Source organism: Luedemannella flava, assembly GCF_039528515.1.
Lineage (GTDB): Bacteria > Actinomycetota > Actinomycetes > Mycobacteriales > Micromonosporaceae > Luedemannella > Luedemannella flava.
In genome coordinates this window covers 1-96,225 of sequence record NZ_BAAALT010000013.1, presented here as the reverse complement: position 1 = coordinate 96,225, position 96,225 = coordinate 1, and the positions used below count along the sequence as shown (strand labels likewise).

Here is a 96,225-nt window from a genome sequence, read left to right as displayed (position 1 = left end):
CTCGCGCACGGTTCCACCCGGGTCGCCCGGCGCGCGGTCCTCCAGCGGGCCGTCGACGACGAGCTAGACGGCGGGTACCGGCTGGCGGGCGGCGATGAGCTGCTCCCCGGGGCGCGGGTGCACCCAGGTGGCGCGGGCCGCCAGGTCGGCGAGCGCGTTGGGCGACAGCTCGCCGAGGCTGGAGTGCCGCAGGGCGTTCTCCCGCCGGGGCAGGTCGTTCGCGTCGCGCCGCTCGCGGCGCCGGTCGGCCCACCGTCGGCGGTGCCGGTTCAGCCACGTACCCAACAGATAGATCATCGGTGACGACAGGGCGGCGACCACCGCGACCACCACGAGCTGGGCCAGCAGGCCCGTTCGCCACAGCCCGACGACAAGGCCGGACACGCGGTCGACGTAGACGCGGTAGGCGATGTTCACGGCGATGACCAACCAGGCCATGGAGAGCAGCCCGTAGAGCGCGACGAGGCGGCCCTCGCGGTCGAGCGACCGCCAGCGCGGCGGGCGCCGACGCAACCGGGCCGCCACCCAGGCCAGGCCGCGGGCGCGCAGGTTGGGCACCTCGAGCCAGTCCATGACGAGGTAGTAGCCGTCCAGCGCGAGGAACGGGTTGAGGTTGAACAGCGCGTTGACGTACCAGGCGAAGGCGAGCTTGAAGCACCACGGCGCGAGCGCCGGGTTCACCACCCCGACAATCGCGGACGTCCCCGCGAGGACGAGCCCGGCGGCGGGCCCGGCGACGGTGGTGCGGATCCGGGCGCGCCGCCCGCCCATCCACACGTCGGTGGTGTCGACGAAGACGCTCGGGATGCCGAAGTAGACGAGAAAGCCGGCGACGGGCACGCGCCGGCCGGCGTGTTTCGCGGCCAGGCCGTGCCCGATCTCGTGACAGGCCAGGGCGAGCACGTTGAGCCCCAGCAGCAGCGCCGCCCCGGTGAGGTACGACTGGCCGTTGAGGAAGACCGAGTGCTCACCGCCCCACCACAGCCATCCGAAGGCGCCCAGACCCACGAGGGCAACCGTGGCGAGCAGCACGGCCACGGGCCGGGTGAACAGCAGCCGGCCCCCGGCCCGGTACGCGAACGACAGCACCGGGTCGATGTTGGCCACGATCATGCGGCGGCCCTGCGCGAAGGCGAGCATCGCGCGCCCCAGGCGCAGCGGCCACGGCGCCCGGCGCACCCGGTCGAGCGGCTTGAACGCGTCGACCGGCAGCTCCTCGAGCATCCGGTTGCCGGCCAGGTCGGCCACGATGCGGCGCACCCGGTCGGGTGCCAGTTGCCCGCTGATCCGCGCGAAGTCGGCGACGAGCCGCGCCAACGTGCGGGTGCCGTCCATCAGCTCGGCGAGCGCCACCTCCTCGGGCGCCAGCCGCAGGTAGCAGGGCGCGGTGCCCTTGCGCCCGTTGCCGTGGTCGGGCGAGCGGAGCATGACGTAGGCGACGCCGCGGACGCTGACGAGGTCGGCCCGCTCGATGCCGTCGCGCAACTGCGGCCGGGCCTTGGTGGGGTTGACGCGCTCGGCCACCGCCGCCCACAGCCCCGGATCGGCCGGCCCCAACGGCTGACCGGGCGCTCGCCCCGCGAGCGCCTCCCACACGCTGAACTGGCTTCCGCCGCCTGCCACGCCACTGCCCTCCATCGATGCCAGGCTGCAGAGTAGGCGGGGTAGGCGACGGTTTGCGAGTCGCGGTCACATAGGAGTCAGTTCGGCACTACTTGCCGCCGCAACCCCAGCGCTTACGGAACTCGTCAACCGTGGTGATCGAGCCACGTGCGTCGATCAGTTGACCGTCGGCAACTTTCGCGGTGTCGAAAATGCCGGCCTGGGCGCCGTTCGCGACGACCTGCACCCGCACCACCGGCCCGACGCCCTGGTCCTTGATCTGGTTGCTGACCTCGTTGAAGCCGTACGGCAGCTTGCCGATCACCAGGGAGGCCAACAGGTTCGGCTCGCTGGTGGAGATGTCCCAGACGGCCGGGTCCTTCTGGTTCCTGGACGCCTGGTCGACGTTGTTCACCGTGACGCGCGTGGGGTACGCCGCGTCGGCGCACTGGTTGCCGATGAACACGACAAGCCCGTCGGTCGCGCTCTTGAGAATGCCGATCGGCGCGTCCGAGGCCGCGCCACCGTTGTTGTTGGCCGGCGGCGGCGTCTCGCCGCCACAGCTGGCGAGCGTCGCCAGCACCAGCGCGGCGACCGCCGCGCGCACCATGTTCCTCGTGGCCATGAGCCCGACCTTCACCGCTGCGACATCGCTGGACCTGAATTCGGCGGCAATCTAGCACACCCATCCGGACCCGACCCCAGCTCGAAACGAACGCTCACGCTCCGTACTCGCAGGGGTATCACGTTGCGTAATCCTGGCGGCGGCCTCGCTCACCGCGGACCTTCACCACCCCACCCACTTTGCTCTGCTTCCCTATAGGAAGCAGCGGTCTGACCTGTGTTTATGACTGTCCGATCTGGATCCGCCAAGATTGACGGGATCACGCACAGTGACCGATTCCTATGGGGTAGCAGAGCAAAGTGGGGTCCGTGGGCCACGGTCAGCCGGCGGAAGTATCACGTTCCGTCACGGATGTTCCAGGCGGCGCGGCGGGATGACAGGGCGGCGCGGGGCCATGAGACTGGCGACGTGAGCGCACGGTTTGTGGTCGCCATCGACCAGGGGACGACGTCGTCGCGGTGCATGGTGTTCGACCAGGGTGGGCGGCCCGTGGCGGTGGCCCGCAGGGAGCACCGGCAGATCTTCCCGCGCCCGGGGTGGGTCGAGCACGACGCGGCCGAGATCTGGCGCAACGTGGTCGAGTGCGTCGAGGAGGCGGTGGCGGCGGCCGGCGCCACGGCTGGCGACGTCGCCGCGATCGGCATCACCAACCAGCGCGAGACCATCGTCGTCTGGGACAAGGCGACCGGCGAGCCCGTGCACCCGGCCATCGTGTGGCAGGACACCCGCACCGACCGGATCATCGCGAAGCTCGCCGCGCAGGGCGGGCAGGACCGCTTCCGCGACCGGTGCGGGCTGCCCCTGGCCACCTACTTCTCCGCCGCCAAGCTGCGTTGGATCTTTGACGAGTACCCGGAACTCGCGCGCCGGGCCGTGGTCGGCGAGCTGCTCGCCGGCACCGTCGACACGTGGCTGATCTGGAAGCTCACCGGCCGGCACGTCACCGACGTGACCAACGCGAGCCGCACCATGCTCATGAACCTCTCCACGCTCGGCTGGGACCCGCTGCTCCTCGACACGTACGACATCCCTGTCGAGGCGCTGCCCGAGATCCGGCCGTCCAGCGAGGTGTACGGCGTCAGTCGCGGGCCGCTGGCCGGCGTGCCCGTGTCCGGGGCGCTCGGCGACCAGCACGCCGCGCTCGTGGGCCAGGCGTGCTTCGACGCCGGCGACGCCAAGTGCACGTACGGCACCGGATCGTTTCTGCTGCTCAACACCGGCGACCGGCCGGTGCGCAGCCGGGCCGGGCTGATCACCACCGTCGGCTACCAGCTCGGCACCGCGCCCGCCGCGTACGCCCTGGAGGGTTCCATCGCCGTCACCGGCGCGCTCATCCAGTGGCTGCGCGACAACCTCGGCATCATCACCCACGCCTCCGAAGTGGACACCCTGGCCGCCACGGTGCCGGACAGCGGCGGGTGCGTCATCGTGCCGGCCTTCGCGGGCCTGTTCGCGCCCCACTGGCGCTCCGACGCGCGGGGCGTCATCGCGGGGCTCACCGGCTTCGTCACCCGCGCCCACCTGGCCCGCGCCGCCCTGGAGGCGACCGCGTGGCAGGTGCGGGAGGTGACCGACGCGATGGCCGACGACGCGAGCCTGCCCCTGGCCGGCCTGCGGGTCGACGGCGGCATGACGGCCAGCGACCTGCTCCTGCAGATCCAGGCGGACGTGCTCGACATCCCGGTCACCCGGCCCGAGGTCATCGAGACGACCTGCCTCGGGGCGGCCTACGCGGCCGGCCTGGCGGTCGGCTTCTGGTCCGGCACCGACGAGCTGCGCACCCACTGGCGCGCCGAACGCACCTGGCAACCGGCGATGGACACGCCGACGCGGGAGGCCGCCGAGAAGCGCTGGCGCAAGGCCGTGGCCCGCACCCTCGACTGGATCTGAACAGCGACGCGGGCGGCACCGGTCGGTGCCGCCCGCGTTCTGGGAGGAGAAGGAAGGTACGGGTTACGGCGCCTCGCCGAGTGTCGCCGTCAGGGTCTGCTCGCTGCCGCCACGGATCACGGTCAACGTGAGGTTCTGGCCCACCGTGCCGGCCTGCACCGCGGCGACCAGGTCCTCGCTGCCGCCGACGGTCTGACCGCCGACCTTGGTCACCACATCGTTGACCTTGAGGCCCGCCTTGTCGGCCGGGCTGCCGGTCTCGACCGACGTCACCTTCGCGCCGCCGGTCTCGGCGTCGGTCACCTTGACCCCGAGGTACGGGTGGCTGACCTTGATGCCCTTGATGATCTGGTCCGCCACGCTCTTCGCCTTGTTCGACGAGATCGCGAAGCCGACGCCGATGTTGCCGTTGTTCGACGAGCCGCCGGTGGCGATGGCCGTGTTCACGCCGACGACCTTGCCCTCGGTGTTCACCAGCGCGCCGCCGGAGTTGCCCGGGTTGATCGCCGCGTCGGTCTGCAGGGCGTCACCGATCGTCGTGGTGCCCGTGCCCTGCTCGAACGGCGACTGCTGCTCGCCGCCGACCGAGATGGTGCGGTGCAGCGCGCTCACGATGCCCGCGCTCACCGAGCCCTCGAGGCCGAGCGGGCTGCCGATCGCCAGGACCGTGTCGCCCACCCGCACGCCGTCGCTGTCGGCGAACTCGGCGGCGGTCAGGTCCGAGACACCCTCGACCTTGATGACGCCGACGTCGGTGCGCGGGTCGGTGCCCTTGATCGTCGCCTTGGCCTTCTTGCCGTTGCTGAAGCCCACCGTCACCGTGTTGTTCTTGGCGCCCGCGATCACGTGGTTGTTGGTGAGGACGTAGCCGTCACTCGTCATCACGATGCCGGAGCCCTCGCCGGAGTCGGTCATGATGTGCACGACGCTCGGCTGGACCTTCGCGGCGATGTCCGCCAGCGAGGATCGGTCGACGACCGGGGCCGACCCGAAGACCTTGGTGATCGAGGTGCCGCCGCTGTCCTGCAGCGCCGCGCCCACGTACCCACCCGCGACGCCGAACCCGCCGGCGAGCACCGCCACGGCCAGGCCGACGCCGATGATCCGGCCGGCGCGCGAGGGCTTCTTCGGCTGCTGCGTCGTGTTCGTCGCCCACGGCGGGATCTGCCCCGTCGTCGGCTGACCCGTCACCGGCGCCCCGGTGTGGGGGTAGCCGGACTGACCGTAGCCGGTCTGCCCGTACGGCTGGCCGTAGGCGGGCTGGCCCGTCGTCGGCTGGCCGTAGGCCGGCTGCGGGTAGACGTGCGTGGTCGCCGGGTTCGCGTACGGGCTCGGCGGGGGCGCCTGCGGCGTGCCGTGCGAGGTCGGCCACGTGGACGTCGCCGGGCCGGGCTGCTGCCACGGGCTCTGCGGCTGCGGGTTGTGCGGCCGTGCCGGCGCCGCGACGGGGGACGCGTCGGAGGAGGAGACGGGCGCCGCGTCGCGGACGGGCTCGGTCACGCCAGCCTCTCCCGGGGCGGGTGATGCCGGCTGCGCGGCGGCCAGGGCCGCGGGCTGCGCGGTGGCCGGCGCCTCCGACGAAGTGGGGGCCGGGTGGGACGTGCCTGGGCTCGCCGGCGGCTGCGTCCAGGCGGAGCCCTGCGCCGCGCCGCTCGACTCCGATCCGAAGGGGGGCTGGTTCTCGTTCATGGGTAGAAGCTTGCCCGACCGGACTGCGGTGGCGCTGGAATCAGACTGGAAGTTAGCTGTGAGTCACAGGCTGTGCCGACGGGGGCCAGCGGGAGCCGCACCCGGAACGTCGCGCCCACGCCGGGGGCGGTGTCCAGCTCGATGGCGCCGTCGTGCGCGGCGACCAGCGCCGCCACGATCGCCAGGCCCAGGCCGGTGCCGCTGTGCGGGGACCCCTTGGGCCCGGCCGCGGCGCTCGCCGCCTGGCGCGTACGGGCCTTGTCGACCCGGTAGAACCGCTCGAAGACGCGCTCGGCCTGCTCGGCGGTGAGGCCGTGGCCGGCGTCGCTGACCTCGATCACGGCGGTCCCGTCGGCCCCGGTGGCACCAGCTTCACCACGCAGCCGCAGCGTCACCGGGGTCCCGGCGGGAGTGTGGGTGAGGGCGTTCGTCACCAGGTTGCCGATCACCTGCCGCAGGCGCGGCTCGTCGCCGACCACCACCGGGTCGGCCGCCGGAAGTTCCACCTCGATCGTCCGATCGGGGGCGACCGCGCGGGCGGCCGCGGCCGCGTCCGTGACGAGCCCGGTCAGGGGCACGGGCTTCATCTGCAGCGGGCGCTCCCGGTCCAGGCGCGCGAGGAGCAGCAGGTCCTCGACGAGCAGGCCCATCCGCGCGGCCTCGTCCTCGATGCGCCTGAGCACGGCGGCCGGGTCGTCGGTCGCGCCCTGCCGGTACAGCTCGGCAAAGCCGCGGATCGTGGTCAGGGGGGTACGCAGCTCGTGGGAGGCGTCGGCGACGAACTCGCGCATCCGCTCCTCCGAGCGCACGGCCCGCGCCTCCGACTCGGCCCGCGCGGTGAACGCCTGCTCGATCTGCGCCAGCATCACGTTCAGCGCGCCGGCCAGCCGGCCGACCTCGGTCTTTGACCCCAGGTCGGGCACGCGCTGGCGCAGGTCGCCGCTGGCGATCGCGGCCGCCGTCCGCTCGATGACGCCCAGGGACCGCAGGCTGCGCCGCACCGCCCAGCCGCCCGCCGTGGCCATGGTGATCAGGACGGCGGCGCCGACCAGCAGCTGGATGATGACCAGCCGGCCGATCGCGTGCTCCACCATGGACAGATCCTCGGCCAGGGTGACGACCTGACCGCCGCGCAGCGGCAGCGTGACGACGCGCCAGCGCAGGTTGCCGTCCGTCGAGTGGACGGTGCGCAGCTCGCCGGCGACCTCGCGGGCCGCCGCGCGGTCCTTGGGCAGCTCGGGCGCGCTGGCGTCGTCGTACCCGATGGGCAGGAACGGGCGCACCCCGCACGCCTCGTTCTGGTAGATCAGCGCGATCTCGACGCTGGCCGGGTCGTAGTCGGCGAGGCAGACGGCCTGCTGGGTGGGCGCGCGACCGCGCTCGTCGAGCAGGATGAAGGAGTTCGCCCGCTCCGCCAGGTGGGTGTCGATCCGGTCGATCAGGTAGTCGCGCATGAGGAACGTGCTGGCGACGCTGATGACGACAACGGCGGCCGCGACCAGGCCGAGCATCGCGACGGTGAGCTTGACCCGCAGCGGGACACGGGGTGGCGCTGTGCTCACGTCAGGATCAGGACGGGAGTCGTAGGACATAACCCACCCCGCGCAGGGTGTGGATCAGTCGGGGCTCGACGTTGTCGACCTTGCGGCGCAGGTACGAGATGTAGGACTCGACGATGCCGTCGTCGCCGCGGAAGTCGTACTGCCAGACGTGGTCGAGGATCTGCGCCTTGCTCAGCACGCGACCCGCGTTGCGCATGAGGTAGCGCAGCAGCTTGAACTCCGTCGGGGACAGCAGCACCCGCTCGCCGGAACGGCGTACCTCGTGGGTCTCCTCGTTGAGTTCGAGATCCGCGAAGGTGAGCCGGGAGGTGTCCTCCTGCTCACCGATCGTGCGGCGGAGCACGGCGCGGATGCGCGCGGTGAGCTCTTCGAGGCTGAACGGCTTGGTGACGTAGTCGTCGCCGCCGAGGGTGAGGCCGCGGACCTTGTCCTCGGTGCCGTCGCGGGCGGTCAGGAACACCACCGGCGTGCGCACCCCGTTGTCGCGCAGCCGCCGGATGACCTCGAAGCCGTCGAGGTCGGGCAGCATCACGTCGAGGACCATGAGGTCGGGCTTGTCGGCCCGGGCGACGCTGACCGCGTCGGCGCCGTTGGTGGCGGTCGTCACCGTGAACCCGGCGAAGCGCAGGCTCGCTGAGAGCAGCTCCAGGATGTTTGGATCATCCTCCACCACGAGCAGCCGCGCGCGAGCCTGCGCTTCTCCGAACCGGGGGCCCGACGTGGCGGTGACCCCGGATTGCACCACACCGTCCGTGACTCCCATGCCGACCATCGTGGCCCGGTCGGCTGTGCCAGGGCTTGGCTTTCTCTGAGAAGTTCCTGAGAACGCGGCCATTTCTCGGACAGTACTCCCGCGGCTACTCACCGAGTAGGCGGCGCACCTGGTCGCGGACCGAATCGATCAACGCGGCGGCCACCCGCAGATTATCCGGCGTGCCGCGCCCGCGTGCCACCGCGTCCCGCACCTCGGCGACCAGCAGCTCGGCGGCGCGCTCCACGTCCGTGACCGTCCCGGGCGAGGCGGGCGGCGGCGTGGTCGGGGCACCGTACTGCGTGCCGCGCTGCCACTCCGCGCGCCATTGCTTCCATTCCTGCGTGCGTGGTGTCTGCACCTGCCGCGCGGCGGCGCGCAGCTCCTTCTTGAGGTCGCGCACGGAGCCCTGCACACCCCGCTCCATCTCCTCGGCGACCGCGCCGAGGTCGGCCACGGAGGCGTGGATCTCGGCCTCCAGCGCGGCCAGCTCGTCGGCCCGCTGGGCGAGCTCGGCCCGGCCGGCCTCGGTGATCTCGTAGACCTTGCGGCCGCCGGCGGCGGTGTGGGTGACCAGGCCATCGGCCTCCATCCGGGCGAGGCGGGGGTAGATCGTGCCGGCCGAGGGCGCGTACAGGCCGAGGAAGCGGTTCTCGAGCAGGCGGATCAGCTCGTACCCGTGCCTGGGCCCGCCGCCCAGCAGCTTGAGCAGGTACAACCGCAGCCGGCCATGGCTGAATACGGCACTCATGCCTGATCCCCTTCGGAGAAGTCCTCGGTCGGTCGCGCCAGCAGGGACACGTTGCCGGAGATCGCGTACGCGGACAACTGGCCGGTGCCCGCGCCGAGGCGTCCCCGCGCGTACCGCGCGCCGTGCATGCCCATGGGGGCGATCTGCGGGAAGGCGCTGGAGACGCGGCCGCTGGTGGCGTTGAGGTCGACGTGCAGGTCGGCGTCCTCGGGGACCCGGACGAGGATCTCGCCGGAGGTGGTGTCGATCCGGATGTCGCGCGCCTTCGGGTTGTCCAGGTCGCACGTCACCGCGCCGGAGATGGTGCGCGCCTTGACCCGGTGCGCCGAGGAGTCCCCGAGCACGATCTCGCCGGAGACGGTCTCCATGATGAGGTCGCCGCCGACGCCGAGGGCCTCCACCGAGCCGGACACCGCCGTGGCGTGCACCTGCCCGTCGAGCCCCAACAGGGTGATGGAGCCGCTGACGACGTCCGCTTTGGCGCCGTTGCGCAGGCCGGACGCCGTGAGGCTGCCGGAGATGACCGTGAGGCTGGCGGCCGCGGTCGTCGGGACGGCGATCGTCACCTCGGCGTTGTAGCGCCGCTTGCCGCCGAAGAACCACCAGCCGACGATCGGGCGCAGCTTGGAGGGGGCGATGTCGTGCCGGACGGAGAGCTCGCCGTCGTCGAGGCTGACGGTCAGGCCCTTGCTGCCGACGGCCTTGACCGTGACGCTCGGCGGGCCGTCCGTGCCGACGACGTTGAGCCGGCCCATGGCGAGCCACACGTCCAGGCGCGACACGGCACCGTCGAGCGGCAGCCGACGCGGTTCGTTGATGGTCCAGGTTGTCATGGTTGGCCTCCGGGCGAGGGGTGTCTGACCGTCGCGATACATCGTATCCTAACACGCGATACATCGCGACACCCATCCGATGTGCCGCCGGCTACGAATAGGCTCGGTAGATCACCCACCCCCAAGGACGGTCATGTCAGCAAGGTTCCCGGCCGGCGCCGTCGCCGGCCGTTGGTCGAAGTGGCTCGTGGTGCTCATCTGGGTCGCCATCGCCGCCGTAGCGTTCCCCCTCGCCGGCAAGCTCACCGACGTCGAGAAGAACGACGCCATCAGCTTCCTGCCCAACAGCGCCGAGGCCACCCGGGCGTACGAGCTGGCGACCCGCGAGTTCGCCGGTGCCGAACAGCTCCCCGCCGTGGTCGTCTACGCCCGCGACACCGGCCTCACCCCGGCCGACCTGGCCAAGGCCACCGCCGACGCCGCCGCCTTCGCCCCGCTCGCCGAGGCCGGCCGGGTCAGCCAGGTCATCGTCAGCGACGACCGCAAGGCCGCGATCGTCTCGTTCCTGGTCGCCGGCGACCAGGACGCCCTCGCGGCGTCCGTCGAAAAGATCAAAGACGTCGCCGGTACGGGCGCCGAGCCCGGCCTGCGGACGGCCCTGACGGGCGGCGCGGGCGCGGTCGACGACATCGTCGACGCGTTCGCCGGCATCGACTCCACCCTGCTGTTCGTCACCGCCGGCGTGGTGGCCCTGCTGCTGCTCATCACCTACCGCAGCCCGGTCCTGTGGATCGTCCCGCTGCTCACCGTAGGTGTCGCGAGCCAGCTCGCGTCCGCCGCCGTCTACCTGCTCGCCAAGCACGCCGGGCTGACCGTCAGCGGGCAGTCGCAGGGCATCATGACGGTCCTCGTGTTCGGCGCCGGTACGGACTACGCCCTGCTCCTGATCGCCCGCTACCGCGAGGAGCTGCGCCGCCACCGCGACCGGCACGACGCCATGCGCGAGGCGCTGCGCCGGTCGTCCCCGGCGATCCTCGCGTCGGCGGCCACGGTCGTCATCAGCCTGCTCTGCCTCCTCGCCGCCCAGCTCAACAGCCTGCGCGGGCTCGGCCCGGTGGGCGCGGTCGGCGTGGCGGCCGCCCTGCTCGCGATGATCACCCTGCTCCCGGCGCTGCTGGTGATCTGCGGCCGGTGGCTGTTCTGGCCGTTCGTCCCCCGCTTCAGCGAGGACGCCGCCGCGCACGACATCGCCGAGGAGCACGGCATCTGGCAGAAGGTCGCGGCGCTGGTCGGGCGGCGCCCGCGGATGCTGTGGACGGTCACCACGGCCGCGCTGCTGCTGCTCACGATCGGCGTCACCACCCTGACCCTGGGCCTGCCCCAGTCGGAGGCGTTCACCAAGGAGGTCGGCTCGGTCACCGGGCAGAAGCTCGTCGAGGAACACTTCCCGAGCGGCACGTCGTCGCCCGTGCAGATCGTCGCCCGGTCGGCGGCCGCGACGCCGGTGGCCGACGCGGCGAAGGCGGTGCCCGGCGTGGCCGCGGTGCGCGACGCGGTGCCGTCACGCGACGGGACCTGGGTCCGCATCGACGCGGTGCTCGCCGACCCGCCGGACAGCCCGGCGGCCGAGCGGGCGGTCGACGACATCCGGGCCGCCGTGCACGCGGTGCCGGGCGGCGACGCGCTGGTGGGCGGCGACACGGCCACCCAGCTGGACACCGCGCGGGCGGCCTCGCACGACAACCGCCTGGTGATCCCGCTGATCCTGCTCGTCGTGTTCGGGGTGCTCGTGGTGCTGCTGCGGGCGGTCGTCGCGCCGCTGCTGCTCATCGCGAGCGTGGTCGTGTCGTTCGGCGCCGCGCTGGGCGCCGCCGCGCTGATCTTCTGGGCGATCGACTACCCGAAGATCGACCTGAGCATGCCGCTGCTGGCGTTCCTCTTCCTCGTGGCGCTCGGCGTCGACTACACGATCTTCCTGATGACCCGCGCCCGCGAGGAGGCGGCCACGCTCGGCCACCGCGAGGGCGTCCTGCACGCCCTCACCGTCACCGGCGGCGTCATCACCAGCGCCGGCATCGTGCTGGCCGCCACGTTCGCCGTGCTGGCCGTCCTGCCGCTGGTCTCGCTGCTGCAGATGGGCATCATCGTGGCCGTCGGCGTGCTGCTGGACACCCTGATCGTGCGGACGTTGGTCGTCCCGGCGCTGTCCCTGGACGTCGGCCGCAAGGTCTGGTGGCCCTCGGCGCTCGGCAAGTGATCCGGCCCCGCCCCGCCCGGGTTTGACCCGGGCGGGGCGGGGCATGGGCTCCTTCATCAGGGAAGGAGTCGTCATGCCACAGCAAGCGTGGAGCGAGAAGCGCGAACGGCAGTACCAGCACATCAAGGCCGGCGTGAAGAAGCGCGGCGAGTCCGAGGACGTGGCGGAGGAGATCGCCGCCCGTACGGTCAACAAGGAGCGCGCCCGCGCAGGCGAGGCCAGGACCTCCAGCCGCCTGTCGAAGAAGGACATCTCCTCCGGCCGCCGAGGCGGCCTCCGCTCCCACTCAGGGCCTGGTGGACGCACCCGCGACCAGCTCTACGAGGAGGCGAAGCGCAAGAACATCCGCGGCCGCAGCACGATGACCAAAGCCGAACTGGAGAAGGCCGTGGGCCGCTGACCGTGCCGCCACATGGTGACCGTTCAGGTGGGCGGCGAGCGGAACCTGTCGGGATCGGCGGTCTCAGCGCTCAACGCACCCAAGATCGGCGTCTTGTGTGCGGAAGTGTGGCTGGGCTGCACTCCTGCACACGAGACACGGATCAACGCGACAAGCGAAGGGCGAAATGTCGCTTTCCCGGGGTCGCGGACCACACGTTCGCACCGCGTTCAGCGATCATGAGCCAGAACCCTGCACCGGCCACTGCTGCGACTACGCGCTGGTACCGGAGACGGCGATCTCCACCCCGGCGCGCGGCAACCTGAGCGGTTACCGGGTCGGAAACCGCGGCACACAACGGTTTCGCGCTTCGGACGCCGACCACTCCTCCCGAACGCCCATCATGATCGCCGCCCGGAGACGCGACACGCCCCAGCGACCGACGAGGCGCCGGCCGGCGCACGTCACCCGAACCGGACCGCCTCATGCATAGTTACCGCCGATCTTGGGGTGGTGGGCGGGCATACGATCGGGGCGTGGCGGGGTACTCCGGGACCGCGCTCGAGACGACGTTGGGGGTGCGGGCGGTGGATCTTGTCCTGCTCGATGGTGCCTGGGCGCTCGATCACGGGCGGGTGGACGTGAAGGTGTGCGCGGTCGACGATGTCTGGTCGGGACTCAAGCACGTGATCCGGAGGGCCGACCGATGATCATTGACTTCCGCTTCAACGGGCCGCCGGGCTCGGCCAACGGCGGGTACACGGCGGGCCTGTTGGCGCGCGAGCTCGGCGCGCCGGGCGGGGCGATGGTGACGCTGCGCCGGCCGCCGCCGCTGGACACGCGGCTCGACGTCGCGCCGACGGACGCGGGGGTCGCCCTCACGGATCCGGAGGGGCAGCTCATCGCCGACGCGTCCCCCGCTGAGCTCGGCGACGAGGCGCTGGTGGCGCCCGTGTCATGGGCGGCCGCCGAGGAGGCCGCGGAAAGCTACGCCGGGTTCGCGGAACACCCGTTCCCCACGTGCTTCGTGTGCGGGCCCGACCGGGCGCCCGGCGACGGGCTGCGACTGTTCCCGGGTCGGGTCGACGACACCCGCACGGCCACGCCCTGGGTGGTGCCCGACGACGTGGACGAGGTGCTGGTCTGGGCGGCGCTGGACTGCCCGGGCGGCTGGGCGGTCCCGCTGGAGGCCCGCCCGTACGTGCTGGGACGGATCACGGCGAGCGTCGTAAAGCCGCCGGAACCCGGCAGCCGATGTGTGATCATGGGAGAGGTGCTCGACGAGGAGGGACGAAAAGCGCGGGTCAGGACCACGCTGTACGACGGGACGGGCGTACCACTCGCCCGCGCCCTCAGTACCTGGATCGCGATTCCCGTGGTGTGAACCGCGACACGGGGAGCCGGCCGCGATGCCGGGACGGACACTAACGCGTAGCCTTTAACCCGCATTCAGATTCCCGCCTTGTGTGGCGGAGCCGTGTTCGGTGGAAGAGGCGATTAGGGCCGTGTCGACCCAGGCGACAAATTCGCAGGACAACCCGCTTGTGGGCTTCGGCCCGAACGAGTGGATCGTCGAGGACATGTACCAGCGCTACCTGGCTGACCCGACGAGCGTCGATCCGGCCTGGCACGACTTCTTCCACGACTACAAACCCACGGGCGTCGATTCCGCGCCCGCGAGCACGTCGGCGGCGAAGGCCGCGAAGACGACCGCGCCCACGACGCCGGCGCCCTCGTCGAACGCGGGCCCGACCGCGACCGCGCCCGCCGCGAGCGCCGCGGCCGTGAGCTCCGAGGCCCCGGCGAAGCCGGCCGCGCCCGTGAAGGCCACCGCGCCCGCGAAGGCCACGAAGGCCGAGAAGGGCCCCAAGGTCACCCCGCTGCGCGGCGTGGCCAGCAAGATCGTGCAGAACATGGACGCCTCGCTGACCGTGCCGACGGCCACGAGCGTGCGCGCCGTGCCGGCCAAACTGATCTCCGACAACCGCATCGTGATCAACAATCACCTCGCGCGGGGCCGCGGCGGCAAGGTCAGCTTCACCCACCTCATCGGGTACGCGCTGGTGAAGGCGACCGTGGCGCACCCGGAGATGAACAACTCGTTCGCCGTGGTCGACGGCAAGCCCGCCATGATCTCCCCGGAGCACGTCAACGTCGGCCTCGCCATCGACCTGGTCAAGCCGGACGGCTCGCGGACCCTCGTGGTGCCGTCCATCAAGGCGGCCGAGACGATGGACTTCCGCCAGTTCTGGCAGGCGTACGAGGACATCGTGCGGCGGGCCCGGCGCAACGAGCTGACCATGGACGACTACGCCGGCACGACGATCTCGCTGACCAACCCGGGCGGCATCGGCACCGTCCACTCCATCCCGCGCCTGATGACCGGCCAGGGCACCATCCTGGGCGTCGGCGCGATGGAGCACCCGGCGCCGTTCGCCGGCATGAGCGACGAGCAGCTCGCCGACTTCGCCGTCAGCAAGGTCATGAACCTGACCTCGACCTACGACCACCGGATCATCCAGGGCGCGCAGTCCGGCGAGTTCCTCAAGGTCATCCACGAGCTGCTGCTCGGCGAGCACGGGTTCTACGACGAGATCTTCATGTCGCTGCGCATCCCGTACGAGCCGGTGCGGTGGACGCGCGACGTGGCGCACACGACCGAGGGGCAGATCGGCAAGGCGGCCCGGGTCGTGGAGCTCATCCACGCCTACCGCGTGCGCGGCCACCTGATGGCCGACACGAACCCGCTGGAGTTCGAGATCCGCCGCCACCCCGACCTGGACGTCATCCAGCACGGGCTGACCCTGTGGGACCTCGACCGCGTGTTCCCGGTCGGCGGCTTCGCCGGCAAGCAGAAGATGAAGCTGCGCGAGGTGCTGGGCGTCCTGCGCGACTCGTACTGCCGCCGCGTCGGCGTGGAGTACATGCACATCCAGGACCCGGTGCAGCGCCGGTGGATCCAGGAGCGCATCGAGACAAAGTACGCCAAGCCCTCCACCGACGAGCAGAAGCACGTGCTCAACCGGCTCAACCGCGCCGAGGCGTTCGAGACCTTCCTACAGACGAAGTACGTCGGGCAGAAGCGATTCTCCCTCGAGGGCGGCGAGTCGCTGATCCCGCTCATGGACGAGGTCCTGCAGGCGGCCGCCGAGTCGGGGCTGGACGAGGTCGTCATCGGCATGGCCCACCGGGGCCGGCTCAACGTGCTGACCAACATCGTCGGCAAGCCGTACGAGAAGGTGTTCTCCGAGTTCGAGGGCCACCTGGACCCGAAGTCGGCGCACGGCTCCGGCGACGTGAAGTACCACCTCGGCCAGTCCGGCAAGTTCACCACCCCGGACGGCGAGCACTCGACGAAGGTGTCACTGACGGCGAACCCGTCGCACCTGGAGGCGGTCGACCCGGTGCTGGAGGGCATCGTGCGGGCCAAGCAGGACCGCATCGACCTCAAGCTGGAGGGCTACACGGTCCTGCCGCTCATGGTGCACGGCGACGCGGCCTTCGCGGGCCAGGGCGTGGTGGCCGAGACGCTGAACCTGTCCCAGCTGCGCGGCTACCGCACGGGCGGCACCGTGCACGTCGTGGTCAACAACCAGGTCGGCTTCACGACGGCCCCGGAGTACTCGCGCTCGTCCATGTACTCGACGGATGTGGCGCGCATGATCCAGGCGCCCATCTTCCACGTGAACGGCGACGACCCCGAGGCCGTGGTCCGGGTCGCCCGGCTGGCGTTCGAATACCGCCAGGCGTTCAACAAGGACGTCGTCATCGACATGCTCTGCTACCGCCGGCGCGGTCACAACGAGGGCGACGACCCGTCGATGACCAACCCGCTGATGTACCAGATCATCGACACCAAGCGCTCGGTCCGCAAGATCTACACCGAGGAGCTGATCGGGCGGGGCGACATCTCGCTCGACGAGGCCGAGGTGTCGCTGCGCGACTTCCAGAGCGAGCTGGAGAAGGTCTTCAAGGCCACCCGCGACGCCGCGACCACGGGCGCGGCCCGCGCGGTGCGCGGCGCGGTCGCCGAGCCGGAGCCGGTCGTCGACACCGGCGTCCCCGCCGAGGAGATCGCCCGCATCGGCCAGGCGCACCTGGAGCTGCCCGAGGGCTTCACCCCGCACAAGCGGGTCATGCAGCTGCTGCAGCGCCGCGCCAAGATGGCCGTCGAGGGCGACATCGACTGGGGTTTCGGCGAGATCCTGGCGTTCGGTTCGCTGGTCAGCAAGGGCGCGACCGTCCGCCTGTCCGGTCAGGACTCGCGGCGCGGCACGTTCGTGCAGCGCCATGCCTCCGTCGTGGACGCGCAGACCGGCGACGACTACCTGCCGCTGAAGACGCTCGCGGAGCAGGGCGGCGGCCGGTTCTTCGTGCACGACTCGCTGCTGAGCGAGTTCGCCGTCCTCGGCTTCGAGTACGGGTACTCCGTGGAGAACGTCGACGCGCTCGTGCTGTGGGAGGCGCAGTTCGGCGACTTCGCCAACGGCGCGCAGTCCATCGTGGACGAGTTCATCTCCTCGGGCGAGGCCAAGTGGGGCCAGCGCTCCTCCGTCGTGTTGCTGCTGCCGCACGGCCACGAGGGTCAGGGCCCCGACCACACGTCCGGCCGGCCTGAGCGCTACCTGCAGCTGTGCGCCGACGACAACATGCGGGTCGCGATCCCGACCACCCCGGCCAACCACTTCCACCTGCTGCGCCGCCAGGCGCTGTCGCCGAAGAAGAAGCCGCTGGTCGTGTTCACGCCCAAGTCGCTGCTGCGGCACCGGCTGTGCGTGTCCCCGGTCGCGGACTTCACCACGGGCGGGTTCCAACCGGTGTTGGACGACCCGGGCTTCGGCGACTTCACCCCGAACCCGTCGGCGATCACGCGGGTGATCCTGTGTTCCGGCAAGGTCTTCTACGACCTGCTGCAGGCGCGCGCCGAGCGCGGCATCACGGACACGGCGATCGTCCGCATGGAGCAGCTCGCCCCGCTGCCGGTCGACGAGATCCGGACGGTGCTGGGCCGGTACGGGAACGCCAAGGACCTGGTCTGGGTCCAGGAGGAGCCGGCGAACCAGGGCGCCTGGTCGTTCATCGCGCTCAACCTGCTCGAGCACCTCGACGGCATCCCGCTGCGTCGCGTCTCCCGGCCCGCGGCCGCGGCCCCCGCCGGCGGCTCGGCCAAGACCCACGACGCCGAGCAGGCCGCGCTCATCGAGGCCGCCCTCCCCCGTTCTTAATCTTGGACCCGTGGCGAAAAGGGACCACATAGCGACCCCTTTTCGCCACACCATGAAAGTGGAGCAGCACATGTACTTCACCGACCGGGGCATCGAGGAGCTTGCGTCCCGTCGCGGGGACGAGGAGGTCAGCCTCGAATGGCTGGCCGAGCGTCTGCGCGATTTTGTCGACCTCAACCCGGAGTTCGAGACCCCCATCGAACGGCTGGCGACCTGGCTGGCCAGGCTTGATGACGAGGATGAGGACTAAAGCCCTTATCAACGCCGTCGAAACTGGCCGACCGTAGCCTGGTAAAGGGATCTTCGAGGAGGGCCGCGGTGGCACGCAGCGTGTACCTGACCGGGCTGGAGCCCGGCGGTGGGAAGTCGACCGTGGCGCTCGGCGTCGCCGAGCTGCTCTCGCGGCGGGTGCGCCGGCTGGCGGTGTTCCGGCCGGTGGTCGGCGGCGCCGACGACCCGATCGTGGCGCTGCTGCGCGACCGTTACCAGCTCACGGACGCCGGCTACGGCCTGACGTACGCCGAGGCGGCGGCCCTGCACAGCCAGGGGCAGCCGGACCAGATCCTGGGCCGCATCATCGACCGCTACCACGCGGTGACCGACGACGCGGACGCCGTGATCGTGGTGGGGTCCGACTTCGGCGTGGGCCCCGACGATCCGGGCCTGCCCGAGGAGCTGGCCATGAACGCCCGGCTGGCCAACGAGTTCGAGGCCGTCGTGATCGGCATCGTCGACGGGTGCAACCGCACCGCCGAGGCGGTCGCGGGCGCCGTGCGCAGCGCGTACCACTCGCTGGGTGAGCTGGGCACGACGGTCGTCGCGATGATCGCGAACCGCACCATCCCGCGGGACCGCTTCGCGATCCTGGAGGAGGCGCCGCTGCCCGTGCCGGTGTACGTCCTGCCGGCCAACGCGGCGATCTCGGCGCCCACGGTCGCCGAGGTGGCCGACGCGCTGGGCGCCCGCCGCCTGCTCGGCGACGACGCGGCGTACTCCCGCGACGCGCTGCGGTTCATCGTGGGCGCCGCGCACGTACCGGTGTTCCTGAGCCACCTCGCGGACGGCGGCGTGGTGATCACCCCGGGCGACCGGGACGACCTGGTCACCGCGACGTTCGCGGCGCACGCGTCGGGCTCGGTCTCGGTCGCCGGCGTGGTGCTGACCCTGGGCGAGACGCCCGACCAGCGGGTGCTCGACGTGGTCGGCCGGCTGCGCACCGACCTGCCCGTGCTCTCCGTGGAGCACGACAGCTTCACCACCGTGGCGGCCCTGGACAACCTGCGCGGCCAGCTGTCGGCCCACACGCCCCGCAAGATCGAGGCCGCGCTCGGCCTGTTCGAGTCCCACGTCGACACCCGCGAGCTGTCGCGCCGCCTGGACGTGGCCCGCTCCGCCCGGGTCACCCCCCTCATGTTCGAGTACGCCCTGATCGAGCGCGCCCGCCGCGACCCGCGCCACGTCGTGCTCCCCGAGGGCACCGAGGACCGGATCCTGCGCGCCGCCGAGGTGGTGCTGCGCCGGGGCGTGGCCCGCCTGACCCTGCTCGGGCCGCCCGAGGAGATCACCCGCCGCGCCCGGGAGCTGGGCCTGGACGTCACCGCCGCCGAGCTGGTGGACCCGGCGACGTCGTCGTGGCGCGACGAGTTCGCCGCCGAGTACGCCAAGCTGCGCGCCCACCGGGGCGTCACCCTCGACGCGGCGCACGACACGGTCAGCGACGTGAACTACTTCGGCACGCTCATGGTGCACACCGGCCGCGCGGACGCCATGGTGTCCGGGGCGACCCACCCGACGGCCGACACGATCCGACCCGCCTTCGAGATCATCAAGGTGGTGCCGGGCCTGAGCGTCTCGTCGTCGGTGTTCTTCATGTGCCTCGCCGACCACGTGCTGGTCTACGGCGACTGCGCGATCAACCCGGACCCGACGGCCGAGCAGCTCGCCGACATCGCGCTGTCGTCCGCGCAGACGGCGGCCCGGTTCATGGTCGAGCCGAAGGTGGCCATGCTGTCGTACTCGACGGGCACCTCCGGGCACGGCGCCGATGTCGACAAGGTGGTCGCGGCGACGAAGCTCATCCGGGAACGCGCGCCGGAGCTGCTGGTGGAGGGCCCCATCCAGTACGACGCGGCGGTCGACCCGGCCGTGGCGGCCACGAAGCTGCCGGGCTCCCCGGTCGCGGGACAGGCGACGGTGCTGATCTTCCCGGACCTGAACACGGGCAACAACACGTACAAGGCGGTGCAGCGGTCGGCCGGCGCGGTGGCCGTCGGGCCGGTGCTGCAGGGCCTGCGCAAGCCCGTCAACGACCTGTCCCGGGGCGCGACCGTGCCCGACATCATCAACACGATCGCGATCACCGCGATCCAGGCGCAGGGCTGAGGCATGTCGCGCATCCTGGTGCTCAACTGCGGTTCCTCGTCGGTGAAGTGGCGGCTGTTCGACGGCCCCGACACGGTCGGCAAGGGCCTGGTCGAGCGCGTCGGCACGGGCGGCCCGGCCGACCACGACGCCGCGCTGTCCGAGATCATGTCCGCGGCTGACCTGTCGGGCCTGGCCGCCGTCGGTCACCGGGTCGTCCACGGCGGCGACAGGTTCAGCGCGCCGACCCTCGTCACCGACGAGGTGTTCGCGGCGGTCCGCGACCTGGTGCCGCTCGCGCCGCTGCACAACCCGGCCAACCTCACCGGCATCGAGGTCGCCCGCAGGCTGCTGCCCGGCGTGCCGCAGGTCGCGATCTTCGACACGGCGTTCCACCGGACGATGCCGGCCTGGGCCCGGGCGTACGCGATCGACACCTCGGTGGCCGGCAAGTGGGGCATCCAGCGGTACGGCTTTCACGGCACGTCCCACGCGTACGTGTCGCGGCGGACCGCCGCGCTGCTCGACCGGCCGGTCGAGCACACCAACGTGATCACGCTGCACCTGGGCAACGGGGCCAGCGCGTGCGCGGTGGCCGGCGGGCACAGCCTCATCACCTCGATGGGCATGTCCCCGCTGGAGGGCCTCGTCATGGGCACCCGCAGCGGCGACATCGACCCGACGATCATCTTCCACCTGCGCCGGGTCGGCGGGCTCGGCGTCGACGAGATCGACGACCTGCTCAACCGGCGCAGCGGCCTGATGGGCCTGGCCGGCGACAACGACATGCGCGAGATCGAGGCCCGCCGCGACGCCGGCGACGAGGCCGCGACCCTGGCATTCGACGTCTACTGCCAGCGCGTCAAGGGCTACGTCGGCGCGTACGCCGCCCTGCTCGGCCGGGTGGACGCGGTGACCTTCACGGCGGGCGTCGGCGAGAACTCGGCGCCGGTGCGCGAGGCGTGCCTCGCCGGGCTCGACCCGTTCGGCATCGCGGTCGACCCCGACCGCAACGCGGCCCGGGGGGGCGAGCGCGTCATCTCCCCCGACGGCGCCCGGGTCGCGGTCTGCGTGATCCCCACCGACGAGGAACTCGAGATCGCCACCCAGACCCGCACGGTCCTCGCCACCACCTGACGACCCGCCCACGGCCGCTCCGGCCGGACGGGATTTCGGGTTATGGCGCCTTAGGTCGGGAATCCGGGGCGGCATTCCAAACCTAAGGCGGCAGCACCGGCCGGAACCGGACTAGCGGCGCGTAAGTTCCACGCACCTGTCGAAAGGTTTACTCGCGCCCAGCCGGCCGCGGATGCGACGGCCAGCCGCGCCCGGCCGGGGGGCCCGGCCACGAGGGCGAGGGGTCGCGCCAGGTCGGGCGGGGATCAGGCCGAGTGGTCGAGGACGACCTTCCCGAACACCGCACCCGAGTTCAGCCGCTCGAACGCCGACCGCGCCTCGCGGAACGGGTAGACCGAGTCGATCACCGGGCGGACCCGGCCCTCGGCGCACAGCGCCAGCAGCTCGGCGAGCTCGTCGCGGGTGCCCATCGACGCGCCGAGCAGCTCCAGCTGCATCGCGAAGACCCGGCGCAGGTCGATGGTCGCGAGGTGGCCGGAGGTCGATCCGGACACGACGACGCGGGCGCCCGGCGCGGCGCACTTGAGGGAGTGGTCCAGCGTCGCCGCGCCGACCGTCTCGATCACCACGCCGACGCGTTCGGGCAGACGGGCGCCGGGCTCGACGGCCGTCGCCCCCAGTTCGGCGGCGCGCTCGCGCTTGCCCGGGTCGCGGCTGGTCGCGTACACCCGCTTGCCCAGCGCGACGCCGAGCACGACGGCGGCGGTGGCGACCCCGCCGCCCGCGCCCTGCACCAGGACCGCCTCCGCGTCCGCGATGCGGCCGCGGGAGACCAGCATGTGGTACGCCGTGAGCCACGCGGTCGGTAGGCAGGCCGCCGCGGCGGCGTCCACGCCAGCCGGCAGGGGCACGAGGCACGCCTCGGGGACGGCGACCCGCTCGGCAAGGGTGCCCTGGTGACGCTCGGACAGCAGGGAGAACCCGCGGGGGTCGGCGGGGTCGGGCACGACGGGGTAGATGACCACCGGGGCGCCGTCGGGGGCGGCCCCCACGGCGTCGCAGCCGAGGATCATGGGGAGCCGGTCGGCGGGCAGCCCGACCCCGCGCAGCGACCACAGGTCGTGGTGGTTCAGGGCACTGAACCGCACGTCGACGACGGTCCAGCCGGCGTCCGCGGGGGCCGGCTCGGGGCGCTCCCCGATAACCAACCCGGCGAGCGAATTGTCAGCATCTGTCGTTTCTGCGAATACCGCCTGCATGATCACCTACACGTTCGCTGGGTGCCCAATATCTCTGTCGGCGTTCGCATGATCGCTCCCCAGAAGGGCGGATCCATCGCTTTTGCGCCCCTTGAAGAGCCGTTTTACCGGCAGTTAAACTCGCCGTCACTTGTTCGCATTGCGAGCGGGAAACCGGCTGGCCGCCCACCCGCAATGGTGGCACGCGGCCGGCATTCCTGTGCACCTGCCGTGGAGGGCGTCCGATGAGGACCGGAGCATCAGTCGACTGCCTGGGCGGCGCCGCGCTGTGCGGCGACGGCCTGACCCACCGTCGCGAGCGCTAGCCGTGTCCGCTACCCCTCAGCCCAACGCCCGCTCGACCGTGCTGCGCCCGGCCGCCCGTTCGCGGGCGCTGCGCCTCTACTCCGCCACGGTGCCGCTGCGCCTGCGGACCGCGATCCGCGCCCGGCTGTCGCCGGAGACCCGGTCGTACGTGGCGCGCCGGCTCACCGTCGCCGGCCCGCTCACCAAGGTCACCGACCGGCTCGTCGAGCTGCCCGGCAAGGCGCGGTACGCGTCCGCCATCCGCGACGGCGACCACGCGCTGGTGCATTCGCCGGAGGGTGTCGTCGCCGCCCGTGTCCGGGCCGACCTGACGCCGCTGTCCGCCCGCCGCGAGGTCCTGCGCGAGGTCATGGACATGCTCACCGAAGCGGGCATCCCGTTCTTCTGCGTGCGCGGCTTCCACGATCTGACCAGCGCCGTCGCCGTGTCCAGGAAACACCGGCCAGCCGTGCTGGCGGCCCTCACCGAGCACTGCCGCCGCGAGCCGGGCTTCCTCGGTCAGGTCTTCGACCGTCGCCTGAACCCGCTGCGCCCGGGCGACCGCGCCGCGGGCCGCCTGGCCAAGGCCGAGACCGTCCGCCTCGTCCACTACTTCACCGACCCGACCGGTTCGCTCGTGGTGGGCGATGCCGCGGGCTGCGACATCGAGTTCTGGCGTCCCGTCGACGGCCGGCTGGAGGCGCCCCGGCCGAACCGGGCCGCCGACGTCGTGGCGGCGGACGGCCCGACCGTCGTCGTCCGCGAGTCGGCGTTCAGCCGGCTGGTCACCGACGACACGCCCGGTTTGCTCGACTACCCCACGCGGCCCGAGATGCTGGGCCAGCTCGTCGACGACATCACGTTCCCGATCGACGTGGTCTACACCTGGGTGGACGGGTCCGATCCCGCCTGGCGCCGGCGCCGCGACGCCGCGCGCGGCCAGGTCACCGACGACCTCAACGACCAGTCGGCGAACGAGTCCCGCTTCGTCAGCCGCGACGAGCTGCGCTACTCCATGCGTTCGCTGTTCAACTTCGCGCCGTGGGTGCGCCACATCTACCTGGTCACGGACGATCAGGTGCCGGCGTGGCTGGACACCACGAGCCCGCACGTCACCGTGGTGAGCCACCGGGAGATCTTCGGCGACGCCGGCCAGCTGCCGACGTTCAACTCGCACGCCATCGAGACCCGGCTGCACCACATCCCCGGCCTGTCCGAGCACTTCCTCTACTTCAACGACGACGTCATGCTCGGCCGTCCGCTCGTGCCGCAGACCTTCTTCCAGGGCAACGGCCTGTCCAAGATGTTCCCCTCGCGGGCCAAGGTCGACCCCGCGCAGATCGACATCAGCGCCGACATCCCGTCGACGGCCGCGGGCAAGAACAACCGCCGGCTCATCAGCGACGCCTTCGACCGCCAGTTGACGTTCAAGATGAAGCACGTCCCACACGCGCTGCGTCGCGACGTGCTCCTGGAGCTCGAGGGCCGCTATCCCGCGGAGATCACGGCCACCGCACAGCACCAGTTCCGCCATCCCGGGGACGTGTCACTCACCTCGTCGCTCTACCAGTACTACGCGTACCTGACGAACCGGGCGGCCATCGACAACATCATCTACATGTACGTGGACCTGGCCGCGCCGGACACGCCCGGCCTGCTCCGGCTCGCCCTCGCGAAGCGCAACTACGACGTGTACTGCCTCAACGACACGGACAGCACGCCCGAAGAGATGGCGCGCCAGAGCAAGGTGCTGCACGAGTTCCTGTCCGCCTACTACCCCGTGCCCGCGCCCTGGGAACTGCCCGACGGGGACGCCCGATGATGCCAGGATCAGGCAGGCGGCGCCGGTCGCCCGCATGGTGAGCCGGAAGCTCCGGTTTCACCCACCGTCCGTGGTCGCCGACGCGCGCGGCCAGCCGACGGTGATCGCGATCGGTCGCACCGGACTACCGGGGTCCGGCGCATGGTAGGGGACCGCTGGGTGAGCGAGCGGCTGGGCGCCCCGGCGCACGAGGGATGGGCACAGAAAAGGTCATGAATAGTAAGGCAGCGAAGTCCCTGCTGGCCCGGCTCGGCCGGAGTCTGCCCGCGGGGTCGGCTCAGCGCCTGCGGCGCGCCCGCCATCAGTACCGCACCGAGGTGAAGCCGAAGGCCCGCCAGGCATGGGTGGGCCTCGCCGGGCGCATGGTCCGGGTGACGGCCGCCGGCACGACAGCGGGTACGACCTACCTCGGCGTTGCCGACGGCCACACCCTGAACCTCCAGGCCGAGTTGCCCGACTTCGACGGCGTGCCGCCAACCGCCGCCGACCTGATCTTCAGCCGGGACCGCGTCACCCGCCGGACACCGGTCACCGTACGGGTGACCGAGGACGGTCAATGGCTCGCTGAGGGCACCGTCCTGCTCGGCGACAGCCCCGGCCGGTTCGCGCTGGGCCACGGCGACTGGCAGCTCGGCCTCGCCGTGACGCTGGCGTCCGGCGAGACGCGCCAGCTCACGCTGCGCCGCTCGGTCACGCACACGCCCCGGGCGGCTGGACCGACCGCGTTGGTGCCCCCGTGCCCCGACAGCGGCACCCTCTACCGCCCGAGCGCCTCACTGTTCGGCACCTGGCAACTGACCGTCCGCGCGGGTCAGCCGTGCGCCGAGGTGGTCCGGGTGGTCCTGGACCTGGGTCGGGCCGAGGTCGTGGGCCGGTTCGTCGGCGTGGCCGACCCCACCGGCGCCACCGCGCAGTTCGTCCGCCGGGAGGACAACGCGACCCACGACGCGGCCGTCTCGATGGCGAACGGGCTCTTCTCCGTGGCCCTGCCGCTGGCCGCGCTGGCGCCGACCGAACGCGACAACGACGTCTGGGACCTGGACGTCGTGCTGCGCGGTCGGCGGCTGCGGGTCGGGCGTTACCTGCACGACCTCGAGAACCTCGACGCGGTTCTGCGGCCCGTCGAGCAGCGCATGCCGCTGCCCGGAGGCGCGACCTTCCGCCTCAGTCCCTTCTACACGCCCGCCGGCAGTCTGGCGCTCGCCTGCGCCACCGCAACACCAGGAGTTCGCGCATGAGGATCACGTTTCTGCTCACCACGGCCGACGCTATGGGGGGCACCGAACGTGCCATCTTCACGCAGGCCGAATACCTCGCGCGTGAGCACGACATCCAGGTCATCAGCGTCTTCCGGACCAGCACGGAGCGCTTCTTCGCGGTGGACCCGCGCATCAGGGTCAGCTACCTGGTGGACAACGTCGGGGCGGTCCCCCGCCCCGTCCGCAAGAGCACGCTGACCGACGCCCAGTGCCAGGCACTGGCCGCGGCGGACAGTCGTCTCATCCCCAAGCGCTGGGAGGTGGCCTTCAACAAGCTGGCGGAGATCGAGCTCGAGTACGCCCTGCGCGAGCTGGACACGGACATCCTCGTCTCCTCCTCGCCGGCGCTCATGGCGGCCACCACCACGTTCGCCCGCCCCGAGGTCATCACCGTGCACCAGGAGCACCGCCCGTCCCAGCTGCGGGTCGGCACCGGTGAGCCCCTGTTCCAGTACGCGCCCCGGCTGGACGCCCTGGTCGTTCTCACCGAGCGCACGCGGGAGTGGTTCGCCGAGAGCATGCGCGAGCTCGCTCCCCGGCTCGAGATCATCGGCAACGCCCTGCCCGGCGGCTTCCGGCCGCAGTCGAGCCGGACGGCCAAGATTGTCACCATCGCCGGCCGGATGGTGAAGGACAAGCAGATCGACCACGCCGTCCAGGCCTTCGCGACCGTGGCCGAGGACCACCCGGACTGGATCCTGCGGGTGATCGGCGACGGCCCGACCATGGTTGCCGTCCGCAAGCTCGCGGAGAGCCTGGGCCTCAACGAGAACGTCCAGTTCCTCGGCTCTGTCCAGCACATGCCCGAGGAGTGGTCGAAGTCCAGCATCGCGCTGCTCACCTCGAAGGACGGCGAGGCGCTGCCGCTGGTGCTCATCGAGGCGTTCACGGCGGGCGTGCCGGCGATCGCGTACGACTGCCAGACCGGCCCCGCCGAGATCATCACGCATGGCGTGAACGGCTACGTCATCGGCGGCGACGACGTCGACGCCCTCAGCGACGCGATCCGGCGGCTGGTCGAGGACGAGCCGCTGCGCCACGCGTTCGGCGCGGCGGCGCTCAAGGCCGCCGAGGCGTACGACCTGCCCACGATCATGGGTCAGTGGACGACGTTGTACACGGACCTGTTGCGCGACCGGCACTCCGCGGCCCGACTGGACCGCCAGACGGACCGGCTGGCCGCCTGGGTCGCGGGGACCGGCGGCTCCGGCCTGGCGCCGGCGGCACCCCGCCCGGACCGGCCGCTGTTCCAGCTCACGGCCCGCGACATCGAGCAGACGATCGCCGCGAAGGACGACTCACTCGTCCGCGCCGCGGGCCGGCTCTGCCTGGAGTCGGACGAGATCACGCCCAACGAGGCCGTCGACCGCAACCTCCGGCTGGTCGCCGACGTGCTGGACCGGCACAACGTCGCCTACTGGCTGATCCGCAACGACGGCGTCCGCCACCGCGTGGCGGTCCACGAGCGTGACCGGCAGGCCATCCTCGACGCCCTGACCGAGGGTTTCGCCGAGACCGCCGTGTACGCCGAGCTGATCAGTTATGCCGGCATCGTCTCCGGCGTGACCCTGGCCTCCCTGACCGGGACTGCCGAGGAGGGCCAGAAGTGTGGCGGCCTGCGCGTCTTCCAGCCGGTGGTGACGTCCTCACGGACGCTGCGCTTCGCCGCGGGGTACGGGTGTGACATCGAGTTCTGGCGCGAGGACGAGAGCGCGGACGGCAGCCTCAGGGCGACGCGCCGCACGCTGATCGGTGACGTCATCCCGGCCGCCGTCGTGGCCGCCACGGTCACCACCGAGTACGCCGGTCGCACGTACCCCACGCTGGCGCCGTTCACCGAGACGCTGGTGTCCGACGTGACCCTGCCGATCGACGTGGTCTACACGTGGGTCGACGGCGACGACCCGGCCTGGCAGGCGCGGAAGAACTCGCTGCTCGCCGGCCTCGGCCGGCCGCCCCTGGACGCCGCCAGCGGCAACGCCCGGTTCTCCAGCCGGGACGAGCTACGGTACTCGCTGCGCTCGGTCGCCATGTACGCCCCCTGGGTACGCAAGATCTTCCTGGTGACCGACGGCCAGACGCCGAGCTGGCTGGACACCAGCCACCCACGCATCCAGATGGTCAGCCACAAGGAGCTGTTCGGCGACCGCGGCGCCCTGCCGACCTTCAACTCGCACGCCATCGAGTCCCAGTTGCACCACATCGAGGGCCTCTCCGAACACTTCCTGTACTTCAACGACGACGTCTTCCTCGGTCGTCCGATGTCGGCCAGCTCGTTCTTCGGCCCCAACGGCGTGGCGAACTTCTTCCTGTCGCCGACCACCGTGCCGATGACGCCGCTCAGCGACGCCGACGACTTCAACTTCGCGGCCGGCAAGAACAACCGGGAGCTCATCCGGGAGGCGTTCGGGCACACGCTCACCCACGCCTTCCTGCACACCCCGCACGCCCTGCGGGTCAGCGTGCTCCGCGATATCGAGCAGCGTTTCGCGGCGGCGGTCGACCGGACGGCCAGCAGTCAGCTGCGCTCGGCCACCGACATCAGCATCCCGTCGTCACTGCACCACTACTACGGTTACTTCACCGGGCGCTCCGCGCCCGGCACCCTGCGGGTCGCCTACGTGAACCTCGGCGACGCCGCGCAGCACCCGAAGCTCAGCCAGATCCTGACGGCCCGCGACCATGACGTGTTCTGCCTCAACGACACCCACCACGGGACCGTCTCCGAGGCTGAACGGGCCCAGGTCGCCCAGGTGTTCCTCGACAACTACTTCCCGGTGGCCAGCGAGTTCGAGCGGGGCAGCCTGCGCAACCTGCACAGCGCGCGATGACCGTACCGGCCGTGGTGTCAGGCTGACGCCACCGCGACGGCGCGTGCCGTCGCGGTGGCCATCAGTCTGACCCTGGCTACCGTGTGACGCCCTCCTGGCGGGCCACCTCGGCGACGATCGCGGCGACCGCCGGGGCGACGCGGGGGTCGAGCGGCGAGGGCACGATCGCGCCGGCCGACAGTTCGTCGGCGACGATCGCGGCGATTGCGTCGGCGGCGGCGAGCTTCATGGCGTCGGTGACGCGGGTGGCCCGGGCGTCCAACGCGCCCCGGAAGATGCCCGGGAACGCCAGCACGTTGTTGATCTGGTTCGGGAAGTCGCTGCGCCCGGTGGCGACCACGGCCGCGTAGCGGGCCGCGACGTCCGGGTGCACCTCGGGGGTCGGGTTGGCCAGCGCGAAGATCGCCCCGCCGGGCGCCATGCCGGCCAGGGCCTCCTCGCCGATCGTGCCGCCCGACACGCCGACCAGCACGTCCGCGCCGCGCAACGCGTCGACGATGCCGCCGCGGACGCCGCGCGGGTTGGTGATCCCGGCGAGCGCGGCCTTCTCCGGGTCCAGGTCGCCCCGGTCACGGTGGATCACACCGCGCGAGTCGAGCACGACGACGTCGGTGGCGCCGCCGGTGAGCAGCATGCGGGCGACCGCGTTGCCGGCCGCGCCCGCGCCACTGACCACGATGCGCAGGTCGGCGACCTTGCGGTCGAGCACGACGGCGGCGTTGCGCAGCGCGGCCAGCACGACGATGGCCGTGCCGTGCTGGTCGTCGTGGAAGACCGGGATGTTGAGCGCGGCGTCGAGGCGACGCTCGATCTCGAAGCACCGGGGGGCGCTGATGTCCTCCAGGTTGATGCCGCCGAACGAGGGCGCCAGCGCGGTGACCGCCGCGATGATCTCCTCGGTGTCCTGCGTGTCGAGGCAGATCGGCACGGCGTCGACCTCGCCGAACTGCTTGAACAGGACCGCCTTGCCCTCCATCACGGGCAGGGCGGCGCGCGGGCCGATGTTGCCCAGCCCGAGCACGGCGCTGCCGTCGGTCACGACGGCCACGGCGTGCGCCACCCAGGTGTAGGTGTCGGCCAGGCTGGGGTCGGCGGCGATGGCCTCGCAGACCTGCGCGACCCCGGGGGTGTAGGCGATGGACAGGTCCTCGCGCGAGGCGAGGGCGACCGTCGAGGCGGTGGTCAGCTTGCCACCGCGATGGGCCTGGAAAATGGATGCGTCGTACGTCACGAGGGCTCCCACACACACGTCGACATTGACGATGAATCGCGACTTTTATTGCGATCGATGCGATTAGCGGGGGTCGCCCGTTTCCGTCCCCGAGCATAGCCGCCAGCGCAAGCGTGGCCACCACTGCAGCACGACCCGGGCCTCGATGTTCGCGACACCATAGCTGGTCGAGTCGGCCGAGGCATACGGGTTATCGCCGGCGAGCCACCACCCGTCACCCTCCCGACGCACCACCCGCTTGACCACAAGGAGGTCCGGCCGTGACCTAAATCGCGCCAGCACCACATCGCCCGGCCGTGGGGCGCGGCCACCGCGTCTGGCCAGCACCGCGTCGCCGTCGCGCAGTGTGGGCGCCATCGAAGGGCCTTTGACGAGTACGGCGAACACGACGCGCCTCCGTGCGTGGGCCACCCTGTCGAGGGGTAGGGTCCGGTAGGAGGATCATCGCAAACTTCCCATGGAGGGCCCTGATGCGGCTGCCACGCATTCTCACACCTCGCACCGTCGCGAGCGCCCACTGCGACCTGCCCTGCGGCGTCTACGACCCGGCGCAGGCCCGGATCGAGGCCGAGTCGGTCAAGGCGGTCATCGAGAAGTACCAGGCCAACGAGGACGTCGAGTTCCGCACCCGCGCCCTGATCATCAAGGAGCAGCGCGCGGAGCTGGTCAAGCACCACCTGTGGGTGCTGTGGACCGACTACTTCAAGGCCCCGCACTTCGAGAAGTACCCGCAGCTTCACCAGCTGTTCAACGAGGCGACCAAGCTCGCGGGCGCGGCGGGCGCCAAGGGCACCACCGACCTCGCCAAGGCCGAGGAGCTGCTCGCCAAGATCGACGAGATCGCGAAGATCTTCTGGGAGACGAAGCAGGGGTGAGTTCCCCGGTCGTCACCGTGCGGCGGGTACGTCCAACGGACGTGCCCGCCGTCGTCGCGATGGTCCACGAACTCGCCGAGTTCGAACGCGCCGCCGACCAGTGCTGGCTTACCGAGGACCAGCTCACGACGGCCCTGTTCGGCGACACGCCGGCCCTGTTCGGCCACGTGGCCGTCGACCCGTCGACGGACCAGATCGCCGGGTTCGCGCTGTGGTTCCTCAACTTCTCCACGTGGGCCGGCGTGCACGGCATCTATTTGGAGGACCTCTACGTCCGCCCGGCCGCCCGCGGCACCGGCGCCGGCCGCGCGCTGCTGCAGGCCCTCGCGGCGCTGTGCGTCGAGCGCGGCTACGCCCGGCTGGACTGGTGGGTCCTGCACTGGAACCCGGCCCGCGACTTCTACGCCGCCCTGGGCGCCGCCGCGATGGACGAGTGGATCCCGTACCGCCTCACCGGCGACGCCCTGCACGCCCTCGCGTCCGGGTAGGGACCGCCCGCCGGGCACGGATGGTGTAGACGCTGCCGGCAGCCGGGTGCTGGCCGCCTCCGCGGGCAGCGCTTAGATGACGACGGCCGTCGCCGGGGCCGCGACCGTGGCCGCGACAACCGCGGCCAGCCGCCAGCGGCGCCGAGAAGATCGGCACATGTCTTCCTGAAAGTCGCCCGCCCACATCGGATCTTGGGGGCTTCACCCTCCCTCCCATGGGCCGTGGACGCCCCCAAGATCCGCTAGGCGCGGTCAGGGGACGGTGATGGTGAGTGCGGCCTCGGCGGGGTGCCAGGCGAGGTGGGTGACGCGGCCGGCCGCGCCGAGGTCGGCTTCCGCCGTGCGGAGCAGCGCCAAGGTAGCCGCGTCGCCGGCCACCGTGACGACGTCGAACTCGGCGCGCATGGACAGCTTGCGCACCGACTTCTCCCGGCGGATCTGCCCGAGCGCCTCCGCGACCAGGGCGAACAGGCCGTCGTCAGCGGCGTCGCCGGCAGGCGTCGGCCAGGGGGCGCGGTGGACCGAGCCGTCATGCCACCACGACCACGCCTCCTCGGTCGCGTACGGCAGGACCGGGGCGAGCAGCCGCAGCAGCACGTCCAGGCCCGTCGCCAGCGCGGCGCGGGCCGAGTCGGCGGCCGGGCCGGAGCCGTAGGCACGGTCCTTGACCAGCTCGATGTAGTCGTCGCAGAACCGCCAGAAGAACGTCTCCGCGGCGACGAGCGCGGTGGTGTAGTCGTGGGCCGCCATCGCGTCGGTGGCGACACGCACCACACCGTCCAGCTCGGCGAGCATGGCGAGATCCAGTGGCTCCGTGGGTTCGCCGTCCGACAAAAGGCCCAGGACGAACTTCGTCGCGTTGAGGACCTTGGTGGCCAGGCGGCGGCCGACCTTCATCTGGCCCTCGTCGAGCGCCGTGTCCACGCCCGGGCGGCCGGACGCGGCCCAGTAGCGCACCCCGTCCGCGCCGAAGCGGTCCAGATAGTACGCCGGGCCGGTCTCGGCGTTGCCCTTCGACTTGGACAGCTTCTTGCGGTCCGGGTCGAGGATCCAGCCGGAGATCACGGCCGTGTGCCACGGCAGCGCCGCGGACTCGGCGCGGGCGCGGACCACGGTCGCGAACAGCCAGGTACGGATGATCTCGTGGGCCTGCGCCCGGTGGTCCATGGGGTACACCCGCGCGTACAGGTCCTCGTCCACGCACCAGCCGCCCGCGATCTGCGGGGTCAGCGAAGAGGTGGCCCACGTGTCCATCACGTCGGGGTCGGCCACGAACCCGCCCGGGACGCCCCGGTCGGCTTCGGCGAATCCGTCGGGCACGTCGGTCGTCGGGTCGACGGGCAGCCGCGACTCGTCCGGCGTGATCGGACGCTCATGGTCCGGCGAGCCGTCGGGCAGCACCGGGTACCACACCGGGAAGGGCACGCCGAAGAACCGCTGCCGGCTGATGAGCCAGTCGCCGACCAGGCCGCCGACCCAGTGCTCGTACCGGTGGCGCATGTAGTCGGGCACGAAGACGAGCTGCCGCCCGTACTCGAGAAGGTCCTGTCTGAGCCCGGCGTCGCGGCCGCCGTTGCGGATGTACCACTGACGGGTCGCGACGATCTCGAGCGGGCGCTCGCCGCGCTCGTAGAACTTCACCGGGTGCGTGATGGGCCGGGGCTCGCCGACGAGCGCGTCGCCCAGCATCCCGATGATCTCCCGCCGGGCGGCGTTGACGGTGCTGCCGGCGAGCCGCCCATACAACACGGGGTCCACATCGGACGGCGGCTCGGGCAGCAGCCGGCCGTCGCGGCCGATGATCACGCGGGTGGCCAGGTCCAGCTCGCGCCACCACGTCACGTCGGTCAGGTCACCGAACGTGCACACCATGGCGATGCCCGTGCCCTTGGCCGGGTCGGCCAGGTGGTGGGCGCGGATCGGCACCGCGACGCCGAACACCGGCGTGGTGGCCTGCCCGCCGACCAGCTCGCGGTAGCGCTCGTCGTCCGGGTGGCACACCAGGGCCACGCACGCGGGCAGCAACTCGGGCCGCGTCGTGTCGATCTCGATCGGCTCCCCGCCGGGTCCGCGGAAGACAATCCGGTGGTACGCCCCGGAGCGCTCCCGATCCTCGAGCTCGGCCTGGGCCACGGCGGTGGCGTAGGTCGTGTCCCATAACGTCGGCGCCTGCGCCGTGTAGGCCTCTCCCCGCGCCAGGGCACGCAGGAAGGCGCGCTGCGACGCGAGCCGGGCCTGCTCCCCGATCGTCGTGTACTGGTACGACCAGTCGAAACTCAGCCCGAGCCGGCGCCACAACGCCTCGTAGGCGCGCTCGTCCTCCTGGGTCAGCTCGCGGCACAGCGCCACGAAGTTCGGCCGGGACACCGGCGTCAGCTCGTCGCCCTTCGACGGCACGAAGTCGGGGTCGAACGGCAGCGACGGGTCGCAGCGCACGCCGAAGTGGTACTGCACCCGACGCTCGGTGGCCAGGCCGTTGTCGTCCCACCCGATCGGGTAGAACACGGCCTTGCCCCGCATCCGCTGGAAGCGGGCGATGATGTCGGTCTGCGTGTACGAGAAGACGTGCCCGATGTGCAGATCGCCGGATACGGTGGGCGGCGGCGTGTCGATCGAGTACACGTTGACGCGGTCAGCTGACCGGTCGAACGCGTACGTCCCCTCCTCCTGCCACCGGCGCGCCCAGGCCTCCTCCAGACCGTCCAGGCTGGGACGATCGGGGAGGCGGGACGCGCGACCCACCGTCTGCGTCATGGCAGCGAGGCTAGTCGCGCGGGCGGATCTCCACCCCTGAATTAGAAGTCGCCGCCGCCGAAGTCCCCGCCCCCGAAGTCGCCACCGCCGAAGTCCGAGGAGTAGTCGGAGCCGTAGTCGTAACCGCCGAAGTCGCCGCCGGCGTCGGCTGCGGCCTCCTGCTCACCGCCCGGGTCCCAGCCGTGATCCTCGGCATAGTCGAGGCCGTCCTGGAAGCCGTCGTCGTGGCCGGCCGAGAAGCCGCCGCCGTCCCAACCGAACAGGCCGGGGCTGAACAGCGCGTCCATGATCAGGTAGGAGCCGACGCCCCAGGCGCCCGCCACGAGGGCGGTCTTCCACCAGGGCTCCGAATACCACCCGCCGGGCACCGGGCGGCCCTGCACCATGCCGCCGGGGTGGTAGTACGGCGTGCGGTTGCTGTGCCGCGGCGAGGCGCGGAACGGCCGGCCCTCGATCTGGACCTCGTTCTCCTGGGTGATCTGGCCCGCCCGGCGCTGACCCGAAAGCGGCGGGATCTCCGGACCGGGGTCGAACCCCATGGCCACGCGCGCGGCCCGGATGTAGTTCAGGCCCTCCAGGGCGCTCTGCATCGCCAGCGCGAACTGCGCGGGCGTGGTCGCCCGGTCCATCTGGGCGCCGGCCGCGTTGTACCGCTCACCGGCGTCGACGAGCGCCTGCGCGATCGCCGGGTCGTCCCGCCTGGGCAGGTTCATGATCTGGCCGCCCAGGCGCTCGTACCACCGCAGCGCCTCTTCCCGTGCGTCGGCCAGCTCGCGCGCCCGCCGCTTGCGACCCCAGAACATGTGCCCTCCCTAGGTCCTCAGCCCACGGTACATACCCGTCGCACCCATGCCGCATGCTGAACTGGTGACCGAGGTGACACTGCTGCTGGTGGGGCTGGGTGTGGGTGTGGCCCTGGGGGTGCTGGCCGCCCGTTCGCGCGCCGCCGTCCAGGTGGCCCGGCTGGAGGCCACGCTCGCCGCGTCGCAGGCCGGCGAGGCGCGGCTGGAGCAGTCGATGCGCGCCCTGACGTTCGAGGCGACCGCCCAGTCCCAGGAGGCCGTCGCGCGCGCCGTCGCCCCGCTCCACGAAACCCTCCAGCGGTACGAGCAACGCGTCGCGGAACTCGAGCGCGCCCGCGTCGGGGCGTACTCGGAGCTGCGCACCCAGCTCGGCGCCGTGCAGGACGCGTCGACGGCGCTGCGCGCCGAGACGGGCCAGCTCGTCGCGGCGCTGCGCGCCCCGCAGGTGCGCGGGCGCTGGGGCGAGCACCAGCTGCGCCGGGTCGTCGAGGCCGCCGGCCTGCTGGAGCACTGCGACTTCGCCGAGCAGGTGTCGATCACCGGCGACCAGGGCGCCCAGCGCCCCGACCTGGTCGTCCAGCTCTACGGCGGCCGCCGCATCGTCGTCGACGCGAAGGCGCCGCTGGACGCCTACCTGTCCGCCATGGAGGCACGCGACCAGCGCGTCCGCGACCACCACCTCGACCAGCACGCCCGCCACCTGCGCACCCACGTGGAGTCGCTGGGCGGCAAGCGCTACTGGGCCTCGGTCGACCAGTCCCCGGAGTTCGTGGTCCTGTTCCTGCCCGCCGACCCGTTCCTCGACGCGGCGCTGGCCCGCGACGCGACGCTGCTGGAGCAGGCGTTCGCCCGCAACGTCGTGATCGCCACCCCGGCGACGCTGGTCGCCCTGCTGCGCACGATCGCGTTCACCTGGCGGCAGGAGGCGCTCACCGAGCACGCCGTCGAGGTGCACCGCCTCGGCCGCGAGCTTTACTCCCGCCTCGCCAGCCTGGCCGACCACCTGTCCAAAGTGGGCTCGTCGCTGTCCGGGGCGGTCACGGCGTACAACCGGGCGGTCGGGTCGCTGGAGTCGCGCGTGCTGGTCAGCGCCCGCCGCTTCGCGGACCTCGGGGTGACGGGCGAACCGCTGCCCACGCCGGCACAGGTGGAGCTCGCCCCCCGGCACCCCCAGGCCCCGGAACTGGTCGCCCCCGAGTCGTGACGGTCAGGACAACAGGAGGGGCGGGAGCACCAGCGCCGCGATCAACGCGATGATGAACAACAGCGGCACGAGGAACCCGAGGAACGCCCGCCGCCCACGTGTGCGCTCGAACTCGCGGATGGCCGCCCGGCCCTCGTCAGTGTCGCGCCGCCACCTGGGCTCCACCACGGCCGTGCCCGCCGCGATCGCGTCAGTCACGCGCTGCACATCCTCGGCGTGATAGACGGGCCGCGACGTGAAGCCCCACGTGAGATAGGTGGTTATCGTCCTGGTCCGTACGTCGTTGGCTGCGGCGACCGGGCTGATCATCCACACGCCCGGCCACGCGTGCCAGACCTCGTCCTGCTCGAGGTAGTCCTTGTCGCGCCCGCTGCCCTCGCCGCGCATGGCGAGGATCTCGGCAACGGACTTCGGCGCCGGAATGACCCGACCTTCGCCGTCCCCGTCACGATAGCCGGACATTCACCCATGCTATTGCGAGCGTACGACACCCACCGCCGCCGAATGATCACACTCAGCAACGCCGCCCATCCGACACCCGTATGCCGCCACCTGTGACCATCTGGCGGGACACACGGGTCCGGCGACCCGCCACATGTGAGCATGTGGCGGCGACCCCTTGGCGAGGTCGACGTGGCGGTGTACGTCAGAAGCGACCCGTTCGGCGGAACGGGTGACGGCCCGTCAGAGCCCGGGGTCAGCGGGCGGCGGCCTTCATGTCGCGCTTGAGTTCCTGGGGGAGGGAGAAGGTGATCTTCTCCTGCACCGTCATGATCTCGTCGACCTGGCCGAAGCCGCGGGCCGCGAGGTGGTCGAGGACCTGGGTGACCAGCTCGTCGGGGACGCTGGCGCCCGAGGTCAGGCCGACCGTCGTCGCGCCCTCGAGCCACTCGTCGGCGATCTCGGTCGCGTAGTCGACCAGGTAGCTGGCGCGCGCGCCGGCGTCCAGGGCCACGTCGCGCAGGCGCAGGGAGTTGGACGAGTTGGTGGAGCCCACCACGATCATCACGTCGCACTCGGCGGCGATCTGCTTGACGACCTGCTGGCGGTTCTGGGTGGCGTAGCAGATGTCGTCGCTGGGCGGCGACTGGAGCAGCGGCAGGCGCTCCTTGAGCCGGGCGACCGTCTCCATCGTCTCGTCGACCGACAGGGTGGTCTGGGACAGCCAGACGACCTTCTCCGGGTCGCGGACCTGGATCTTGTCGGCCTCGTCGGGGCCGTCGACGAGCTGCACGTGGGCGGGGGCCTCGCCGGCCGTGCCGATGACCTCTTCATGACCCTCGTGGCCGATGAGCAGGATGTCGTAGTCCTGCGCCGCGTACCGGCGGGCCTCGTGGTGGACCTTGGTGACCAGCGGGCAGGTCGCGTCGATCGCCTTCAGGTTCCGCTCGCGCGCCTGCTCGTAGACCTCGGGCGCCACGCCGTGCGCCGAGAAGATCACGGTGGCGCCCTCGGGCACCTCCTCGTTCTCCTCCACGAAGATCGCGCCCTGCGCCTCCAGGGTGGCCACGACATGCTTGTTGTGCACGATCTGCTTGCGCACGTAGATCGGGGCACCGTAGAGCTTGAGGGCCTCCTCCACGGTCTGCACCGCCCGGTCGACACCGGCGCAGTAGCCGCGGGGCTTGGCGAGGAGTACGCGCTTAGAGGTCACGACCCCATGGTACGGCCGTCCGCACGCCCCGCCAGACGAGCAGTGATCCGGGCCACCGTCGTACGCCGCCGATACGCTGACGCGGCGATGACGACACCCGAGAAGAAGAAGTCGACGGCCGAGGAGCCGTTCCCCGTCCGCGTGGTCAGCCAGATGATCTCCGCGTGGATCGCCCGGCTCGGCTGGGTGTGGGTGGAGGGCCAGGTGGCGCAGATCTCCCGGCGCCCGGGCACGAGCACGGTGTTCCTCACGCTGCGCGACCCGTCCGCCGAGATGAGCCTCACCGTCACCACCGGCCGCGACGTGCTCGACCTCGGCGCGCCCCAGCTCAGCGAGGGCGCCCGGATCGTGGCGCACGCCAAGCCGGACTTCTTCCCCGGGCGGGGCACGTTCTCCCTGCGGGCCGACGAGATCCGCCAGGTCGGGCTAGGCGAGTTGCTGGCCCGCCTCGAACAGCTCAAGAAGCTGCTCGCCGCCGAGGGCCTGTTCGACAAGGCGCGCAAACGGCGGCTGCCGTTCCTGCCGGGCACGATCGGGCTGGTCACGGGCCGGGCGAGCGCCGCCGAGCGCGACGTGCTCGACAATGCCCGCCGGCGCTGGCCGGCGGTGAAGTTCCGGGTGGTCAACACGGCCGTGCAGGGGCCGACCGCCGTGCCGCAGATCATCGACGCCCTGAAGGTCCTCGACGCGGACCCCGCGGTCGATGTGATCATCCTGGCCCGGGGCGGGGGCGGCGTGGAGGACCTGCTGCCCTTCTCCGACGAGGCGCTGTGCCGGGCGGTCTTCGGCTGCCGCACGCCGGTGATCTCGGCGATCGGGCACGAGACGGACGTCCCGCTGATCGACTTCGTGGCCGACGTCCGGGCGTCCACCCCGACCGACGCGGCCAAGCGCGTGGTGCCCGACCTGGCCGAGGAGCTGCGGCTGATCAGCCAGGCCCGGGGGCGCCTGCAGCGGGCGGTGCGCCACCAGATCGCCCGCGAGCAGCAGCGCCTCGACGCCGCGCGCTCCCGGCCCGTACTCGCGAATCCGCAGGCGATGGTGGCGCAACGCGCCGCGGACGTCGAGGCGCTGCGGCAGCGCGCGCACCGGACGCTGGGTCACCGGTTGGCGCGGGCCGACACGGAGCTGCACCACACCGTGGCGCGGCTGCGGGCGTTGTCGCCGGCCGCGACGCTGCGGCGCGGCTACGCGATCGTGCAGGACGCGGCCGGCGCGGTGGTGCGGGCGCCGGCGGACGTGGCGGCCGGGGACGCGCTGCGCGTGCGGCTGGCCGAGGGTGAGCTGGCCGCTAAGGTGGTCGGGACGTGAGGGACGGAGCGATGGAAGAGCTGAGCTACGAGCAGGCCCGCGCCGAGCTGGCCGGAGTCGTCGAGAAGCTGGAGGCCGGCGGCGCCACGCTGGAGGAGTCGCTGGCCCTCTGGGAGCGCGGCGAACACCTGGCGTCGGTGTGCCAGCGCTGGCTCGACGGCGCCCGTGCCCGCCTCGACGCGGCCACCTCCACCGACTGACCGCGCATCGGGCCACGGTGCATGAATCTTGGGGCCTTTAACGGCCCGTAGGAGGGTTGAGCCCTCAAGATCCATGCATCGGGACCTCAGGCGGCGGACAGCAGGGAGTAGAGGTCGGCGGGGGCCGGGACCGCGCCCTTGGGCTTCTCGATCGTGACGGGCTTGCCGACGTCGGTGAGGGTCAGCGTCACGTCGCTCGGCTTGCCGCCGATCTTGATGCCCTTGACCGTGAGGGTCGACAGAACGCCGTTGGCGATGGTCGCCTCGTAGGGCAGGGCCTTGGCCGAGGCGTCGGGCTTGGCCGCCGACGCCGGGTTGAGCAGCGCCGCGCCCTTCGACAGGTCGAGCGTGCCGTGGTAGACGTCGCCGCTCTTCTCGGCCGTCTGCACGCCCGCGGCCAGCACCGACAGGTCCGCCGACAGCCCCACGTCGAGCTGCTTGGACAGCGACGCCGGCACCTTCTTCGGGTCGATCCTGACCCACTTGCGGTTGAGGTCGCCGAGGACCGGGACGACGCCGGCGAGCGCGCCGAAGTCCACCTTCAGGTACGCCGTCTTGTCGACGCGGGTCGCGTCCATGACGACCGAGGCGCCCGAGGTGGGGTCGGAGATGTTCGCGTGGAACTGCGCGGAGCCCTTGCCGTCGACCGTGCCGCTGGAGATCTCCGTGCCCGCCTGGGCAGCCGCGAAGTGGTACGGCTTGCCGGACAGCGCGGCGATCGCGGCCGTCAGCTCGTTCTTGGCCGCGCCGGGCGGGGTGAGCGCGTTGCCCACGCCACCATCACCCTTGTCGCAGGCCGCCACGCCGAACGTGAGCAGCGCGGCGACGACCAGCCCGATGAGCGCGACCGGCCGGCGGCCGGCGCGGACCTGCTGCGACATGGAAACCTCCGGGGTCGGCGCGGATAGCCGAGTGTACGAGACGAGCTCCACGCCTTAGCGCAGGTCAGCGCAGCGCGCCGGCAAGAGTACGCAGAGTGGCTACCTCGGCGGAGCCCACCACGATGACGGTCCGGTCGGGACCGACGGAGACGAGCGCGTGCTCGTCGCCCCGGACCGTGTACACCTGCCAGGACAGGCCGGCCTCGTTCACCGTGCCCCGGCCCTCGCCGGCGGCGCCCAGCTCGTCGGCGACCAGCAGGTCCGCCGGCCGGTTGGACTGCACGAGCTGGATCTGGCCGTCGTCGGGGGCGAGGTAGCCGATCCGCAGCACGCCGCCGTCCGCGCCCGTCCGGTAGGCCGCGCTGACCGGGCGCCACCCGTCGGCCAGCCCGGCCGGCTCCAGCACCGGGAACGCCTTCGCGGCGCGGGCCTCGGCGTACGCGGGGGCGGTGTCGACAAGGACGACATCCTCCCCGCCGTAGAACCGGTAGATGCCCACGAAGATCGCCACGGGGATGAGCAGGACGACCATGGACCGGGCCATGTCGCGCCAGCCGCGCCCCGATCGACGGGGTCCGGCTGCGGGAAGATCTGCTGGTACGGGCGTCTGCGCGGAAGTCACGCCACCATAGTGACCGACCCGTCAGGGGCATCCGCCACCGGCCCGAAACCTTCCGATGGCACCATAGGGGAAAGCCGGGACGCTGCGTGTAAACGCTTTCCTACCGCACGCCGGTCACTGTCGACGCCCCGAGGAGGCCACTGATGTCCGCTTCACTCCCCCGCCGCGCCGAAGATCTCGACCGTAACCTCGCCCTCGAACTCGTCCGCGTCACGGAGGCCGCCGCCATGGCCGCTGGCCGGTGGGTGGGCCGGGGCGACAAGAACCGGGGTGACGGAGCGGCCGTCGACGCCATGCGCTCGCTGATCAACTCGCTGCCCATGCGCGGCGTCGTGGTCATCGGCGAGGGCGAGAAGGACGCCGCGCCGATGCTCTTCAACGGCGAGCACGTCGGCGACTGGCAGGGCGGCCCCGAGGTCGACGTGGCCGTCGACCCGATCGACGGCACCACGATGATGAGCAAGGGCATGCCCAACGCCCTGGCCGTGCTCGCGGTCGCCGAGCGCGGCGCGATGTTCGACCCGTCGGCCGTGTTCTACATGGAGAAGCTCGCCGTCGGGCCCGAGGCCGCCGGGGTCATCGACATCGAGGCGGGCGTGAAGGAGAACCTGCAGCGCATCGCCAAGGTGAAGCATTCGTCGGTGTCGGACGTGACCGTCTGCATCCTGGACCGTCCCCGCCACGCCGCGCTCATCAAGGAGGTCCGCGACGCGGGCGCGCGCATCCGGTTCATCCTCGACGGCGACATCGCGGGCGCGATCAGCGCGGCGCGCGAGACCACCGACGTCGACGTGCTCATGGGCATCGGCGGTACGCCGGAGGGCATCGTGGCGGCGTGCGCGCTCAAGTGCATGGGCGGCGAGATCCAGGCCAAGCTCTGGCCGCAGGACGGGGCCGAGCGCGAGCGGGCCATCGCGGCCGGCCACGACCTCGACCGGGTGCTCTCCACCAACGACCTGGTCCGTGGCGACAACGCCTTCTTCTGTGCGACCGGGGTGACCTCCGGTGACCTGCTGCGCGGCGTGCGCTACCGGGCCGGCGGGGCGTACACGCAGTCGATCGTGATGCGGTCCAAGAGCGGCACGATCCGGGTGATCGACTCGTGGCACCGCCTGGAGAAGCTGCGCCGTTACTCCCGGGTCGACTTCGACGCGCCGGCCGAGGCCGGGCTCGACGACGCGGCGCTGGACGACTGACGGCCGCGCCCCGCGACGCCGCGGGGCGCGGTCAGCCGGCGTCGGACGAGTGGCCCGGGAACAGGTGCGCGGCCGGGTTGATGATCGGGGCGGCGTTGTTGACCGCCGTGGCCGCCTCGCCGAAGCCTGTCGCGATGAGCCGCACCTTGCCCGGGTACTCCGTGATGTCGCCGGCCGCGAAGATGCGCGGCAGGTTCGTGACCATCGTCGAGTCCACGACGATGTGTCGGTGGTCGAGCGTGAGGCCCCAGTCGGCGAGCGGCCCGAGATCGGCGGTGAAGCCCAGGGCGGCGACGACCCCGTCGGCCGGCAGCGTCCTCGGCTCCTCGCCCTTGACGGTCACCTCCACAGCCGTCACGGCGCCGTCGCCGATGATGCGGGTGACCTGCGCGTTCACGAGGATGTCGACCGGCAGCGCGCGGACCTTCGCGACGGTGCCGGCGTGCGCGCGGAACGCGTCGCGGCGGTGCACGATCGTCACCGACTCCGCGATCGGCTGCAGCGCCAGCGCCCAGTCGAAGGCCGAGTCGCCGCCGCCCACGATCACCACGTGCTTGCCGGCCAGGACGTTGAGCTCGGGCACGAAGTAGACCAGCCCGGCGCCCGACCAGTCCGCGGCGCACGGCAGCGGGCGCGGCGTGAAGCTGCCCAGGCCCCCCGTGATGAGGATGGCGCCGCAGCGCAGCGTCTCGCCGTTGGAGAGGGTGAGCAGCGGGCGGCCGTCAGGGTCGCGGTCGAGGCCCTCCGCGCGCACGCCCAGAAGGTAGGTGGGCCGGAAGGGCGCGGCCTGGGCCACCAGGTTGGCGACCAGTTCCCGGCCGCGGATCGCGGGAAAGCCCGCGACGTCGTAGATGACCTTCTCCGGGTACATCGCCGTTATCTGGCCACCCGGCTCCGGCAGCGCGTCGATCACGACAGTGGAAAAGCCTCGAAAACCGGCATAGTACGCCGCGAACAGGCCCGAAGGCCCCGCCCCCACGATGACGAGATCAACGTCGCCCACGCGCGCCTCCACCACGATGTGTCGAGCACAGCTTGACGCAACGTTACGGGTGCGCCACGGCGGGCGGCAAGCTCCGTCGGGTGCGCACGAGCACCGCGGCGATGATCCCGCCGGCGAAGCCGAACAGGTGCGCCTGCCAGGACACCTGCGTGTTCGCGGGGTCGATCAGCAGGATCTGCCAGCCGTAGAGGACGGCGACCAGCAGACCCACGCCGATGTGCCACAGCCGGCGCTCCACGACACCGCGGGCGAGCAGCAGCCCCAGGTACCCGAAGATGACGCCGCTCGCGCCGACCACGATCGTGTTCTCCGGCGTGAGCAGCCACGTCCCGATGCCGCTGACGACGGCGATGACGAGAGTGCTGAGCAGGAAGCTGCGCCACCCGGCGGCGAGCACGAACGTGCCCAGCAGGATCAGTGGCGCGCTGTTGACCACGAGATGGTCCCAGCTCGCGTGCAGGAACGGCGCGAGGAGGATGCCGTCCAGCCCGTCGAGGCGGCGCGGGCGGATGCCGCCGACGCGCAGCAACGCCCCGCCGGTGAGCCGGTCGCCCAGCTCGACGACGGCGAGGATCGGCACGAGGGCGCACATGGCCACGAAGGCCCGCCCGATGGCGGCGTAGAAGGCGGGGGTCCCGAACCGGTCCGCCGAATCGGCAACCGGCTCACGTCCAGGGACGTGAGCCGGTTCCGAGGAATCCTCGATCGTCACGTGGTCAGAGCTACCACGCCCGCGTCGGGACCTGCTAGTACCAACCGGTCGGACATCGCCCCCGGCGATGCCTAATACCAACCGGTCGGACATCGCCTCCGGCGACGCCTAATACCAACCGGTTGCTACCGAGTGGTCCCAAGCCTTACACGGCGTGCCGTAGCGGCCCTTGATGTAGCCCAGGCCCCACTTGATCTGCGTCGCCGGGTTGGTCCGCCAGTCGTCGCCCTCGCTGGCCATCTTGCTGCCGGGCAGCGCCTGCGGGATGCCGTACGCCCCGGAGGAGGTGTTCTCGGCGGTGGTCCGCCAGTTGCTCTCCTTGTTCCAGAGCTTGTTCAGGCACGGCATCTGGTCGAGCCCGAAGCCCTTCTTGAGCAGCTCGGCACAGCCGATCGCGCGGTTGCCCGTGTAGTCGTCGCACGAGGACGGGATCGGGCCGTAGTCCGGGGGCTCCCGGTTCTCCGACCGGCTCGCCGCCTGGGCCCGCTCGGCCAGCTCGTTGGCCTTCTTGGCCTTGGCGGCCTGGTCCTTGGCCTCCGCGGCCGCCTTGTCGAGCGCGGCCTGCACGGCCGGGTCGAGGCCGGCGCGCGCGTCGTACAGCTTGGACTGGTCCAGGGCCGCGATGTCGGACTCGACGTCGTAGCGGGACTCCTGGGCGGCCACCTTGGCCGCGTGCTGCCGGTATATGCCGAGATAACCGCCGCCGGCCGCGCCGACGAGCAGCAGCAGGACCGCCAGCGCCCGCGGGGCGACGCTGGTCTTGGCGTGACGGTTGGGGGATGTACGTGCCGTGGAGCGTCGGCGTTGTGGCCGGGCCACGAACTTTCCCTTCGCCGGGGACAGGGACGCGACACGCCCTCTGTAGTGCGTCGCGAGGGCGGTCGCGGGCCGCGGCCTCCGGAAGGAGTCTCAGCGGCCCGTCGACCACCCTCGCGCAGCAACCGTCACGCCGGCACGTCGAAGTGACTTTTGCCACAGCACAAAAGGGATCTTATCTGCTCTATACCGGCAGGTCCTCGAGCAGATCGGTGACCACCTCGGCGATCGGCGACCGCTCCGAACGGGTGAGCGTCACGTGCGCGAAGAGGGGGTGACCCTTCAGCGCCTCGATGACTGCGGCCACGCCGTCGTGCCGGCCGACGCGCAGGTTATCCCGCTGCGCGACGTCGTGGGTGAGCACGACGCGCGAGCCGGTGCCGATGCGCGACAGCACGGTGAGCAGAACCCCGCGCTCCAGCGACTGCGCCTCGTCGACGATGACGAACGCGTCGTGCAGGCTGCGCCCGCGGATGTGGGTGAGCGGCAGGATCTCCAGCAGACCCCGGGAGCCGATCTCCTCCAGCACGTTCTCGTGCGCGACCGCGCCGAGCGTGTCGTAGACCGCCTGCGCCCAGGGCGCCATCTTCTCGGCCTCGGTGCCCGGCAGATAGCCCAGCTCCTGCCCGCCCACGGCGTACAGCGGCCGGAAGATGATGACCTTCCGGTGCTTGCGCCGCTCCATCACCGCCTCAAGACCCGCGCACAGCGCCAACGCCGACTTGCCCGTGCCCGCGCGCCCGCCGAGCGACACGATGCCGATCGAGTCGTCGAGCAGCAGGTCGAGCGCGATGCGCTGCTCCGCCGAGCGGCCCCGCAGGCCGAACGCCTCGCGGTCGCCGCGCACCAGGCGCACGCTCTTGTCGGGCATCACCCGGCCCAGCGCCGACCCGTTCTGCGAATGCAGGACCAGGCCGGTGTGGCAGGGCAGCTCCCGCGCCTCCTCATGGTCGAGCGGCTCGCCCGCGTAGAGCTGCGCCACCTCGTCGGCGGCCAACTCGAACTCGGCGATGCCCGTCCAACCCGGGTCGCTGGCCTGGCCGTGCCGGTACTCGTCGGCGACCAGGCCCACGGCGGCGGCCTTGACCCGCAGCGGCATGTCCTTGGTGACCAGCGTGACGTCGTTGCCGTCCGCTGCCAGGGCCAGCGCCACCGCGAGGATGCGGGCGTCGTTGGAGTCCGTTCGGAAGCCGGGCGGCAGGATCGCGGGATCGCTGTGGTTCAGCTCCACCCGGACCATCCCGCCGGCGTCGTTCACCGGGATCGGGATGTCCAGGCGCCCGTGGGCGACCCGCAGGTCGTCGAGCATGCGCAGGGCCTGACGGGCGAAGGCACCGATCTCGGGATGGTGCCGCTTGCCCTCAAGCTCGGAGATCACCACGAGCGGCAGCACGACCTCGTGCTCCGCGAACCGCAGAATCGCTGACGGGTCCGCCAGCAGCACGGACGTGTCGAGGACGATGATCCGTTGGGCTGGCTTGGCCTCCTCACCGGCGTCGGCGACAGTCGCACGACGACGGGGGGCGGGAGTGGTCTTCTTGCCCGATGCGGGGGAACTGGTCTTGGTCACGAGGCAGCTCCGGCGGATGCGCACCTCGGCATCCGGGTCCGCACAACCACCGATGCCCGCGCGCGGTCGGGTGCCGGCCACGCGTCTGCATCAACGCCGTCGCCTTCCGACAACGGCTCGGTCGGGCCTCGGGTAGCCCGGGAAACCCCCGTGCCACACCAAGACGCTAACCGCTGAACGCCACCCTGACCAGATCCTTTGACCAAGCCTTGAACAAAGCGTCACGCCCTGCGCACGCTGCTGGCGCCGGGCCACCCTCGCGGGCGACGGGGACGCGCGGCCCGCTCCGCGGTCACGCTCTCGCCCGGATCGTCGGGCGCCTCGGCGATCACCTCGGTGTCCTCGTCGCCCGGGGTCTCGGGCTCGTCCACATCGGTGTACGCGGAACTGGCGTAGGTGGTGCCCCCGGGCGGGCCGGGCTGGCGGGGCGTCTCGGGCTGGCGCATCACGGACGCGACGGCGTTCTGCAGCTCGCGGCGGCGTCGGTTCCAGCTGGCCCGGTCGCCGTCGTAGTACCCGTGCCGGTACCCGAACCGGTACCCCACGTGGTAGCTGTACTGCCCGTGCATGCGACCCGCGACGTACCCGGAAACGGCGAGCAGCAGCACCAGGAGCACCGCAAAAAACTCGTTCACGCCGTCTCCCCGGAGAGCGTGCAAGGACCGGCGGAGGTCGCCGCCCTCTTTACAACGAGCTACGTGAACGGACAGTTACGCACCGCAGGTGCTGATCGACTTAGGCGCCGAATCGTCGTTGTCTGTTCGCGTACGAGCGCAGGGCGCGCATGAAGTCGACCTTGCGGAACTCCGGCCAGTTGACGTCGGCGAAGTAGAACTCCGAGTGCGCACTCTGCCACAGCAGGAAGCCGGACATCCGCTGCTCACCGCTGGTGCGGATGACCAGGTCGGGGTCGGGCTGACCCTTGGTGTAGAGGTGCTCCGCGATGTGGTCGACGTCGATGACCTCGGCCAGCTCCTCCAGCGTGCCGCCGGAGCGGGCGTGCTCGTGCAGCAGCGACCGGACCGCGTCGACGACCTCGCGCCGGCCGCCGTACCCGACGGCGATGTTGACCTGCGGGCCCTCGCGGCCGACGGTGCGCTCCTCGGCGGCCTTGAGCGCCACCGCCAGCGGCTGGGGCAGCACGTCGAGCGCGCCGACCATGCGCAGCCGCCAGGGCTGCCCGTCCTCGGCCAGTTCGGTGACCAGGTCCTCGATGATGCGCAGCAGCGGGTCCAGCTCGGCGGCGGGACGGCTCAGGTTGTCCGTCGACAGCAGCCAGAGGGTGACGTGCTTGATGCCCGCCTCGTCGCACCAGCGCAGCAGTTCCTTGATGCGCTCGGCGCCCACGCGGTGCCCGTCGTTCGGGTCGACGTAGCCCATCTCCTTCGCCCAGCGACGGTTGCCGTCGCACATGACGCCGACGTGGAGGGGGCGCGGCCTGCCCGTGAGCTTGCGGGCGAGGCGCCGCTCGTACACGGAGTAGATGACTTGCTTCAGACCCACAACCTGCAGCGTAGCCACCTTTGCCGGGCACGCCAGAGGTGACTTCACGATCCAGGTGCGTCGCACAGTCGGGGTTACGACAGCGACGCACCTGGATCTTGACTACCGGCTGTCCGAACCGCCGAGGCGGACTTTCAGGGCATCCAGCTCCGCCCACAGTACGGTCGGAAGTTTCTCGCCGAAGCGGGCAAACCAGTCGGAGAGGTCCGGCAGTTCGGCCCGCCACTCGGCCACGTCGACACGCAGCGCCTCGGCGACGTCGGCCACGTCGAGGTCCAGCCCGCTCCGGTCGATCGCGGCCGCCGGCGGGGTCAGCCCGATCGGCGTCTCGACCGCCTCGCCGGTGCCCTCCAGCCGCTGCACGACCCACTTGAGCACGCGCGAGTTCTCACCGAAGCCGGGCCAGAGGAAGCGCCCGTCCTCGCCCCGGCGGAACCAGTTCACATAAAAGATCCTGGGGAGTACGGCCGCGTCGGCATGCTTGCCGACGTTCAACCAGTGCGCGAAGTAGTCGCCCGCGTGGTAGCCGATGAACGGCAGCATCGCCATCGGGTCACGCCGCACCACGCCGACCTTGCCGGTCGCCGCCGCGGTCGTCTCCGAGCTGAGGGTCGCGCCCAGGAACACCCCGTGCGCCCAGTCGCGCGCCTCGGTGACCAGCGGGACCGTCGTGCGCCGGCGCCCGCCGAAGAGGATCGCCGAGATCGGCACGCCGCGCGGGTCGTCGTACTCCGGGGCGAGGATGGGGCACTGCCGGATGGGCACGCAGAACCGCGAGTTCGGGTGCGCCGCCGGCGCGCTGCCGTCCCACGGCTGCCCGTGCCAGTCGGTGAGCCCGGCCGGGGCCGCGCCCATGCCCTCCCACCACACCCCATCCTCTGCGGTACGGGCGACATTGGTGTAGATCGTGTTGCCGCGCTCCAGGGTGCGCATGGCGTTGGGGTTGGTCGTCCAGTCGGTGCCGGGCGCGACGCCGAACAGCCCGTACTCCGGGTTGACCGCGTAGAGCCGGCCGTCGTCGCCGAAGCGCAGCCAGGCGATGTCGTCCCCGAGCGTCTCCACACGCCAGCCCGGCAGCGTCGGCTCCAGCATCGCGAGGTTGGTCTTGCCGCACGCCGACGGGAACGCCGCCGCGATGTAGTGCGTGGCGCCCTGCGGCGAGGTCAGCTTGAGGATGAGCATGTGCTCGGCGAGCCAGCCCTCGTCGCGCCCCATGACGCTGGCGATGCGCAGCGAGTAGCACTTCTTGCCGAGCAGCGAGTTGCCGCCGTAGCCGGACCCGTACGACCAGATCTCGCGGGTCGCGGGGAAGTGCGAGATGTACTTCGTCTCGTTGCACGGCCACGGCACGTCGGCCCGGCCGGGCTCCAGCGGCGCGCCGACCGAGTGCAGCGCGCGCACGAACGGCGCGTTCTCACCCATCGCGGCGAGCGCGGCGGCGCCCATCCGGGTCATCGTCCGCATGCTGACCACGACGTACGCGCTGTCGGTGAGCTCGACGCCGAACTTCGGCTCGGCGGCGTCGAGCGGGCCCATGCAGAACGGCACCACGTACATCGTCCGGCCGCGCATGCAGCCGTCGTAGAGCCTGGTCATGGTCGCCCGCATCTGGTCGGGGGCCATCCAGTTGTTGGTCGGGCCGGCGTCGTCGGGGTCGGGCGAGCAGATGAAGGTGCGCTCCTCGACGCGGGCCACGTCGCCGGGGTCGGTGCGGGCCAGGAAGTCGCCCGGCCGCCGCAGCGGCTCGAGCGTGCCGCCGGCGACGAGCGCCCGGGTCAGCTCACCCGCCTCGGCCTCGGATCCGTCGCACCACACGACCCGGTCGGGACGGGTCAGTTCGGACATCTCGCGCACCCAGGCGAGGAGGGCGCGGTGGTTGGTCGGGGTCGGGCTGGTCGCTGTTCTTTCGGGTGCCGCCGTCGTCATGTCGCCGCCCCCCTTCGGGTGGCGTCGACATGACTTTGTCTGAGCTGGCTGATGCCCTCGCTGCGCTCGGCCATGGCTTTCTCCTCTGGTCAACGTTGACCCAATGCCGAAAGTCGGCCGTTCGAACGGCCGTGAAACTTCCGGGGATTGGCTCACCCTAGACCGAAGAATTGCCGCTACAACCGCGAGTTCTTGTGAATAAGTGCACAAGTAACGGCAGAATCCGAAGGATTTGCGCGAGAGCGCTCGCTGGCTGGATTCTGCGCGCACAGTCGCGCATCGGGTGCGCCGCGCGCCTTCCGGACGGTCCTGGCGGCGCCGGGCCGGTACGCTCGGGGTCGTGCCTCCGCTGCCCTCCCCCGTCGCCGAGCCCGACACCGGTGGCCTCGTCGGCCTCTACCGGCGCTTCGCGCACCTCATCCACGAGTTCGGCAAGTTCGGCATCGTGGGCGCGAGCACGTTCGTCGTCGACTTCCTGATCTTCAACGTATGCCGGGTGGGCCTCGACTGGGGCTGGTTCCCCTCGACGGTCGTCTCGACCACCGTCGCGGCCACCCTGGCGTTCCTCGGCAACCGGTTCTGGACCTGGCGCGACCGCGACCGCACCGGCCTGCACCGGGAGTACGCGCTGTATTTCTTCTTCAACGTGGTCGGCCTATTGATCACCGCCGCTGTGCTTCTTTTCAGTCACAACCTGCTGGGTTCGCACTGGCCCGCCCTGCAGAGCCCGCTCGCCGACAACATCTCCAAGACCATCTTTGGTACGGCGCTGGCCTCGGCTTTCCGCTTCTGGGCATACCGGCGTTTCGTGTTCCGCAACAACACGGTGCCCACGCCCAGTCCCGCCGAGGCGTGAGCTTCATCCCCCGGAAACAACGCGAATTCAGCCCAGGGTGGACCTAGCGCGTAAGGTGGGTCGGTGCGTCTTGTGCAGCGTCTCCCCCAGCGGTGGCAGGGCCTAGCCCACGAACTGGCGAAGTTCGGCACCATCGGCGTGATCAATCTCTGCGTCAACGTCGGCGTGTCGAACCTGCTCTGGATCACCATCTTCCAGAACAGCGAGGTGAAGGGGAAGGCCGTCGCCACGATCGTGGCCACGACCGCCGCCTACTTCATGAACCGCCACTGGACGTACCGGGACCGCCCCAAGTCCACGCTCCGCCGCGAGTACGCACTGTTCTTCTTCTTCAACCTGGTCGGCCTGGTCATCGAGACCGCGGTGCTCGCCTTCGGCAAGTACGGCCTGCACATCACCCACCTGCTCGCCCTGAACCTCTTCACCGGCATCGGCATCGTCATCGGCACGGTCTTCCGCTTCTGGGCATACCGGACGCACGTCTTCAAGGCGGAACCCGCCGAGACCTCGGCGATGGAGGCCTTCGCCTCCGTCCCGCCGGAGCTCGCCGAGGACCTCGACGCCGAGGCCGCCAGGATCACCGAGACGGACGCCCCGGCCAACGCGGGCACGGCCACCTCCGGCACCAACGGCGCCACCCGCGGCAAGAACACCCGCAACATGCCGGCCCAGAAGGGCCGCCGCCCCGCCGGCGCCAACACCCGCTGACCCTGCCGACGCCGCCCCGGGCCAACGGCGCCGTGCGCGCAGCACACCACCCACGCTTGTCCCGAAGATCGCTCCTCGCGCCTCCGACCTTTCAAGCGAATCGAACGCGCATCCTCTTGGCACAGAAAGTGACATGTCGCCCTGCGGTGCCGAGATGATCAGCGTTTGGTGCACGGTAACTGTTCAGGTGGTCCGCGCCGGGGTGAAGATCGCCGTTTTCTGTACCAGAGCGCAGCCCAGCCACACTCCTGCACAGAAACCCCGATCTAGGTGCCAACGGGCGCCGGAGGACCGATGATCGCGACGTTGAGCGGGAACGCCGGGTCCCACCCGAAACCTCATCGTGACCGCTGTCTGGAGACGCCACCACCTGAGCAACCGATGGAGGCACGGACCGGTCGTACGTCACTCGGACGGGACACCTGAATAGTTACCTGGCTCGAAATCGCGATCTTCCGCGGTGGCCGCGATCGAAGGCCGATCCGGTAGGCGTGCCTTCGTGCCAACAACCGGGCCCCGCCGAGCTTTTGGCGCCATAGGTCTGGAATGCCGGGCCGAATTCCGGGCTTATGGCGCCAAAAGCAGAACCGCCGCCGCGGCGGGGACGGGGCGGCCCAGACCGGCGCCCTGGGGCGGGTCTGGGCCGCGGGTGGGAGGCGGGTGCGTTACTTGGCGGGCTCGTCGGGGGTGCCGCGCTCACGCATGATCTGGCGCATCTCCTCGCCGTCGAGGGTGCGGCGCTCGTGGTCGGCCTCGACCAGCTGGTACACGGCCTTCTGGACGGCGACCACCTTGGGGATGTCCTTGAGCACCGACTGGCCGCGCTCGCCGGCCGACTCGACGGTCAGGGTGCCGCAGCCGAGCAGGCGCTCGAGCAGGCTCTGCTTCGACGCGACGTCGTTGACCCGGGCCAGCGGGATGTCACGTTGCTCGCGGGAGAAGACGCCCTCGCGCAGGAGGACCCGCTCGTTCGTGAAGACGAAGTGGGTGCTGCGCCAGACGATGAACGGCGCGAACGCGAGCCAGAAGAACAGGACCAGCGCCACGCCGCCGATCACGAGCAGCGCGATGCTCGACGCGCCGCCGTCGGGGAGGAACACACCCGCGACCGCGACCGCCGCGATGAGCAGCACCGTCCAGAACACCGGGAGCAGCACAGCCTTCCAGTGCGGGTGCAGGTGCAGCACCACCTTCTCATCGTCTGTGAGTGAATCTTCAGGGAAAGCCACACCAACCTCCAACTGAGGGACCGGCGCTGACCTTAGCGGGTAAGGGCGAAGAAATGTGTCAGCTGAGTAGCTGATCTCACCGCACGTGCCGCACGTCGCCGGCCGCGACAGCGCGCCGGTCGCCGGTGGCGTCGACGACGACCAGGCGGCCGTCGAGGTCCACATCGGAGGCCCGGCCCGCCACGGTGGCGCCGTCGGGCAGCGAGACCCGCACATCCGCGCCGAGCGTGACGCAACCGCGCAGGTACGCCTCGCGGACGCCGCTCGCCACCGGGTCGCCGTCGGCCGCCGACCACCGGGAGTACCAGGTGGCGAGGGACCGCAGCAGGGCGCGTAGCAGGGGGTCACGGTCGGTGCAGAGCGCGCCCGCGAGCGCCAGCGACACGGGCGGCAGCGCGCCGAGCTCCGCGGGCGGCGGCAGCTCGTCGACGCGCTGGTGCACGTTGAGCCCGATGCCCAGCACCACCGCGCCGCCGGGGACCATCTCGGCGAGCAGACCGGCGCACTTGCCGTACCCGGGGCCGACGAGGTCGGACGCGGTGGCGGAGCGGACGAGCAGGTCGTTGGGCCACTTGAGCACGGCGTCGACGACCCCGACCCGGCCGACCGCCTCGGCGAGGGCCACCCCGGCCAGCAGCGGCAGCCACCCCCACCGGGCGATGGGCGCGGCCGGCCGCAGCAGCACGCTCACCGCCAGGCCGGCGCGGGGCGGCGACACCCAGGTGCGGCCGAGCCGGCCCCGGCCGGCGTCCTGTTGCTCGGCCACGATGACCAGGCCTTCCGGCGCGCCATCACGCCCGGCGGAGGCCACGTCGGCATTGGTGGAGCCGGTGCGCGCGACCACCCGCACGTCGGTCCAGAGGTCGCCGACGATGAGGGCGCGGCGCAGGGCCGCCTCGTGCAGCGGGGGACGGTCAAGATCGGTGTACGGCGAGTCGGCCACCCCACCATGCTGCCTGACTACGATCCAAGACGTGACAGCCGAGCCCGGGACTCCCGATATCCACACCACCGCGGGCAAGATCGAAGACCTCGCGCGCCGCAGCGAGGAGGCGGTGCACGCCGGGTCCGAGCGGGCCGTCGCCAAACAGCACGCCAGGGGCAAGAAGACGGCCCGCGAGCGGATCGACCTGCTGATCGACCCGGGTTCCTTCGTGGAGCTGGACGAGCTGGCCCGGCACCGGTCGACCAACTTCGGGCTCGACCGGGCCCGACCCTACGGGGACGGCGTGATCACCGGCTACGGCACCGTCGACGGCCGGCAGGTGTGCGTGTTCGCGCAGGACTTCACGGTCTTCGGCGGGTCGCTCGGCGAGGTGTTCGGCGAGAAGATCGTGAAGCTGATGGACCTCGCCATGAAGATCGGCTGCCCGCTCATCGGCATCAACGACTCCGGCGGCGCGCGCATCCAGGAGGGCGTCGTCAGCCTCGGCCGGTACGGCGAGATCTTCTTCCGCAATGTGCGCGCGTCGGGCGTCATCCCGCAGATCTCCCTGGTCATGGGGCCGTGCGCGGGCGGGGCCGTCTACTCCCCCGCGATCACCGACTTCACCGTGATGGTCGACCAGACCAGCCACATGTTCATCACCGGGCCGGACGTCATCAAGACCGTGACCGGCGAGGACGTCGGCTTCGAGGAGCTGGGCGGGGCGCGCGCCCACAACCAGCGCAGCGGCAACGCCCACTACCTGGCCACGGACGAGGAGGACGCCGTCGACTACGTGCGCGCTCTCCTGGCGTACCTCCCGGGTAACAACAGCGACGACCCACCCGCCTGGCCGCGCGCGGCGGACCTGGACCCCGACGATGCCGACCGCGCCCTTGACGTGCTCATCCCCGACTCGGCCAACCAGCCCTACGACATCCGCACGGTCATCGGGACCGTGCTGGACGACGGGGAGTTCCTGGAGGTCTCGCCGCTGTTCGCGCCGAACATCGTGGTGGGTCTCGGGCGGGTGGAGGGCTATCCCGTGGGCGTGGTGGCCAACCAGCCGCTGCACCTGGCCGGCTGTCTGGACATCGACGCGTCGGAGAAGGCGGCGCGGTTCGTGCGCACGTGTGACGCGTTCAACATTCCGCTGCTGACGTTCGTGGACGTGCCCGGGTTCCTGCCCGGCACGGCGCAGGAGTGGGGCGGCATCATCCGGCGCGGCGCCAAGCTCATCTACGCGTACGCCGAGGCCACCGTCCCGAAAATCACCACCATCACCCGCAAGGCGTACGGCGGGGCGTACGACGTGATGGGGTCCAAGCACCTGGGCGCGGACCTGAACTTCGCCTGGCCGACCGCGCAGGTCGCGGTCATGGGCGCGCAGGGCGCGGTGAACATCCTCTACCGCGACGAGCTGCGCACCTCGCCCGACGAGCGGTCACGCCTGATCCAGGAGTACGAGGACACGCTGGCGAACCCGTACCTGGCCGCGGAGCGCGGCTACGTCGACGCGGTCATCCCGCCCGCGCACACCCGGGCGCAGATCACCCGGGGCCTGCGGGCGCTGCGGACCAAACGGGAGACGCTGCCGCCCAAAAAGCACGGGAACATCCCCCTGTAAGGCCGCTTCCGCGTAACCCGACGGCCTCCCTATTGTGGTGAGCCGGTGACCGCGAGTGCAGGGGGTGACACGTGTCGGCGCTTCCGGTCCCACCGGCGCCCGCGTCAGCGCCCCGGTGGCTGCCCGCGGGCTCACCGCCGGCCGTGGTCGGCGGCTTCCAGTTGCGCGGCGGCCTGTTCTATCTCGGCACCGGGCTGCGCGCCGCGGCCGGCAACGCGCCCGAGCCGGCGCTCATCGACCCGACGGTCGAGGTCCGTCGCCCGGCGCCCACCAAGGCGCCGGGCCAGTTGTCCTACGCGAAACTCTCCCCCGCCGGCCGCGGGACGTACCTGGAGTGGCTCGCCTCGGGCCGCCAGCAGCCGACCGCCCCCGGCAACGTGCTGCTGTTCCTGTCCGGCCTGGAGCGACGCGTCCTCGTCGACCTGCGGCGCGAGGGCACCCAGGAGGAGTACGCGGCGATCGCGGCGGAGCTGGCCCGCCTGCGGCACAGCCACGCCCAGCACGCGGCCGTCGAGCGGCACGCGTCCGGCCTGCTCACCGTCGTGTCGACCCTGGCCGCGATGAGCGCGGACAGCCTCGACCCGCCCAACCCGGCCGACGTGGCGCCCGCGGAGCTGCCGCCCGCGCTGCGGGTCGGGGTGGCGCGGTTCATCGCGGCGGGCGCTCCCGTGCCGGGAGACTGGGCGTACTCGTGGCACAGCCACCATCCCGAGCGGGGCTGGCGGGCGCCCGCGACCCGGTGCCCCGATGAGTTCGCGAGCCTGTTCGGGCTGCGCTTCCGGGAGACGTTCGCCGGGCAGGGCATGACGGTCACCGAGAACGCGCCCGAGCTGGCGATCAGCTACACCCCGGTGAGCCCGGGCTTCGGCGGGCAGCGCGTCGTGGTGCGCACCGGCCTGCCCGACATCGAGCGGATGGTCACCGGGCCGGCGGGCCTGCGCATGATCGCCGACCGGGTGCAGGCCGAGCTTGAGCCGTACTCCCGGTTCCTCGGCACGACGCCGCAGGCGCGGGGCACGGCCGAGGCGTTCGCGCTGCTGCCGCCGGGCGTGACCCGGCCGTCGACGCCGGACCTGCGCCGGCTCACCGAGTGGTCGGCGGCCACGTTCGCCGAGCCGGCCACGGACTTCGTGGTGGTGCCCCGCGACCAGCTCACCGGCCTGCTGCCCGCGGCGTCGGGCGCCGACCTGGCGCTGGTCGTCGCGCTCGACCGGCGCGGCTTCGGGGTCGAGCCCGACGCCCGGTTCGCCGACCCGGGCCGCGACAGCGACGCCGTCGTGTTCCGCCGCACGAGCGGCGCCCCGGCCCGGCCGGGCCCCGGATACCTGGCCGCCGCCGCGCTGCTGCGCCTCGCCGTCACGGTCGGCTCCCCCGACGCGGCCACGTTCGCCTGGAAGATCAGCGACGGCCTGGCGCTCAGCGACGTCGACCGGCGCCGGCTGCACGCGCGCAGCCTCCTGCTGGAGCTGCGGCCGCCACGGGTGGCGGGCGTCGTGGCCGAGCTGGCCATGGTCCGCCCGGCTCACCGTGACGCCGCGCTGGACCTGGTCATCCTGGTCACGAGCGTGGGCGGCGGGCTGGGCCCGGCGGAACTATCCCTGCTGGGGCGCGTCGTGCACCTGTTCGGCCTCAACGAGGACGACCTGCGGGCACGGGTGGAGAACCTGCGGGAGTACGCCTACGACGTGACCGCCGCGCGCCGGCGGATCTGGGAGCTGGCGGACACGGCCGCCCTCCTGACCTAGCCCTGCGGTCCGCCAGGCCGGTGTTTGGACCGTTAGACAGGCTATTGCGCGCCGAATTCCATGCGTAACGGTCCAGACCTCGGCGGATCCGTGCCGCGTTCAGGAGATCGAGGCGCTGACGATCGCGGCGATCGCGACGTTCATGGCGCTGCTGACCCAGACGGCCGGGTGGGGCTCCGGATCGACGATGACCTCGCCCAGGCGGCCCGGTGTCAGCATGTCGACCAGCCAGAACGCGGCCGCCATGAGCAGCAGGCCGAGCACGCCGAAGATGGCGGTCGAGGCCAGCCCGGTCCCCAGGTCGTCATACGTGGTGATGATCGAGGTGAACACGATCCCGCCGACGCCGATCAGCGCCGAGCTGAGGAAGATCGCGGCGTTCCGGTTACGCTCCGACCAGATCTGGTGACGCAGCGCACCCGGCGTGAGCCAGTCGGTGAGCAGGAACCCGCCCACCAGAAGGACCACACCAACCGCCACGAAGGCCGTCGCACCAAAAAGCCCGTCGATCACGTCGCTCATGCCGCTGCCTCCGCTGCGCTCCGGCACCGGCATTGATTCCCGAGCTGATGATTCGCTCGCTGACGCTCACTCATGCCGCTGCCTCCGCTGCGCTCCGGCATCGACATGAGTTCCTACCGAGCTGATGATTCGCTCGCTGACGCTCGCTCATGGCGCCGAACGGTACCGGACCTCCGCAAGAGGCGCTTTGACCATGCCCGGTACGCTCGCCGGCCATGAAGAAGCAGACGGGGAAGCGGGCCCGGGCACGCCGGGCGCGGAAGGCACGCCGCGACCGCGACGGGGCCGACCCTGCCGAGCACCCTTCCATCCAGCGCCTCGAACAGGGCGCGAAGTGGGTCCGCGCCGCCGACAAGGCCCGTGCGCGGCGCGCGGCGGCCGCCAAGAGCACCAAGAAATCCGAGTACGTGGCGTTCGGCATCGTGGGGGCGCTCGCCCTCGCGTGCTGCGGCACGGCCACCTACGAGCAGTTCTTCCAGCGCAAGCGGTGCATCGACCAGCGCACCCAGCAGGTGATCGAGAACTCGTACTGCGGCTCGGGCGGTGGCGGCGTCGGCCGCTGGTACTACGGCGGTGGCGGCGGCAGCCGGGTCGGCGAGAAGGTCACCGGCGGCTCGTTCTCGCGTGGCGGCTTCGGCCGGTTCGTCGGCGGCGGCAGCTGATGCGCCGCGTCGCCTGCACCCCCCGGCCCGACTGGCAGGCCACGGTCGAGGAGCAGGGCCTGCTGTACGCGGTCACGCCCGGCGACAACGGCCAGCTCTACGCGTACTGGGACGAATCGGCGTACTACGAGTTCAGCCTGCCCGAGGTCGAGCGGCTGGAGGACACGGTCGCCGAACTGCACGAGATGTGCCTCGACACGGTCGCCTGGGTGATCGCGGAGCGGCGCTACGCCGACTACGCCATCGCCAACCCGCGCGTCGTCGAGCTCATCGAGCGCTCGTGGCACCGCCGCGCCGAGGAGATCAGCCTGTACGGCCGGTTCGACCTGCGCTACGACGGCGACGGGCCGGCCCGGATGCTCGAGTACAACGCGGACACCCCCACCTCGCTGCTGGAGGCGGCCGGCCCGCAGTGGTTCTGGCTGGAGGAACGCCACCCCGGCAAGGACCAGTGGAACTCGCTGCACGAGCGGCTCGTCGAGGCGTGGCGCAAGCACGCGGCGAACCTGCCGTCGGGCCCGGTGCACGTCACGTACACGTCCGCCGACGAGGTCGGCGAGGACTTCATGACGGCCACCTACCTGCAGGAGTGCGCCGAGCAGGCCGGCCTGCACACGGCGTGCCTGCCGATTGAGGAGATCGGTTGGGACCCCGCCGGCCGGTTCGTCGACGAGCACGACCGCGAGATCAGAACCATCTTCAAGTTGTACCCGTGGGAATGGCTGGTCTCGGACAGCTTCGGCGGCCACCTGCTCGACCTGGCGCTCGCCGGGCGCGGCCCGCGCTGGATCGAGCCCGCGTGGAAGATGCTGCTGTCCAACAAGGCGCTGCTCGCGCTGCTGTGGGAGCGCTACCCCGGTCACCCCAACCTGCTGGCGTCCTATCTGGATGGACCGCGCGAGCTGGCCGCCCTCGGCTACGTCGAGAAGCCGCTGCTCGGCCGGGAGGGTGCCGGCGTGAAGATCGTGACGCCCGGCTTCTCCGTTGCCGGCAAGCCGGTCTTCCCGTACGCCGGGCCGCAGTGCTACCAGGCGTTCCACGCCCTGCCGGAGTTCGACGGGAACCGCACGGTGCTCGGCGCGTGGGTGGTCGACGACGAGCCGGCGGGCCTCGGCATCCGGGAGACCGCCGGGCTGATCACGGACACGAACGCCCGGTTCATCCCGCACCTGATCACATAGGGTCCCGGCGCTGGCCGCGTGCCCGCACCACCACGAGCAGCAGCAGGAACGCCCCGGCCAGCACGACGCCGGCGCCGACCAGCGCCATCGGCGGGACCGGGAACGACCCGCCGGCCACGACCGTCGGTGGCGCGCTGGTGGGGGCGGGCGGCCCGTCGAGCACCGTGACCACCACCTCGGCCATCGACAGGTCCACCGTCACGTGCGTCGGCAGGCCGGTCACCGCCGTCTCGCCGGCCGCGCCGCCACCCGCCGGGCTGGCGGACGCGACCGGCACGTCGCCCACCGGCCGCGACTCGGTGCGCACCGTGACGCTCAGGCCGGCCGGCGCGTTCTGCCCGGCCGTGATGTCGCAGGTGGTGGCGGCCGCGAAGTAGAGCGGCCGGGGCAGTTGGGCCTCGACCGCCCCCGGCGCCCGGATCAGGCGCCCGCTCGCCCCGTCCGCGCACGCCACGTCCAGCACCTGCCCGGTCGCGGCGGTCGAGCCCGCCGCGCCGTCCGGCATCGACCAGACCAGCCGCAGCTGGGTCGCGGCGAGCAGCGCGTACGAGGCGGTGCAGGTGCGCGACGGCCGCTCCGGGGTCAGCGCCACGGTCAGCGCGGCCGGGCCGTCCAGCCCGACCGCCGGCGAGCCGGGGCCCTCGTCGCAGGACAGGCCGGTCAGCCGCCAGGATCCCGACACGGTCGCGAGCGCGGGGACCGCCGTCACGTCGTACTCGCCGAGGGGCAGGGTGGTCGGCAGGTCGCCGCTGGCGCTCGTGGGCGTACTCCCGTCGGGTGTGGTGGCGGTGAGGCCGAAGCCGCCCACCGGGGTGAGGCCCGCGGACCCGCCCGCGACCACGAACACGCCGGCGCCCGCGGCGTCGGCGGTGGCCAGCCGCAGCGTGAGGCTGCCCTGGCGGCGGACGCTGCGGAAGACGCAGTCGCGGGGCGCGCCGGCGGTCGGGATCTCGATCGTGGCGGTGAGGCCGGAGACCGGCATGGTCTGCCCGTCGCAGGTCACCGACGCCAGCCGCCAGGCGCCCTCGGCGGGCAGGGTCTGGCTCACGGTGTAGGTCCCGGCGGGCAGCGCGGTGAGGTTCGCCCCGGCGGCGTAGACCGGCTCGCCGGGCGGGCCGGTCGTGGCGACGAGGTCGGCGGACGCCGGCCCGCGCACCGCGAAGGTGAACGTGCCCGCGCCCTCCTCCGCGACGGCGCGCAGCACGAGACCGGTCACCGGCGGCGGGGACAGCAGGTACGTGCAGGTCACCGTGTCGCCGGCGGCCAACGCGATCGTCGCGGCGGCGCCTGAGACGCCCACCCCGGACCCGAGCGCCGGCGTGCACGTCAGCGAGGCGACGGTCCAGCCGGACGGCGGCTCGGCGGCCATCGAGTACGGCACCCCGCCGGGCGCCGTGGCGAGCCGGGTGAACCGCACCTCCGAGCCCGAACCGCGCGACGGGAGCGTGGCCGCGCCGCCGGGCACGATCAGCCGGGCCGCGCCGTCGGGCGCGTAGGTGAGGTCGGTGCGCAGCCGCAGCGGCTGCGGGTAGCCCACCGGTCGGGTCAGCGCCGCCTGCACCACGACCGTGCCGGTGGCGACGGACGCGCCGGTCACGTAGTAGGCCACGCAGAACACGTGCCGGACCTGCGCGGGGAAGCCCACCCAGGCGACGTTCGCGCCGTCGCGCTGGTCGGCCGCGCAGCGCAGGGTCGCGAACGCCAGCTGGCCGCCGCCGGGCAACGGGTCCTTCGGGGTCCCGGGCTGCGCCCACAGCCTGCCGCGCGACTGGGCCGCGGCCCGCTGCGCGGCGGTCAGGCTGATGGTGGTCGCGCCCGCCAGCGTGCCGCCGGTCGGCTGGCCCCGGGCGTCCAGCAGCGGCGTCGTCTCGCGGGTGACGATCTTCGTGGCGAACGGTTCGGTCACGACGCTCAGCGGCGTCCCCCGACTGCGGCCCGTGCCCAGCGTGAACGCGACCCCCGGCAGCGGCCGGCACCCCGGCTGGGCGGCCGACTCCACCTGCGGGTCCACGGCCTGACCCGGCGCGTACGGCGAGTCGCGGCCCGGCTGGCGCGGCGCCTCCGCCCGGTCGCTGCGCACCCGAGCCGCGCTGACCTGCTCAAACCCGTCGCAGACCCGGGCCGCGAAGGTCACCCGGTAGGTGACCGGCGCCGACGTCGACGCCCTGCTCGGTTCGTTGGCCGCCGCCGGGCTCGGGACCATTCCCACGAGTACGCCCACGACGGCGGCCATCATCAGGCGGGGTCTCACATCTGGCCCTCTCGATGCCGGCTGGTGCCGTCGACGGTATATCCCCGGGTCACCCGAACGCCGGAGTCCTATGCTCCCGGTATGGCAGCACCTCTCCCGGACAACGAGCCGCCGCGCGTGGACGTGGTGCGCGGCGCGCCGACATCCGAGGAACTGGCGGCGCTCGTCGGCGCCTTGGCGGCGCTCAGCGCCGCCGCGCCGCCGCCCCCCGCACCGCCCTCCCGCTGGGCCCGCACCTACCGCCCCACCCGCTGACGCTCCCCTCACCCCCGCACTGCGGATCTTGGATGATCATGGCCGCTGTTTCGGCTGTTCCGTCCATGACCCGGCTAGGTCGTGTCGCCCGCGTCCGGCGGGGGCGGTGGCGGGGAGGTGGGACGGCGGCGGGGTTTCGGGAGCGGGGCGAGCGTCCCGAACGGGAACGGGAGGCGGCGGGCCTGCTGGGACTCCAGGCGCTTGCGCGCCTCCGCGAGGGTCGGCAGTTCCTCGACCAGCGGCTGGCGGCAGAACTTGCAGACCAGCGCGTTGACGGCCACCTCCTCGCAGCACCACGGACAGTCGCGGCGGCCGAACACCCGCCCGCGCGCGATCCCCAGCCAGCTGATCATCTTGATGACGAAGAACAGCACGGCCGTGAGGATGAGGAAGTTGAGCAGGTCGGTGACGAACCTGCCGTAGTAGATGTCGGCCTCGCCGACCTTGACCGACACCTTCGAGTAGTCCTGCTTGCCGGCCACGGCGGCGACGAACTGCATGAGGATGTTCTGGGCGAGGGACTGGACGAGCGCCGCGAACGCCGTGCCGATGATGAACCCGAGCGCGAGGTCGAGCATGTTGCCGCTCATCGCGAACGCGCGGAACTCGCGCATCAGCTTCCGCATGCGCGACATTCTGCCGTCGGGCCCATAGATCGGTAACGTGACCATCGTGAGTACGACAAGCGCCCTGCTGGTGCTGGCCTCGGCCAGCCCGGCCCGACTGAAGACGCTGCGCGCCGCCGGGGTGGAACCCGAGGTGCTGGTCAGCGGCGTGGATGAATCCACTGTGGATGCCATGGACGCGGACGTGCTGGCGGGCACGTTGGCCCGGCTCAAGGCGGAGGCGGTCGCGGTGCGGCTGCGGCTGCACGCGCCGGCGGCGGGGGTGAACGCCGACGGGCGCCGGCGCCTCGTGCTGGGCTGCGACTCGGTGCTGGCCTTCGACGGCGCGATCCTCGGCAAGCCCACTGACGCCGAGGACGCGCGAAAGCGCTGGCACGCGATGCGGGGCCGCGAGGGCGTGCTGCACACGGGGCACTGTCTGATCGACGCGGTGACGGACGAACTGCACGAGCGGGTCGCCCGGACCACGGTCCGGTTCGCCGACCTGAGCGACGCGGAGATCGACGCGTACGTCGCGACGGGCGAGCCCCTGCACGTGGCCGGCGCGTTCACCATCGACGGGCTCGGCGGATGGTTCGTCCGCGAGGTCGAGGGCGACCCGGGCACCGTCGTGGGCCTGTCCCTGCCGCTGCTGCGCGACCTGCTGGCGGCGCACGATGTGGCCGTGTTCGATCTCTGGTCGGACTAGGGTCACGGGTATGACCGCCAAGACCCTGGGGCTCTCCGACGAGTTGCACGCGTACGTCGTAGCGCACAGCTGCCCGCCCGACCCGCTGATCGCCGACCTGATCGCCGAGACGCTGGCCGTGCTGCCGGCCGAGTCCGGCATGCAGATCGCGCCGGAGCAGTCGGGCTTCCTGACCCTCTTCACGAGGCTGCTCGGCGTGCGCCGGGCGGCGGAGGTCGGCACGTTCACCGGCCTGTCGTCCATCTCGATCGCCCGCGGGATGGCCGATGACGGCGTGCTGACCTGCTTCGACATCTCGGAGGAGTACACGTCGATCGCCCGCAAGTACTGGGCGCGGGCCGGGCTGACCGACAAGATCGAGCTGCGTATCGGGTCGGCCGCCGAGAAGCTGCGGGAGCTGCCCGCCGAGGAGCACCTGGACCTGGCGTTCATCGACGCGGACAAGGCCTCCTACCCGACCTACTGGGCGGAGCTGGTGCCGCGCATGCGGCCCGGCGGCGTGATCCTGCTGGACAACGTGCTGCGCCACGGCCGCATCGTCGCGCCGCAGAGCCCGGACGACCACGCGATGGTCGCGTTCAACGACGCGGTCCTGGCCGACGAGCGGGTCGACTCGGTGCTGCTGCCGCTCGCCGACGGTCTGACGATCGCCCGCAAACGCTGACACGTTCGGGCGGGGCGCCGGGTGGCGCCCCGCCCGAACGTCAGCGCACGCTTCGGGCGAACTCGCGGGCCGCCCAGAACACGGCGAGTGACGTGAGCACGCCCATGATGAGCAGCGACTGCCACACCCGGTCGTTGCCGAGGTCGCCGGCGAACAGGGCCCGGGTGCCGTCGACCGCCCACGAGAACGGGTTCCACTGGGCGACGTTCTTGAGCCACGCGGGCGCGAACGCGAGCGGCAGCAGGATGCCCGACAGGAGCAGCACCGGCTGGGCCACCGTGTTCATCAGCGGGGCCAGCGCGTCCTCGCTGCGCACCTTGAGCGCGACCCCGTAGGAGACCGCCGAGGTCATCAGCGCGATGAGCGCGAGCAGCAGGAAGGCCAGCAGCAGGTTCTCGATGTAGACGCGCAGGCCGAAGGCGAGCGCGAGCAGGGTGATGATGATCGCCTGCGCGATGAGCGACACGACGTCGCGCAGCGACCGGCCGAGCAGCAGGGCCAGGCGGCTGACCGGGGTGACCCGGGACCGCTCGATGACGCCCGCGCGCAGCTCGGCGATGAGCCCGAAGCCCTGGAACAGCCCGCCGAAGATGGCGAGCAGCACGAGCAGGCCGGGCACGAAGATGCGGTACGTCTCCGCGTTGGTGTTCGCGCCGAGCGGCGCGAGCGCCGGCTTGAGCAGCGGCGCGAACAGCAGCAGGTACATCACCGGCTGGAAGATGCCGACGAAGATCCAGACCGGGTTGCGCAGCAGGAGGAGCATCTGGCGCTGGAGGATGAGCCAGGTGTCACGGAGGAACTTCATGGTCGTCTGCCTCAGCTTTCCCGCAGCGAGCGGCCGGTCTTGGTGAGGAACACGTCGTCGAGGCTCGGCCGGTGCAGCTCGATCGTGGTCAGGGCGAGGCCGGCGCCGTCGAGGGCGCGCAGCACGTGGGGGATCGCGGTCGCCCCGTCGTCGACGTAGAGGCGCAGGCCGCCGTCGTCGGGCTCCAGCTTCTTCACGACCTCCTCGGCGCCCAGCACCTTGCTCGCGCGCTCGGCGACGCCGGCCGGCAGGCCGACCTTGAGCACGTCGCCGGAGATCTCGCGCTTGAGGTCGGCGGGGGTGCCCTCGGCGACGATCTGGCCGTGATCCATGATCGCCATGCGGTCGCAGAGGGCATCGGCCTCGTCGAGGTAGTGCGTGGTGAGGAAGACGGTCAGGCCCTCGGTGCGCAGGCGGCGGATCTCGTCCCACATGTGGGCGCGGCTCTGCGGGTCGAGCCCGGTGGTGGGCTCGTCGAGGAAGACCACCTTGGGCTGGTGGATGATGCCGAGCGCGATGTCGACGCGGCGACGTTGGCCGCCCGAGTAGGTCTTGCACTTGCGGTCGGCGTACTCCGCGAGCTGGAAGCCCTCCAGCGCGCGGGTGGCGCGCTCGTGCGCCTCAGCCTTGCCCAGGCCGTAGAGCCGGGCCTGGAGCACGAGCTCCTCGCGCGCCGTCGAGTCGTCCCAGGTGCTGCCGCCCTGAGCGACGTAGCCGATGCGCCGGCGCACCTCGCCGGGCTCGGTGCGCAGGTTGGCGCCCGCGATGATGGCGTCGCCGCCGTCGGGCTCGATGAGCGTGGCCAGCATGCGCAGGGTGGTGGTCTTGCCGGCCCCGTTGGGCCCCAGGAATCCGAAGATCTCTCCCTCGGACACCTCCAGATCGACGCCGCGGACGGCGTCGACCACGGCGGTCTCCCGCCCCGCGCGGCTGCGGAACGACTTCCGCAGACCGGTGGTCTTGATCATGTGAACTCCCGCGTGTCCCGTGAATGCGGTCCGTACGCTATCGCGATATAGCTGTGGTAGTCAACTTTGATTATTCCTCGATAGGTCGCGACTGCCCGTCGCGCTCGCGCTGCGCCCGCAGCACGCGCATCGCCTCCGACCGCTCGTCCAGCCCCGCCGGCCCCCACTCGGCCCGCAGCTCACCGGCCTCGATCCGGTCAGCCGTCCGCTCGCACCAGTCCGCTTCGAGTTCAGCACGCCCCACCGACAATTCGAACATCCAACCCACATGTACGGGCTTGGTGGCCTGCATGAACTCGCTGGCGAGCATGGCCGTGAAGCCGCCCGCGATCGTGCGCAGGCGCGCCGCCCGGTGCCGCAGCGCCGCCGCCGCCTCGTTCTCCGGCATCGCCCAGATCAGCGAGAAGGCCACCTGGAAGGGGTCGACCGGCGCCTTGTAGTCCCACCAGTACCGCCGCAGCAGCTCCTGGAACTCCTGCTCGCCCGCCGCCGTGACCAGATACGACGTCCGGGCCGGGCGGGCGTCGACCTGCTCCGTGCCCACCTCCTCGAGCATTCCCTCCTGGGCGAGCTTGCGCAGCGCGTGGTAGATGGAGCCGGGCGCGATGGCGGCCCACTCCTCCACGTTCCAGCTCTCCAGCTCGCGGCGGACGAGGTAGCCGTGCACGGGCTGCAGCCAGCGCACCAGGCCGAGGATCATGAGACGGGTCGTCGACATGGCCAAAAGCGTAATAGCCAAACTTGACTAAGCTGTCGTTAAGCCACCAGACGGGAAACGAACCTAAGCTGGCAGCGTGCGTACAGTCCTCATCGCCAACCGTGGCGAGATCGCGGTCCGCGTCATCCGTGCCTGCAAGGACGCCGGCCTGCGCAGCGTCGCCGTCTACGCCGACAGCGACCGCGACGCCCCGCACGCCCGCCTCGCCGACGAGGCGTACGCCCTCGACGGCGACACCCCCGGCGCCACGTACCTGCGCATCGACAAACTGATCGGGATCGCCCGCCGCGCCGGGGCGGACGCGGTCCACCCCGGCTACGGCTTCCTCGCCGAGAACGCCGACTTCGCCGCCGCCGTCATCGAGGCCGGCCTGACCTGGATCGGCCCGTCCCCGCAGGCCATCCGCGACCTGGGCGACAAGGTCACCGCCCGGCACATCGCCCAGCGCGTCGGCGCCCCGCTGGTCGCCGGCACGACCGACCCGGTCGCCGGACCCGACGAGGTCGTCGCGTTCGCCCGTGAGCACGGCCTGCCCGTGGCCATCAAGGCGGCCTTCGGCGGCGGCGGCCGGGGCCTCAAGGTCGCCCGCACGATCGAGGAGATCCCCGCGCTGTTCGACAGCGCGACCCGCGAGGCCGTCGCCGCGTTCGGCCGCGGCGAGTGCTTCGTCGAGCGCTACCTCGACCGCCCCCGCCACGTCGAGGCGCAGGTGCTCGCCGACCAGCACGGCAACGTGATCGTCGTCGGCACCCGCGACTGCTCGCTGCAGCGCCGCCACCAGAAGCTCGTCGAGGAGGCGCCCGCGCCGTTCCTCACCGACGCACAGCGGGAGCAGATCCACACGAGCGCCCGCGCGATCTGCCTCGCGGCCGGCTACCACGGCGCCGGCACCGTGGAGTACCTGGTGGGCCAGGACGGCACGGTCAGCTTCCTGGAGGTCAACACCCGCCTGCAGGTCGAGCACCCGGTCACCGAGGAGACCGCCGGCATCGACCTGGTCCGCGAGCAGTTCCGCGTCGCGGCCGGCGAGAAGCTGCGCCACGCGGCCGACCTGACACCGCGCGGTCACTCGATCGAGTTCAGGATCAACGGCGAGGACGCCGGTCGCGGCTTCCTGCCCGCGCCCGGCCTCATCTCCGCGCTGGTCCTCCCCTCAGGCCCTGGAGTACGCGTCGACAGCGGCGTGGTCGCGGGCGACTCGATCGGCGGCAACTTCGACTCCCTGCTGGCCAAGGTGATCGTCACCGGCGAGACCCGGCGCGAAGCGCTCGAACGCGCCCGGCGCGCGCTCGACGAGATGGTCGTCGAGGGCATCGCCACGGTCCTGCCGTTCCACCGCCTGGTCGTCCGCGATCCCGACTTCGTCGACGACCCCTTCCGCGTCCACACCCGCTGGATCGAAACGGAGTGGAGAGGCCAGGTCCCCCCGCACAGCTCCACGGCGCCGACCCCGGCCGAGCCGCGCACATCCCTCGTGGTGGAGGTCGCCGGCAAGCGCCTGGAGGTCACCCTCCCCGCCGACCTCCTGGGCCAGGTGGGCACCGGCGCAGGCGCATCGGGCCCCTACCGGCGTGGCCGGCGGGCCGGCGGGCGGGCGGGGCACGCGCCGGCGACGGGCGAGTCGCTGACCAGTCCGATGCAGGGCACGATCGTGAAGATCGCCGTGGCGGACGGCGACGAGGTGGCCGAGGGCGACCTGATCGTGGTCCTGGAGGCCATGAAGATGGAACAGCCCCTGCACGCCCACCGCACCGGCAAGATCCACAACCTGACGGCCGCAGTAGGCGAGACCATCGCCACCCACGCCGTAATCTGCCACATCCGCTGACACCCGCCGGGCGACCGTTGGATCTTCGGGGCTTTGTGTCGTCGGAGCGACCGGAGTCCCCGAAGATCCGCTGACCCCACCCACGACAGTGGATCTTCAGGGTTTCGGGTCGTTGGAGCGACCCAAAGTCCTGGAGATCGCGCATGGCCCACCGGGGAAGCCGCCGAAGGCGCAACTTTGGCGGGAGGGTACGGCCGGATAACCGGCGTTGTGGGGATAACGCGGTTAACCTCGTGCGGTGGCCGCGCAAGAGTGCACCTTTGGCGGTAGCGCACCGGTTAGTGGCTCGGTGGGGGGCCGTACTCGCTGATGTTCGTGGCGTACTGCTGCTGGTGGGGCATGCGGCCGGCGGCGACCAGCGCTTCGTACTGTTGCTTCGCGGCGTCGCTGACCGGGGCGACCCACACCGCCGTGCCGTAGGCGCAGATCTCCGTCCAGCGGCCGGCGATCTCGCCGTTGTCGAAGCGCATGGCCGTGATGGCGTTGGCGCCGCGCTGCTGGGCCTGGTAGATCATGCGGCCCATCGCCTCGTTGCGGCTCTGCAGCAGCAGGGTGGTCATCTCGGGGATCTCGCCGCCGCCGATGGAGCGGAAGCTCGCCGTGAAGCCGGCACCGACGTTGCGGGCCCGCACGGTCACCCCGAACACCTCGCCGTAGACGGCGAGCACCTCATAACCGGGAATATCGTTGGAGGTCACCACCAGCACGCGCTCAGCGTAGCCCGGAAAGCCGCCCGGGACCGACGATGCGCCCGTGTCCTATCGCGACCGGGTTACCCTGCCACGCATGGTCGCCGCGTTGGAACTGTACTTCGACACCGTCGCCGAGCAGCGCGTCAAGACGCTCTGGCGCAACCTCACCGCCGCCGGGGTGACCAACCAGGGCGAACACGCGCACGGCAAGCACCGCCCCCACGTGTCCCTCGTGGTCGCCGACGAGCTGGACCCGGTGGCCGTCACCGACGCGCTCAAGGGGCTGACCGTCCCGCCGCCGATCACGCTCACCTTCGGACACGTGGGCCAGTTCCCCGGCGGCGTGCTGTGGTTGGGGCCGGCGCCGAAGGCGGAGCTGCTGGAGCTGCACGCCGAGGTGGTCGACCGGCTGGACGCGGCCGGCGTGGAGTTCTGGCCGCTCTACCGCCCGGGCGTCTGGGTCCCCCACTGCACCCTGTCGATGACGGCCCGCGGCGACGCGATCTCCACCGGCGCCCGGACGGCCTTCGACTTCGTCCCGCTACAGGCGACGCTGCGCAGCGCCGCCGTGGCGGACCACAACAGAGAGATTTTCACTCAAATTCGTGCTGCATGAGCTGGCGCGCCGCCTCGGCGATGGAGCCCGACAGCGACGGGTAGATCGTGATGGTGTGGGCCAGCTGGGAGACCGTGAGGTGGTTCTCGATCGCCATGGAGATCGGCAGGATCAGCTCGCTGGCCTTGGGGGCGACGACGACGCCACCGATGATCAGGCCGGACGCCGGACGGCAGAACAGCTTGATGAAGCCGTCGGTCACGTTGGCCATCTTGGCCCGGGCGTTGCCGTCCAGCGACAGCATGACCGTGCGGGCCGGGACCTTGCCCGAGTCGACGTCCTTCTGCGACACGCCGACGTTGGCGAGCTCCGGGTCGGTGAACACGTTGGCGGCCACGGTCTTGAGCTTGAGCGGGGTGACCGCCTCGCCGAGGGAGTGCCACATCGCCACCCGGCCCTGCATGGCCGCGACGCTGGCGAGCGGCAGGACGCCGGTGCAGTCGCCGGCCGCGTAGATGCCGGGCACGTTGGTCCGGGAGACCCGGTCGACCGAGACGTAGCCGCCGGGGGCGACCGTCACGCCGTACCCCTGGAGGTTGAGCGAACCGGTGTTGGGGACGGAGCCGACCGCCATGAGCGCGTGCGACGCCTCGACCGTGCGCCCGTCGGCGAGGGTGACCAGCACGCCGTCGGCGGTCCGGACGACCGACTCGGCGCGGGCGTTGTTGAGGATCGTCATGCCCCGGGCGCGGAAGACGGTCTCGATCGCCATGGCGGCGTCGGCGTCCTCGTGCGGCATGACCCGGTCGCGGCTGGAGACGAGGGTGACGTCGACCCCGCAGGCCAGGTACGCGCTGGCGAACTCGGCGCCGGTCACGCCGGAGCCCACGATGACCAGCTTGGACGGCAGCTCGGGCAGGTCGTAGACCTGGCGCCAGGTGAGGATGCGCTCGCCATCGGGGCGGGCGTCGGGCAGCACGCGCGGGGTGGCCCCGGTGGCCACGAGGACCACGTCGGCGTCGACGCTGTACTCCTCGCCACCCGCCGGCGTGATGATCACCGGGTGGCGGTGCCCGAGCGCGTCGTCGCCGAGCCGGGCCGTGCCGGCGACCAGCTCGACGCCGGCCTTGGTCAGCTTGGCGGCGATGTCATGCGACTGGGCGACCGCGAGCTTCTTGACCCGCTCGTGGACGGCGGGCGCGTCGAGCCGGACGGCGTGCGGGTTGTCGCTGCGGACCCCCAGGTCGCCGCCGTGCCGGAAGGCCGTGACCACGTCCGAGGAGGCGATGAAGGTCTTGGACGGCACGCAGTCCGACAGCACGCAGGCCCCGCCGGCGCCGTCGGCCTCGATCACGGTCACCTCGGCGTCGAGCTGCGTGGCGACCAGGGCCGCCTCGTAGCCCGCCGGGCCTCCGCCGATGATCACAATGCGGCTCATGCTCGCGTCTCCGTCCCAGGATGAGGTCTGCGACTAACCCTAGGTGCCCACCGCCAGCGCGGCTGACGCGCGCTGGAGAATTGACGACTACGGACAGTCGCATTCTTAAGTACGCCTGAAGGGACTATCGTCATCGCGTGCGCTTGTACGCCGCATACGGCTCGAATCTCGACCCTGGGCGAATGCGGGCATATTGCCCCCACTCGCCGCTCGTCGGCACCGGTTGGCTCCAGGGCTGGCGACTGACCTTCGGCGGGGACGACCTGCTGGGACACGAGGGATCGGTCTCCACCGTGGTGGAGGATCCCGACGGACGCGTGTTCGTCGCCCTCTACGACATCCAGGCCACCGACGAGGGGCAGCTCGACGAGCTGGAGGGCTTCACCGCCGGCACGTACCGCAAGCTGCACGTGCGCGTGGCGACCCTCGACGGCGAGGTGACCGCCTGGATGTACGTGCTGGACAGCTACGAGGGCGGCCAGCCCACGGCGTGGTACCTGTCGGAGATCGCCAACGCCGCGCAGAAGGCCGGCGCCCCCGACGACTACGTCGCCGACCTGCGGGACCGCCCCACCCGCGACTAGCGGGCCACCGCCGCCGCGATCTTGAGGAAGGTCACCAGCTCGGCGCGCTCGCCCGGGGTCAGGTCGCGCAGCGACTGGGCCACGACCCGGTCCGCCACCCCGTCGGCGTGGACGAACCGGCGCAGTAGCGGCATCCGTGGCGGGTACGGCGGCTCCCACCCGTACGCGGTGGCGCCGGACTCCCCCTCCGGGCCGGCGATGAGCGCCTCGACCGGGCGCAGGCCCGCCGAGCGGACGGCCAGCAGCTGGGCGCCGACCCGGTGCTCGCGCATCAGGTGCAGCAGGACGGCGAGCCGGGCGCCCGGGCGGTCGTCCGGGACGGGCATGGCCCGCCAGGCGGCGAACAGCGGCATGGCGCCCGGGTCGGCGGCCAGCACGACGCGCTCGGCCAGCGCGGCGAGCCGGTCCAGGCCGGTGACGCCGGCGAACGCGGCCGAACCCCAGCGGCACCACTCGTCGAGACACAGCTCCGCGACCGCCCGCGGGCCGATGACCATCGTCGGCTCCCAGCCGCGCCGCACCGCCTCGGGGGCGACGAAGCCGAGCGCGGCGGCCACGGCGTCCGGGCGTACGTCATGGCCGAGGACCCCGGCCCGGCCCGCCACGTAGAGCGACCACGGGGTGAGCCCGAGCCCGCGCGCCCGCTCCCGGCTGGCCGGGTGCAGCGCGAAGTCGGCCCCGAGCGCGAGCACGGCGCGCTTGGTCGCTGCGGCGCACAGCTCGGGGGTCATCCCGCCGATTGTGCCGGGCGGGCGCCGATCGCGCCCGTCGGGTATCAGTCCATGGTGGACACCGGGAGACCGGAACCGGCCGCCAGCCGGGTGTACTCGCAGCCGGAGAGCTTGCTCATGTTGCCGTCGGTGACCAGGAAACCCGCGTCGCTGAGCAGGCAGTCGTGCAGCGCCACCGCGCGGCGCGGCCGGATGGCGCGGACGAAGTCGACGGACTCCGAAATCTTCAGCCACGGTCCGGAGACCGGGACGAACACGGTGTCCACGCCGGTGACGTCGCCGGGCAGGTCGAACGAGTCGCCGGGGTGGTAGAGCGCGTCCGCGACGAGAAAGCCCAGGTTGGTCACGCGCGGCACGTCCCGGTGGATCTCGGCGTGCAGCCCGCCGAAGGCGCGGACGGGCAGGCCGGCGGCCGTGAACGCCTCGCCCGGGGCGACCGTGGTGGTGACCGGGGCCAGGTCGCCCAGCTTGCCCACCACGTCGGCGTGGGTGAAGATCCGCACCTCGGGACGCCTGGCCAGCGCGTCGGTCAGCTTGTTGATATCGAGGTGGTCGAAGTGCTCGTGGGTGAGCAGCACCGCGTCGACGCCGTCGAGCGACTCGGCCTCGCTGAAGGCGCCGGGATCGATGACGAGCACGGCGTCGCCCGCCTCGATCCGGACACACGAGTGTGAATATTTGACGAAGCGCACCGGGCCTCCTCCAACTGTGACCGGTCCCTAATCTTTGTCGACGCCGAACCGTGATGTCGCGATCCCACGCTGACGGAACCGGTCGGGGTGCGGCCGCATCCAATCGCCGCCCCGACCCACCACCCGCACGGGAGGACATCCATGAGGAAGTACCGCGCCCTCGGTCTCATAACGCTCTGCCTCGCCGTCACCCTCGGCGCCGCCGCCTGCTCCGCGAAGAGCGACGAGGCCACGTCCAGCGCCGGCGCCCCCGCCATGGGCGCCCCGGAGGCCGCCCGCGACAACAAGGCCGACGCCGGCGCCGCCGACATGGCCGGCGGCGGTGCCGCCGAGAAGGGCAACCCGGCCGCCCCGCAGGAGGGCTCGGTGACGCCGCCCGAGGCCGGCGAGACCAACCGCGCCATCATCTACAACGGCACCATCACCGTGGAGGTGGCCGACGTGGCCGGCACGGCAAACCGGGCCGTCGGCCTGGTCACCGGCGCGCAGGGCTTCGTCGGCGCCGACAAGCGCAGCCTCTACAGTCCCACCGACGCGAGCGCCGTGCTCGTGCTCCGGGTGCCGTCGGCGGCGTTCAGCACGACGATGGACGCGCTCGGCAAGCTCGGCAAGGAGCTCGACCGCTCCAGCCAGACGACGGACGTCACCGAGGCCGTCGTCGACCTGGACAGCCGCATCAGGTCGCAGCAGGCCAGCGTCGACCGCACGCGGGCGCTCATGGCCAAGGCCAACACCATCGGCGAGATCGTCTCCGTGGAGTCGGAGCTGACCAAGCGGGAGTCCGAGCTCGCCTCGCTGCAGGCCCGCAAGCGCGACCTCGCCAACAAGGTGTCGTACTCGACGATCACGCTCATGCTGCAGACGGCGAAGAAGGTCGAGCCGCAGCCGGAGCCCGAGAAGGAGGTCACCGGGTTCCTCGGCGGCCTCAAGGCCGGCTGGCAGGCGTTCGTCGTGGCCGTGCAGGTCGTGTTGACCATCATCGGCGCGCTGCTGCCGTTCCTGGTCGCGGTAGCGATCCCGGTGAGCCTGATCATCTGGCTGCGCCGTCGCGGCCGGCGTCCGGCCCCGGTCCAGGCCGCGCCGTCAGCGGTCCGGCCGGCGCAGCCGGTCGAGCAGGGCGGTGACCTGGGCGGCGAAGGCCGGTGACAGCTGATAGTCGAAATGCCCCGCGATAGCGGGCGCGACCCGGTCGCCGGGCGGCGGATCGAACGCCAGCGGATCAACCAGGCGTACGTCCAGCCCGCCCGGCGCCACCGGGCCGCCGATCGCGTCGGTGCGCCGCCACAGGTTGCGCCAGCGCGGCTCGCCGCCGCCGACCGCCTCGGCCAGCTCGCCGAACACGCCGTCGTGGAAGTACGCCGGGAACGCCCGCCCGTACAGGCGGCGCAGCGGTGAGCCGTAGGTGAGCATCGCCGTGCCGGGCCGCGCGTCGGCCGGCAACTGCAGGACGGCCGCCGCGACCAGCACGGCGCCCTGGCTGTGGCCGGACAGCACCACCCCGCCCCGGCCCGCCAGCCACGCGGCGCGGTGGGCCAGCTCGGGGACGGCCCGCTCGGCGTAGCAGGGCACGCCCAGCGGGTGCGCGGCGCGCGGCCAGAACGTGGCGACGTCCCAGATGACGCCGACGACGCGGCGTACCCGTTGGTGGCGGTAGGCCTGGACGCCCAGCAGCACCAGCGCGAGCGCGGTGAGGTTGATGAGGTACGTCCCGGCGGTGGTGAGCGCGTGCAACAGGTCGGCCCCGGCGGAGCCGGACGGCGCGAGCTGCACCGGCCCGAGCCCGGCCAGCGCGAGCCCGGTCGCGGCCAGCACGCCGACGGCCAGGACGCCCCAGGCGACGCCGACCGTCCCTCCGATGTGGTCGGTGGCCCGGGCGCCGACGATCGCGTCGTCGATGTCCGCCGCCCGCGCGGGGTCGCGCGACCGGCCGCCGGGGAAGTCCTCGTCGGTGGCGGCCCGCGCGCCGGCGCGCAGCCGCGGCATGGTCACCGTCCGCACCCATGTGTAGGCCAGCACCGCGACCACGACGCCGACGAGGAAGCCCAGCGCGGCCCACTGGAAGGACAGCGGCGGCTCCAGGCGCACCCGGGCCACCGGCCGCGCCCAGTCGGCCGGGCTGGGCGAGGCGGCCCGGTCGAGGTAGTCGGCGACCCGGTAGGTCAGGCCGGCGGAGAAGGCCACGCCGAGGCCCAGCCCCAGCGATCCCACGATGGGGGTGCCGAAGCCGCCCAGCAGCGGGTCGCGCAGGCGCCCGTACCGGCGGGCGGCGCCGATCTGCACGGCCACCACGACGGCCAGCGCCGCCAGCACCAGCAGTTGCGCCGCGAACAGCCAGGTGACCAGCCGGCCGTACCCGGGCAGCGCGCCCGTCGCCCGCCAGGGCGCGCGGGGCAGCAGCGCGTACCCGAGGCTCGCCGCGGTCAGCGCCAGCGCCGTGCCGCGGGCCGCCCGCACCGCCGACCCGGCCCACCGGGCGGGCGCGTCGCGCGACATCATGCCGCGCGTCAACAGCACCAACGCACAACCCACCAACACCACCATGGTGAGTACGCCCAACAGCACGCCGATCGCCCGCGCCGCCGACGCGGACAGCGGCCCGAGGTCCACGCCGGCGAACCCGCCGGCCCGGTCGTGCCGGACGAGCACCCACAGCAGGACGGCGTCGACGGTGGCGAGCGCGACGGCGATGTGCAGCGCCCGCAGCCGCCCCACGGGGACGCGGCCGTGCCAGAACGTCGGCGAGGCGAGGCCGTCGCCGTCCGGCCGCGCGCCGGCGGGGCGGAACGACTCGTACCGGGCCCAGGTGCCGCGGCCGAGCGCCCACAGGACCGCGATCACGCCGATCGGGGCGAGGGCGCCGAGGGCGAGCCGGCGTCCGGGCGGGACGAAGAATCCGGTGAAGAGCCCGCGCAGCCACGGCCGGCCGGCCATGCACCCGGTGCCCGGCGACGCGCACTGCCAGGCGACCAGGTCCATCGCCGCCCCGACGATGGTGAGCACGAACGTGACCGTCAGCGACAGGGCGAAGAGCCGGCACAGCCCACGCACCACGGCCCGTCCGCCCGGCCCGGCCGGCGGGCGCAGCCAGACCGTCACGTTCGCGAGCGTGAACGGCAGCAGGAGCAGCCAGGCCGCGCGGGCGGCGGCGCCGGACGTGAGCGAGCCCCAGCGGTAGGCCTCCAGGTCGGCGCCGCCCGGCCCGGTCGTCGCGTGCGTCTCCGGCCGGGGCCGGTAGAAGCCGGCCTCGGTGTCGCCCGCGACCCGGCCCACCCACGGCCGGTCGAGCACCTCCTCGGCGGGGGCGCCGTTGACGCCGTGCACCCGGAGCTCGGTCGCCATGGAACAAGCGTAAATGAGACGAAAGAGACATCAAGTATTCCTCAGTTCAGCTCAAGGTTCGGTCAGGCGGCTCAGGAGCCCGGGCCCCACGGTCGACAGGGCCTGGTGAGGCGCCACTCGGGCGCCCCGGTGCCGCGTGCACCGGACCGAACTGCATAGGAGCCATGCCCGGTGCGATTCCCCCGGAACCGTCGCGCCGCCCTGCTGACCGCCCTCGTGACGACGCCACTGGTCGTGGCCGCCACGGGCTCGCCCGCCCTCGCCGACGCGGCCGCGTCGTCGCCGGGCGTCGAGCGCGCGAACCAGCAGGACGGTGTGTCGATCGATGTCAGGGACAACGGTCGAGCCCGCCATCTGGCCATCACGCCCGGCAGCCGGGTCGCGGCCGCGCGCCCGCGCGGCGGCTCGCCCGAGTCCGCCGCCCGCGCCCACCTCGCCACCTACGGGGCCGCCTTCGGCGTCCGCGACCAGGCCCGCGAGCTGCGCGCGGTGGTGACCGTGCCGCAGGACGGTCACGAGCTCGTCCGCTTCCAGCAGACCCGCGCGGGCCTGCCGGTCATCGGCGGCGAGCTGGTCGTGACCCTGGACACCGACGGCGCCCTGCTCGCGATCAACGGCGAGACCTCGGCGGACACGGCCCCGGTCGACGCGGCCACGGTCAGCGCCGCGACGGCGCGGGAGCACGCCATCGCCGCCACCGCGCGGGCCGCCGGCGTGGCCGCCGCGACGCTGCAGGCCAGCGAGCCGACGCTGTCCGTCTACGACCCGTCGCTCGTCGGGCCCGCCACGACGCGGGCCACCGAGACGGTCTGGCGGCTCGAGGTCACCTCGCCCACCCGCCCCGACATCAGCCGGTACGTGCTCGTCAACGCCACCGACGGGCACGTCGCGCTGAGCTTCTCGCGGATCGCCACCGCCAGCGAGCCGAACCGCCAGGTGTGCGACCTCGCCAACGCGCCCACCGACGACGAGACCTGCACGGACGCCCGGAAGACGCGCGCCGAGGGTGAGGCACCCACCGGCATCGCCGACGCGGACAACGCGTACGAGCTGACCGGCGCCGTGCACACCTTCCTCAACTCCCTGGGTCGCGACGGGATCGACGGCAAGGGCATGCGCCTGCTGTCCACCACCCGGTTCTGCCCGACCGGCTGGGAGGACGAGAACACCGGCGGGTGCCTGTTCCCGAACGCGTTCTGGAACGGGCAGCAGATGACCTTCGGCGACGGGTTCGCGTCGGCGGACGACGTCGTCGGCCACGAACTCGCGCACGGCGTGACGGAGCACACGTCCGGGCTGCTGTACTACTACCAGTCCGGCGCCATCAACGAGTCGATCTCGGACGTCCTGGGCGAGTTGTTCGACCTGTCGTACAGCGGCCCGGTGGCGGGCGACGACAGCGCGGAGGTGCGCTGGTTGCTCGGTGAGGACCTGCCGCGCGACCCGGGGGCCAAGACGCCGACGTGGGTCCGCGGCGCGATCCGCAGCATGAAGGACCCGACCCTGTTCGGCGACCCGGACTCCACCCAGAGCGATAACTGGAAGCCGGCCTTCGACGACAACGGTGGCGTGCACGCCGACAGCGGCGTGGGCAACAAGGCCGCCTACCTGATGACCGACGGCGGCACCTTCGGCGGCGTGACCGTCGCCGGCATCCGGGACGTCACCAAGGTCGCGAAGATCTGGCTCGGCGCGGAGAAGCTGCTCACCTCGGGCGCCGACTACGCCGACCTGGCGTACGCCCTGCAGCAGTCCTGCGCGAACCTGGGCTACACCACGGAGTGCGCCTCGGTCAGCCGCGCCACGGCCGCCGTGCAGATGACGCGGCAGCCGGCGACCGAGGCCGCCCCGGCCCAGGCGGCCATCTGCCCGGCCGGCACCCGGCCGCGCAACCTGTTCGTCGACCGGTTCAGCAGCGCCTCGGCGTGGAACGTGACCTCGACGGTGGCCGTGGACGGCAGCGTGCGCCCGAGCGCGGTGGCCGGCAACGCGCTGCTGATGCAGACACCGTTCATCGACCGGCGGCCGACCATCACGGCGACGCTGAGATCCAGCGTCACGCTGCCCACCTCGGGCACCGTGTACGTGCGCTTCGACCACCTCGACGCGTTCGACTGGATCGGACCGGGCTACCTGTGGACCGGCTACTTCGACGGCGGCTTCCTGGGGATCACCACGAGCACCGCCACGAACCCGACCTACGCCGCCCCCAAGGGCGCCTGGGTCAACGGGCCCAACCGCGAGATCGAGGCGGCGTACGGCGGCATCGGGTTCGGCGGCGACAGCCGCGGCTGGACCTCGTCCCGCATCACGCTGGACCCCACGACGTACCGGGGCAAGAAGGTCAAGCTCCAGTTCAAGGTCCGCACCGACGGCATCATCGCCGGTAGCGCCGCCTACGGCTGGTGGCTCGACAACGTGCAGGTCTACACCTGCGCCGCGAGCAGCCCGGTGCACTCGGACTACAACGGTGACGGGGTCAACGACGTGGCGATCGGCTCGCCCGACCGCGACGTCGACGGCCTGCCGGACGCCGGCGCCGTGACCGTGTCCTACGGCTCGTCGGGCAGCGGCCTGACCACGTCCAGCGCGCGGGTCCTCACGGCCGGCGTGCCGGTGGCCAACCAGCAGTTCGGCGCCGCGACGACCAGCGCCGACTTCAACGGGGACGGCTTCGCCGACCTCGCCGTCGGCGCGGCAGCCAAGGGCACGACCGCCGGCCGGGTCACCGTGTACTACGGCTCGTCCGAAGGGCTCACCGCCCTGCGCTCGAAGGCGTTCGCGAGCACGACCTTCACCACGTCCGCCGCGGCGGGCTTCGGCAAGGTGCTGGCCGCGGGCGACGTCAACAAGGACGGCCGGGCGGACCTCGCGATCGGCACTGAGGGATTCTCCTCGTCCGCGGGCGGCGTCGGCGTCCTGAAGGGGACCTCCAGCGGCCTGACCACGACGGGCCGCGCCTGGCTGACCCAGAACACGACCGGCGTGCCGGACGCGGCCGAGGCGGGCGACCGGTTCGGCGCCGCGCTGGCCATCGGTGACCTCAACCGGGACGGTTACGCCGACCTGGCCGTGGGCGCCCCCGGCGAGACCGTCGGGTCACCCCGCGGCGGCATGGTCACCGTCCTGCGCGGCTCGGCGACGGGCGTGACCGGCACCGGCGCGCGGGCGTTCACGCAGAACACGACCGGCGTGCCGGACGGCGCCGAGACCGGCGACCTGTTCGGCGCCGCGCTCGCCATCGGCGACCTCAACCGGGACGGCTACGGCGACCTGGCCGTCGGCGCACCCGGCGAGTCGGTCGGGACGCGGGCCCGGGCCGGGATCGTGACCGTGCTCAAGGGCTCGACGTCCGGCGTGACCGGCACCGGCGCCAAGGCGTTCAGCCAGAACACGACCGGCGTACCGGACAGCGCCGAGACCGGCGACCAGTTCGGCGCCGCCCTGGCGGTCGGCGACGTCACCGGCGACGGATACCACGACCTGGCCGTCGGCGTGCCCGGCGAGTCGGCCGGCTCGGCGACATCGGGCGGCGTGGTCACGGTGCTGAAGGGTTCGACGTCGGGCGTGACCGGCACCGGCGCCGTGGTTCTCGGCCAGTCGGCCGCGACCGGCGGCGCCGAGGCGGGCGACCAGTTCGGGGCCGCCGTGGCGATCCGGAAGATCCGCTCCGGGACCCAGGCCAACGTGCTCGTCGGCATCCCCGGCGAGGACGCGGGCAAGGGCGCCGTGGTGCTCTTCCCCGGCGGTCCTACCACGACGGGCGCGCAGGTCGTGACCAATGGGCAGTTCGCCGGCGGCGCGCAGGCCGGCACCCGCTTCGGCGNGGCCCCCCCCCCCCCCCCCCCCCCCCCGGGCGGTCACGGCTGGTTCAGCAGCCCGGCGATCGCCGTATAGACCATGACGCGTACGCCGTGGCCGATCGCGGACTCGTCGATGTCGAAACTGGACTGGTGGATGTCGACGCTGTCCACCGCGTTGGGGCGGCCCACGCCGAGGCGGATCATCGCGCCGGGAACGGTCTCCAGGTAGTACGCGAAGTCCTCACCGCCCATGCTGACCTCGGCCTCGTGCACCGCGTCCGGGCCCAGCACGGCCGTGGCCGCGTCCGCGATGAGCCGGGTCGCCGCGGCGTCGTTGACGACCGGCGGCACGCCGCGCGTGTACGTCACGTGGGCGGTGCCGCCCGTGCCGGCGACCACGCTCTGCACCAGCTCGGTGACCAGGGTCGGCAGCTCCCGCCAGGTGTCGCGGCTCAGCGTGCGGACGGTGCCGCGCGCGTAGCCCTCGCTCGGGATGGTGTTGGCCGCCTCGCCGGCGCGGACCGCGCCGAAGACCAGGCTCACCCCGCCGCGCACGTCGACCCGCCGGTCGAGCAGCGCCGGCACGTCGACGAGGACGCGGCCGAGGCTGTGCACCAGGTCCACGGTGAGGTGCGGGCGGGCCGTGTGGCCGCCCGGCCCGGTGATGCGGACCTCGACCGTGTCGGCCGCCGCGGTGAACGCGCCGGAGCGCACGCCGACCGTGCCGACGGGCAGCTGCGGGTTGCAGTGCAGGGCGAAGATCCGGGAGACGTCCTTGAGGCCGCCCGCCGCGATGATCTCGGGGGCGCCGGTGAGCAGGCCGTCCTCGCGGACCATGATCTGCTCCTCGGCCGGCTGGAAGAGCAGCCGCACCCGGCCCGGCAGCGCGCCCGCCCTCGCCAGTTGGGCGAACATGAGCCCGGCGCCCAGCAGGATCGTGGCGTGCACGTCGTGCCCGCAGGCGTGGCAGACGTTCGGCTTCGTCGAGCGGTAGGGCACGTCCTTGGTGTCCGGCAGGGGCAACGCGTCGATGTCCGCGCGCAGCGCCAGGACCGGGCCGTCGCCCGTGCCGATGTCGCAGATGACGCCGTTGCCCTGGGGCAGCAGCCGCGGCTTGAGCCCGGCCTCGACCAGCTCCCGCTGAATGAGCGCGGCCGTCTCGAACTCCTGGCCGGACAGCTCGGGGTGCGCGTGGATGTGACGGCGTACCGCGATGAGGTGCCCGCCCCGGGCGGCGAGGAAACGATCGAGCGCCGGGCGCGGGTCGTACGCGGCGGGACAGCCGAGGGTGCCTCGGGGGTCGATCCGGTCCGCTTGCTCAGGTCCGCCGCCGGCTGTCGCGGGCAGCGTCAGCACACTCGTCACAACGACATCTCGATTTCAGTCGGTCAATATGGCTGTCTTGCGTTTCTACCCGGGGGACTCACACAGGGTAGTCCGAGGGCGGTAACGCTACGCAATGTCATTTCGGTTCCAGCTGCATTGCACAGCGTCACGTTTGGCCCATTCCCCCCTATCTTGCCACCTCAGGACATCGGGCGTACCGGACACGCTTACCCGTTTTCACGTTTGCCACACCGACGACAAGCGTCCCACTTCGCGGCAGCAACACGCAGCGTAAGAAGCATTTTCAGCGTCGCCGACGGCACACTAATCACACTGCGTGTCCGTTAACGCTCGATCAGGTGAATGCGCTCAGAAAGTCTCGGCCGGTCGGTAGATTCCCCATTCGGCGCGCAGGGCGTCGCACACCTCGCCCACCGTCGCCCGCAGCCGCAGCGCCTCGCGCATGGGCGGGAGCACATTGTCCGTACCCGCCGCCGCGGAGCGGAGCGCGGACAGCGCGCGCTCGACGGCGGCCGCGTCCCGCGAACTCCGCAGCTCCGCCAGGCGCGCGGCCTGCGCCGCCTCGATCGCCGGGTCGACCCGCAAGGGCTCGTAGGGCTCCTCCTCGTCGAGGGCGTAGCGGTTCACGCCGACGACGACGCGGGCGCCGGCGTCGATCTCCTGGGCGACCCGGTAGGCCGACGTCTCGATCTCGCGCTTCTGGAAGCCCGCCTCGATGGCCGCCACCGCGCCGCCGAAATCGGCCACGCGGACCATCAGCTCCGCCGCGGCCGCCTCGACCTCGTCGGTCATGGCCTCGACGGCGTACGACCCGGCGAACGGGTCCACCGTGGCCGTCAGGTCGGTCTCGTGGGCGATCACCTGCTGGGTGCACAGGGCCAGCCGGGCGGACTTCTGCGTGGGCAGCGCGATCGCCTCGTCGTAGGCGTTGGTGTGCAGCGACTGGGTGCCGCCGAGCACCGCGCCGAGCGCCTGCACCGCCACCCGGATCAGGTTCACCTCGGGCTGCTGGGCGGTGAGCTGGACGCCGGCCGTCTGGGTGTGGAACCGCAGCATCATCGACCTCGGGTCCTTCGCGCCGAACTCGTCGCGCATCATCCGCGCCCAGAGCCGGCGGGCGGCGCGGAACTTCGCCACCTCCTCCAGCAGGGTGGTGCGGGCGACGAAGAAGAACGACAGGCGCGGGGCGAAGTCGTCGACCGCGAGGCCCGCGTCGATCGCGGCGCGCACGTACGCGGCACCGTTGGCCAGCGTGAACGCGATCTCCTGCGCGGGCGTCGCGCCGGCCTCGGCCATGTGGTAGCCGGAGATGGAGATGGTGTTCCACCGCGGGATCTCCGCGCGGCAGTAGGCGAACGTGTCGGCCACGAGCCGCAGCGAGGGCTTCGGCGGGAAGATGTACGTGCCCCGGGCGATGTACTCCTTGAGGATGTCGTTCTGGATCGTCCCGTTGAGCCGGTCGGCCGCGACGCCCTGCTCCTCCGCGACGAGCTGGTAGAGCAGCAGCAGCACGGCCGCCGGCGCGTTGATGGTCATGCTGGTGCTGACCTGGTCCAGCGGGATGCCGTGGAAGAGCCGGCGCATGTCCTCGATCGAGTCGATCGCGACGCCGACCTTGCCGACCTCGCCGTGCGCGATCGCGGCGTCCGAGTCGAAGCCCATCTGGGTCGGCAGGTCGAACGCCACCGACAGGCCGTGCGTGCCGGCCGCGAGCAACTGGTGGTAGCGCGCGTTCGACTCCGCGGCCGTGCCGAACCCGGCGTACTGGCGCATGGTCCACGGACGGGTCGTGTACATCGTGGGATAGACGCCCCGGGTGAACGGGAACGAGCCGGGCTCCCCGAGCCGTCCGGCGAGGTCGTGCGGAAGATCACTTTCAACATACACGGATTTGACGGGCAAGCCGGACTCGCTGGTCCTGGGTGGAGTACGCGCAGTCCGATCGCTCATAACCGCGATCGTATGGCCCCCACCGGACGGCCACGCCGCACCTCGGTCGGAGGTCTGACTTTCCTCAGGGCGCGACGTCGCGCAAGATAGTTCAGTTGGCTATTCCATGACCCGGCACCCGACCCGAGAGTGACCTGACCCCAATGGCCCCTCGCAGGACGGCTCCACCGCGTTGACGACCCATATCCCCACATTCCACGAGCAGCCCATGCCCGGTCGTCCGACCGACCGGGCAGTTCCGGGCGTCGTGGTCGGTGGTCGCTACACCCTGCGCACCCCGCTGGGTCATGGCGGCATGGGCACGGTCTGGCGCGCCACGGACGGGGTGCTGCGCCGCGAGGTCGCGGTCAAGGAGGTGCTCCTCCCGCCGCAGATGCCGCCGGACGAGCGCGCCGCGCTGTGCGAGCGCACGATGCGCGAGGCGCGGGCCTGCGCCGCCCTGTCGCACCCGTCGATCGTGCAGGTCTACGACGTCGTGACCGACGGCGGCCGGCCGTGGATCGTCATGGAGCTGCTGGAGTCGCGCAGCCTCGCCGACATGATCATCGAAGACGGCCCGCTGGCCGGTCGTGCCGTCGCGAAGATCGGCATCGCCATGCTGGGCGCCCTGGAGGTCGCCCACGCGGTCGGCGTCCTGCACCGCGACGTGAAACCCGCCAACGTGCTGATCTGCACCGACGGCCGCTGCGTGCTCACCGACTTCGGCGTGGCCCGGCTGCCGCAGGAGAGCAACCTGACCACGCCCGGCATGGTGCTCGGGTCGCCCCACTTCATCTCCCCCGAGCGGGCCGTCGGCGGCCGCTTCGGCCCGCCCAGCGACCTGTTCTCCCTCGGCGTGACGCTCTACACCGCCGTCGAGGGCAGCCCGCCGTTCGACAAGACCGACCCGTTCGAGACCATGCGGGCCGTCGTCGAGGAGGCGCCCCGGCCCATGCGGCTGGCCGGCCCGCTCGCCCCGGTGCTCACCGGCCTGCTGGAGAAGGACCCGGCCCGGCGGTGGACCGTCGACCAGGCCCGCGACATGCTGCGCGAGCTGCTGGGCGGGCCGCTCGGCCGGTCGCCCGTGCAGCACCCCGACACCGACCCGTACGCGGTGGTGCGGCCGCCCGTCACGCCGCCGCCGGCCGTCAACCCGCCGCCGCCGTCCGGCCAGGTCGGCGGCCGGGCGATGCTCGCCCCGGGCGCATCGCTCACCGACCACCTGGCGAGCCTCCAGCAGCCGGAGGCCCCGGAGGTCGCCCCACCGCCCCCCGCGCGACCCTCGACCTACGGCGCTCCCGCCGGGCACACGCCCAGCCACCGGCACGCCCGGTCCAACGGCATGGGCGGCGGGCTGGTGGCCGACCTCGGCGACCGCGCCAGGGCCCTGCGTCCCGGCAGCCCGGGCTTCGCCCGCACCGTCATCGTCGGCGGCCTCGCGCTGCTGCTCGTCATCGTCGGCATCGGCGCGCTCGCCGGCTGGTTCGGCGGCGACGGCGACAAGTCACAGAAGGCCGGCCCGACCGGGGGCGACCCGTCGGCGCCGCCGGCCGCCCAGCCGCTGTACCCCGAGGTCCAGCTCTACAGGGACGCCGACAAGGGCCTCGCGGTCAACGTCCCGAAGAGCTGGAAGAAGTCCACCGGCGGCGGCACGTGGGTGGACTTCATCGCGCCCGACGAGGCGGGCGGGCCCCGCAAGGTCCGCATCAACCAGGAGAACGCCTCCGGGTCCGCCGCCGCGTTCCTGCGCGCGGCCGAACGGCGGCTGCCCCAGTCGTCGGCCAGCTGCAAGGCCGCGTACCAGCGGGTGAGCCTCACCGACGCCGGCGACCTCGGCGGCGTCGCGTCGGCCGAGCTGGAGTACACCTGCGGCGAGGGCGAGGAGATGCGGCACGGCATCTGGCGCGCGATCGTCCAGGGCGGCCAGGCCACCTCGTTCTACCTCAGCGTCCCGGACGGGGCCTTCGAGGAAAGTAAGATCTTCTACAGCGAGATGGTGCGGTCGTTCACGCTCACCTCCTGAGCGCCGCCCGTAGTATCAACGCAACGGGTGGAGCTGGTTAGGGGGCAGGCGTGACCGAGGTCGAGGCGCTGCGCAAGCAGGCCGAGCAGTGGCTTGCCGAGGACCCCGACCCCGCGACCCGGGCAGAGCTGAGCGCGCTGCTGGACCGCCTGCCGGCCACGGCCGACGAGCTTGCCGACCGGTTCACCGGCACCCTCACCTTCGGCACGGCCGGCCTGCGCGGGCCGCTGCGCGCGGGCCCCAACGGCATGAACCTCGCCGTGGTCCGGGCCGCCGCCGCCGGCCTGGTCACCTGGCTCGCCGTCCGCGGGGCGCAGGGTCCGCTCATCATCGGGTACGACGCGCGGCACGGCTCCCGCGAGTTCGCGGCCGAGACGGCGCGCGTCGCCACGGGCGCCGGGCGGCAGGCCCTGCTGATGCCGCACACCCTGCCGACGCCCGTGCTGGCCTTCGCCGTGCGGCACCTCGACGCGTGCGCGGGGGTGATGGTCACGGCCAGCCACAACCCGCCCCAGGACAACGGGTACAAGGTCTATCTCGGCCACGGCCTGGGCGGGCCGGGCGGCGACGGCGCCCAGATCGTGCCGCCCGCCGACGCCGAGATCGAGGCGGCCATCCGGGGCGTGGGGCCCCTGTCGACGGTCCCGCTGGGTCCCGCCGGCACCGTGCTCGGCGAGGACATCGTCGAGGCGTACCTGGCCGGTGCCGTGGCCGTCCTCGACGAGCTGACCGTCGACCGGGCCGAGCGGGAGCGCCTCACCATCGCGTACACGGCCCTGCACGGCGTGGGCGCGGGCCTGGTCGGCGCCGCGTTCGCCAAGGCGGGCTTCAGCACGCCGCTCGTGGTGCCGCAGCAGGCCAACCCCGATCCCGACTTTCCCACGGTGACCTTCCCGAACCCGGAGGAGCCGGGGGCGATGGACCTGGTGCTGAACCTCGCCCGCCGGGCCGGCGCCGACATCGCCATCGCGAACGACCCCGACGCCGACCGGTGCGCGGTGGCGGTGGCCGACGGCGACACATGGCGCATGCTGCGCGGCGACGAGGTCGGCGTCCTGCTGGCCGACCACCTGATGCGCCGCGGCGTCCGCGGCCGGTACGCCACGACGATCGTCTCCTCGTCGCTGCTGCGCGAGCTGTGCGCCCGCCGCGACCTGCCGTACGCGGAGACGCTCACCGGCTTCAAGTGGGTCACCCGGGCGGGCGAGGACCTCGTCTACGGGTACGAGGAGGCGCTGGGCTACTGCGTGGCCCCCGAGCACGTGCGCGACAAGGACGGCATCACCGCCGCCCTGCTGATCGGCGAGCTGGCCGCCGGCCTCAAGACCGAACTGCGCACGCTCACCGACCGCCTGGACGAGCTCGCCACGGAGTACGGCGTGTACGCCACCGACCAGCTCTCCGTCCGCGTCGACGACCTGCGCGAGATCGACGACGCGATGGCCCGCTTCCGGGCCCGCCCCCCGGACACGTTGCTCGACGAGCCGGTGACCACGCTGGAGGATCTGCTGCCGGGGGCGGACGTCGTCATCGTGCGCGCCGAGTCCGCCCGCGTCGTCGTGCGCCCGTCGGGCACCGAACCCAAGCTGAAGGCGTACCTGGAGGTCGTCGAGCCGGTGCTGGACGGCGATGTCGCCGCGGCGCGCGAGCGCACCGCCGCCCAGCTCTCGGCCCTGCGCACCGAGGTCGAGACCGCGCTGGGCCTGTGACCCCTATTCGGTGCGCAGCCCTCCCGGCCGGGTGAGGCGCCAGAGCACCGGCAGGCTCGCCGCGGTGATCAGCAGGACGACGGCCGCGGCCAGCCCCGTGGTCAGGCCCACCACCGTCCAGTCGATCGAGAACTCGACGTTCAGCATGCGCAGCAGCACCGCCCCCAGGGCCAGGCCGAACGCGGTGGCGAGGGTCAGGCCGATGGTCACCGGCACGATCGCCTGCCAGAGCACCGACCAGCCCAGCGTGGCCCGCCGGGTGCCGACCGCGACCAGCATGGCGAGCAGCCGTCGCCGTTCGCGCAACTGCTCGACGATGCCGACCAGCATGCTGCCGGCGATGAGCAGCAGGGTGACCACGACGCCGGCGTAGAGCGCCCGGCGGATGCTGACGAACCGCCGGGCCTGCTCGGTCTGCTTCAGCATCGCCACACTGGACGCGGGACCGAACCCGGCCGCCGTGACGCGCAGCAGGTCGGGCGTGTCCGGCACGGTCCGGTCCAGCGTCACGTAGGCCATCACGTAACCGTTGCGCAGGCGCGACAGCTCCGGGAACGCCGACGGGGTCACGAGCAGCCCACCCGACTCGCCGCCGAGGGGGTCGGTGCGGGCCGGGACCTGGCGCGCGCCCGCGGGCATGGTCCAGGCGATGCCGTCGCCGACCGCCAACCGGGTGCCCGGCGGGATCGACAGTTCCACCTGGCCCGCCTCGTCGCTGGTCGCGACGAACACGTCGCCGTCGGCGCAGTCGCCCAGCGTGGCGATCTCCGCCAGGGCGGCGCAGTCCCCGACGCGGATGCCCGCGACGGTGGCGCCGTTGTCCTTCATGGACACGCCGGTCACGTAGCTGGTGGCGGTCGCGCCCGTGACAGCCGGCGCGGCGAGCAACGCCCGGGCGACCGCCGGCGCGCCCGCGTTCGGCGCGAAAACGATCACCTCGGCGTGCGCGCGGGTGAGGTCCTGGCCCGTCTGCACCGTGACCTCCCGCTCGACCGCGGCGAACAGCGTGTGCAGGCCGATCGTGCCGGCGACGGCCACCGCGATGCCGTTGACGAGGCGCGCCGACGCGGCGCTGTCGAGCTGGAGCCGGCGCACGGCGAGCTGCCAGGCCACCGCCCCGCCGCGCAGGCGGCGCACGAGGAGGTCGGCCAGCCACGGCAGCAGCGTGACGGTGCCGAGCAGCAGCAGCGTCGCGCCGGCCGCGATCTGGTAGATCATCCGGTCGTCGATGCCCTCGCGGACGCCGCCCACGAGCGGCCACAGCAGGGCCAAGCCGACGGCGGGCAGGAGCACCCGCCACCACATCCGCCGGCGCGGCCCGCCCACCCGGCGGGTGACGCCCAGCGGCTCGATGAGCACGCCCCGCAGCGCCACCAGACTCACCACGACCGCGACGGCCGGGACCGTCACGGCGATGACCGCCACCAGCCCGGGCGCGGGCCGGATGTCGGCGGCGAACACGCTGATGTCCCACAGCGTCACCAGCGGGACGAGCTGCCGGCCGAGCAGGAACAGCCCCGCGCCCACCAGGAGCCCGAACAGCGCGCCCACCGCGGCCTCGCCGGCCGCGACCAACCGCGTCATCCGCGGGTCGGCGCCGAGCAGCCGCAGCGCGGCCAGGCGCCGGTCGCGACCCTCGCCGCCGAAGCGCACCGCCGCGCTCAGGAAAACCCCGAGGGGCAGCAGGAGTACGACGAAGATGACGATCACAAGGAAGGTCAGCAGCGGGCTCTGCGGCGCGTCGGGCCCGGTGTCGCCGTAGTGGTCCAGCCGCGTGGACGAGCCCGGGTCGAGGTCGGCGCCCCGGATGAACACCAGCTCCCCCGGGCCCAGCAGCCCGTCGTCGCCGATGGTCGCGGTGACCGTGTCACCGCCGAGCCTGGGCGCGAACAGCCGCTGCCCGTCCGGGGTGGCCAACAGGTCGCGCAGGGCCGGCGACACGGCGACCTCGCCCCGGCGGGGCAGCCGCGTGAGCCCGGGCGGAACCGGCGCCTGCGGGCCCTCGGCCTCGACCAGGCGGCCACGCACGGCCGTGCCCCGGAACGCGGTGTCGACCGTGAAGCTCAGCAGCGTGTTGGCGGCCGGCTTCTCGATGACGCTCCCGATGAGGTCCGCGCGCGCCTGGCCCCGGTCGCCGCGCGCCTGCAGCGCGACCGGCAGCGAGGCGGCGAGCAGCAGCATGGCCACGCCGACGCCGACGCCGAGGGCGGTGAGCGCGGTCCGGATCCATCCCTCGCGCCCGCCCGTGAGCGCCATCCGCGCCCCGATGATCAACTCGTTCACGCCGGGATCTCCGCCAGGTCGCGCGTGAAGCCGTCGCGGACGATGACCTCACGGTCGGCGTACGCGGCGACGCGGGCCTCGTGCGTCACCAGGATGACGGCGGCGCCGGTCTCCCGGGCGGCCGTGGTGAGCAGGCGCATCACCCGCTCGCCGTTGAGCGAGTCCAGGGCGCCGGTCGGCTCGTCGGCGAAGACGACCCGGGCTCCGGTGACGAGCGCGCGGGCGACGGCGACGCGCTGGCCCTGCCCGCCGGACACCTCGCCGGGTCGCTTGCCGGCCACGTCGGCGACCTCCAGCCGGTCGAGCCACTCCGCGGCCCGGCGGCGGGCCTCCCGACCGCCGACGCGCTCCAGGCGCAGCGGCAGGGTGACGTTCTCCAGGCAGGTCAGCTCGGGGACGAGCTGCCCGAACTGGAACACGAACCCGAACCGGGTCCGGCGCAGGGCGCTGCGCTGCCGCTCGGACAGGGCACCGATGTCGCGTCCGTCGAACTTCACGACGCCCTTGTCGGGGCGGACGATGCCGGCGAGGCAGTGCAGCAGCGTCGACTTGCCGGAGCCGGACGGCCCCATGATGGCCACCACCTCGCCGGCCGCGACGGCGATGCTCGCCCCGGCGAGCGCGGTGGTCGGCCCGAACGCCTTGTGCACACCGTCCGCCTCGATCACCGCACTCATGCCGCCACCTCCGCTGCGCTCCGGCGCCGGCATGAGTGGGAACTGAGCTGATGATCCGCTCGCTGACGCTCGCTCATCGGCGGACCTCCTTCGCGAGTTGGTCGAGGCGGGCGGCGGTGAGCTCCAGCCAGCGGAGGTCGGCCTCAAGGTGGAACAGCGCGTGGTCGCAGATGAGCTGGTCGGCGAGGTCGCCGGCGCCCTTGCGGCGGGTCAGCTCGCGCATGAGCCGGAGGTGCTCGGCGCGCTGGATGTCGAGCACGTCGGCGGCGGGTCGGTCGGCGAGCAGGGCGAGCACGACCTTGGTGTAGAGGGTGCTCTGCAGGTACGGCTCCGGGGCCTCGGGCTGGGCGAGCCAGGCCTGGACGTCGGTGACGCCGGCGTCGGTGATCGCGTACCGCTTGCGTTCCGGGCCGGCGCCCGGCTCGACGGCGTCGACCTCGACGAGGCCATTCTTGAGTAGCCGGGAGAGCGTGGCGTAGACCTGGCCGAACGGCAGCGGGCGGCTCCGCCCGAACAGGTCGTCGTACGCCCGCTTGAGGTCGTAGCCGTGGCGCGGGCTCGCCTCCAGGAGGCCGAGAAAGGTGTGTCCGAGTGACATGCGGAGGACTATACAGCGTCGGTATACACATCATGTATACACAGTCGCGAACAATCCAGCGAGGTCAGATCCGCGCTGGTCAGAACCGGGGCATGCCGCCGAACTGCCGGTCGCCCGCGTCGCCGAGGCCCGGCACGATGAACGCCTTGTCGTTGAGCCGCGCGTCGATCGACGCCGTCACCACGCGCATCGGCAGGCCCGAGTCGCGCAGCCGGTCGAGGCCCTCGGGAGCGGCGAGCACGCAGATCACCGTGACGTCCGTGCAGCCCCGGTCGACGAGCAGTCGCACGCAGTGCTCCAGCGAGCCGCCGGTGGCGAGCATCGGGTCCAGCACGACCACGGGCAGGCCCGAGAGATCGGCCGGCAGCGACTCCAGGTAGGCCCGCGGCTCGAACGTCTCCTCGTCGCGCGCCAGGCCGACGAAGCCCATCGAGGACTCCGGCAGCAGCGCCAGCGCGGCGTCGGACATGCCGAGGCCGGCCCGCAGCACGGGCACGAGCAGCGGCGGATTGGCCACCCGGTAGCCGGTGGTGGGCTCCACCGGCGTCTCGATCGGGTACTCCTCGACGGAGGCACCGCGCGTCGCCTCGTAGACCAGCATGGTGGTGAGCTCGTGCAGCGCCGCGCGGAACGCGGCCGAGTCGGTGCGGGCGTCGCGCATCGCGGTGAGCCGCGTCCGGGCGAGAGGATGATCCACAACGAGTACGTCCACGTAGAGCAACCTACCGGCCCACCCACGCGACCCGCGCTCACGGTGCTCCGGCTCGCCAATCTCGCCGCCCACCCACCGCCCACATCGGATCTTGGGGGCGTTACCGCCCCAAGGCCGATATCGCCCCCGAGATCCATCCCGGCCCCGCCGAGGGGTCTGCGCAGGAGGATAAGGGCCAAGATCGACGGGGGTTGGGCGGCGTAGGATCGGCCGTATGACCGCGACCGTTTCCGCGCTGGGCGACGTGGCCCGCTCCGACGCGGCCCTGCGGGCCTTCCTGCACGGGCTGCCCGGCGTCGATCAGGTCGGTGCCGAGGCCCGGGCCGCCATGCTGGGCACGCGGTCGATCAAGACCACGGCCAAGGCGTGGGCGATCGACCTGGCGATCCGCATGGTCGACCTGACCACCCTCGAGGGCGCCGACACCCCGGGCAAGGTCCAGGCGCTGTGCGCCAAGGCCCGCCGCCCCGACCCGGCCGACCCGAGCTGCCCGGCCGTGGCCGCCATCTGCGTCTACCCGGCGCTCGTGCCCACCGCGGCCGAGGCGCTGCGCGGCTCCGGGGTGCACCTGGCCAGCGTGGCGACCTCGTTCCCGTCCGGGCAGGCGCCGCTGGACATCCGCCTGGCCGACACCCGGGCCGCCGTCTCGGCCGGCGCCGACGAGATCGACATGGTGATCAACCGGGGCGCCTTCCTCGCGGGCCGCTACCTGGAGGTGTTCGAGGAGATCGCGGCCGTCAAGGAGGCGTGCGGGGACGCCCACCTCAAGGTCATCCTGGAGACGGGCGAGCTCGCCACCTACGACAACGTGCGGCGCGCCTCGTGGCTGGGCATGCTGGCCGGCGGCGACTTCATCAAGACCTCGACCGGCAAGGTGACGCCGGCCGCCACCCCGCCCGTGACGCTCGTGATGCTGGAGGCCGTGCGCGACTTCCGCGCGCAGACCGGCCGGCAGGTCGGCGTGAAGCCCGCCGGCGGCATCCGCACCAGCAAGGACGCCATCAAGTACCTGGTGATGGTCAACGAGACGGTCGGCGACGACTGGCTGGACCCCGACTGGTTCCGCTTCGGCGCGTCCACGCTCCTCAACGACCTGCTCATGCAGCGCACCAAGCTGGCCACCGGACGTTACGAGGGCCCCGACTACTTCACGGTGGACTAAATGTTCGAATACGCTCCCGCGCCCGAGTCCAGGGCCATTGTGGACATCAAGTCGTCGTACGGGCTGTTCATCGACGGGAAGTTCACCGACGGCACGGGCGGTCGCAAGACGGTGAACCCCGCCACCGAGGAGGTCCTCGCCGAGGTGACCGAGGCGGGCGAGGCCGAGGTGAACGCGGCCGTGGCCGCCGCACGTAAGGCGTACTCGAATGTGTGGGGTCCGATGCGCGGCGCCGAGCGCGCGAAATACCTCTACCGCATCGCGCGGATCGTGCAGGAACGCGCGCGCGAGCTCGCGGTCCTCGAGTCGATCGACAACGGCAAGCCGATCCGCGAGTCGCGCGACGTCGACCTGCCGCTCGTCGCGGCGCACTTCTTCTACTACGCGGGCTGGGCCGACAAGCTCCGGCACGCCGGGTTCGGGCCGGAGCCGCGCCCGATCGGGGTGGCCGGGCAGGTCATCCCGTGGAACTTCCCGCTGCTCATGCTCGCCTGGAAGATCGCGCCCGCGCTGGCCTGCGGCAACACGGTCGTGCTGAAGCCGGCCGAGACCACGCCGCTGACCGCGCTCGCGTTCGCGGAGATCTGCCAGCAGGCCGACCTGCCGCCCGGCGTCGTCAACATCATCACGGGCGGCGGCGAGACGGGCCGGCTGCTCGTCGAGCACCCCGACGTGGACAAGGTGGCGTTCACCGGCTCCACCGAGGTCGGCCGGGCCATCGCGCAGTCCGTGGCCGGCACCCGCAAGCGGGTCACGCTCGAGCTCGGCGGCAAGGCCGCCAACATCGTCTTCGACGACGCCCCGATCGACCAGGCCGTCGAGGGCATCGTGAACGGCATCTTCTTCAACCAGGGCCACGTCTGCTGCGCCGGGTCGCGGCTGCTCGTGCAGGAGTCGGTGGCCGAGGAGCTGCTCGCGTCGCTGAAGCGCCGGATGGCGCAGTTGCGCGTCGGCGACCCGCTGGACAAGAACACCGACGTCGGCGCCATCAACTCCGCCGCCCAGCTCGACCGGATCCGGGAGCTGTCCGCCGCCGGCGACGAGGAGGGCGCGCAGCGCTGGTCGCCGCCGTGCGCGCTGCCCGAGCGCGGGTTCTGGTTCGCGCCCACCATCTTCACCGGGGTCACCCAGGCGCACCGCATCGCCCGGGAGGAGATCTTCGGGCCGGTGCTGTCGGTGCTCACCTTCCGCACGCCCGCCGAGGCCGTGGAAAAGGCGAACAACACTCCGTACGGGCTGTCGGCCGGCGTGTGGACCGAGAAGGGCTCCCGCATCCTGCGCATCGCGGACCAACTGCGCGCCGGGGTGGTCTGGGCCAACACGTTCAACAAGTTCGACCCGACCTCGCCGTTCGGCGGGTACAAGGAATCCGGGTACGGTCGCGAGGGCGGCCGCCACGGGCTGGAGGCCTACCTTGCCCACTGACCGGCTGGCCGTGAAGAAGACGTACAAGCTCTATATCGGGGGCGCGTTCCCGCGCAGCGAATCGGGTCGCTCCTACGAGGTGCGGTCCGCGGGCGGGGCGTTCCTCGCGAACGCGGCGCTGGCGTCCCGCAAGGACGTGCGCGACGCCGTGAAGGCGGCCCGGGCCGCTGTCGGGAAGTGGTCGGGCGCCACGGCGTACAACCGGGGTCAGATCCTCTACCGGATCGCGGAGATGCTGGAGGGTCGGCGGGCCCAGTTCATCGCCGAGGTGCGCGACAGCGAGGGCGGCAACAAGTCGTCCGCCGAGGCCGCCGTCGACGCCGCGATCGACCGCTGGGTGTGGTATGCCGGTTGGTCGGACAAGCTCGCCCAGGTGTACGGCAACGCCAACCCCGTCGCCGGCCCGTTCTTCAACCTGACCGTGCCCGAGCCGACGGGCGTGGTGGGCGTCGTCGCGCCGGCCGACTCCTCCCTGCTCGGGCTCGTCAGCGTGGTCGCGCCGGTCATCGTGGGCGGCAACACCTGCGTCGTGCTGGCCAGCCCGGCCCGGCCGCTGCCGGCCATCACGCTCGCCGAGGTCCTGGCCACCTCCGACCTGCCCGGCGGCGTGGTCAATCTGCTCACCGGGCAGACCGCCGAGTTGGGCCCCTGGCTCGCCGGGCACATGGACGTCAACGCCGTCGACCTCACCGGCGTCGACGACCACGCGCTCGCCCGGGACCTGGAGGTGGCCGCTGCGGCGAACCTGAAGCGGGTCCGCCGACCGGCCGCCGACGACTGGGCCGCGGAGCCAGCCCTGGACCGCATGCTCGGCTACCTGGAGCCCAAGACGGTCTGGCATCCGAAGGGCATCTAGCGGATGAGGCCGCAGCCGTAGTGGCGAGGACCGAACCCGCCGGACCGTCTAGTCGGCGGTCGATCCGGGCGGGGCGGCCTGCGCGGTCTGGCGGAGGGCGACTAGGGTGTGCGCAGAGTCGTCGACACGACACGCGTTTCGTGTCCGACTGCCGTATGAGCCACCCACTGACTGACGGAGGTCGCCGTGGCCCGGTCTGACCACGCCGACGAATCGGCGGAGCAGACGCCGACCGCGACGCTGTGGAGCGATGTCGAGATCGATCCGGTGGAGATCGCACTGCCCAGCGGCGTGGGCTACACGCTGCGGGCATACCGGCTGAACACCGAGGTGACGGCCACGGAGGCGGACCATGAGTCCAACGCCGGGGACGACTTCGACGCCGCGTCCGCCGAGGTTTTCGCGTCCCGCCGCCGCCCCGCCGAGGATGAGGACGAACTCGAGCCCATCGACGAGGACGAGCTGACCAAGCAGGCGCTCGCCGCCGGCGGCAAGGACCGCGACGACGAGGACGAGCGCGCCGAGGCGGACGACGACTCCGAGGACGAGGACGAGGAAGAAGAGGACGAGACCGAGGAGGCGGAGGCGGAGGCGGAGGCCGAGGAGGTCCCGCTCTTCCTGGGCCGGCGCGGCAAGGTCTACCTCTTCAAGAGCCCCGAAGGGCTCGTCGACTTCGTCCGCTCGGGCGCCGAGCACGACCTCACCCAGCTCGACACGTGGTCCGACCTCGTCGAGCGCATCACGGTCGACGACGTCGAGCCCGCCGAGGAGGACCGCTACGAGCTGGACCTCGTGGTGGAGAACCTGCGCGGCGGCCACGACGTGTGGGACCACGCCCTGATCATCAAGGCCGGCGAGGCCGCCCGCGACCTCGGCTTCGCGCTGCGCATCGAGCCGATCGTCAACGCGCTCGCCGCCGGTTCGCCGCTCGACGACCTCGACGAGTCGATGCGGGCGGCCGCCGAGGGCGGCCCCAAGGCGTTCTTCGCACGGCGTCGACTGCGCAAACACGGCGAGCAACAGGCAGCCCTCGGCTGGCGGACGATCATTGGCAAGATCTCTGCCGCTGTGGACTGGCGCGACTGACCGCTACCAGGCAATATCGGTCTTTAGCACATTCGCTGGGGGAGGAGGACGATGCCGTGGCGCTGGTGCGCGTGTACTGCGGACTTGCCGCGGCGGAGGTGGCCTCATGGCTGACCGCCGCCGTCGTCGACGACGCGGGCCGACTGCTGGAGGTCCGCGATATCAGCGACGACCCCGTCGGATATGCCCAACTTGCCGCGCTTCTAGCTGAACGGTCCCACGGCGGCGCCCCCGTCGCCGTGGCCGCCGACCGCGCCACCCACCTCGTCTCCCAACTTCTCTCCGCCGCCAACCGGTGGCTCTGCATCGCCGACGACGAGTCCTCCGTGGACGACTTCGCCGAGCGGTTCGCCGACGACTCCTCCCCCGAGGAGATGGAGTCGCCCGCCGCCGAGCGCCGGGCCGTCGGCCTGGCCCGCGCCCTGCAGGCCGGCGCGGTCTCCATCGGCGCGCACCGCCCCAACCACGACCTCGACGTGCTCAAGCCCATCCTGGCCGCGCACAACGCCGTCATCGGCGGCCGGCACAACGCCGCGGTGGCGCTGCGCGAGGTGCTCCGCGAGCTGCACCCGGCGGCGCTGCGGGCCTTCCCCGACCCCGCCGAGCAGATCCCCCTCGCCGTGCTCGGCCGGCTCCCCGAGCCCAGCCTGCTGGGCAACTCGTCGCAGGCCCGCAACCGCGACGCCGCGGTGATCAGCGAGATCGCCGAGTCCGAGGCCACCGACCCGAGCATCGTCGCGGCGGCGGTCACCGCCCTGCGCGTGGCCGTGGCCGAGTCCAGCCCGCGGCGCGGCGCCCAGAACAAGCAGTGGGCCCCCGTCGTCGCGGAGAGCGTCCGGCAGTGCGTCACGGCCGTGCGCGCCTTCGACCGGTCCGCCGCCGTGCTCGTCGGCACGCTCGTCGACCGGCTCGGCGCGACCGGCACGCCGACGCCCGTGGTGCGGTCCATGTCTCGGGCCGTCGCGCCGTCGACGGAGGATTCGGGCGCGTCGCGCGTCCCGGCCCCGCGCCGTCGGGGTGCCGGCGTCACGCCCGTCTCGGCGTCGCCGATGTCGGCCAGCCCGGCGACCGGCGCGCCCGTCTCGGCCAGCCCGGCCACCGGCGTGCCCATGTCAGGTGGCCCCGTGCCCGGCGGCTCGGTGCCCGCGGTGCCATTCCCGGCCCCGCCGGCGCCCGCC

General features: G+C 72.1%; 80 protein-coding genes and 1 pseudogene. 39 read left to right on the top strand and 42 right to left on the bottom strand.

Annotated elements, in window-relative coordinates:
* Positions 1–63: 63 nt before the first annotated feature.
* Both ABD211_RS03620 and ABD211_RS03615 read right to left on the bottom strand, forming a co-directional pair.
* Positions 64–1,623 carry a M50 family metallopeptidase gene (locus tag ABD211_RS03620; protein ID WP_344126168.1) on the bottom strand — a complete coding sequence of 520 codons (1,560 nt, stop codon included), beginning with the start codon at positions 1,621–1,623 and terminating at the stop codon, positions 64–66.
* An 88-nt stretch (positions 1,624–1,711) separates the two neighbouring features.
* A complete protein-coding gene (locus ABD211_RS03615; RefSeq protein WP_344126166.1) occupies positions 1,712–2,227 on the bottom strand; it encodes a hypothetical protein in 516 nt (171 codons plus the stop codon).
* Between the two features lie 408 nt (positions 2,228–2,635).
* Here ABD211_RS03615 and glpK point away from each other — a divergent pair, with 408 nt between their 5' ends.
* Positions 2,636–4,117, top strand: a complete 1,482-nt coding sequence (gene glpK, locus ABD211_RS03610) for a glycerol kinase GlpK (RefSeq protein ID WP_344126164.1) — start codon at positions 2,636–2,638, stop codon at positions 4,115–4,117.
* A gap of 63 nt (positions 4,118–4,180) precedes the next feature.
* On the opposite strand, the gene ABD211_RS03605 is transcribed toward glpK, so the two are convergent.
* From ABD211_RS03605 to ABD211_RS03585, 5 genes are all read right to left on the bottom strand, one after another.
* Positions 4,181–5,617, bottom strand: coding sequence for a S1C family serine protease (locus tag ABD211_RS03605; protein ID WP_344126162.1), 1,437 nt, complete (start codon positions 5,615–5,617; stop codon positions 4,181–4,183).
* Positions 5,618–5,802: 185 nt separating this feature from the next.
* Complete coding sequence (locus ABD211_RS03600; RefSeq protein ID WP_344126178.1) at positions 5,803–7,317, bottom strand: sensor histidine kinase; 1,515 nt, start codon at positions 7,315–7,317, stop codon at positions 5,803–5,805.
* Between the two features lie 58 nt (positions 7,318–7,375).
* Positions 7,376–8,203: a response regulator transcription factor gene (locus ABD211_RS03595; RefSeq protein ID WP_425560332.1), complete on the bottom strand. Its 828-nt coding sequence runs from the start codon at positions 8,201–8,203 to the stop codon at positions 7,376–7,378.
* 22 nt (positions 8,204–8,225) lie between these two features.
* Positions 8,226–8,870 carry a PadR family transcriptional regulator gene (locus ABD211_RS03590; protein ID WP_344126158.1) on the bottom strand — a complete coding sequence of 215 codons (645 nt, stop codon included), beginning with the start codon at positions 8,868–8,870 and terminating at the stop codon, positions 8,226–8,228.
* Positions 8,867–9,703, bottom strand: coding sequence for a DUF4097 family beta strand repeat-containing protein (locus ABD211_RS03585; RefSeq protein WP_344126156.1), 837 nt, complete (start codon positions 9,701–9,703; stop codon positions 8,867–8,869). The genes ABD211_RS03590 and ABD211_RS03585 overlap by 4 nt, the downstream gene beginning before the upstream one ends.
* Positions 9,704–9,836: 133 nt before the next feature.
* Here ABD211_RS03585 and ABD211_RS03580 point away from each other — a divergent pair, with 133 nt between their 5' ends.
* The 8 genes from ABD211_RS03580 to ABD211_RS03545 all read left to right on the top strand — a co-directional run bounded on the left by ABD211_RS03580 (position 9,837) and on the right by ABD211_RS03545 (position 21,002).
* On the top strand, positions 9,837–11,900 hold the full coding sequence (locus ABD211_RS03580; protein ID WP_344126153.1) for an MMPL family transporter: 2,064 nt from the start codon (positions 9,837–9,839) through the stop codon (positions 11,898–11,900).
* A 73-nt stretch (positions 11,901–11,973) separates the two neighbouring features.
* On the top strand, positions 11,974–12,300 hold the full coding sequence (locus ABD211_RS03575) for a plasmid stabilization protein (RefSeq protein WP_344126151.1): 327 nt from the start codon (positions 11,974–11,976) through the stop codon (positions 12,298–12,300).
* Between the two features lie 515 nt (positions 12,301–12,815).
* Positions 12,816–12,989: a hypothetical protein gene (locus ABD211_RS03570; RefSeq protein WP_344126149.1), complete on the top strand. Its 174-nt coding sequence runs from the start codon at positions 12,816–12,818 to the stop codon at positions 12,987–12,989.
* Positions 12,986–13,663, top strand: coding sequence for a PaaI family thioesterase (locus ABD211_RS03565; protein WP_344126147.1), 678 nt, complete (start codon positions 12,986–12,988; stop codon positions 13,661–13,663). Before ABD211_RS03570 ends, ABD211_RS03565 begins: the two co-directional genes overlap by 4 nt.
* Before the next feature lie 196 nt (positions 13,664–13,859).
* A complete protein-coding gene (locus ABD211_RS03560) occupies positions 13,860–17,504 on the top strand; it encodes a multifunctional oxoglutarate decarboxylase/oxoglutarate dehydrogenase thiamine pyrophosphate-binding subunit/dihydrolipoyllysine-residue succinyltransferase subunit (RefSeq protein ID WP_425560336.1) in 3,645 nt (1,214 codons plus the stop codon).
* Between the two features lie 70 nt (positions 17,505–17,574).
* Positions 17,575–17,754: a DUF6104 family protein gene (locus ABD211_RS03555; RefSeq protein ID WP_344126142.1), complete on the top strand. Its 180-nt coding sequence runs from the start codon at positions 17,575–17,577 to the stop codon at positions 17,752–17,754.
* Between the two features lie 68 nt (positions 17,755–17,822).
* Positions 17,823–19,886, top strand: a complete 2,064-nt coding sequence (gene pta / locus ABD211_RS03550) for a phosphate acetyltransferase (protein ID WP_344126140.1) — start codon at positions 17,823–17,825, stop codon at positions 19,884–19,886.
* Positions 19,887–19,889: 3 nt separating this feature from the next.
* The gene (locus ABD211_RS03545) at positions 19,890–21,002 is read left to right on the top strand and encodes an acetate/propionate family kinase (protein ID WP_344126138.1); all 1,113 of its coding nucleotides are present in this window, start codon (positions 19,890–19,892) and stop codon (positions 21,000–21,002) included.
* Positions 21,003–21,247: 245 nt separating this feature from the next.
* Here the strand turns inward: ABD211_RS03545 and ABD211_RS03540 are convergent, their stop codons facing one another.
* On the bottom strand, positions 21,248–22,201 hold the full coding sequence (locus ABD211_RS03540) for a zinc-binding dehydrogenase (RefSeq protein ID WP_344126136.1): 954 nt from the start codon (positions 22,199–22,201) through the stop codon (positions 21,248–21,250).
* A gap of 307 nt (positions 22,202–22,508) precedes the next feature.
* On the opposite strand from ABD211_RS03540, the gene ABD211_RS03535 reads away from it, so the two are divergent.
* The 3 genes from ABD211_RS03535 (at position 22,509) to ABD211_RS03525 (ending at position 28,398) form a co-directional block, all read left to right on the top strand.
* Positions 22,509–24,308 carry a stealth family protein gene (locus tag ABD211_RS03535; protein WP_344126134.1) on the top strand — a complete coding sequence of 600 codons (1,800 nt, stop codon included), beginning with the start codon at positions 22,509–22,511 and terminating at the stop codon, positions 24,306–24,308.
* 212 nt (positions 24,309–24,520) lie between these two features.
* A complete protein-coding gene (locus ABD211_RS03530; RefSeq protein WP_344126132.1) occupies positions 24,521–25,546 on the top strand; it encodes a hypothetical protein in 1,026 nt (341 codons plus the stop codon).
* Positions 25,543–28,398, top strand: coding sequence for a stealth conserved region 3 domain-containing protein (locus ABD211_RS03525; RefSeq protein ID WP_344126130.1), 2,856 nt, complete (start codon positions 25,543–25,545; stop codon positions 28,396–28,398). The genes ABD211_RS03530 and ABD211_RS03525 overlap by 4 nt, the downstream gene beginning before the upstream one ends.
* Positions 28,399–28,474: 76 nt before the next feature.
* Here the strand turns inward: ABD211_RS03525 and ABD211_RS03520 are convergent, their stop codons facing one another.
* Both ABD211_RS03520 and ABD211_RS03515 read right to left on the bottom strand, forming a co-directional pair.
* On the bottom strand, positions 28,475–29,629 hold the full coding sequence (locus ABD211_RS03520) for an NAD(P)-dependent malic enzyme (RefSeq protein ID WP_344126128.1): 1,155 nt from the start codon (positions 29,627–29,629) through the stop codon (positions 28,475–28,477).
* 63 nt (positions 29,630–29,692) lie between these two features.
* On the bottom strand, positions 29,693–30,016 hold the full coding sequence (locus ABD211_RS03515) for a S24/S26 family peptidase (RefSeq protein WP_425560331.1): 324 nt from the start codon (positions 30,014–30,016) through the stop codon (positions 29,693–29,695).
* Positions 30,017–30,099: 83 nt separating this feature from the next.
* Here ABD211_RS03515 and sodN point away from each other — a divergent pair, with 83 nt between their 5' ends.
* Complete coding sequence (gene sodN / locus ABD211_RS03510; protein ID WP_344126123.1) at positions 30,100–30,504, top strand: superoxide dismutase, Ni; 405 nt, start codon at positions 30,100–30,102, stop codon at positions 30,502–30,504.
* Positions 30,505–30,563: 59 nt separating this feature from the next.
* Positions 30,564–30,992, top strand: coding sequence for a GNAT family N-acetyltransferase (locus ABD211_RS03505; RefSeq protein ID WP_425560335.1), 429 nt, complete (start codon positions 30,564–30,566; stop codon positions 30,990–30,992).
* 252 nt (positions 30,993–31,244) lie between these two features.
* Here ABD211_RS03505 and valS read toward each other — a convergent pair whose 3' ends face one another.
* On the bottom strand, positions 31,245–33,746 hold the full coding sequence (gene valS, locus ABD211_RS03500) for a valine--tRNA ligase (protein ID WP_344126119.1): 2,502 nt from the start codon (positions 33,744–33,746) through the stop codon (positions 31,245–31,247).
* 41 nt (positions 33,747–33,787) lie between these two features.
* The gene (locus ABD211_RS03495) at positions 33,788–34,549 is read right to left on the bottom strand and encodes a hypothetical protein (protein WP_344126117.1); all 762 of its coding nucleotides are present in this window, start codon (positions 34,547–34,549) and stop codon (positions 33,788–33,790) included.
* A 46-nt stretch (positions 34,550–34,595) separates the two neighbouring features.
* Here ABD211_RS03495 and ABD211_RS03490 point away from each other — a divergent pair, with 46 nt between their 5' ends.
* Complete coding sequence (locus tag ABD211_RS03490; RefSeq protein WP_344126115.1) at positions 34,596–35,753, top strand: DNA recombination protein RmuC; 1,158 nt, start codon at positions 34,596–34,598, stop codon at positions 35,751–35,753.
* A gap of 3 nt (positions 35,754–35,756) precedes the next feature.
* On the opposite strand, the gene ABD211_RS03485 is transcribed toward ABD211_RS03490, so the two are convergent.
* Complete coding sequence (locus ABD211_RS03485; protein ID WP_344126113.1) at positions 35,757–36,215, bottom strand: hypothetical protein; 459 nt, start codon at positions 36,213–36,215, stop codon at positions 35,757–35,759.
* A 235-nt stretch (positions 36,216–36,450) separates the two neighbouring features.
* Positions 36,451–37,407 (bottom strand): 4-hydroxy-3-methylbut-2-enyl diphosphate reductase, encoded by a 957-nt coding sequence (locus tag ABD211_RS03480; protein WP_344126111.1) that lies wholly within the window; start codon positions 37,405–37,407, stop codon positions 36,451–36,453.
* A gap of 87 nt (positions 37,408–37,494) precedes the next feature.
* Between ABD211_RS03480 and xseA the strand changes: the two genes are divergently transcribed.
* Together xseA and ABD211_RS03470 are read left to right on the top strand one after the other, a co-directional pair.
* Positions 37,495–38,718 carry an exodeoxyribonuclease VII large subunit gene (gene xseA, locus ABD211_RS03475; protein ID WP_344126109.1) on the top strand — a complete coding sequence of 408 codons (1,224 nt, stop codon included), beginning with the start codon at positions 37,495–37,497 and terminating at the stop codon, positions 38,716–38,718.
* A gap of 11 nt (positions 38,719–38,729) precedes the next feature.
* Positions 38,730–38,918, top strand: a complete 189-nt coding sequence (locus tag ABD211_RS03470) for an exodeoxyribonuclease VII small subunit (RefSeq protein ID WP_344126176.1) — start codon at positions 38,730–38,732, stop codon at positions 38,916–38,918.
* A gap of 86 nt (positions 38,919–39,004) precedes the next feature.
* Here the strand turns inward: ABD211_RS03470 and ABD211_RS03465 are convergent, their stop codons facing one another.
* A complete protein-coding gene (locus ABD211_RS03465; RefSeq protein ID WP_344126107.1) occupies positions 39,005–39,799 on the bottom strand; it encodes a hypothetical protein in 795 nt (264 codons plus the stop codon).
* Between the two features lie 64 nt (positions 39,800–39,863).
* Entirely contained in the window at positions 39,864–40,421 is a 558-nt protein-coding gene (locus tag ABD211_RS03460) for a DUF4245 domain-containing protein (RefSeq protein WP_344126105.1), read from the bottom strand.
* A 143-nt stretch (positions 40,422–40,564) separates the two neighbouring features.
* On the opposite strand from ABD211_RS03460, the gene glpX reads away from it, so the two are divergent.
* The gene (gene glpX, locus ABD211_RS03455; protein WP_344126103.1) at positions 40,565–41,617 is read left to right on the top strand and encodes a class II fructose-bisphosphatase; all 1,053 of its coding nucleotides are present in this window, start codon (positions 40,565–40,567) and stop codon (positions 41,615–41,617) included.
* Between the two features lie 31 nt (positions 41,618–41,648).
* On the opposite strand, the gene ABD211_RS03450 is transcribed toward glpX, so the two are convergent.
* From ABD211_RS03450 to ABD211_RS03420, 7 genes are all read right to left on the bottom strand, one after another.
* The gene (locus ABD211_RS03450; RefSeq protein WP_344126100.1) at positions 41,649–42,620 is read right to left on the bottom strand and encodes an NAD(P)/FAD-dependent oxidoreductase; all 972 of its coding nucleotides are present in this window, start codon (positions 42,618–42,620) and stop codon (positions 41,649–41,651) included.
* A 43-nt stretch (positions 42,621–42,663) separates the two neighbouring features.
* Positions 42,664–43,332: a rhomboid family intramembrane serine protease gene (locus tag ABD211_RS03445; protein ID WP_425560330.1), complete on the bottom strand. Its 669-nt coding sequence runs from the start codon at positions 43,330–43,332 to the stop codon at positions 42,664–42,666.
* Between the two features lie 108 nt (positions 43,333–43,440).
* The gene (locus ABD211_RS03440) at positions 43,441–44,070 is read right to left on the bottom strand and encodes an aggregation-promoting factor C-terminal-like domain-containing protein (protein ID WP_344126172.1); all 630 of its coding nucleotides are present in this window, start codon (positions 44,068–44,070) and stop codon (positions 43,441–43,443) included.
* Positions 44,071–44,332: 262 nt separating this feature from the next.
* Positions 44,333–45,718: an RNA 5'-3' helicase PhoH2 gene (gene phoH2, locus ABD211_RS03435; RefSeq protein ID WP_344126098.1), complete on the bottom strand. Its 1,386-nt coding sequence runs from the start codon at positions 45,716–45,718 to the stop codon at positions 44,333–44,335.
* A 221-nt stretch (positions 45,719–45,939) separates the two neighbouring features.
* Positions 45,940–46,353: a hypothetical protein gene (locus tag ABD211_RS03430; RefSeq protein ID WP_344126096.1), complete on the bottom strand. Its 414-nt coding sequence runs from the start codon at positions 46,351–46,353 to the stop codon at positions 45,940–45,942.
* A gap of 100 nt (positions 46,354–46,453) precedes the next feature.
* On the bottom strand, positions 46,454–47,221 hold the full coding sequence (locus ABD211_RS03425; RefSeq protein WP_344126094.1) for an isoprenyl transferase: 768 nt from the start codon (positions 47,219–47,221) through the stop codon (positions 46,454–46,456).
* A gap of 102 nt (positions 47,222–47,323) precedes the next feature.
* Positions 47,324–49,147 (bottom strand): phosphoenolpyruvate carboxykinase (GTP), encoded by a 1,824-nt coding sequence (locus tag ABD211_RS03420; protein WP_344126092.1) that lies wholly within the window; start codon positions 49,145–49,147, stop codon positions 47,324–47,326.
* Between the two features lie 340 nt (positions 49,148–49,487).
* Between ABD211_RS03420 and ABD211_RS03415 the strand changes: the two genes are divergently transcribed.
* Positions 49,488–50,003, top strand: coding sequence for a GtrA family protein (locus ABD211_RS03415; protein WP_344126090.1), 516 nt, complete (start codon positions 49,488–49,490; stop codon positions 50,001–50,003).
* 63 nt (positions 50,004–50,066) lie between these two features.
* Positions 50,067–50,711 (top strand): GtrA family protein, encoded by a 645-nt coding sequence (locus ABD211_RS03410; RefSeq protein WP_344126088.1) that lies wholly within the window; start codon positions 50,067–50,069, stop codon positions 50,709–50,711.
* A 665-nt stretch (positions 50,712–51,376) separates the two neighbouring features.
* On the opposite strand, the gene ABD211_RS03405 is transcribed toward ABD211_RS03410, so the two are convergent.
* The gene (locus ABD211_RS03405; RefSeq protein WP_344126086.1) at positions 51,377–51,940 is read right to left on the bottom strand and encodes a PH domain-containing protein; all 564 of its coding nucleotides are present in this window, start codon (positions 51,938–51,940) and stop codon (positions 51,377–51,379) included.
* A 76-nt stretch (positions 51,941–52,016) separates the two neighbouring features.
* A complete protein-coding gene (locus tag ABD211_RS03400) occupies positions 52,017–52,883 on the bottom strand; it encodes a biotin--[acetyl-CoA-carboxylase] ligase (protein WP_344126084.1) in 867 nt (288 codons plus the stop codon).
* Between ABD211_RS03400 and ABD211_RS03395 the strand changes: the two genes are divergently transcribed.
* Positions 52,813–54,492: an acyl-CoA carboxylase subunit beta gene (locus ABD211_RS03395; RefSeq protein ID WP_425560329.1), complete on the top strand. Its 1,680-nt coding sequence runs from the start codon at positions 52,813–52,815 to the stop codon at positions 54,490–54,492. The genes ABD211_RS03400 and ABD211_RS03395 overlap by 71 nt on opposite strands.
* 71 nt (positions 54,493–54,563) lie before the next feature.
* The gene (locus ABD211_RS03390) at positions 54,564–56,237 is read left to right on the top strand and encodes a TerB N-terminal domain-containing protein (protein ID WP_344126079.1); all 1,674 of its coding nucleotides are present in this window, start codon (positions 54,564–54,566) and stop codon (positions 56,235–56,237) included.
* A 99-nt stretch (positions 56,238–56,336) separates the two neighbouring features.
* Here the strand turns inward: ABD211_RS03390 and ABD211_RS03385 are convergent, their stop codons facing one another.
* A complete protein-coding gene (locus tag ABD211_RS03385) occupies positions 56,337–56,759 on the bottom strand; it encodes a DUF350 domain-containing protein (RefSeq protein ID WP_344126077.1) in 423 nt (140 codons plus the stop codon).
* A gap of 215 nt (positions 56,760–56,974) precedes the next feature.
* On the opposite strand from ABD211_RS03385, the gene ABD211_RS03380 reads away from it, so the two are divergent.
* The gene (locus ABD211_RS03380) at positions 56,975–57,421 is read left to right on the top strand and encodes a hypothetical protein (RefSeq protein ID WP_344126075.1); all 447 of its coding nucleotides are present in this window, start codon (positions 56,975–56,977) and stop codon (positions 57,419–57,421) included.
* Entirely contained in the window at positions 57,421–58,602 is a 1,182-nt protein-coding gene (locus tag ABD211_RS03375; protein WP_344126073.1) for a glutathionylspermidine synthase family protein, read from the top strand. Before ABD211_RS03380 ends, ABD211_RS03375 begins: the two co-directional genes overlap by 1 nt.
* Here the strand turns inward: ABD211_RS03375 and ABD211_RS03370 are convergent.
* Positions 58,595–60,853, bottom strand: a complete 2,259-nt coding sequence (locus ABD211_RS03370) for a prealbumin-like fold domain-containing protein (RefSeq protein ID WP_344126071.1) — start codon at positions 60,851–60,853, stop codon at positions 58,595–58,597. The genes ABD211_RS03375 and ABD211_RS03370 overlap by 8 nt on opposite strands.
* 81 nt (positions 60,854–60,934) lie before the next feature.
* On the opposite strand from ABD211_RS03370, the gene ABD211_RS03365 reads away from it, so the two are divergent.
* Complete coding sequence (locus ABD211_RS03365; RefSeq protein WP_344126069.1) at positions 60,935–61,108, top strand: acyl-CoA carboxylase epsilon subunit; 174 nt, start codon at positions 60,935–60,937, stop codon at positions 61,106–61,108.
* Positions 61,109–61,182: 74 nt separating this feature from the next.
* Here ABD211_RS03365 and mscL read toward each other — a convergent pair whose 3' ends face one another.
* Entirely contained in the window at positions 61,183–61,734 is a 552-nt protein-coding gene (mscL, locus tag ABD211_RS03360) for a large conductance mechanosensitive channel protein MscL (protein WP_344126067.1), read from the bottom strand.
* A 43-nt stretch (positions 61,735–61,777) separates the two neighbouring features.
* Between mscL and ABD211_RS03355 the strand changes: the two genes are divergently transcribed.
* Both ABD211_RS03355 and ABD211_RS03350 read left to right on the top strand, forming a co-directional pair.
* Positions 61,778–62,422: a Maf family protein gene (locus ABD211_RS03355; RefSeq protein WP_425560333.1), complete on the top strand. Its 645-nt coding sequence runs from the start codon at positions 61,778–61,780 to the stop codon at positions 62,420–62,422.
* A gap of 10 nt (positions 62,423–62,432) precedes the next feature.
* Positions 62,433–63,086 (top strand): O-methyltransferase, encoded by a 654-nt coding sequence (locus tag ABD211_RS03350; RefSeq protein WP_344126063.1) that lies wholly within the window; start codon positions 62,433–62,435, stop codon positions 63,084–63,086.
* Between the two features lie 40 nt (positions 63,087–63,126).
* On the opposite strand, the gene ABD211_RS03345 is transcribed toward ABD211_RS03350, so the two are convergent.
* The 3 genes from ABD211_RS03345 to ABD211_RS03335 all read right to left on the bottom strand — a co-directional run bounded on the left by ABD211_RS03345 (position 63,127) and on the right by ABD211_RS03335 (position 65,577).
* Positions 63,127–63,891, bottom strand: a complete 765-nt coding sequence (locus ABD211_RS03345; protein ID WP_344126061.1) for an ABC transporter permease — start codon at positions 63,889–63,891, stop codon at positions 63,127–63,129.
* A gap of 11 nt (positions 63,892–63,902) precedes the next feature.
* Positions 63,903–64,859 (bottom strand): ATP-binding cassette domain-containing protein, encoded by a 957-nt coding sequence (locus ABD211_RS03340; protein WP_344126058.1) that lies wholly within the window; start codon positions 64,857–64,859, stop codon positions 63,903–63,905.
* Positions 64,860–64,929: 70 nt separating this feature from the next.
* On the bottom strand, positions 64,930–65,577 hold the full coding sequence (locus ABD211_RS03335) for a PadR family transcriptional regulator (protein ID WP_344126056.1): 648 nt from the start codon (positions 65,575–65,577) through the stop codon (positions 64,930–64,932).
* A gap of 76 nt (positions 65,578–65,653) precedes the next feature.
* Between ABD211_RS03335 and ABD211_RS03330 the strand changes: the two genes are divergently transcribed.
* Entirely contained in the window at positions 65,654–67,405 is a 1,752-nt protein-coding gene (locus ABD211_RS03330) for an acetyl/propionyl/methylcrotonyl-CoA carboxylase subunit alpha (RefSeq protein ID WP_344126054.1), read from the top strand.
* A gap of 278 nt (positions 67,406–67,683) precedes the next feature.
* On the opposite strand, the gene ABD211_RS03325 is transcribed toward ABD211_RS03330, so the two are convergent.
* Positions 67,684–68,112, bottom strand: a complete 429-nt coding sequence (locus ABD211_RS03325; protein ID WP_344126052.1) for a YbjQ family protein — start codon at positions 68,110–68,112, stop codon at positions 67,684–67,686.
* 79 nt (positions 68,113–68,191) lie between these two features.
* Between ABD211_RS03325 and ABD211_RS03320 the strand changes: the two genes are divergently transcribed.
* Complete coding sequence (locus ABD211_RS03320; protein WP_344126050.1) at positions 68,192–68,713, top strand: 2'-5' RNA ligase family protein; 522 nt, start codon at positions 68,192–68,194, stop codon at positions 68,711–68,713.
* On the opposite strand, the gene ABD211_RS03315 is transcribed toward ABD211_RS03320, so the two are convergent.
* Positions 68,691–70,091: an NAD(P)H-quinone dehydrogenase gene (locus tag ABD211_RS03315; RefSeq protein ID WP_344126048.1), complete on the bottom strand. Its 1,401-nt coding sequence runs from the start codon at positions 70,089–70,091 to the stop codon at positions 68,691–68,693. The two genes, ABD211_RS03320 and ABD211_RS03315, sit on opposite strands and share 23 nt — an antisense overlap.
* Positions 70,092–70,228: 137 nt before the next feature.
* Here ABD211_RS03315 and ABD211_RS03310 point away from each other — a divergent pair, with 137 nt between their 5' ends.
* On the top strand, positions 70,229–70,675 hold the full coding sequence (locus ABD211_RS03310) for a gamma-glutamylcyclotransferase (protein WP_344126046.1): 447 nt from the start codon (positions 70,229–70,231) through the stop codon (positions 70,673–70,675).
* Here the strand turns inward: ABD211_RS03310 and ABD211_RS03305 are convergent.
* Together ABD211_RS03305 and ABD211_RS03300 are read right to left on the bottom strand one after the other, a co-directional pair.
* Positions 70,672–71,406 (bottom strand): SCO6745 family protein, encoded by a 735-nt coding sequence (locus ABD211_RS03305; protein ID WP_344126044.1) that lies wholly within the window; start codon positions 71,404–71,406, stop codon positions 70,672–70,674. The genes ABD211_RS03310 and ABD211_RS03305 overlap by 4 nt on opposite strands.
* 44 nt (positions 71,407–71,450) lie before the next feature.
* A complete protein-coding gene (locus ABD211_RS03300) occupies positions 71,451–72,098 on the bottom strand; it encodes an MBL fold metallo-hydrolase (protein WP_344126042.1) in 648 nt (215 codons plus the stop codon).
* Positions 72,099–72,239: 141 nt separating this feature from the next.
* On the opposite strand from ABD211_RS03300, the gene ABD211_RS03295 reads away from it, so the two are divergent.
* Positions 72,240–73,244 (top strand): DUF4349 domain-containing protein, encoded by a 1,005-nt coding sequence (locus ABD211_RS03295; protein WP_344126040.1) that lies wholly within the window; start codon positions 72,240–72,242, stop codon positions 73,242–73,244.
* Here ABD211_RS03295 and ABD211_RS03290 read toward each other — a convergent pair.
* Positions 73,182–75,437: a hypothetical protein gene (locus ABD211_RS03290; RefSeq protein ID WP_344126038.1), complete on the bottom strand. Its 2,256-nt coding sequence runs from the start codon at positions 75,435–75,437 to the stop codon at positions 73,182–73,184. The genes ABD211_RS03295 and ABD211_RS03290 overlap by 63 nt on opposite strands.
* 171 nt (positions 75,438–75,608) lie before the next feature.
* Here ABD211_RS03290 and ABD211_RS03285 point away from each other — a divergent pair, with 171 nt between their 5' ends.
* Complete coding sequence (locus ABD211_RS03285) at positions 75,609–79,334, top strand: M4 family metallopeptidase (RefSeq protein WP_344126036.1); 3,726 nt, start codon at positions 75,609–75,611, stop codon at positions 79,332–79,334.
* On the opposite strand, the gene ABD211_RS03280 is transcribed toward ABD211_RS03285, so the two are convergent.
* Both ABD211_RS03280 and ABD211_RS03275 read right to left on the bottom strand, forming a co-directional pair.
* A complete protein-coding gene (locus tag ABD211_RS03280; protein ID WP_425560328.1) occupies positions 79,298–80,605 on the bottom strand; it encodes an amidohydrolase in 1,308 nt (435 codons plus the stop codon). The two genes, ABD211_RS03285 and ABD211_RS03280, sit on opposite strands and share 37 nt — an antisense overlap.
* 330 nt (positions 80,606–80,935) lie before the next feature.
* Positions 80,936–82,537, bottom strand: a complete 1,602-nt coding sequence (locus ABD211_RS03275; RefSeq protein ID WP_344126034.1) for an acyl-CoA mutase large subunit family protein — start codon at positions 82,535–82,537, stop codon at positions 80,936–80,938.
* 208 nt (positions 82,538–82,745) lie between these two features.
* Here ABD211_RS03275 and ABD211_RS03270 point away from each other — a divergent pair, with 208 nt between their 5' ends.
* Together ABD211_RS03270 and ABD211_RS03265 are read left to right on the top strand one after the other, a co-directional pair.
* On the top strand, positions 82,746–84,539 hold the full coding sequence (locus ABD211_RS03270) for a serine/threonine-protein kinase (protein WP_344126032.1): 1,794 nt from the start codon (positions 82,746–82,748) through the stop codon (positions 84,537–84,539).
* 50 nt (positions 84,540–84,589) lie between these two features.
* The gene (locus ABD211_RS03265; RefSeq protein ID WP_344126030.1) at positions 84,590–86,248 is read left to right on the top strand and encodes a phospho-sugar mutase; all 1,659 of its coding nucleotides are present in this window, start codon (positions 84,590–84,592) and stop codon (positions 86,246–86,248) included.
* 3 nt (positions 86,249–86,251) lie between these two features.
* Here the strand turns inward: ABD211_RS03265 and ABD211_RS03260 are convergent, their stop codons facing one another.
* The 4 genes from ABD211_RS03260 to upp all read right to left on the bottom strand — a co-directional run bounded on the left by ABD211_RS03260 (position 86,252) and on the right by upp (position 90,518).
* Complete coding sequence (locus ABD211_RS03260; RefSeq protein WP_344126028.1) at positions 86,252–88,531, bottom strand: ABC transporter permease; 2,280 nt, start codon at positions 88,529–88,531, stop codon at positions 86,252–86,254.
* Positions 88,528–89,208 carry an ABC transporter ATP-binding protein gene (locus ABD211_RS03255; protein WP_344126026.1) on the bottom strand — a complete coding sequence of 227 codons (681 nt, stop codon included), beginning with the start codon at positions 89,206–89,208 and terminating at the stop codon, positions 88,528–88,530. The genes ABD211_RS03260 and ABD211_RS03255 overlap by 4 nt, the downstream gene beginning before the upstream one ends.
* Before the next feature lie 73 nt (positions 89,209–89,281).
* Positions 89,282–89,806, bottom strand: a complete 525-nt coding sequence (locus ABD211_RS03250; RefSeq protein ID WP_344126024.1) for a PadR family transcriptional regulator — start codon at positions 89,804–89,806, stop codon at positions 89,282–89,284.
* Positions 89,807–89,885: 79 nt separating this feature from the next.
* Positions 89,886–90,518, bottom strand: a complete 633-nt coding sequence (upp, locus tag ABD211_RS03245) for a uracil phosphoribosyltransferase (RefSeq protein WP_344126022.1) — start codon at positions 90,516–90,518, stop codon at positions 89,886–89,888.
* A 214-nt stretch (positions 90,519–90,732) separates the two neighbouring features.
* On the opposite strand from upp, the gene deoC reads away from it, so the two are divergent.
* From deoC to ABD211_RS03220, 5 genes and pseudogenes are all read left to right on the top strand, one after another.
* Positions 90,733–91,680, top strand: coding sequence for a deoxyribose-phosphate aldolase (deoC, locus tag ABD211_RS03240; protein ID WP_344126020.1), 948 nt, complete (start codon positions 90,733–90,735; stop codon positions 91,678–91,680).
* Positions 91,681–93,105: an aldehyde dehydrogenase family protein gene (locus ABD211_RS03235; RefSeq protein WP_344126018.1), complete on the top strand. Its 1,425-nt coding sequence runs from the start codon at positions 91,681–91,683 to the stop codon at positions 93,103–93,105.
* Positions 93,095–93,961: an aldehyde dehydrogenase family protein gene (locus ABD211_RS03230; RefSeq protein WP_344126016.1), complete on the top strand. Its 867-nt coding sequence runs from the start codon at positions 93,095–93,097 to the stop codon at positions 93,959–93,961. Before ABD211_RS03235 ends, ABD211_RS03230 begins: the two co-directional genes overlap by 11 nt.
* A 186-nt stretch (positions 93,962–94,147) precedes the next feature.
* On the top strand, positions 94,148–95,047 hold the full coding sequence (locus ABD211_RS03225; RefSeq protein ID WP_344126014.1) for a DNA primase: 900 nt from the start codon (positions 94,148–94,150) through the stop codon (positions 95,045–95,047).
* A gap of 56 nt (positions 95,048–95,103) precedes the next feature.
* Positions 95,104–96,225 (top strand): annotated as a pseudogene (locus ABD211_RS03220) (transposase); the annotation flags it as partial.

Excerpts from the sequence above, each read along its gene's own strand:
- ABD211_RS03495 (WP_344126117.1), bottom strand. The coding sequence starts at position 34,549 with ATGTTCTGGGGTCGCAAGCGGCGGGCGCGCGAGCTGGCCGACGCACGG.
- ABD211_RS03490 (WP_344126115.1), top strand. The coding sequence starts at position 34,596 with ATGCCGCATGCTGAACTGGTGACCGAGGTGACACTGCTGCTGGTGGGG.
- ABD211_RS03320 (WP_344126050.1), top strand. The coding sequence starts at position 68,192 with ATGGTCGCCGCGTTGGAACTGTACTTCGACACCGTCGCCGAGCAGCGC.
- ABD211_RS03530 (WP_344126132.1), top strand. The coding sequence starts at position 24,521 with ATGAATAGTAAGGCAGCGAAGTCCCTGCTGGCCCGGCTCGGCCGGAGT.
- ABD211_RS03235 (WP_344126018.1), top strand. The coding sequence starts at position 91,681 with ATGTTCGAATACGCTCCCGCGCCCGAGTCCAGGGCCATTGTGGACATC.
- ABD211_RS03585 (WP_344126156.1), bottom strand. The coding sequence starts at position 9,703 with ATGACAACCTGGACCATCAACGAACCGCGTCGGCTGCCGCTCGACGGT.
- ABD211_RS03555 (WP_344126142.1), top strand. The coding sequence starts at position 17,575 with ATGTACTTCACCGACCGGGGCATCGAGGAGCTTGCGTCCCGTCGCGGG.
- ABD211_RS03270 (WP_344126032.1), top strand. The coding sequence starts at position 82,746 with ATGCCCGGTCGTCCGACCGACCGGGCAGTTCCGGGCGTCGTGGTCGGT.
- ABD211_RS03600 (WP_344126178.1), bottom strand. The coding sequence starts at position 7,317 with ATGCTCGGCCTGGTCGCGGCCGCCGTTGTCGTCATCAGCGTCGCCAGC.
- ABD211_RS03420 (WP_344126092.1), bottom strand. The coding sequence starts at position 49,147 with ATGACGACGGCGGCACCCGAAAGAACAGCGACCAGCCCGACCCCGACC.
- ABD211_RS03305 (WP_344126044.1), bottom strand. The coding sequence starts at position 71,406 with ATGACCCCCGAGCTGTGCGCCGCAGCGACCAAGCGCGCCGTGCTCGCG.
- ABD211_RS03560 (WP_425560336.1), top strand. The coding sequence starts at position 13,860 with ATGTACCAGCGCTACCTGGCTGACCCGACGAGCGTCGATCCGGCCTGG.
- ABD211_RS03615 (WP_344126166.1), bottom strand. The coding sequence starts at position 2,227 with ATGGCCACGAGGAACATGGTGCGCGCGGCGGTCGCCGCGCTGGTGCTG.
- ABD211_RS03295 (WP_344126040.1), top strand. The coding sequence starts at position 72,240 with ATGAGGAAGTACCGCGCCCTCGGTCTCATAACGCTCTGCCTCGCCGTC.
- mscL (WP_344126067.1), bottom strand. The coding sequence starts at position 61,734 with ATGCGGAAGCTGATGCGCGAGTTCCGCGCGTTCGCGATGAGCGGCAAC.
- ABD211_RS03505 (WP_425560335.1), top strand. The coding sequence starts at position 30,564 with ATGGTCCACGAACTCGCCGAGTTCGAACGCGCCGCCGACCAGTGCTGG.
- glpX (WP_344126103.1), top strand. The coding sequence starts at position 40,565 with ATGTCCGCTTCACTCCCCCGCCGCGCCGAAGATCTCGACCGTAACCTC.
- ABD211_RS03580 (WP_344126153.1), top strand. The coding sequence starts at position 9,837 with ATGTCAGCAAGGTTCCCGGCCGGCGCCGTCGCCGGCCGTTGGTCGAAG.
- ABD211_RS03470 (WP_344126176.1), top strand. The coding sequence starts at position 38,730 with ATGGAAGAGCTGAGCTACGAGCAGGCCCGCGCCGAGCTGGCCGGAGTC.
- xseA (WP_344126109.1), top strand. The coding sequence starts at position 37,495 with ATGACGACACCCGAGAAGAAGAAGTCGACGGCCGAGGAGCCGTTCCCC.
- ABD211_RS03575 (WP_344126151.1), top strand. The coding sequence starts at position 11,974 with ATGCCACAGCAAGCGTGGAGCGAGAAGCGCGAACGGCAGTACCAGCAC.
- ABD211_RS03345 (WP_344126061.1), bottom strand. The coding sequence starts at position 63,891 with ATGAAGTTCCTCCGTGACACCTGGCTCATCCTCCAGCGCCAGATGCTC.
- ABD211_RS03385 (WP_344126077.1), bottom strand. The coding sequence starts at position 56,759 with ATGAGCGACGTGATCGACGGGCTTTTTGGTGCGACGGCCTTCGTGGCG.
- ABD211_RS03590 (WP_344126158.1), bottom strand. The coding sequence starts at position 8,870 with ATGAGTGCCGTATTCAGCCATGGCCGGCTGCGGTTGTACCTGCTCAAG.
- ABD211_RS03465 (WP_344126107.1), bottom strand. The coding sequence starts at position 39,799 with ATGTCGCAGCAGGTCCGCGCCGGCCGCCGGCCGGTCGCGCTCATCGGG.
- ABD211_RS03540 (WP_344126136.1), bottom strand. The coding sequence starts at position 22,201 with ATGCAGGCGGTATTCGCAGAAACGACAGATGCTGACAATTCGCTCGCC.
- ABD211_RS03350 (WP_344126063.1), top strand. The coding sequence starts at position 62,433 with ATGACCGCCAAGACCCTGGGGCTCTCCGACGAGTTGCACGCGTACGTC.
- ABD211_RS03255 (WP_344126026.1), bottom strand. The coding sequence starts at position 89,208 with ATGAGTGCGGTGATCGAGGCGGACGGTGTGCACAAGGCGTTCGGGCCG.
- ABD211_RS03335 (WP_344126056.1), bottom strand. The coding sequence starts at position 65,577 with ATGTCGACGACCCGTCTCATGATCCTCGGCCTGGTGCGCTGGCTGCAG.
- ABD211_RS03595 (WP_425560332.1), bottom strand. The coding sequence starts at position 8,203 with ATGGCCGCGTTCTCAGGAACTTCTCAGAGAAAGCCAAGCCCTGGCACA.
- ABD211_RS03380 (WP_344126075.1), top strand. The coding sequence starts at position 56,975 with ATGAAGAAGCAGACGGGGAAGCGGGCCCGGGCACGCCGGGCGCGGAAG.
- valS (WP_344126119.1), bottom strand. The coding sequence starts at position 33,746 with ATGACGCAGACGGTGGGTCGCGCGTCCCGCCTCCCCGATCGTCCCAGC.
- ABD211_RS03340 (WP_344126058.1), bottom strand. The coding sequence starts at position 64,859 with ATGATCAAGACCACCGGTCTGCGGAAGTCGTTCCGCAGCCGCGCGGGG.
- ABD211_RS03545 (WP_344126138.1), top strand. The coding sequence starts at position 19,890 with ATGTCGCGCATCCTGGTGCTCAACTGCGGTTCCTCGTCGGTGAAGTGG.
- ABD211_RS03375 (WP_344126073.1), top strand. The coding sequence starts at position 57,421 with ATGCGCCGCGTCGCCTGCACCCCCCGGCCCGACTGGCAGGCCACGGTC.
- ABD211_RS03315 (WP_344126048.1), bottom strand. The coding sequence starts at position 70,091 with ATGAGCCGCATTGTGATCATCGGCGGAGGCCCGGCGGGCTACGAGGCG.
- ABD211_RS03485 (WP_344126113.1), bottom strand. The coding sequence starts at position 36,215 with ATGTCCGGCTATCGTGACGGGGACGGCGAAGGTCGGGTCATTCCGGCG.
- ABD211_RS03290 (WP_344126038.1), bottom strand. The coding sequence starts at position 75,437 with ATGGCGACCGAGCTCCGGGTGCACGGCGTCAACGGCGCCCCCGCCGAG.
- ABD211_RS03565 (WP_344126147.1), top strand. The coding sequence starts at position 12,986 with ATGATCATTGACTTCCGCTTCAACGGGCCGCCGGGCTCGGCCAACGGC.
- ABD211_RS03525 (WP_344126130.1), top strand. The coding sequence starts at position 25,543 with ATGAGGATCACGTTTCTGCTCACCACGGCCGACGCTATGGGGGGCACC.
- deoC (WP_344126020.1), top strand. The coding sequence starts at position 90,733 with ATGACCGCGACCGTTTCCGCGCTGGGCGACGTGGCCCGCTCCGACGCG.
- ABD211_RS03275 (WP_344126034.1), bottom strand. The coding sequence starts at position 82,537 with ATGAGCGATCGGACTGCGCGTACTCCACCCAGGACCAGCGAGTCCGGC.
- ABD211_RS03365 (WP_344126069.1), top strand. The coding sequence starts at position 60,935 with ATGGCAGCACCTCTCCCGGACAACGAGCCGCCGCGCGTGGACGTGGTG.
- sodN (WP_344126123.1), top strand. The coding sequence starts at position 30,100 with ATGCGGCTGCCACGCATTCTCACACCTCGCACCGTCGCGAGCGCCCAC.
- ABD211_RS03250 (WP_344126024.1), bottom strand. The coding sequence starts at position 89,806 with ATGTCACTCGGACACACCTTTCTCGGCCTCCTGGAGGCGAGCCCGCGC.
- ABD211_RS03395 (WP_425560329.1), top strand. The coding sequence starts at position 52,813 with ATGAGGGCGCGGCGCAGGGCCGCCTCGTGCAGCGGGGGACGGTCAAGA.